Annotated in this window: 110 protein-coding genes, 2 tRNA genes, 1 pseudogene and 1 riboswitch (1 of these 114 cut by a window edge); of the genes and pseudogenes, 65 read left to right on the top strand and 48 right to left on the bottom strand. The window is 71.2% G+C overall.

The window, feature by feature from the left end:
* A protein-coding gene (locus BMZ30_RS09185; RefSeq protein WP_093377739.1) for a Gfo/Idh/MocA family protein crosses the window boundary here: on the bottom strand, positions 1-665 show its 5' portion. Its footprint begins 484 nt before the window's first position; 665 of the gene's 1149 nt are visible here — the first part of the coding sequence; the start codon lies at positions 663-665; the stop codon falls past the left edge of the window.
* Position 666: 1 nt separating this feature from the next.
* Positions 667-1377: a FadR/GntR family transcriptional regulator gene (locus BMZ30_RS09180; RefSeq protein WP_229828758.1), complete on the bottom strand. Its 711-nt coding sequence runs from the start codon at positions 1375-1377 to the stop codon at positions 667-669.
* Between the two features lie 113 nt (positions 1378-1490).
* Here BMZ30_RS09180 and BMZ30_RS09175 point away from each other — a divergent pair, with 113 nt between their 5' ends.
* From BMZ30_RS09175 to BMZ30_RS09105, 15 genes are all read left to right on the top strand, one after another.
* Positions 1491-3107, top strand: a complete 1617-nt coding sequence (locus tag BMZ30_RS09175; RefSeq protein ID WP_229828762.1) for an ABC transporter substrate-binding protein — start codon at positions 1491-1493, stop codon at positions 3105-3107.
* A 117-nt stretch (positions 3108-3224) separates the two neighbouring features.
* The gene (locus BMZ30_RS09170) at positions 3225-4181 is read left to right on the top strand and encodes an ABC transporter permease (RefSeq protein WP_093377731.1); all 957 of its coding nucleotides are present in this window, start codon (positions 3225-3227) and stop codon (positions 4179-4181) included.
* Between the two features lies 1 nt (position 4182).
* Positions 4183-6258 (top strand): dipeptide/oligopeptide/nickel ABC transporter permease/ATP-binding protein, encoded by a 2076-nt coding sequence (locus tag BMZ30_RS09165; RefSeq protein WP_093377729.1) that lies wholly within the window; start codon positions 4183-4185, stop codon positions 6256-6258.
* The gene (locus BMZ30_RS09160) at positions 6255-7100 is read left to right on the top strand and encodes an ABC transporter ATP-binding protein (protein WP_093377726.1); all 846 of its coding nucleotides are present in this window, start codon (positions 6255-6257) and stop codon (positions 7098-7100) included. Before BMZ30_RS09165 ends, BMZ30_RS09160 begins: the two co-directional genes overlap by 4 nt.
* Before the next feature lie 36 nt (positions 7101-7136).
* Positions 7137-8087, top strand: coding sequence for a dihydrodipicolinate synthase family protein (locus BMZ30_RS09155; protein WP_093377724.1), 951 nt, complete (start codon positions 7137-7139; stop codon positions 8085-8087).
* Positions 8088-8131: 44 nt separating this feature from the next.
* Positions 8132-9115: an ROK family protein gene (locus BMZ30_RS09150; protein ID WP_093377721.1), complete on the top strand. Its 984-nt coding sequence runs from the start codon at positions 8132-8134 to the stop codon at positions 9113-9115.
* Positions 9112-9837, top strand: coding sequence for an N-acetylmannosamine-6-phosphate 2-epimerase (locus BMZ30_RS09145; protein ID WP_093377719.1), 726 nt, complete (start codon positions 9112-9114; stop codon positions 9835-9837). The genes BMZ30_RS09150 and BMZ30_RS09145 overlap by 4 nt, the downstream gene beginning before the upstream one ends.
* Positions 9837-10619 carry a glucosamine-6-phosphate deaminase gene (gene nagB, locus BMZ30_RS09140; protein WP_093377716.1) on the top strand — a complete coding sequence of 261 codons (783 nt, stop codon included), beginning with the start codon at positions 9837-9839 and terminating at the stop codon, positions 10617-10619. Before BMZ30_RS09145 ends, nagB begins: the two co-directional genes overlap by 1 nt.
* A gap of 134 nt (positions 10620-10753) precedes the next feature.
* Positions 10754-11893: a protein-glutamate methylesterase/protein-glutamine glutaminase gene (locus BMZ30_RS09135; RefSeq protein ID WP_093377713.1), complete on the top strand. Its 1140-nt coding sequence runs from the start codon at positions 10754-10756 to the stop codon at positions 11891-11893.
* Positions 11890-12714 carry a CheR family methyltransferase gene (locus BMZ30_RS09130; protein WP_093377711.1) on the top strand — a complete coding sequence of 275 codons (825 nt, stop codon included), beginning with the start codon at positions 11890-11892 and terminating at the stop codon, positions 12712-12714. Before BMZ30_RS09135 ends, BMZ30_RS09130 begins: the two co-directional genes overlap by 4 nt.
* On the top strand, positions 12711-13109 hold the full coding sequence (locus tag BMZ30_RS09125) for a response regulator (protein WP_093377708.1): 399 nt from the start codon (positions 12711-12713) through the stop codon (positions 13107-13109). The genes BMZ30_RS09130 and BMZ30_RS09125 overlap by 4 nt, the downstream gene beginning before the upstream one ends.
* On the top strand, positions 13106-13573 hold the full coding sequence (locus BMZ30_RS09120) for a chemotaxis protein CheX (RefSeq protein ID WP_093377706.1): 468 nt from the start codon (positions 13106-13108) through the stop codon (positions 13571-13573). The genes BMZ30_RS09125 and BMZ30_RS09120 overlap by 4 nt, the downstream gene beginning before the upstream one ends.
* 16 nt (positions 13574-13589) lie before the next feature.
* Complete coding sequence (locus tag BMZ30_RS09115; protein WP_093377703.1) at positions 13590-13955, top strand: response regulator; 366 nt, start codon at positions 13590-13592, stop codon at positions 13953-13955.
* Positions 13956-13959: 4 nt separating this feature from the next.
* The gene (locus tag BMZ30_RS09110; protein ID WP_093377701.1) at positions 13960-14445 is read left to right on the top strand and encodes a hypothetical protein; all 486 of its coding nucleotides are present in this window, start codon (positions 13960-13962) and stop codon (positions 14443-14445) included.
* 116 nt (positions 14446-14561) lie between these two features.
* On the top strand, positions 14562-15638 hold the full coding sequence (locus BMZ30_RS09105; protein WP_093377698.1) for an LCP family protein: 1077 nt from the start codon (positions 14562-14564) through the stop codon (positions 15636-15638).
* 28 nt (positions 15639-15666) lie between these two features.
* Here BMZ30_RS09105 and BMZ30_RS09100 read toward each other — a convergent pair whose 3' ends face one another.
* On the bottom strand, positions 15667-16989 hold the full coding sequence (locus BMZ30_RS09100; protein WP_093377694.1) for an O-antigen ligase family protein: 1323 nt from the start codon (positions 16987-16989) through the stop codon (positions 15667-15669).
* 176 nt (positions 16990-17165) lie between these two features.
* On the opposite strand from BMZ30_RS09100, the gene BMZ30_RS09095 reads away from it, so the two are divergent.
* The 5 genes from BMZ30_RS09095 to rfbB all read left to right on the top strand — a co-directional run bounded on the left by BMZ30_RS09095 (position 17166) and on the right by rfbB (position 22844).
* A complete protein-coding gene (locus BMZ30_RS09095; protein WP_093377692.1) occupies positions 17166-18638 on the top strand; it encodes an NCS2 family permease in 1473 nt (490 codons plus the stop codon).
* Between the two features lie 104 nt (positions 18639-18742).
* On the top strand, positions 18743-19942 hold the full coding sequence (gene manA, locus BMZ30_RS09090; protein ID WP_093377689.1) for a mannose-6-phosphate isomerase, class I: 1200 nt from the start codon (positions 18743-18745) through the stop codon (positions 19940-19942).
* 72 nt (positions 19943-20014) lie between these two features.
* Positions 20015-20482, top strand: coding sequence for a MarR family winged helix-turn-helix transcriptional regulator (locus BMZ30_RS09085; RefSeq protein ID WP_373296870.1), 468 nt, complete (start codon positions 20015-20017; stop codon positions 20480-20482).
* Positions 20479-21798 (top strand): MFS transporter, encoded by a 1320-nt coding sequence (locus tag BMZ30_RS09080; RefSeq protein WP_093377687.1) that lies wholly within the window; start codon positions 20479-20481, stop codon positions 21796-21798. The genes BMZ30_RS09085 and BMZ30_RS09080 overlap by 4 nt, the downstream gene beginning before the upstream one ends.
* Positions 21799-21848: 50 nt before the next feature.
* Positions 21849-22844 carry a dTDP-glucose 4,6-dehydratase gene (gene rfbB, locus BMZ30_RS09075; RefSeq protein ID WP_093377684.1) on the top strand — a complete coding sequence of 332 codons (996 nt, stop codon included), beginning with the start codon at positions 21849-21851 and terminating at the stop codon, positions 22842-22844.
* Positions 22845-22859: 15 nt separating this feature from the next.
* On the opposite strand, the gene BMZ30_RS09070 is transcribed toward rfbB, so the two are convergent.
* Positions 22860-23486: a dTDP-4-dehydrorhamnose 3,5-epimerase family protein gene (locus BMZ30_RS09070; RefSeq protein WP_093377682.1), complete on the bottom strand. Its 627-nt coding sequence runs from the start codon at positions 23484-23486 to the stop codon at positions 22860-22862.
* 88 nt (positions 23487-23574) lie between these two features.
* On the opposite strand from BMZ30_RS09070, the gene rfbD reads away from it, so the two are divergent.
* Entirely contained in the window at positions 23575-24441 is an 867-nt protein-coding gene (gene rfbD, locus BMZ30_RS09065) for a dTDP-4-dehydrorhamnose reductase (protein ID WP_093377679.1), read from the top strand.
* A 14-nt stretch (positions 24442-24455) separates the two neighbouring features.
* On the opposite strand, the gene rfbA is transcribed toward rfbD, so the two are convergent.
* From rfbA to BMZ30_RS09045, 4 genes are read right to left on the bottom strand one after another with little or no spacing between them, the layout of a single operon-like run.
* Positions 24456-25316, bottom strand: coding sequence for a glucose-1-phosphate thymidylyltransferase RfbA (gene rfbA / locus BMZ30_RS09060; RefSeq protein ID WP_093377676.1), 861 nt, complete (start codon positions 25314-25316; stop codon positions 24456-24458).
* Between the two features lie 40 nt (positions 25317-25356).
* The gene (locus BMZ30_RS09055; RefSeq protein ID WP_093377674.1) at positions 25357-26679 is read right to left on the bottom strand and encodes a UDP-glucose dehydrogenase family protein; all 1323 of its coding nucleotides are present in this window, start codon (positions 26677-26679) and stop codon (positions 25357-25359) included.
* Positions 26680-26696: 17 nt separating this feature from the next.
* Positions 26697-27848 carry a glycosyltransferase family 4 protein gene (locus BMZ30_RS09050; RefSeq protein ID WP_093377671.1) on the bottom strand — a complete coding sequence of 384 codons (1152 nt, stop codon included), beginning with the start codon at positions 27846-27848 and terminating at the stop codon, positions 26697-26699.
* A gap of 10 nt (positions 27849-27858) precedes the next feature.
* Positions 27859-29859 carry an acyltransferase family protein gene (locus tag BMZ30_RS09045; protein ID WP_342341517.1) on the bottom strand — a complete coding sequence of 667 codons (2001 nt, stop codon included), beginning with the start codon at positions 29857-29859 and terminating at the stop codon, positions 27859-27861.
* 231 nt (positions 29860-30090) lie between these two features.
* On the opposite strand from BMZ30_RS09045, the gene BMZ30_RS13565 reads away from it, so the two are divergent.
* From BMZ30_RS13565 to BMZ30_RS09025, 5 genes are all read left to right on the top strand, one after another.
* Positions 30091-30954 (top strand): polysaccharide pyruvyl transferase family protein, encoded by an 864-nt coding sequence (locus tag BMZ30_RS13565; protein ID WP_229828816.1) that lies wholly within the window; start codon positions 30091-30093, stop codon positions 30952-30954.
* A complete protein-coding gene (locus BMZ30_RS09040; protein WP_177191335.1) occupies positions 30951-32747 on the top strand; it encodes a glycosyltransferase family 2 protein in 1797 nt (598 codons plus the stop codon). The genes BMZ30_RS13565 and BMZ30_RS09040 overlap by 4 nt, the downstream gene beginning before the upstream one ends.
* A complete protein-coding gene (locus tag BMZ30_RS09035) occupies positions 32737-34359 on the top strand; it encodes a glycosyltransferase family 2 protein (RefSeq protein WP_177191334.1) in 1623 nt (540 codons plus the stop codon). Before BMZ30_RS09040 ends, BMZ30_RS09035 begins: the two co-directional genes overlap by 11 nt.
* Positions 34356-35093: a glycosyltransferase family protein gene (locus tag BMZ30_RS09030; RefSeq protein WP_177191333.1), complete on the top strand. Its 738-nt coding sequence runs from the start codon at positions 34356-34358 to the stop codon at positions 35091-35093. Before BMZ30_RS09035 ends, BMZ30_RS09030 begins: the two co-directional genes overlap by 4 nt.
* Before the next feature lie 96 nt (positions 35094-35189).
* Complete coding sequence (locus tag BMZ30_RS09025; RefSeq protein WP_093377659.1) at positions 35190-36965, top strand: glycosyltransferase family 2 protein; 1776 nt, start codon at positions 35190-35192, stop codon at positions 36963-36965.
* 32 nt (positions 36966-36997) lie between these two features.
* On the opposite strand, the gene BMZ30_RS13560 is transcribed toward BMZ30_RS09025, so the two are convergent.
* Positions 36998-39568 carry a bifunctional glycosyltransferase/CDP-glycerol:glycerophosphate glycerophosphotransferase gene (locus BMZ30_RS13560; protein ID WP_177191332.1) on the bottom strand — a complete coding sequence of 857 codons (2571 nt, stop codon included), beginning with the start codon at positions 39566-39568 and terminating at the stop codon, positions 36998-37000.
* A gap of 55 nt (positions 39569-39623) precedes the next feature.
* Between BMZ30_RS13560 and BMZ30_RS09010 the strand changes: the two genes are divergently transcribed.
* On the top strand, positions 39624-41735 hold the full coding sequence (locus BMZ30_RS09010) for an acyltransferase family protein (RefSeq protein ID WP_093377656.1): 2112 nt from the start codon (positions 39624-39626) through the stop codon (positions 41733-41735).
* On the opposite strand, the gene serC is transcribed toward BMZ30_RS09010, so the two are convergent.
* The 5 genes from serC to BMZ30_RS13745 all read right to left on the bottom strand — a co-directional run bounded on the left by serC (position 41732) and on the right by BMZ30_RS13745 (position 44423).
* Positions 41732-42853, bottom strand: a complete 1122-nt coding sequence (serC, locus tag BMZ30_RS09005) for a phosphoserine transaminase (protein WP_229828769.1) — start codon at positions 42851-42853, stop codon at positions 41732-41734. The genes BMZ30_RS09010 and serC overlap by 4 nt on opposite strands.
* A 140-nt stretch (positions 42854-42993) precedes the next feature.
* A complete protein-coding gene (locus tag BMZ30_RS13925) occupies positions 42994-43569 on the bottom strand; it encodes an acyltransferase (RefSeq protein ID WP_093377651.1) in 576 nt (191 codons plus the stop codon).
* 182 nt (positions 43570-43751) lie between these two features.
* On the bottom strand, positions 43752-43892 hold the full coding sequence (locus tag BMZ30_RS13755) for a hypothetical protein (RefSeq protein WP_177191331.1): 141 nt from the start codon (positions 43890-43892) through the stop codon (positions 43752-43754).
* A gap of 205 nt (positions 43893-44097) precedes the next feature.
* Positions 44098-44250, bottom strand: a complete 153-nt coding sequence (locus BMZ30_RS13750) for a hypothetical protein (RefSeq protein ID WP_177191330.1) — start codon at positions 44248-44250, stop codon at positions 44098-44100.
* The gene (locus tag BMZ30_RS13745) at positions 44247-44423 is read right to left on the bottom strand and encodes a hypothetical protein (RefSeq protein WP_177191329.1); all 177 of its coding nucleotides are present in this window, start codon (positions 44421-44423) and stop codon (positions 44247-44249) included. Before BMZ30_RS13745 ends, BMZ30_RS13750 begins: the two co-directional genes overlap by 4 nt.
* A gap of 476 nt (positions 44424-44899) precedes the next feature.
* On the opposite strand from BMZ30_RS13745, the gene BMZ30_RS08995 reads away from it, so the two are divergent.
* From BMZ30_RS08995 to BMZ30_RS08960, 8 genes are all read left to right on the top strand, one after another.
* Positions 44900-45601, top strand: coding sequence for an iron-dependent transcriptional repressor DtxR (locus tag BMZ30_RS08995; RefSeq protein ID WP_093377649.1), 702 nt, complete (start codon positions 44900-44902; stop codon positions 45599-45601).
* A 140-nt stretch (positions 45602-45741) separates the two neighbouring features.
* Positions 45742-45931: riboswitch (cyclic di-AMP (ydaO/yuaA leader) on the top strand.
* Positions 45932-45933: 2 nt separating this feature from the next.
* Positions 45934-46725 carry a C40 family peptidase gene (locus BMZ30_RS08990; RefSeq protein ID WP_093377646.1) on the top strand — a complete coding sequence of 264 codons (792 nt, stop codon included), beginning with the start codon at positions 45934-45936 and terminating at the stop codon, positions 46723-46725.
* 231 nt (positions 46726-46956) lie between these two features.
* Positions 46957-48999, top strand: a complete 2043-nt coding sequence (locus BMZ30_RS08985) for an Ig-like domain repeat protein (protein WP_143073169.1) — start codon at positions 46957-46959, stop codon at positions 48997-48999.
* 101 nt (positions 49000-49100) lie between these two features.
* Positions 49101-50069, top strand: a complete 969-nt coding sequence (locus tag BMZ30_RS08980) for a universal stress protein (RefSeq protein ID WP_093377641.1) — start codon at positions 49101-49103, stop codon at positions 50067-50069.
* Positions 50070-50182: 113 nt separating this feature from the next.
* Positions 50183-50857 carry a hypothetical protein gene (locus BMZ30_RS08975; RefSeq protein WP_093377639.1) on the top strand — a complete coding sequence of 225 codons (675 nt, stop codon included), beginning with the start codon at positions 50183-50185 and terminating at the stop codon, positions 50855-50857.
* A 55-nt stretch (positions 50858-50912) separates the two neighbouring features.
* Entirely contained in the window at positions 50913-51230 is a 318-nt protein-coding gene (locus BMZ30_RS08970) for a hypothetical protein (RefSeq protein WP_143073168.1), read from the top strand.
* Position 51231: 1 nt separating this feature from the next.
* Positions 51232-52485: a hypothetical protein gene (locus BMZ30_RS13740; protein ID WP_093377634.1), complete on the top strand. Its 1254-nt coding sequence runs from the start codon at positions 51232-51234 to the stop codon at positions 52483-52485.
* Complete coding sequence (locus BMZ30_RS08960) at positions 52482-53066, top strand: hypothetical protein (RefSeq protein WP_093377632.1); 585 nt, start codon at positions 52482-52484, stop codon at positions 53064-53066. Before BMZ30_RS13740 ends, BMZ30_RS08960 begins: the two co-directional genes overlap by 4 nt.
* Here BMZ30_RS08960 and BMZ30_RS08955 read toward each other — a convergent pair.
* From BMZ30_RS08955 to BMZ30_RS08930, 6 genes are read right to left on the bottom strand one after another with little or no spacing between them, the layout of a single operon-like run.
* Positions 52973-53428, bottom strand: coding sequence for a hypothetical protein (locus tag BMZ30_RS08955; RefSeq protein ID WP_143073167.1), 456 nt, complete (start codon positions 53426-53428; stop codon positions 52973-52975). The genes BMZ30_RS08960 and BMZ30_RS08955 overlap by 94 nt on opposite strands.
* Before the next feature lie 10 nt (positions 53429-53438).
* Positions 53439-54314: a dimethylargininase gene (ddaH, locus tag BMZ30_RS08950; protein ID WP_093378553.1), complete on the bottom strand. Its 876-nt coding sequence runs from the start codon at positions 54312-54314 to the stop codon at positions 53439-53441.
* Between the two features lie 17 nt (positions 54315-54331).
* Complete coding sequence (locus BMZ30_RS08945) at positions 54332-55129, bottom strand: hypothetical protein (RefSeq protein WP_229828773.1); 798 nt, start codon at positions 55127-55129, stop codon at positions 54332-54334.
* Positions 55129-55662: an OsmC family protein gene (locus tag BMZ30_RS08940; protein ID WP_093377626.1), complete on the bottom strand. Its 534-nt coding sequence runs from the start codon at positions 55660-55662 to the stop codon at positions 55129-55131. Before BMZ30_RS08940 ends, BMZ30_RS08945 begins: the two co-directional genes overlap by 1 nt.
* A gap of 46 nt (positions 55663-55708) precedes the next feature.
* Positions 55709-56158: a hypothetical protein gene (locus BMZ30_RS08935; protein ID WP_143073166.1), complete on the bottom strand. Its 450-nt coding sequence runs from the start codon at positions 56156-56158 to the stop codon at positions 55709-55711.
* The gene (locus tag BMZ30_RS08930) at positions 56155-56751 is read right to left on the bottom strand and encodes a septum formation family protein (RefSeq protein WP_093377621.1); all 597 of its coding nucleotides are present in this window, start codon (positions 56749-56751) and stop codon (positions 56155-56157) included. Before BMZ30_RS08930 ends, BMZ30_RS08935 begins: the two co-directional genes overlap by 4 nt.
* Before the next feature lie 136 nt (positions 56752-56887).
* Between BMZ30_RS08930 and BMZ30_RS08925 the strand changes: the two genes are divergently transcribed.
* Complete coding sequence (locus BMZ30_RS08925; RefSeq protein WP_093377619.1) at positions 56888-58777, top strand: glycosyl hydrolase family 28-related protein; 1890 nt, start codon at positions 56888-56890, stop codon at positions 58775-58777.
* 124 nt (positions 58778-58901) lie between these two features.
* Here BMZ30_RS08925 and BMZ30_RS08920 read toward each other — a convergent pair whose 3' ends face one another.
* On the bottom strand, positions 58902-60242 hold the full coding sequence (locus BMZ30_RS08920) for an NAD(P)/FAD-dependent oxidoreductase (RefSeq protein WP_229828776.1): 1341 nt from the start codon (positions 60240-60242) through the stop codon (positions 58902-58904).
* Positions 60243-60414: 172 nt separating this feature from the next.
* Here BMZ30_RS08920 and BMZ30_RS08915 point away from each other — a divergent pair, with 172 nt between their 5' ends.
* Positions 60415-61530, top strand: a complete 1116-nt coding sequence (locus BMZ30_RS08915; protein WP_229828777.1) for a GmrSD restriction endonuclease domain-containing protein — start codon at positions 60415-60417, stop codon at positions 61528-61530.
* Between the two features lie 65 nt (positions 61531-61595).
* Here BMZ30_RS08915 and BMZ30_RS08910 read toward each other — a convergent pair whose 3' ends face one another.
* Positions 61596-61739 (bottom strand): Rv0909 family putative TA system antitoxin, encoded by a 144-nt coding sequence (locus BMZ30_RS08910; RefSeq protein ID WP_093377614.1) that lies wholly within the window; start codon positions 61737-61739, stop codon positions 61596-61598.
* A 146-nt stretch (positions 61740-61885) separates the two neighbouring features.
* Between BMZ30_RS08910 and BMZ30_RS08905 the strand changes: the two genes are divergently transcribed.
* Positions 61886-62512, top strand: coding sequence for a YitT family protein (locus tag BMZ30_RS08905; protein ID WP_093377611.1), 627 nt, complete (start codon positions 61886-61888; stop codon positions 62510-62512).
* 94 nt (positions 62513-62606) lie between these two features.
* Positions 62607-63875 carry a hypothetical protein gene (locus BMZ30_RS08900; protein WP_093377609.1) on the top strand — a complete coding sequence of 423 codons (1269 nt, stop codon included), beginning with the start codon at positions 62607-62609 and terminating at the stop codon, positions 63873-63875.
* A 120-nt stretch (positions 63876-63995) separates the two neighbouring features.
* On the opposite strand, the gene BMZ30_RS08895 is transcribed toward BMZ30_RS08900, so the two are convergent.
* The 4 genes from BMZ30_RS08895 to BMZ30_RS08880 all read right to left on the bottom strand — a co-directional run bounded on the left by BMZ30_RS08895 (position 63996) and on the right by BMZ30_RS08880 (position 67026).
* A complete protein-coding gene (locus tag BMZ30_RS08895; protein ID WP_143073165.1) occupies positions 63996-64391 on the bottom strand; it encodes a hypothetical protein in 396 nt (131 codons plus the stop codon).
* Positions 64392-64532: 141 nt separating this feature from the next.
* Positions 64533-65468: a matrixin family metalloprotease gene (locus BMZ30_RS08890; protein WP_143073164.1), complete on the bottom strand. Its 936-nt coding sequence runs from the start codon at positions 65466-65468 to the stop codon at positions 64533-64535.
* A 43-nt stretch (positions 65469-65511) separates the two neighbouring features.
* Positions 65512-66525, bottom strand: a complete 1014-nt coding sequence (locus tag BMZ30_RS08885; RefSeq protein ID WP_143073163.1) for a M10 family metallopeptidase domain-containing protein — start codon at positions 66523-66525, stop codon at positions 65512-65514.
* Positions 66526-66567: 42 nt separating this feature from the next.
* Positions 66568-67026 carry a DoxX family protein gene (locus BMZ30_RS08880; RefSeq protein WP_219810211.1) on the bottom strand — a complete coding sequence of 153 codons (459 nt, stop codon included), beginning with the start codon at positions 67024-67026 and terminating at the stop codon, positions 66568-66570.
* Between the two features lie 104 nt (positions 67027-67130).
* On the opposite strand from BMZ30_RS08880, the gene BMZ30_RS08875 reads away from it, so the two are divergent.
* Positions 67131-67562, top strand: a complete 432-nt coding sequence (locus BMZ30_RS08875) for a hypothetical protein (protein WP_093377599.1) — start codon at positions 67131-67133, stop codon at positions 67560-67562.
* Here the strand turns inward: BMZ30_RS08875 and arr are convergent.
* From arr to BMZ30_RS08860, 3 genes are all read right to left on the bottom strand, one after another.
* Positions 67559-67972, bottom strand: a complete 414-nt coding sequence (gene arr, locus BMZ30_RS08870; protein WP_093377596.1) for an NAD(+)--rifampin ADP-ribosyltransferase — start codon at positions 67970-67972, stop codon at positions 67559-67561. The genes BMZ30_RS08875 and arr overlap by 4 nt on opposite strands.
* 10 nt (positions 67973-67982) lie before the next feature.
* Positions 67983-68543: a mycothiol transferase gene (locus BMZ30_RS08865; RefSeq protein WP_093377594.1), complete on the bottom strand. Its 561-nt coding sequence runs from the start codon at positions 68541-68543 to the stop codon at positions 67983-67985.
* Positions 68544-68624: 81 nt separating this feature from the next.
* Positions 68625-69077: a DoxX family protein gene (locus BMZ30_RS08860; RefSeq protein ID WP_093377591.1), complete on the bottom strand. Its 453-nt coding sequence runs from the start codon at positions 69075-69077 to the stop codon at positions 68625-68627.
* 86 nt (positions 69078-69163) lie between these two features.
* Between BMZ30_RS08860 and BMZ30_RS08855 the strand changes: the two genes are divergently transcribed.
* Positions 69164-69721 carry a TetR/AcrR family transcriptional regulator gene (locus BMZ30_RS08855; protein WP_093377589.1) on the top strand — a complete coding sequence of 186 codons (558 nt, stop codon included), beginning with the start codon at positions 69164-69166 and terminating at the stop codon, positions 69719-69721.
* A 23-nt stretch (positions 69722-69744) separates the two neighbouring features.
* On the opposite strand, the gene BMZ30_RS08850 is transcribed toward BMZ30_RS08855, so the two are convergent.
* Complete coding sequence (locus tag BMZ30_RS08850; protein ID WP_229828780.1) at positions 69745-70785, bottom strand: MsnO8 family LLM class oxidoreductase; 1041 nt, start codon at positions 70783-70785, stop codon at positions 69745-69747.
* A gap of 52 nt (positions 70786-70837) precedes the next feature.
* Between BMZ30_RS08850 and BMZ30_RS08845 the strand changes: the two genes are divergently transcribed.
* Positions 70838-71386 carry a hypothetical protein gene (locus BMZ30_RS08845; RefSeq protein ID WP_093377584.1) on the top strand — a complete coding sequence of 183 codons (549 nt, stop codon included), beginning with the start codon at positions 70838-70840 and terminating at the stop codon, positions 71384-71386.
* An 18-nt stretch (positions 71387-71404) separates the two neighbouring features.
* On the opposite strand, the gene BMZ30_RS08840 is transcribed toward BMZ30_RS08845, so the two are convergent.
* Positions 71405-72289: a LysR family transcriptional regulator ArgP gene (locus BMZ30_RS08840; protein WP_093377581.1), complete on the bottom strand. Its 885-nt coding sequence runs from the start codon at positions 72287-72289 to the stop codon at positions 71405-71407.
* Positions 72290-72331: 42 nt separating this feature from the next.
* Between BMZ30_RS08840 and BMZ30_RS08835 the strand changes: the two genes are divergently transcribed.
* Complete coding sequence (locus BMZ30_RS08835; protein ID WP_093377579.1) at positions 72332-72973, top strand: LysE/ArgO family amino acid transporter; 642 nt, start codon at positions 72332-72334, stop codon at positions 72971-72973.
* Between the two features lie 21 nt (positions 72974-72994).
* Here BMZ30_RS08835 and BMZ30_RS13540 read toward each other — a convergent pair whose 3' ends face one another.
* The 4 genes from BMZ30_RS13540 to BMZ30_RS08820 all read right to left on the bottom strand — a co-directional run bounded on the left by BMZ30_RS13540 (position 72995) and on the right by BMZ30_RS08820 (position 75002).
* The gene (locus tag BMZ30_RS13540) at positions 72995-73258 is read right to left on the bottom strand and encodes a hypothetical protein (protein ID WP_143073162.1); all 264 of its coding nucleotides are present in this window, start codon (positions 73256-73258) and stop codon (positions 72995-72997) included.
* 49 nt (positions 73259-73307) lie between these two features.
* On the bottom strand, positions 73308-73520 hold the full coding sequence (locus BMZ30_RS08830) for a hypothetical protein (protein WP_093377576.1): 213 nt from the start codon (positions 73518-73520) through the stop codon (positions 73308-73310).
* Positions 73520-73927 (bottom strand): hypothetical protein, encoded by a 408-nt coding sequence (locus BMZ30_RS08825; RefSeq protein WP_143073161.1) that lies wholly within the window; start codon positions 73925-73927, stop codon positions 73520-73522. The genes BMZ30_RS08830 and BMZ30_RS08825 overlap by 1 nt, the downstream gene beginning before the upstream one ends.
* A gap of 118 nt (positions 73928-74045) precedes the next feature.
* Entirely contained in the window at positions 74046-75002 is a 957-nt protein-coding gene (locus BMZ30_RS08820) for an NAD(P)-dependent alcohol dehydrogenase (RefSeq protein ID WP_093377571.1), read from the bottom strand.
* A 166-nt stretch (positions 75003-75168) separates the two neighbouring features.
* Between BMZ30_RS08820 and BMZ30_RS08815 the strand changes: the two genes are divergently transcribed.
* Together BMZ30_RS08815 and BMZ30_RS08810 are read left to right on the top strand one after the other, a co-directional pair.
* Positions 75169-75456 carry an ArsR/SmtB family transcription factor gene (locus BMZ30_RS08815; protein WP_093377569.1) on the top strand — a complete coding sequence of 96 codons (288 nt, stop codon included), beginning with the start codon at positions 75169-75171 and terminating at the stop codon, positions 75454-75456.
* Positions 75457-75460: 4 nt separating this feature from the next.
* Complete coding sequence (locus BMZ30_RS08810) at positions 75461-75856, top strand: VOC family protein (protein ID WP_093377566.1); 396 nt, start codon at positions 75461-75463, stop codon at positions 75854-75856.
* A 31-nt stretch (positions 75857-75887) separates the two neighbouring features.
* Here the strand turns inward: BMZ30_RS08810 and BMZ30_RS08805 are convergent, their stop codons facing one another.
* From BMZ30_RS08805 to BMZ30_RS08790, 4 genes are all read right to left on the bottom strand, one after another.
* Complete coding sequence (locus tag BMZ30_RS08805; RefSeq protein WP_093377563.1) at positions 75888-76547, bottom strand: response regulator; 660 nt, start codon at positions 76545-76547, stop codon at positions 75888-75890.
* Positions 76544-77710 (bottom strand): sensor histidine kinase, encoded by a 1167-nt coding sequence (locus BMZ30_RS08800; protein WP_093377561.1) that lies wholly within the window; start codon positions 77708-77710, stop codon positions 76544-76546. The genes BMZ30_RS08805 and BMZ30_RS08800 overlap by 4 nt, the downstream gene beginning before the upstream one ends.
* 2 nt (positions 77711-77712) lie before the next feature.
* Positions 77713-78570, bottom strand: a complete 858-nt coding sequence (locus BMZ30_RS08795; protein WP_093377558.1) for a CPBP family intramembrane glutamic endopeptidase — start codon at positions 78568-78570, stop codon at positions 77713-77715.
* Positions 78571-78700: 130 nt separating this feature from the next.
* Complete coding sequence (locus BMZ30_RS08790; protein WP_093377556.1) at positions 78701-79441, bottom strand: alpha/beta fold hydrolase; 741 nt, start codon at positions 79439-79441, stop codon at positions 78701-78703.
* A 91-nt stretch (positions 79442-79532) separates the two neighbouring features.
* Here BMZ30_RS08790 and BMZ30_RS08785 point away from each other — a divergent pair, with 91 nt between their 5' ends.
* Positions 79533-80504: a helix-turn-helix transcriptional regulator gene (locus BMZ30_RS08785; protein ID WP_093377553.1), complete on the top strand. Its 972-nt coding sequence runs from the start codon at positions 79533-79535 to the stop codon at positions 80502-80504.
* A 285-nt stretch (positions 80505-80789) separates the two neighbouring features.
* On the top strand, positions 80790-82103 hold the full coding sequence (locus tag BMZ30_RS08780) for a glycoside hydrolase family 6 protein (protein ID WP_177191328.1): 1314 nt from the start codon (positions 80790-80792) through the stop codon (positions 82101-82103).
* 274 nt (positions 82104-82377) lie between these two features.
* Here BMZ30_RS08780 and BMZ30_RS08775 read toward each other — a convergent pair.
* Positions 82378-82450: transfer RNA gene (locus BMZ30_RS08775), tRNA-Arg, on the bottom strand.
* A 508-nt stretch (positions 82451-82958) separates the two neighbouring features.
* On the opposite strand from BMZ30_RS08775, the gene BMZ30_RS13535 reads away from it, so the two are divergent.
* Together BMZ30_RS13535 and BMZ30_RS08765 are read left to right on the top strand one after the other, a co-directional pair.
* A complete protein-coding gene (locus tag BMZ30_RS13535; protein WP_143073159.1) occupies positions 82959-87122 on the top strand; it encodes a hypothetical protein in 4164 nt (1387 codons plus the stop codon).
* Positions 87119-87349 carry a hypothetical protein gene (locus BMZ30_RS08765; protein WP_093377551.1) on the top strand — a complete coding sequence of 77 codons (231 nt, stop codon included), beginning with the start codon at positions 87119-87121 and terminating at the stop codon, positions 87347-87349. Before BMZ30_RS13535 ends, BMZ30_RS08765 begins: the two co-directional genes overlap by 4 nt.
* A gap of 28 nt (positions 87350-87377) precedes the next feature.
* Here BMZ30_RS08765 and BMZ30_RS08760 read toward each other — a convergent pair whose 3' ends face one another.
* From BMZ30_RS08760 to BMZ30_RS08750, 3 genes are all read right to left on the bottom strand, one after another.
* Positions 87378-88022: a maleylpyruvate isomerase family mycothiol-dependent enzyme gene (locus BMZ30_RS08760; RefSeq protein WP_093377548.1), complete on the bottom strand. Its 645-nt coding sequence runs from the start codon at positions 88020-88022 to the stop codon at positions 87378-87380.
* A 94-nt stretch (positions 88023-88116) separates the two neighbouring features.
* Positions 88117-88527, bottom strand: coding sequence for a large conductance mechanosensitive channel protein MscL (mscL, locus tag BMZ30_RS08755; RefSeq protein ID WP_229828786.1), 411 nt, complete (start codon positions 88525-88527; stop codon positions 88117-88119).
* 38 nt (positions 88528-88565) lie between these two features.
* Entirely contained in the window at positions 88566-89279 is a 714-nt protein-coding gene (locus BMZ30_RS08750; protein WP_093377546.1) for a CpaB family protein, read from the bottom strand.
* Between BMZ30_RS08750 and BMZ30_RS14035 the strand changes: the two genes are divergently transcribed.
* A complete protein-coding gene (locus BMZ30_RS14035; protein ID WP_373296874.1) occupies positions 89262-89660 on the top strand; it encodes a hypothetical protein in 399 nt (132 codons plus the stop codon). The two genes, BMZ30_RS08750 and BMZ30_RS14035, sit on opposite strands and share 18 nt — an antisense overlap.
* A 14-nt stretch (positions 89661-89674) precedes the next feature.
* Here the strand turns inward: BMZ30_RS14035 and BMZ30_RS14030 are convergent.
* Positions 89675-89815, bottom strand: a pseudogene (locus tag BMZ30_RS14030) (FmdB family zinc ribbon protein); the annotation flags it as partial.
* 125 nt (positions 89816-89940) lie between these two features.
* On the opposite strand from BMZ30_RS14030, the gene BMZ30_RS08740 reads away from it, so the two are divergent.
* Positions 89941-92640: a penicillin acylase family protein gene (locus BMZ30_RS08740; protein WP_229828788.1), complete on the top strand. Its 2700-nt coding sequence runs from the start codon at positions 89941-89943 to the stop codon at positions 92638-92640.
* A gap of 15 nt (positions 92641-92655) precedes the next feature.
* On the opposite strand, the gene BMZ30_RS08735 is transcribed toward BMZ30_RS08740, so the two are convergent.
* Positions 92656-93291, bottom strand: coding sequence for a 5-formyltetrahydrofolate cyclo-ligase (locus BMZ30_RS08735; RefSeq protein WP_093377541.1), 636 nt, complete (start codon positions 93289-93291; stop codon positions 92656-92658).
* Positions 93292-93364: 73 nt separating this feature from the next.
* Between BMZ30_RS08735 and BMZ30_RS08730 the strand changes: the two genes are divergently transcribed.
* From BMZ30_RS08730 to BMZ30_RS08690, 9 genes are all read left to right on the top strand, one after another.
* Complete coding sequence (locus BMZ30_RS08730) at positions 93365-94285, top strand: UTP--glucose-1-phosphate uridylyltransferase (RefSeq protein ID WP_093377538.1); 921 nt, start codon at positions 93365-93367, stop codon at positions 94283-94285.
* 7 nt (positions 94286-94292) lie between these two features.
* Positions 94293-95519: a molybdopterin molybdotransferase MoeA gene (locus BMZ30_RS08725; RefSeq protein ID WP_093377536.1), complete on the top strand. Its 1227-nt coding sequence runs from the start codon at positions 94293-94295 to the stop codon at positions 95517-95519.
* Positions 95516-96130 carry a GNAT family N-acetyltransferase gene (locus BMZ30_RS08720; protein WP_093377533.1) on the top strand — a complete coding sequence of 205 codons (615 nt, stop codon included), beginning with the start codon at positions 95516-95518 and terminating at the stop codon, positions 96128-96130. The genes BMZ30_RS08725 and BMZ30_RS08720 overlap by 4 nt, the downstream gene beginning before the upstream one ends.
* Positions 96131-96227: 97 nt before the next feature.
* A complete protein-coding gene (locus BMZ30_RS08715; RefSeq protein ID WP_143073158.1) occupies positions 96228-97439 on the top strand; it encodes a hypothetical protein in 1212 nt (403 codons plus the stop codon).
* 82 nt (positions 97440-97521) lie between these two features.
* Positions 97522-97594: transfer RNA gene (locus BMZ30_RS08710), tRNA-Ala, on the top strand.
* Between the two features lie 100 nt (positions 97595-97694).
* Positions 97695-98387, top strand: coding sequence for a DUF6226 family protein (locus BMZ30_RS08705; protein ID WP_093377528.1), 693 nt, complete (start codon positions 97695-97697; stop codon positions 98385-98387).
* Positions 98384-99583 (top strand): FAD-dependent monooxygenase, encoded by a 1200-nt coding sequence (locus BMZ30_RS08700; RefSeq protein ID WP_177191327.1) that lies wholly within the window; start codon positions 98384-98386, stop codon positions 99581-99583. The genes BMZ30_RS08705 and BMZ30_RS08700 overlap by 4 nt, the downstream gene beginning before the upstream one ends.
* Positions 99584-99684: 101 nt before the next feature.
* A complete protein-coding gene (locus BMZ30_RS08695) occupies positions 99685-101418 on the top strand; it encodes an ABC transporter ATP-binding protein (protein ID WP_093377523.1) in 1734 nt (577 codons plus the stop codon).
* Positions 101418-103484 (top strand): ABC transporter ATP-binding protein, encoded by a 2067-nt coding sequence (locus tag BMZ30_RS08690; RefSeq protein WP_093377519.1) that lies wholly within the window; start codon positions 101418-101420, stop codon positions 103482-103484. The genes BMZ30_RS08695 and BMZ30_RS08690 overlap by 1 nt, the downstream gene beginning before the upstream one ends.
* Positions 103485-103503: 19 nt before the next feature.
* Here the strand turns inward: BMZ30_RS08690 and BMZ30_RS08685 are convergent, their stop codons facing one another.
* Together BMZ30_RS08685 and BMZ30_RS08680 are read right to left on the bottom strand one after the other, a co-directional pair.
* Positions 103504-104997: a hypothetical protein gene (locus BMZ30_RS08685; protein ID WP_093377516.1), complete on the bottom strand. Its 1494-nt coding sequence runs from the start codon at positions 104995-104997 to the stop codon at positions 103504-103506.
* Positions 104994-105659: an ABC transporter ATP-binding protein gene (locus tag BMZ30_RS08680; protein ID WP_177191326.1), complete on the bottom strand. Its 666-nt coding sequence runs from the start codon at positions 105657-105659 to the stop codon at positions 104994-104996. Before BMZ30_RS08680 ends, BMZ30_RS08685 begins: the two co-directional genes overlap by 4 nt.
* A gap of 179 nt (positions 105660-105838) precedes the next feature.
* Here BMZ30_RS08680 and aztD point away from each other — a divergent pair, with 179 nt between their 5' ends.
* Entirely contained in the window at positions 105839-107224 is a 1386-nt protein-coding gene (aztD, locus tag BMZ30_RS08675) for a zinc metallochaperone AztD (protein ID WP_093377511.1), read from the top strand.
* Positions 107225-107350: 126 nt separating this feature from the next.
* Positions 107351-107764, top strand: coding sequence for an arsenate-mycothiol transferase ArsC (locus tag BMZ30_RS08670; RefSeq protein ID WP_093377509.1), 414 nt, complete (start codon positions 107351-107353; stop codon positions 107762-107764).
* A 10-nt stretch (positions 107765-107774) separates the two neighbouring features.
* Here the strand turns inward: BMZ30_RS08670 and BMZ30_RS08665 are convergent, their stop codons facing one another.
* Entirely contained in the window at positions 107775-109535 is a 1761-nt protein-coding gene (locus BMZ30_RS08665; protein ID WP_229828793.1) for a dolichyl-phosphate-mannose--protein mannosyltransferase, read from the bottom strand.
* 58 nt (positions 109536-109593) lie between these two features.
* On the opposite strand from BMZ30_RS08665, the gene rsmI reads away from it, so the two are divergent.
* The 3 genes from rsmI to BMZ30_RS08650 all read left to right on the top strand — a co-directional run.
* Positions 109594-110445, top strand: a complete 852-nt coding sequence (gene rsmI, locus BMZ30_RS08660; RefSeq protein ID WP_093377503.1) for a 16S rRNA (cytidine(1402)-2'-O)-methyltransferase — start codon at positions 109594-109596, stop codon at positions 110443-110445.
* Positions 110442-111698: a GDSL-type esterase/lipase family protein gene (locus tag BMZ30_RS08655; RefSeq protein WP_093377501.1), complete on the top strand. Its 1257-nt coding sequence runs from the start codon at positions 110442-110444 to the stop codon at positions 111696-111698. The genes rsmI and BMZ30_RS08655 overlap by 4 nt, the downstream gene beginning before the upstream one ends.
* Before the next feature lie 246 nt (positions 111699-111944).
* Positions 111945-113038: DUF222 domain-containing protein (locus BMZ30_RS08650; protein WP_177191325.1), on the top strand; the 1094-nt coding region annotated here is incomplete at its 3' end.

The following is a 113038-nucleotide window of genomic DNA, read 5'->3' as shown; positions in this document are numbered from 1 at the left end:
GTGGCGAGCAGCAGGTCGTCCTCGTCGGCGGCGGTGCCCTGGTGGGCGACGTTGCCGCCGGCCATCACGACGCGCTCGGCTGGCCCGAGGAGCAGCTGGACGACGTCGAGCTCGTGGATGTGGTGGAACAGGTGGCCGCCGGAGCGGGCGCGCTGGCGCTTCCACGACGGCGTGCCGGGGGACTCGTGCTCCTCGTCGACCCAGCCGGTGCGGGCGGCGCGCGCGAGCAGGACGTCGCCGATCCCGCCCGCGGCGATGAGCTCAGCCGTCCGCCGCACGCCGTCCATGAAGTGCATGACGTGGCCGGCCATGAAGACCACGCCGGCCTCGGCGCACGCGGTGACCATGGCGTCGGCGTCCGCGTAGCTCAGGGCGACGGGCTTCTCGCAGAACACGTGCTTGCCGTGGCGCGCGGCGAGCAGCGCGGGCTCGAGGTGGACGTCGTTGGGCGAGGCGATGACGACGACGTCGACGTCGTCGCGTGCGACGAGCTCCGCGACGGAGCCGACGACGTCGCACCCGACCTCGGCAGCGAGCGCCGGGGCGTCCTCGGGCGAGCACACGGCGGCGACGTGCGCGGTGGGCAGGGCGTGGATGATCCGGGCGAGCTCGGCGCCGAAGTAGCCGGCCCCGATGATGCCGTAACCAAGAGTCTTGTGTGTCATGTCAGTTCGCGTGATCCAGAGCGCGCTGCAGCGGCTCGTAGTGCTTGATGACGGCTTCGCGGTAGGCCGCGACGTCGCCACCCTCGGCCGCGGCGAGCATGTCGCCGTGCGCCTTGGAGGTCTGGCGCAGGTCCTCGGGGAGGGCGAGCCCGAGCCGGGGGAGCACCGCGGTGTGGATGTCCCAGAAGGCTCCGACTAGCTGGCCCGCGAGCTGGTTGTCGATCGACTCGAGCAGCATGGTGTGGAAGTGGCGGTCGGCGTCGAGGAACGTCTCGCCGTGGTCGGCGTGCGTGAGCATCTCGTCGACGAGCGCGCGCAGCTCGGGGTGGGTCTCGCCGGCGGCGGCGGCGACCACCTTCTCCGCGACGGCGAGGTCGAGCGCCATGCGGACCTCGACGACCTCGCGCAGCGCGCGCAGGTTGTCACCGGGGGACAGGACGCCGCGGAACACGAGCGCCTGGACCATCGGGTCGAGGGACATCTGCCCCACGAAGGTGCCGTGGCCGTGGCGCACCTCGACGATGTCGAGGGTCGCGAGCGTGCGGACGGCCTCGCGCACCGACGAGCGCGAGACGCCGAGGGTCTCGCACAGGACGGACTCCGTGGGGAGCGCGTCGCCGGGCCGCAGACCCCGGGAGAGGATCAGCTCACGGATCTGGTCCGCCACCGTCGACCGGCGCATCGGGGGTGAGGTCGGGACAGTCCTGGTCATGTCGCTCTCCAAGTCACGGTCGAAACGTATCGGTACGGCGGGGTCTTTGCATCAACGCGTCTGTGGGTTATATTACATCAGACATCTGATGTTCCACGGGATGGAGTCCAATGATGAACAGCACCACCCGGAAGACAAGCACGGGCCGCCGCCTCGGCGCGCTCGTCGCCGGCACCACCGTCACCGCGCTCGCGCTGACCGCCTGCGGCGGTTCGTCCGACCCCGACACCAGCACGACGGCCCCCGGAGGCACCGCTGCCTCCGGTGAGGTCGACCCCAACGCGATCATCGAGGCGGGTATCTCCTACTCGCTCGGTGGCAGCTTCGACCCGGCCCTCGCCTCCGGCGCCGTGACCCTCGCAGCAAACTGGCACACCATGGAAGGGCTGACGGAGCTCGACCCCGTCACCCGCGAGGTCTACCCCGGCCTCGGCGCCGCGCTCCCCACGGCGGTCGACGAGACCACCTTCGAGGTGGACCTGCGCGACGGCGCCGTTTTCCACGACGGCAGCGCCGTCACAGCCGACGACGTCGTGTTCAGCTTCGAGCGCGTGATGGACCCCGAGACGGGTTCGCTGTTCGCGTCGTTCGTCGACTTCATCGACACGGTCGAGGCCGTCGACGAGGACACGGTGCGCATCACGACCGAGTTCCCGTTCTCCCTCGTCAACGAGCGTCTCTCGACCGTGAAGATCGTGCCCCAGGCGATCGTCGAGGCGGACCCCGAGGCGTTCGGCGCCCTGCCGACCGGCTCGGGCCCGTACAAGATCACCTCGGCTGTCGCTGAGGACTCGCTGACGTTCGAGCGCTTCGACGACTACACGGGCACCCGTCCGGCCCAGGCCGCGGGCATGAAGTGGAACCTCCTGAGCGACTCGGCCGCGCGCGTCACGGCGATGAGCTCCGGCACGATCCACGCGATGGAGGACGTCCCGTACATCGACGTCCCCTCCCTCGAGGGCCAGGTGAAGGTCGAGTCCGCACAGTCGTTCGGGCTGCTGTTCGCCATGTTCAACACGGACAAGGCGCCGTTCGACGACGTCCGCGTCCGCCAGGCGTTCCTCTACGCGCTCGACATGGACAAGCTCATCGAGACGGGCTTGCTCGGCAACGCCGAGGCTGCGACGTCGTTCCTGCAGCAGACGCACCCGAACTTCAACGAGGCGTCCACGGTCTACAGCTACGACCCCGAGAAGGCGAAGGCGCTCCTCAAGGAGGCCGGGCACGACTCGCTCGACATCACGCTGATGACCACGGACACGGGCTGGGTCCAGGCCGTCGCTCCGCTGATCAAGGAGTCCCTGGACGGCGTGGGCATCAACACCACGCTGGACATCGGGCAGTCGTCCGGGCAGTACACCAAGGTGGACGCCGGCGACATGGAGGTCATGATCGCTCCCGGAGACCCGTCGGTCTTCGGTAACGACCCTGACCTGCTGATGCGCTGGTGGTACGGCGACAACGTGTGGCCGGAGAGCCGCTTCCGCTGGAGCGACACCCCGGAGTACGCGGAGCTCGTCTCGATCATGGACGAGGCCGTCCGTCTCACCGACGACGCGCAGCAGGAGAAGTGGAACGAGGCGTTCGACCTCCTCTCGGAGGAAGTGCCGCTCTACCCGCTCTTCCACCGCCAGCTGCCCACCGCGTGGGACGACACCCAGCTCGTCGGGTTCAAGCCCGTCGCGATGACCGGCCTGTCCTTCCTGGACGTCGGCGTGGCGAACAGCTGATCCTGACGACACAGACTGGCGGGGCCCCGGGCTCCCCCTCCCGGGGCCCCGCCAACCTATCCGCTCGACGGCGAGCACCCGCACGCGTGAGCCGTCTGCTTCAAGAGAGGTCGCGACGTGTCCAAGGCACTCCGACTGGTCGGGCGCCGGCTGCTCCAGCTGCCCCTGATGGTCCTCGGCATCACCTTGCTCGTCTTCGTGGTGATGTCCTTCTCCAAGATCGACGCCGCGTTCAACGCGCTGGGTGAGGGGTCCTCCGTCGAGGCCCGCCAGGCCTACCGCGAGGCCAACGGTCTGGACGACCCCCTGCTGCTCCGCTACGTGCGGTTCCTCGGCGGGCTCGTCCAGGGTGACCTCGGCACCTTCTCGTCTCGCCAGCAGCCCGTCGTCGACGAGGTCGCGCGAGCCTTCCCCATCACGCTCCAGCTGACCTTCCTGGGTCTCGCCTTCGCCGTCGTCGGCGCGCTCCTGCTGGGCATCATCGCCGCCGTCTACCGCGACCGCTGGCCCGACCAGCTGATCCGCCTCGTCTCCGTGACCGCCCTGTCGACCCCGTCGTTCTGGCTCGCGGTCCTGCTCATCCAGGGCGTGACGCTCGGCCTGGGACTGCTCCCGGCCTCCGGGCAGCTACCCGAGTTCGGCAACGATCCCGGCGGCTGGCTGGCACGCATGGCACTACCGGCGTTCGCGCTCGGCGTGCCGGTCGTCGGTCAGCTGTCCCGCGTGGTCCGCGCCGCCGTCGTCGAAGAGCTCGACCGCGACTACGTGCGCACCGCGCTCGGTGCGGGCATCCCCCGCACGGTCGTCGTCGCCCGCAACGTTCTCCGCAACGCGCTGATCACGCCCGTCACCGTCCTGGGCCTGCGGATCGGCTACCTCATGGGTGGCGCCGTCGTGATCGAGATCATCTTCGCCCTTCCCGGGATGGGCACGCTCATCCTCAACGGGATCACCAACAACGAGCCCAACCTCGTGCAGGGAGTCACCCTGACGGTCGCGCTGGCCTTCGTGGTCATCAACATCGTGGTCGACCTCCTGTACGTGCTCATCAACCCACGGATCAGGTCGGTGTGACATGCGACGCAAGCTGACCGAACGACTCAGCGCGCCGGGCCGGCGCCTCGGCGCCCTGCCCCTCGGTTCCAAAATCGCCCTGGGATTCGTCCTGCTGGTGGTGTTCATGGCGGTCTTCGCGCCGCTCGTCTCGCAGTTCGACCCGCTCGCCTCGGGTCCGCCCGTGCAGGCTCCCGACGCGGAGCACTGGTTCGGCACGGACCGCCAGGGCCGGGACATCTTCTCCCGCATGGCCTACGGCGCGCGCTACTCGCTCGTGATCGGGCTCGCGGCGACGGGCATCGCGCTCGCGGTCGCGGCCGTGCTCGGGTCGGTGGCCGCCACGGCCCACAAGTGGGTGGCCGAGGCACTGATGCGCGTGCTCGACATCATCATGTCGTTCCCCGGCATCGCCCTCGCGGCCGTGTTCGTCGCGGTGTTCGGCCAGTCCCTCCCGGTGCTGGTCCTGACGATCGCCTTCCTGTACGTGCCGCAGCTGACGCGCGTCGTCCGCGCGAACATCATCGACCAGTACGGCGAGGACTACGTCGCGGCGACCCGGGTCATGGGCGCGTCGACCACGTGGATCATCGTCAAGCACGTCGCCCGCAACTGCCTCGCCCCCGTGCTCGTCTTCGCGACGGTGCTCGTCGCCGACGCGATCGTGTTCGAGGCGTCGCTGTCCTTCATCCAGGCGGGTGTGCCGGCGCCAGAGGCGTCCTGGGGCAACATCATCGCCGCGGGCCGCGACCTCGTGATGGCCGGGTACTGGTGGGCGACGTTCTTCCCGGGCGCCGCGATCACCCTGACCGTGCTCGCCCTGAACGTCTTGTCCGAGGGCATGACGGACGCGATGGTTGCGCCCCGTCCGCGCAAGGTCACCGGCTCCCTGGCCGACGACGCTCGTGCGCAGACCACGATCGCCGCGGCCCAGCTGTCGGCGGTCGAGGGCGGCACGACGAGCGAGGTCGCGACCGCGGCCAACGTCGACCCGACGGCGGAGCTCGATGCCGCCGCCGCGGTGCGGACCGCCCAGGCGAGCCAGCTCGCAGGGCTCGAGGAGCGCCTGAGCGCGCTGCGGATGCGTGAGCTGACCCGGACGGACCGGCTCGTGCTGCCGACCGACCTGCAGACCGCGGAGCCGTTGCTCGACGTGCGCGACCTGTCGATCTCCTTCCCCCGCCACGGCGACGTCAAGGTCGTAGACGGCGTGAGCTTCACGGTGCGCCCGTCGGAGACGATGGCGCTCGTCGGGGAGTCCGGGTGCGGGAAGTCGATCACGTCGCTCGCGATCATGGGTCTGCTGGACCCGCGCGCGCACATCACGGGCGAGATCCGCTACGAGGGCCGCGACCTGCTGGCCATGTCGAAGCGGGAGCGCACGGCGCTGCTCGGCGGCGGCATGTCGATGATCTACCAGGACGCCCTGAGCTCGCTGAACCCCGCCATGCTGATCAGCGCGCAGATGCGACAGCTCACCAAGCGCGGAGGCACGCGGACGGCCGAGGACCTCCTCGAGCTGGTCGGGCTCGACCCGGCGCGCACGCTCAAGTCCTACCCGCACGAGCTCTCGGGCGGCCAGCGCCAGCGCGTGCTGATCGCGATGGCGCTCACCCGGGACCCGCGTCTGGTGATCGCCGACGAGCCGACGACGGCGCTCGACGTCACCGTCCAGGCCCAGGTGATCGAGCTGCTCAACCGCCTGCGCGAGGAGCTCGGGTTCGCGATGCTGTTCGTGTCGCACGACCTCGCGCTCGTCGCGGAGCTCGCGCACCGGGTGACGGTCATGTACGCCGGGCAGGTGGTCGAGCAGGCCCGGACGTCCGAGCTGCTCACCCAGCCCGTGCACGAGTACACCCGCGGGCTGCTGGGGGCCGTGCTCTCGATCGAGCAGGGCGCCGACCGCCTGCACCAGATCCCCGGCACCGTGCCCTCCCCGCGGGACTTCCCCGCGGGCGACAGGTTCGCGCCGCGGTCGTCCGACCCGGAGCGCAACGCGGGCGTCGCCCCGGTGCGCCGGCAGATCCCGGGCACCGAGCACTTCTACGCCGCGCACCCGGACGACGCTCCGGTCGCACCGATCGGAGCGGGACGATGAGCCAGACCCCCACCCTCGGGCACACGAAGCACGACGGCGCCCCCGTCGTCGAGCTGCGCAACATCGAGGTCACCTACAAGGCGCGCTCGTCGACCCTGTTCAATCCGCAGCTCGTCCGGGCGGTCGACGACGTGTCGATGACCGTGCGGCGCGGGCAGACCCTCGGCATCGTGGGCGAGTCCGGCTCGGGCAAGTCCACGACCGCGAAGGTCCTCACCGGCCTGGAGAAGCCCACCGCCGGGGAGATCTGGTTCGGCGGGGAGGAGGTCACGAGCTTCACGCGCTCGGTGCGCAAGCGGCTCGGGCGCATCGTGTCCGTCGTGTTCCAGGACCCGGCGACCGCGCTCAACGCCCGCATGCTCGTGCGGGACGCGCTGATCGACCCGCTCGAGGTGCACAAGATCGGCACCCGGGCGGAGCGGGAGGCGAAGGTCGAGCGGCTGATCGGGCTCGTGGGCCTGCCGGCCTCCGCGCTCGACGCGCTGCCGAGCCAGCTCTCCGGTGGCCAGCGCCAGCGCGTGGCGATCGCCCGGGCCCTCGCCCTGGACCCGCAGATCATCGTGGCGGACGAGCCGACGTCGGCGCTCGACGTCTCCGTGCGCGCGCAGATCCTCAACCTGCTCACCGACCTCAAGAACGAGCTCGGCCTGGGCATGGTCTTCATCTCCCACGACATCCAGACGGTGCGCTACGTCTCGGACGAGATCGCCGTGATGAGCAAGGGGAAGGTCGTCGAGCTCGGCCCCGCGGCTCAGGTCTTCGACGACCCCCAGCACCCCTACACCCGCACCCTCCTCGGTGCCGCGCCGTCGCTGATGGCCGAGCACACCCCTGCCGGCTGAGCCGGCACCCACACCCCCCTTTTGGACGGAGAAATCATGACCACCCCCTCGGGTGCCCTCGCACCCCGCTTCACCGGCATCATCCCGCCGGTCGCCACGCCGCTGAACGCCGACGGCACGGTCGACCACGCCTCGCTCGAGCGTCTGGTGGAGCACCTCGTCTCCGCGGGCGTCCACGGCCTGTTCGCCCTGGGCTCCACGGGCGAGACGGCCTACCTCACGGACGACGAGCGCGTCGCAGTTGTGCACACCATCGCCTCGGCGAACGCCGGTCGCGTCCCGATCATCGCGGGCTCGATCGACCTGACGAGCGCGCGGATCCTCGCGGGCGCGCAGCGGCTCGTCGCCGCCGGCGCGGACGCGATCGTCACGACGGCCGCCGTGTACGCGATCAACGACGCGACGGAGACCGCCGACCACTTCCGGCGCATCGCGGCGGGCATCGACGTGCCGCTGTACGCGTACGACGTCCCCGTGCGCGTGCACTCCAAGCTGTCGGCGGACCTCCTGGTCGCGCTCGGCGCCGAGGGCACGATCGCGGGCGTCAAGGACTCCTCGGGCGACGACGTCGGCTTCCGCCGCCTGCTCGCCGCCAACGCTGCGGCGGGCAACCCGCTGCAGGTGCTCACCGGGCACGAGGTCGTCGTCGACGCCATGCTGCTCGCCGGGGCCGACGGCGCCGTGCCGGGACTCGCGAACGTCGACGCCGCCGGGTACGTCCGGCTGTGGGACGCCGCGCAGGCCGGCGACTGGGCCACGGCCCGCCGCGAGCAGGAGCGCCTCAACGAGCTGTTCGAGATCGTGTTCCAGACCTCGGGCCGCAGCGGCGACGCCGCGGGCGTGGGCGCCTTCAAGGCCGCGATGGTCGCGCAGGGCCTGATCGAGCGCGCCACGATGGCGTACCCGCTGCAGGCGCTCGAGGGCGAGGCGGTCGAGCGCATCCGTGCGATCGTCGCGAACGTCGGCCTCGCCGGCGTGAGCGCCTGACCGACCGCCTGACCGACAGCACCACCGAAGGAGCGACCACCGCGATGGACCTCGTCCTTGCCCTCGACCTGGGCGGCACCAAGATCGCCGCCGCCCTGGTCGACCGGAACGGCCGCGTGGGCGAGGTCGTCGCGGTGCCCACCCCGGCGCTCGACGGCCCCGCCGCGATCGTCGCCGCCGCCACCGGCGCCCTGGGCGAGGTCCTCGCCCGGGGCTGGGACGGCAGCCCGGTCGCCGCGGCCGCGGGCGAGCACCGCGTGCGCGGCCTCGGCGTGGGCACGGCGGGCGTCGTCGACGTCGCCGCCGGCACGATCGTCTCGGCGACCGACACCCTCGCGGGCTGGACCGGGACGCCGTTGCGCGGCGACCTGGAGCGCGCGCTCGCCGCACTGACCGGCGCGCGCCTGCCCGTGCACGTGCTGAACGACGTCGACGCTCACGCGCTCGGCGAGGTCCGCCACGGGGCCGCCGCGGGGGCCGCCAGCGCGCTCGTCGTCGGCGTGGGCACCGGGATCGGTGCGGGCGTCGTCGTGCGCGGGGAGCTGCTGCGCGGCGCCCACCACGTCGCGGGCGAGATGGGGCACCTGCCGGTCGCCGGGGCCGACCACCTGCGCTGCCCGTGCGGGCGCTCCGGTCACCTCGAGGCGATCGGCTCCGGTGTCGGCATGTACCGCCACTACCTCTCCCTTGGGGGCGACCCCGAGGTGGGCGGAGGCCGTGGGGTCGCCGAGCGCGCGGCGGCGGGGGACCCCCTCGCCGGTCGTGCGTTGCGGGACTCGGCGGCAGCCGTCGGGCGCGGCATCGCGGCGGTGGTGACGGTGCTCGACCCTGGGCGCGTCGTCGTCACCGGCGGGGTGCCCGCCGCGGGGAGCGCCTGGTGGTCTGCCATGGACGAGGCGCTGCGCGGCCAGCTGATCGACATCCTCGCGAACGTCCCGGTCGTGTCGGGCAAGCTCGGCGGGACGGCCCCCCTCGCGGGCGCGGCCGCGGCCGTGCGCCAGCTGATCGACACCGAAGGAGCACCATGACCCACCCCGTCCTCGACGCGATCGCCGGCCGGCTTATCGTCTCTTGCCAGGCCTACCCGGGCGAGGCCATGAGGCACCCCGAGACCATGGCGCAGGTGGCCCAGGCCGCCGTCGTCGGGGGCGCGGCTGCGGTGCGGGTGCAGGGCATCGCCGACGTCGCCGCGACGGTCGTCGCGGTGGACGTCCCCGTCGTCGGGCTCTGGAAGGACGGGGCCGAAGGCGTGTTCATCACCCCGACCCTCGCCCACGCCCGGTCGGTCGCCGACGCGGGCGCGCACGTCGTCGCGCTCGACGGCACCCGCCGCCCGCGGCCCGACGGGCTCACCCTCGCCCAGACGATCGCGGGGCTGCGCGAGACGCACGACGTCCTCGTGATGGCGGACTGCGGGTCGCTCGCCGACGCCGTCGCCGCTCAGGAGGCCGGGGCGGACATCCTCGGCACCACGCTCGCGGGCTACTCGGGCGAGCGCCCGAAGCTTCCAGGACCGGACCTCGAGCTGATCGCCGAGATCGTCGCCGCGTGCGACCGGCCGGTCGTCGCCGAGGGTCGCATCCACACCCCCGCCCAGGCCGCGGCCGCACGCGCGGCGGGTGCGTACGCCGTCTGCGTCGGCACCGCGATCACCCACCCGAGCACCATCACCGGGTGGTTCACGTCGGCGCTCGCGGACGCGGTGCCGACCGCTGGCGTCCCCGCCGCCCCCACCACGAAGGAGGCCTGATGGAGGTCGTGATCCAGCCCGTCGAGGTGCTGGCACAGCTGGCCGCGAACGCGATCGAGCGCGTGCTGCAGGAGCGGCCGACGCCGGTGCTCGGCCTCGCGACCGGGTCGAGCCCGCTGCCGATCTACGACGAGCTCGCGCGCCGGCATGCCGACCGCGGCCTGTCCTTCGCCCGTGCGCGCGGCTTCACGCTCGACGAGTACGTCGGCCTGCCGGCGGACCACCCCGAGAGCTACCGGTCCGTGATCGACCGCGAGCTGGTCTCCCGCGTCGACTTCGCGCCCGGCGCCGTCCAGGGGCCCGACGGCGCCGCGGACGACCTCCGGGCGGCGTGCGCCGCGTACGAGGAGGCCATCGCCGCAGCCGGGGGAGTGGAGCTGCAGATCCTCGGCATCGGCACCGACGGGCACATCGCCTTCAACGAGCCGGGGTCCTCGCTCGCGTCCCGGACGCGCATCAAGACCCTCACGGACCAGACGCGGGCGGACAACGCGCGGTTCTTCGACGGCGACCTCGAGGCCGTGCCGCGGCACTGCCTCACCCAGGGGCTCGGCACGATCATGAGCGCCCGGCACCTGGTGCTGATCGCGACGGGCACCGGGAAGGCCGAGGCCGTGCACCAGCTGGTCGAGGGGCCGGTGAGCGCCCTGTGGCCGGCGACGATCATGCAGCACCACCCGCACGCCACGGTCCTGGTCGACGACGCCGCCGCGAGCCGCCTGCAGCTGGGCGACTACTTCCGCACGGTCTACGCCAACAAGCCGGCCTGGCAGATCCCCTAGCCCGACCGAGTGCCCCAGAGCCCGGGTGCGGTCGGGCGGATACAGCGCTCACATGTCGCTGAGCGGGGCCGATAGATAGAGCCGAGGGGCCGGACGGCGGCCCCTCGGCTGTGTCCTTCGGAGGGGAGGTGCCCATGGGCGTGCGTGTACTCGTGGTCGACGACTCGGTCGTCATCCGCCGGCTCGTCGTGCAGGCGCTCGAGGCCAACCCCGAGATCGAGATCGTCGGCACCGCCGCCAACGGCGCGATCGCCCTGACGAAGTACGACCAGCTCAAGCCCGACGCCATCACGATGGACATCGAGATGCCGGAGATGAACGGCGTCGAGGCCGTCCGCGCGCTGCGCAAGCGCGGCGTGCGCGTCCCGATCATCATGTTCTCCACGCTGACGGCCCGCGGCGCGACCGCGACGCTCGACGCCCTCGCCGCCGGCGCCACCGACTACGTCACCAAGCCCGCGAACGTCGGCTCGGTCCAGGCCGCCCTCGCGCAGGTCGGCGAGCAGCTCGGCCCCAAGCTCCTCGCGCTCGCGGGCCGCGGACCTGTGCGCCGGGCCGCCGCAGCAGCCCCGGCCTTCGCCCCGTCCCGCCCGGGGGCGCCGACGACGTCGCTGCGCCCCGGCGTCGGGCACAAGGCTCCCTCGGGTCCCGCCCCGGTGGCGCCCACCCACCCGGTGCGGGCCGTCGTCGTCGGCTCCTCGACCGGTGGGCCCGAGGCTCTCTCCCACGTGCTGCGCGGCCTCACCTCGCCGCTGCCCGTGCCCGTGCTGATCACCCAGCACATGCCGCCGCTGTTCACCGCGCAGCTCGCCCACCGGCTCGACCGGCTCGGGCCTTCCACGGTGGTCGAGGCCGAGCACGGCCAGCGGGTCGTGCCCGGCACGGTGTACATCGCGCCGGGGGACACCCACATGGAGATCGCCGGCCGCCCCGGCGCCCCCACGATCGCGATCACCCACGGTGACCCGGTGAACTTCTGCCGCCCGTCGGTGGACGTGATGTTCCGGTCGGCCGTCGCGCACTACGGCGGCGAGCTGCTCGCCGTCGTGCTGACCGGCATGGGCTCGGACGGTCGCACCGGCGCCGGCCAGGTCGTGACCGCCGGCGGCACCGTGATCGCCCAGGACGAGCAGACCTCGGTGGTCTGGGGCATGCCCGGCGCCGTCGTCGGCGCGGGCCTCGCCCACAAGACGCTGCCCCTCGCCGAGGTCGCCAGCTCCATCGCAGGCCGCGTGGCCCGCACCGACTACTACCGAACGGGGGGAAGGTCATGACACTGACAGCCGAGAACTTCTCCTACGTCGCGGACCTCGTCCGCCGCCGCAGCGCGATCAGCCTCGCGCCCGGCAAGGAGTACCTCGTCGAGTCCCGGCTGCTGCCGCTCGCCCGACGGGTGGGCAAGAGCGTCGACGAGTACGTCGTCGGCCTGCGTCGGGGCGTGGCCCCGACCCTCGAGGTCGAGATGATCGTCGAGGCCATGACGACCAACGAGACGTCCTGGTTCCGGGACATCCAGCCCTTCGAGGCGCTCACGCAGCACATCGTGCCGACGCTGCTCGCGGAGCGGAAGTTCGTGCCGAGCCTGCGCATCTGGTCCGCGGCGTGCTCGACCGGCCAGGAGCCGTACTCGATCGCGATGACCCTCGCCGAGGAGTTCCCGCAGGGGCCCCGGTTCGACATCACCGCGACGGACCTGTCCAACGAGGTGCTCGACCGCGCGCGCTCGGGGCTGTTCACGCAGCTCGAGGTCAACCGCGGCCTCGCCGCCAAGCACCTGGTGCAGCACTTCACGCGCCGCGGGACCCAGTGGGCGATCAGCGACGACCTGCGCTCGCGGGTGTCGTTCCACAAGCACAACCTGATGGACGCGCCCATGCCTGGGCCTTTCGACATCGTGTTCATCCGCAACGTGCTGATCTACTTCGAGATGCCCGTCAAGCAGGAGATCCTGCGCAAGCTCCGGTCCGTCGTGCGGCCCGGGGGCTTCCTGGTCCTCGGCGCCGCCGAGACCACCGTGGGTGTGGACGCGGGATGGGCCCGCGTCCCCGTCGGCCGGAGCGCCGTCTACCAGCTGCAGTCCGGGAGGACGACATGAGAGCCCTGGTCATCGACGACTCGAGGACGATGCGGCGGATCATCGCCGGCATCCTTCGCGGCGTGGGGTACGACATCGTCGAGGCCGGCGACGGCCAGGAGGCCCTCGATGCCATGGCCGCCGCCGCGGCCGACGGCGAGCTGTTCGACCTGTGCTGCATCGACTGGAACATGCCCGTCATGGACGGCCTCACGTTCGTCACGAAGGTGCGCGAGCAGCGCACCTGGCGCGGCGTGACGCTCATGATGGTCACGACCGAGTCCGAGCACGGGCAGATCGTCCGCGCGCTGGCCGCCGGTGCGCACGAGTACCTGATCAAGCCGTTCACCCCGGACGCGCTCAAGGACAAGCTGGAGCTGCTCGGGCTGCTCCCCGTGCAGGAGGAGGCCCTGTGAGCCCGCTCGACACCGCCACGGTCGCGGACACGGAGCAGATCCTCGCCGTCGCTCAGGAGGTGTTCGCCGCCCTGATCGACGACGGCGAGGTGCTCCTCATGGAGGCCGAGCCGCTCGGTCCGGTGGACGACGTCGTCGTCGCCTGGGTCGACATGACCCGCGCCGACTCGCCGTTCGGTATCCGTACCTCGGTGCGGGCGCCCCGCGAGGACGCCTACGCCGTCGTGCGTGCGCTGCTGCGCATGACGCCGGGCGAGGAGGTCACCGAGGACGACCTCGTCGACGCGTTCGGCGAGATCGCGAACGTCGTGGGCGGCAACCTCAAGTCGCTGCTGCCTGAGCACGCCGTGCTCAGCCTCCCGACCGTGGCCACCGCGCCTACGATGGGTGACGAGCTCATCGCGCAGGTCGGGCTCGCTTGGCGGGACGCGGCGCTGACCATCTGTCTGTGGACGATCTCCTGACCGGGAAGGGACCGACGTGCTCTTTGTACTGATTGCCGACGACAGCCGCGTGATGCGGCAGATCGTCATCCGCACCCTGCGCCAGGCCGGGTACGACGACTGGGAGATCATCGAGGCGACCGACGGCCAGGAGGCCCTCGACATGACCCTCGCCCAGCAGCCGGACCTCATCCTGTCCGACTGGAACATGCCGAACATGACCGGCATCGACCTCCTGCGCTCCTTGCGCGCGCAGGGCAACGACACCCCGCTGGGGTTCGTGACGTCCGAGGGCTCGACCGAGATGCGCGAGCAGGCCGAAGCGGCCGGCGCGCTGTTCCTCGTCGCGAAGCCCTTCACCCCTGAGGCCTTCCGCGAGGCCATCGACCCCCTCTTGGCTTAGGAACATGACGACGACACCACTTCCCTCCGCGCAGGAGGTCCGCGAGCTGCTCGAGGGCCTCGTCGGACGCGAGTTCGAGATGCTCACCGGCGGGCCCATGGTCAACCCGGCCGCCGAGGGCGGCGCCGTGGTCGCCGAGTACGTGAGCGACGAGATGAAGCTCGCCGCGCTGATCACCGTGGACCTGCCGCTCGCGGCCGGCATGGGCAGCGCGATCGCCCTGCTGCCCCCGCGCGGCGTCTCCGAGTCCATCGAGGCGCTCGAGCTGAGCATCCCTCAGTTCGAGAACGTCAGCGAGATCCTCAACGTGATGGCCGCGCTGTTCAACCACGACGGCGCCCCCCACCTCAAGCTCACCAAGGTCCACGAGCCCGGCGCCGCGCTGCCCGGCGACGTGGCCCCGTGGGTCACCGCGTACGTGGCGCGCCTCGACCTCGAGGTGACCGTCGCCGGGTACGGCGAGGGGACGATGTCGGTCATCGTCCTGTAGGGCTCGAGGGCCAGGGCACGTGCCTGCGGTCGGTGGCCTCCGCGCCTGCGTGGAGATGTCGTGGTCGTCCTGTGGCGAGGCCCCAGCGCGTCCCGTGCGCGCCGTACGATCTGGCGGTGACCTCCGCCCAGCCTCGCCGCGCACGCACCCGTCCCGCCAAGCCGCACGGGTGGCGGCGGGCGCTGATCATCGCGGTCGTGTCCCTGCTCGCGCTGGGCGGGCTCGCGGTCGCGGGCATCTACGCCATGGGCGTGTGGGCGGACCGGCAGATCGAGCGGTTCGGGGACCCGTTCGAGGCGCTCGACCCGGCCAAGCGCCCGGAGCCGGCGCCCGCGCCCGAGGACGAGGAAGGCACCACCGCCGTCAACATCCTGATCCTCGGCTCGGACAGCCGGATCTCCGCCGGGGACCCGGGCAGCTGGGAGCAGGGCGCCCAGCGCACGGACGCGATCATGATCGCCCACCTCAACGCCAACCGGCAGAACGCCTACGTGATGTCGATCCCGCGCGACTCGTGGGTGGAGATCCCGGGGCACGGCGAGGCGAAGATCAACGCCGCGTACTCGCTCGGCGGACCGACGCTCATGATCGAGACGGTCGAAGACCTGACCGGCATCCGCATCGACCACTTCGCCGTGGCCGACTTCGAGTCGTTCACCTCGCTCACCAATGCGCTCGGCGGCGTCGAGATCGAGGTGCCCGAGGACACGTACCAGAAGGGAGAGCTTCTCTTCACGGCCGGGACGCACCTGATGGACGGCGAGGAGGCCTTGGCGTACACGCGCCAGCGGTACGGCCTCGAGGGCGGCGACTTCGACCGCATCAAGCGCCAGCAGAACTGGCTGCGCGCCGTGGTGAAGAAGGCGTCCAAGATGGGCGCGTTCACCAACCCGATCCGGCGTGCGGAGATGATGGACGCCCTCGGTGAGTCGATCGCGGTGGACGACGCCCTCGACCGCGACAAGATGACCCTGCTAGCCCGCGGTACGAGCCACCTGACGTCCCCGGACATGGAGTTCGTGACCATCCCGACGCTCGGGACCGGGTGGAGCCCCGACGGCAAGCAGTCGATCGTCGTGGTCGACCACGAGCGGCTCGAGCCCCTCGCCAAGGCGTTCGCGACCGACCGCGTCACCAAGTACCTCAAGAAGAACCTGACGAAGCTCGACTTCCTGCAGGACGAGGTGCGGTGACGGGCGGCGCGTACCGGGAGTGAGGTCGCTAGTCGGCTGAGGCGATGACGGGTTCGCGCCGACGTTGGTGCGCCGGCCCTGGTCGCCCACGGCGGACGTGCTCCCGCTCCGCAGCGGTGGCAGCGGCGACCGCCAGGAACCAGCCCAGCGGCGTCATCCAGATCGGCTCGGTCACCGACAGGACGGTGATGGTTGCGATCGTGACGAGGACCCAGGAGCTCGTCTGGCTGCCGCCGGCAAGGAGCTGGTGAAGCGCGAGCAGCGCGGCGCGCACGAGGATCACGAGGTAGAGGAAAGCTCCGACGATGCCCAGCTGGATGGCGAGGTCCAGGAACCCGTTGTGGCCGTGGCCGACCGGAAGAGGGAAGCGATCCTTGATCGTCTGGAGCGCGTCGCCACCGCCGGTGTGGAACCAGTGATACGGCCACACGTTGCCGAGTCCGAACCCGTGCCACGTGTGATCGTCACGCCACACCTCGTTGATGACCCGCCACATCGGGACCCGCTCGGTGAGGGTCTCCACGTCCTTGTCGAGCATCGCGGGCACGCGGGTGACCGCCAGGTAACCAGCGACGGTGGCGAGCGTCGTGGCCACGACGACGCCGACGTAGGTGATCAGAAGCCGGAGCCAGCGACGCCCCGTGCGTGGACGCCGGTGTGTGCGCACGAGCCAGCCGACCGCAGCCACGGCGATGGCGGCGCCGAAGCTGGCAGCAGCGGCGATCATCCCCGTCGCCGACCCGACGGGGACGGTGAAGGCGATCGCCCCGACTGCGAGGGGAAGTTGGAGTACGCGGCCGAGGAGCGTCTGCGGACGGTAGGTCAGCACGGCAGGGATCAGCAGGCAGATGGTGAACGCGAGGATGTTCCAGTGACCGTAAAGGCCCTGGAATACCGTCCTCGTGTCCTCTGCCCAGCCGAGCTCGCGCGAGGTCTGCCAGGTGCCGCGACCTACGGCCAGGTAGGACGTGCCGACGACCAGCGCGGCCCCGAGACCGATCCCGCGCACCAGGACCCGAGCCGGCGCAGCGCTCGCGACGAGGTAGGCGAGCACGGCGATCGCCGTATAGAAGATCACAGCGGTGGCTGTCACCCTGCGCTGGTCGGTCCACAGCACCGAGTTCGCCGCGAAGGTGAGAAATGCCACGGCCGTCCACGGAACGCCGTGCCCGAGGCTGCCCTGTCGCAGGAACGCCGGGCGGATCACACGACGGCGGAGTGCGAGCGAAAGCACGCCCGCGATGGCGAGCGTCGCCAGCGCAAGCTTGAGGAACGGCTCCATCGTCGACATGCTGAGCGCGCGAGGATAGGAGATCGCGTAGGTGACCACGCCGATCGCGATGGTCCACACGCCATTGTCGGACCATGTCGCCAAGGTGCGCCGGCGGCGGCGCCAGGGGCCGCTTCCGGCGGGCCTAGCGTCGGCGGGAACGGTCGCGTCTGACACCTCGTGATGTTAGCCGACGGCGGCGTCCGCTGCGTGGGCAGCGCGTCAGGCTCGGGCAGGGCGTGGCACCATGAGCGTCCATGACCTCTACGGCAACACAGTCGGGGCCGCGCGGCGCCCTCGACCGGTTCTTCAAGATCTCCCAGCGCGGCTCGACCGTCGGCACCGAGATCCGCGGTGGCCTGGTGACCTTCTTCACCATGAGCTACATCATCGTCCTCAACCCGCTGATCCTCGGGTTCGTGCAGGACGGCACCGGCCAGTACCTCGGCGGTGGCTCCGGCCAGGGCGAGAACCTCGGCACGATCGCCGCAGCTACCGCGCTCGTCGCGGGCGTGCTCTCCATCCTCATGGGAACGATCGCGAACTTCCCGATCGCGCTCGCGGCCGGGCTCGGCCTGAACGCCGTCGTCGCCTATGCGATTGCCTCGCTGCCGGGCATGACGTGGGCGGACGCGATGGGCATCGTGGTGCTCGAGGGCCTCGTCATCCTCGTCCTGGTCCTGACCGGGTTCCGCGAGGCCGTCTTCCGAGCCGTCCCGCGCGAGCTCAAGGTCGCGATCTCCGTGGGCATCGGCCTGTTCATCGCGCTGATCGGGTTCGTCGACGCCGGGTTCGTCCGTCCCGGAGCGGGGACCGTCATCGAGCTCGGGATCGGCGGCTCGCTCGCTGGCTGGCCGTCCCTGGTGTTCGTGTTCGGCCTCGTGCTCGCAGTGATCCTCATGGTCCGCAAGGTCCGCGGAGGGCTGCTCGTCGCGATCATCGCCACGACCGTGGTCGCGGTGGTCGTGGAGGCGATCGGCAAGATCGGCAAGTTCGACTCGGTCACCGGCGAGAACCCGCGCGGCTGGATGCTGAACTCGCCCGAGGTGCCCGACTCCCTGGTCGCCGCGCCCGACTTCTCGCTCCTCGGCCAGTTCTCGCTGTTCGGCGCGTTCGGCAAGATCGGCTTCGTCGCCGTCGTGCTGCTGGTGTTCTCGATCCTCCTCGCGGACTTCTTCGACACGATGGGCACGATGGTCGCCGTCGGAGCCGAGGCCGACCTGCTCGACGACGAGGGCAACCCGCCGCGCTCCAAGCAGATCCTGATCGTCGACTCGCTCGCCGCCGTCGCCGGTGGCGCGGGCTCCACGTCGTCGAACACGGCGTTCATCGAGTCGGCCTCCGGCGTCGGCGACGGCGCCCGCACGGGCCTCGCGTCCGTCGTCACCGGCGTCGCGTTCCTGCTCGCGACGTTCCTGTCGCCGTTGGTCGACATGGTCCCGTCCGAGGCCGCAGCGCCCGCGCTCGTCGTCGTCGGTTTCCTCATGGTCATGCAGGTCTCGGGGATCGACTGGAAGAACTACGAGATCGCGATCCCGGCGTTCCTCACCATGGTGCTGATGCCGTTCACGTACTCGATCACCGCCGGCATCGGTGCGGGCTTCATCGCGTTCGTCGTCATCAAGCTGGCCATGGGCAAGGTGAAGGGGATCCACCCGCTGATGTGGCTGGCGGCCGTGCTGTTCGTCGCGTACTTCGCTCTCGAGCCGATCAAGGAGCTGCTGCTCTGACCTGAGGTGCACGATCCTCAGCACCGTCGGCCCCGCCTCCCGCTTGGAGGTGGGGCCGACGGCGCCTCCGCTAAGGTGACCTCGGCAGCCACCGAGGAGGACACGTGTATCGCCTGACCAACGTCGTGAAGCACTACGACTGGGGTTCCATGACGGCGATCCCGACCTTCCTCGGCGCCGAGGCCGACGGGCGCCCGGTGGCCGAGGTGTGGATGGGCGCCCACCCGGACGGTCCGTCCCGGGTGCGCGGCCGCAGCCTGCGCGACGTCATCGACGACGACCCCGCCGGCACCGTGGGCCCGCGGGTGTCCGCGCGGTTCGGCGATCGCCTGCCCTACCTGTTCAAGGTTCTCGCTGCGTCGCGGCCTCTTTCCCTCCAGGTGCACCCGAACGCCGACCAGGCGCGGGAGGGCTTCGCCCGCGAGGAAGCGGCCGGAGTCGCCCGGCACGCGCCCGAGCGCAGCTTCCACGACGACCAGCACAAGCCCGAGATGCTCTACGCCCTCACGCGGTTCGAAGGCCTCAGCGGGTTCCGCCAGCCGCGCCGCGTGATCGAGCTGCTCGACGGCATCGTCGGCCCCCTGGCCGCGCAGATCCGCGACACCCTCGTGGCCGACCCCACCCGCACCGGCATCCAGCGCGCCTTCGAGCTCACCGTCTGCCGACGCGGCGAGGTGAGCCGCGAGGAGATCGACGAGACCGCACGCTCGTGCGAGGCGCGCCTCGACGCCCTCGAGGACGGCGGCCCGGGCGCTCGCGCGTACGGCACCCTGGTGGCCCTCGCCCACTGGTACCCGACCGACCCCGGGGCGATCGCCTCGATCCTGCTCAACAGGTTCTCCCTCGCGCCGGGCGAGGCCATGTACGTCCCGGCCGGCGTCGTGCACGCCTACCTCGGAGGGCTCGGCCTCGAGATCATGGCGAGCTCGGACAACGTGCTGCGCGCCGGCATCACCCCCAAGCACGTCGACGTCGAGGCTCTCCTCGCGTGCACCGTATACGACGACGGCGCCCCGAGCCGGCCGAGCGTCGTGCCCGGGGCCGAGGGCAAGCCCGACGTCGTCCGCCCGCCTGCGGACGAGTTCGCCCTCGCGGTCATCCGCCCCACCGCCAGCTCCCGGGTGCACTACGCGACCCAGGACGGGCCGCGGATCGTCATCTGCACCGCCGGAGCCGTCGCCCTGCGCACGGCCGGCGGCGCGGAGGTCGCGCTCACCAAGGGCGAGACGGTGTTCGTCCGGCACGACGAGGGTCGCCTCGAGGTGCGTGGCGAGGGTGAAGCGGTGATGGCGTTCGTGCCGTAGGCGCCACCCGTTCACGGCATCTCCACACCGGAGGCATTTCATTACCCTAGGTAATGAACTAAGGTAACGACAGTGACGATCGACACTGCCTGCCAGCCCCCCGCCTCGAACGCGCGCCGCACCGGCGCGCCGACGGTCGCCAGCGACCTGCGGGTGGCGCTCACCCGGATCGCGCGCCGGCTGCGCGCCCAGCGGGGCGAGGTCGACCTGGCCGAGGGCCAGTTCGGGGTCCTGACGACGTTGCACAAGCACGGCGCGATGTCCCCGGGCGCGCTCGCGGACCACGAGAACGTCCGCCCGCCGTCGATGACCCGCACGGTCAACACGCTCGCGGAGCACGGCCTCGTGACCAAGCTCGAGCACCCGACGGACAAGCGCCAGGTGGTGGTCGAGCTCAGCGAGGCCGGCCACGCGGAGGTCCGCGAGACCCGCCGCCGCCGCGACCAGTGGCTCACCAAGCGCCTGCAAGAACTCACACCTGAAGAGCGAGACACGCTCGCCGCTGCTACGAAACTACTGACACGGATCGCCAACGCATGAACCAGACCTTCGCTTCACTCCGCTACTTCAACTACCGCGTGTGGTTCGGTGCCGCCCTCGTCGCCAACATCGGCACCTGGATGCAGCGCGTCGCCCAGGACTGGCTCGTCCTGACCGTCCTCACCGACAACTCCGGCGTCGCCGTCGGTATCGTCACGGCGCTGCAGTTCCTGCCCGCCCTGTTCTTGTCCGCCTGGGCTGGCCTGCTTGCAGACCGTGTGAACAAGCGCAAGCTGCTGATCATCACGCAGAGCTCGCTCGGACTGCTCGCGTTCGGCCTCGGTGCCCTGGTGCTGTCCGGCAACGCCGAGCTCTGGCACGTGTACGTGTTCGCGTTCGGCCTCGGCTGCGTCGCCGCGATCGACAACCCGGTCCGCCAGACCTTCGTGGCCGAGATGGTCCCGGTCGACAAGCTCTCCAACGCCGTCGGCCTCAACTCCGCGTCCTTCAACGCCGCGCGCCTGATCGGCCCCGGCCTCGCTGGCCTGCTGATCGCCGCGATCGGCACCGGCTGGGTGTTCCTGCTCAACGGCGTGTCCTTCGGGGCGACCATCCTCGCCATGTTCGCGATGCGCACCAACGAGCTGCGGCACACCCCACGCGTCAAGCGCGGCAAGGGGCAGCTCCGGGAAGCGGTCGCCTACGTGCGTCACCGCACGGACATCCTCGTGGTGATGATCGTCGCCGGCGTCGTCTCGGCCCTCGGCCTGAACTTCCAGCTGACGTCCGCGCTCATGGCCACGACCGAGTTCGCCAAGGGCGCGGGGGAGTACGGCATCCTCGGCTCGATCCTCGCCGTCGGCTCCCTCACCGGTGCCCTGCTCGCCGCGCGCCGCGAACGCCCGCGCGTGCGCCTCGTCGTCGGCTCCGCCTTCGCGTTCGGCGTGACCAGCGGGCTCATGGCCCTCATGCCGTCCTACGAGCTGTACGCGGTCTCGAGCATCCTCGTCGGCCTGTGCTCGCTCACCCTGCTCACCGCGGCGAACACCACCATCCAGCTCGGCACCGACCCCGCCATCCGCGGGCGCGTCATGAGCCTGTACATCATGGTGCTGCTCGGTGCGACGCCCATCGGCTCGCCGCTCGTCGGGTGGATCGGCCAGGTCTGGGGCGCGCGGTGGTCGATCGGCGTCGGCGCGATCGCGTCCATCCTCGTGTCCGCGGGCGCGGCCATCTGGGTGAAGAAGCACTGGAAGCTGCAGGTGCGCTATCGCGTGCTCGAGCGCCCGCACGTGCAGGTCCGCTACCTCGACCGCCCGGCCGCCAAGGAGCGGCTGCGCGGCGAAGCGGCACGGGACACCGCTGCCGCTGCCTGAGGAATCACTCGGTAGGCTTGCGGCGACGTCCACCAATAGAGTGTGAGGACATGCGCGTACTTGTCACCGGCGGAGCCGGGTTCATCGGAGCGAACTTCGTCCACCAGACCGTCCGCGAGCGTCCCGAGGCGAGGGTCACCGTCCTCGACGCACTCACGTACGCGGGCTCGCGTGCCTCGCTCGCCGGCCTCGACGAGGCCATCACCTTCGTCGAGGGCGACATCGCCGACGCTGAGCTCGTCGACCGGCTCGTCGCCGACGCCGACCTCGTGGTCCACTTTGCGGCGGAGTCCCACAACGACAACTCGCTGTCGAACCCGTGGCCTTTCGTGCAGACCAACGTGATCGGCACGTTCACGCTGCTCGAGGCCGTCCGCAAGCACGGCGTGCGTTACCACCACATCTCGACCGACGAGGTCTACGGCGACCTCGAGCTCGACGACCCGGCGAAGTTCACGCCCGACACCCCGTACAACCCGTCGAGCCCGTACTCCTCGACGAAGGCGTCCAGCGACCTGCTGGTGCGCGCGTGGGTGCGCTCGTTCGGGGTCCAGGCGACCATCTCGAACTGCTCCAACAACTACGGGCCCTACCAGCACGTCGAGAAGTTCATCCCGCGCCAGGTCACCAACCTGATCGACGGCATCAAGCCGCGCCTCTACGGCAAGGGCGAGAACGTCCGGGACTGGATCCACGTCGAGGACCACAACAGCGCGGTCTGGGCGATCATCGACCGCGGCCAGATCGGCGAGACCTACCTGATCGGTGCCGACGGCGAGAAGACGAACCTCGAGGTCGTCCAGCAGCTCCTGGTGGAGTTCGGCTTCGCCCCGGACGACTTCGAGCACGTCACCGACCGCGCCGGCCACGACCTGCGCTACGCGATCGACGCGTCGCGGCTGCGCGACGAGCTCGGCTGGGAGCCCCGCTACACGGACTTCGCCGAAGGGCTGCGAGCCACGATCGACTGGTACCGCGCCAACGAAGCCTGGTGGCGACCCATGAAGGACGCCACCGAGGCGAAGTACGCGGCGGTCGGGCACTGACGCGGCCGCCGGGCCTCAGGGGGTCGCGCCGCCGAGCGAAGCCACGTAGGCGGCGCCGGCCTCGTGCGTCGGGAGCAACCCCTGCTCGCGCGCCTCGGACAGCGTCGGGGCCGCAGTGTCCTTGTCCGACAGCGTGTACGTCAGCGGCGTCCCGTCGCGACCGACCGTGGGCCACTCGATGCCGACCTCGGGGTCGAGCGGGTGGATGCCGTGCTCGCCGCCCGGGTTGTAGCCGGTCGAGCAGAGGTACATCACGGTCGAGTCGTCCTCGAGGGAGAGGAAGGCATGCCCCAGGCCCTCGCCGAGGTAGATGCCCCGCCGGGCGACGTCGTCGAGCAGGACACTGTCCCACTGGCCGAAGGTGGGCGAGCCCACCCGGATGTCGACGACGACGTCGAGCACCGCGCCCTTGGGGCACACCACGTACTTCGCCTGCCCCGGGGGGACATCAGCGAAGTGGATGCCCCGCAGCACACCGGCCGCGGAGACCGACATGTTCGCCTGCACGAGGTCCAGCGGATGACCCACGTGCTCGGCGAACACCGAACCCTTGAACCACTCGAGGAAGACCCCCCGGGGGTCGCCGTACTGCTGGGGCGTGATCTCCCACGCGCCGGGGACCTTGAGCTCGCGATACTGCATGGTTCTCCTCGGATGGACGGTGGCCGTCACTCTATCGAGGTAGCGTGTCGACCCGATACTTGGCCCGGTCGTCGTCAGAGGAGTGGTTGTGCGCTGGTTGGTCGCAGGTGGGGCGGGAATGCTCGGACAGGACGTCGTCGACGTCGCGCGGCAGGCGGGGCACGCGATCACGGTGAGCGATCGTGCCGAGCTCGACATCACGGATGCAGCAGCCTGCCGTGAGGCGGTCGCCGGGTTCGACGTCGTGGTCAACTGCGCGGCCTGGACGGCCGTCGACGACGCCGAGACGAACGAGGGCGCGGCGTTCGACGTCAACGCCGTCGGCCCCGCCAACCTGGCGCGGGCGGCGTCAGAGCACCACGCGCGCCTGGTGCAGGTCTCGACCGACTACGTGTTCGCTGGCGACGCGACCAGTCCCTACGCCGAGGACGCGCCGGTGCGGCCCGCCTCCGCGTACGGCCGGACCAAGGCGGCGGGGGAGTGGGGTGTGCTCGCCGCGGGTGCCCACCACGTCATCGTCCGCACGGCATGGCTGTATGGGGCCGGCGGAGCGAGCTTCCCGCGGACGATCGTCCGCGCCGGCCGCGCGCGGGGCGCGCTGGGCGTCGTCAGCGACCAGGTGGGGCAGCCCACCTGGACCGCCGATCTCGCAGACCTGATCCTGCGCATGGTCGACGCTGAGGTGCCGGGCGGCATCTACCACGGCACCTCGAGCGGTGTCGCGTCCTGGTACGACTTCGCTCGCGCGGCCGTCGAGAGCGCGGGCATGGACCCGGCGATCGTCTCGGCGACCACCAGCGCGGAGTTCACGCGGCCCGCGCCGCGCCCGGCGTACTCGGTCCTCGGGCACGACCGGCTTGTCGCGGCAGGCGTGGAGCCGATCGCGCCGTGGCACGAGCGGTGGTCAGCAGCGGCGTCCGACGACCGGTTCCGCAGCGAGGTGTTGGGCGACTGAGGAGCGCGGCGGCATCAGGCGAGCAAGCTCAGGAGGTAGGTCCCGTACCCCGACTTGGCGAGGGCCTCTCCGCGCGTCGCGAGCTCGGTATCGCTGAGGAACCCCTGGCGCCATGCGATCTCCTCAGGAGCGCCGATCTTGAGGCCCTGGCGGTTCTCGATGGTGCGGACGAAGTCGGAGGCCTCGAGCAGCGAGTCGAATGTGCCGGTGTCGAGCCAGGCGGTGCCGCGCGGCAACACCTCGACCTGAAGGCGGCCCTGGCTCAGGTACTCGCGGTTGACGTCGGTGATCTCGTACTCGCCGCGCGCTGACGGCTTGAGGTCGCGTGCGATCTCGATGACATCATTGTCGTAGAAGTAAAGGCCAGGCACCGCGTAGCTGCTCTTGGGCTGTGCAGGCTTCTCCTCGAGCGAGAGGGCCCGGCCGGCGTCATCGAACTCGACGACACCATAGGCAGTCGGATCAGCCACCCGGTAGGCGAACACCGCGCCGCCGTCGATGTCCGAGAACTTCGTCAGCTGTTGCCCGAGGCCGGGGCCATAGAAGATGTTGTCGCCCAACACCAGGGCTGAGGACTCAGTTCCCACGAAGTCCGCTCCGAGCACGAAGGCCTGCGCGAGACCGTTCGGCTCGGCCTGGACCGTGTAGCTGATGGAGACGCCGAACTGCGACCCGTCACCGAGGAGACGCTGGAATTGATCCGCGTCGTGCGGCGTCGTGATCACGAGAACGTCGCGGATTCCCGCCAGCATGAGGGTCGACAAGGGGTAATAGATCATCGGCTTGTCGTACACCGGCACGAGCTGCTTGCTCACGCCCATCGTGATGGGGTGAAGGCGTGTGCCGGACCCGCCGGCCAGGATGATTCCGCGCATGGGACCTCGTTCTCGTGAGCAGGAAGAAGGTGCCGCTGAACTATGGGCGTCCGATGCCCTGGTAGGTCCAGCCGGCGGCGCGCCAGGCGACAGGGTCGAGGGCGTTGCGGCCGTCGATGATCCACGGCGTGGCGACGTGGGCCTTGAGCTCGGCGGGGTCGAGGTCGCGGAAGTCCTGCCACTCGGTCAGGAGCATCACGACGTCCGCGCCGGCGACGGCGGTGGCGGCGTCGGGGGCGACCTCCATGTCGGGTCGCTGGCGCGCAAGGACGGGGCCTGCGGCGGGGTCGGTGATGACGACGCTGGCGCCCTGGCCTGCGATCGCGTTGGCGATGTCGAGGGCGGGGGAGTTGCGCATGTCGTCGCTGTTGGGCTTGAACGCCGCACCGAGCACGGCGATGCGCTTGCCGGACAGCTCCCCGCCCACGGCCGTGCGGGCCAGCTCGACGGCGTGCGAGCGGCGGCGGTCGTTGATGTTGTCGACCTCGCGCAGGAACGTCAGGGCCTGGTCGACGCCGAGCTCGCCGGCGCGGGCCATGAACGCGCGGATGTCCTTGGGCAGGCAGCCGCCGCCGAACCCGATGCCCGCCTTGAGGAACTTCGGTCCGATGCGGTCGTCGTGGCCGATCGCCTCGGCCAGCTGGGTGACGTCGGCGCCGGTGGCCTCGCACAGCTCGGCCATCGCGTTGATGAAGGAGATCTTCGTGGCCAGGAACGAGTTGGCGGCGACCTTGACGAGCTCGGCCGTGGCGTAGTCGGTGACCAGGCGGGGGATGTCCTGGTCGAGCAGCGTCCGGTAGACGGCGTCGAGCGTGTCGCGCGACGCCGTCGCCTGGGCGGGGTCGGTGGGCAGGCCGTAGACGATGCGGTCCGGGGACAGGGTGTCCTGGACCGCGAAGCCCTCGCGCAGGAACTCCGGGTTCCACACCAGGTGCGCGCCGGTGGGGGCGACGACCTCGGCCAGCCGCGCGGCCGTGCCCACGGGCACGGTGGACTTGCCGACGACGAGCGTGGGTCCGTCGGGGTGCTCGCCCAGGTGGGGGACCAGCGCGGTGATCGCGGCGTCGACGTAGGTCAGGTCCGCCGCGATCGAGCCGGGCGCCTGGGGGGTGCCGACGCCGATGAAGTGCACCTGAGCGTCGGCGAGGTCAGCGAAGTCGGTGGAGAACCGCAGCCGGCCGGCCGCGACGTTGCGCGCCAGCACCTCGTTGAAGCCGGGCTCGTGGAAGGGTGCCTGCCCGGCCGAGAGCAGTGCGACCTTGGCGGCGTCGACGTCGATGCCCACGACGTCGTGGCCCACCTCCGCCATGCAGGCCGCATGCACGGCGCCCAGATACCCACAACCGATCACTGAGATGCGCATGGTTAGGCAGTCTACTGCTACGGGGTGGACACCTCGGGAGTCACCGTCGCGTCTACCGATTCGCTGACGGCGATGTCGGCGATGAGTGCGGCGAAGTCCTCGCTCATGTCGGACGGCCGATACGAACGCGCGAAGTTGAGCGCGTCGCGGGCAATCTCACCGTCAGGGTCCTCGAACGCATCGATCGCGGCGGCTACCTCGCTTGCCCCGCCCTCGGGATCGAAGAACAGCACCCAACTTTGGCCACTGAACTGCTCGCGGACGTGGGGGAGACCCGGGAGCAGCACCGGGACACCAAACGTCGCCGCAAGGAACATCGTGCCCGAGTTGAGGAAGTCCTTGTACGGCACGACGACGACGTCAGCTGCGGCGAACCAAGTCGGTACCTCAGGGTGATCGATGAACCCGTGTCGGCGGATGTTCGGGAACGGGCGCTTGAACATGTCGTCGATAGCGCTGAGCTCCTCCGGTCTGGCCTTTCCCGCCATGAGTAGCGCGACGTCGGCCGATCGGGCGTGGAGTTGGGCGCACGCCTCGATTAACAGGTCGAGTCCCTTGTAGGACCGCATCTGTCCGAAGAACAGCACACTCTTCTGGTTCGGGCTGAGGCCGAAGGATGCCCGAGCTGCCTCGCGGGTCATGGTCTGCTCGTATATGCCGAAGTAGCTCGAGTGCGGGACGATTACCGTCTTCTCATGCGGGAGCTCGGCAACAGCTCGGAACACCGTCGCCGTCTCCTCAGACATCACGTGGAGCCGCGTCGCAACCCCGACGAGGTAACGGCTGAGGTCCAGCTCGGGTTCGCGGAAGCGGGTCTCGTGCGGGATCAAGTTGTGGATGGTCCACACGACGACGACGCCACGTCCGACTGCGCCGTTGACGTGATCTTTGAACCGAGCGAGGTTTAGCCACGCAGTGTCTTCGTCTGACGCACCCTGGCAGATCTGCTGCGTCCAGTGGACGTGCAGGATGTCCCCGCGCTTGGTTGCGGAGATCTCCCGGAGGAGCCGTTCGAACCCGGAGACGAACGAGACAGGAACGCCGCGGGACCGGAGACCCAGGTAGAGCATGTTGAGGTATGGATTGTCCTGCCACGCCGGGTACGCAAGCACTCGGCTGACTGCGCTGAGTCTCTCCCGCAACGTGGAAGTCTTCATCGTCGTCTCCATCTAGTTCACCTCAGCGGCCAGTGCGGGCGCTCAGTTCTCGGACCAGGATCGGCCCGAGCGTACGGGCGAATGTGGCAGTGATGTGGTGCTCGTCGCGATAGACAGCGACGTTCCCGATGACCATCGGGCAGCGCTCGTCGCAGTAGATCGACGACAGATCGATGGCTTCGACGTTACCGTCAGTGAGTCGACTCGCGATCTGTAGCGGATCAGGGCCGAGTGCTTCGCTCATCGGGACGGAGCATGCGGCGGCGGCATCGGGCGAGCTCGCAAGGATGACGCAGTCGAGGTCCGACGTGGTGACAGTGGGATTGTCTATGACGGGGACCACTTCGACGCCAGCTGCCGTCAGCGGCTCCCATGCGGCCGCATAGCTCACTGCAAGCGAGTCGATCTCAGCAGTCGACAGGTCAGGATTGCGGCGGGCGGTCAAGAGCACGAGATCGTAGCCACCACTCATGAGTCGGGCTTGAAGCGCGCGTTGACGCTCGGAGCACGCGTCGTCGGCGGTCGGCGGTGCCGAGCGCCACATGCAACCCCGTGCAACGTAGGTGTCGACCGACCAGTCAAGGACGGCGAGGTGGTCGTACAGCGCAGGCAGGAGCATCGCCGCGTGCGAGTCGCCCACTAGAGCGACGCGGCGTGCTGTCGGCGTCGATGAACCGTAGGTGCATGATTCGATGTCAGCGCTCGGATCGGTGTCGTAGCACCAGTACGCCTGCCCGGTGTCGTCACTCACCGCGGCTAGCGCGGGAAGGATCCTTCCGTCGAGGGCAGGATCGGAGCAAGGCGCATCGGGACCGGCAATGGCGAGGGCGCCGAGGCACGCCGAGCTCTCGAGGTACGCCCCGACGAGTTCGTTCGATGCTTCTTCTTGCCGGTCGGTCTCGACGATTCCCGCACCCGCCACCGCCACGACCACCGCCATGCCGCCTAGGGTCAGCGTGAGGGTCCGGACAGCAGGGGCCTCGACGAGAAACTTCGCGCGCCGGCAGGGATCCTCGACGAACGTCTTCGTGAGGGCGCCGAGCACGAGGCTGGCGGACAAGAGACCAACGTTGAGAGCGAAAGGGCGCCCGATGCCGAGGAGGGGAGGCAGCATCACGACGAGCGGCCAGTGCCACAGGTACGTCGAGTACGAGATCGCCCCGACGTACTGCACGGGCCTGAGGCTGATGAGCCGCCCATAGAACGAATCGCCAAGTCCGGAGGTGGTCGTGCCACCGACGATGATTGCTACGGCCCCGAGAGTGGGCAGAAGGGCGGCGTACCCAGGAAAGGACGTCGCCTCGGTGAACAGGTATACGGACACGAGCAGCATGGCCCAGCCAACGAGTCTGCAGATCGTCGCCCAACGCGCTGCGCGCACACCGGCGGGGATCAGCAGCGCGACGAGGCCGCCGAGGGCGAACTGCCACATCCGCGCTGGCGTGGAGAAGTACGCAGCCGGGCTGACGCTCGTCAGCCATAGGCAGTAGACGAAGCTCGCGATCGCGGTCGTGCCCAGCAGTGTGACCACGGCAGTCCGTGCTCGAGGCCGCCCGCGTGCGCGCCAGCGCCCGATGCCCACTGCAGCGAGCATCATCAGCGGCCAGATGACGTAAAACTGCTCCTCGAGCGACAGCGTCCAGTAGTGCTGCACGGGTGATGCGGCGTTCTCGGCAGCGAGATAGTCCACGGAGTCGGACGCAAGGCGCCAGTTCTCCACATACAGGGCGCTCGCGAGGAGCTCCTGGAAGAACTGGCCCCAACGAGCTTGCGGGGCCCAGAGGAAGGTCGCGATGCCAGTGACTGCGAGGACGAGGAGTGACGCGGGCAGCAAGCGCCTCGCCCGCCGCGCCCAGAACTGACCGAGCCTGATAGTCGAGGACTGGCTCAGCTCACGCCACAGATGCCCGGTGATCAAGTAGCCGCTGATGACGAAGAAGACGTCGACGCCCACATAGCCTCCGCGCAGGCGCGTGGGCCAGATGTGGTAAACCACCACGGCAATGACTGCTGCCGCCCGCAGAGCCTGGATCTCCGGTCGGAAGCCTGAGGGAGTGCTGCCGCGGCCCTTGGTCGCGGGCGTGGTGTCCGTGATGATGGCTGTGCCTTCGCTCGTGATCCCGCGTAACGGGCGTCCGTATCTTGCGTGCTCGAGAGCCTGCTGGGGCGGTCTCTCGAGCGCACTCTACCCGTGCCTTCGCCAGGACCCGTCCGGCCCGTCGACTACCGTGTGTACGATCTTGGGGTGACCGAGATGACAGCCGTGCCACCTGAGGAGGACCTCGCCGAGACGACCATCCGTGACGTCCGCGTTGCCTTCTGGAACCCCGTCCGGCCGGTCCCGGGAGGGCTTCAGCCCAGAGCGGTGTCAAACTTCGGAGACGTCTTGGGGCCGGCTTTGGTCCGCACGATGGTCGGCGCGAATGCCACGAGGCCCGCCGACTCACCCGTGGCGCCTGCGCCCCATCGACTGCTCGCAGTCGGGTCTGTCATGCACTTCGCGCGCCCGGGTGACCACGTCTGGGGAAGCGGTGTGAACGGGAAGGTCCCGCTCCCGGACCTGCGGGGCCTGAATCTCGTTGTGCACGCGGTACGCGGTCCCCGCACGGCCGAGCTCCTCGGTGACCAAAATCTTGAAGTCCCTGAAGTCTTTGGGGATCCCGCCCTGCTGATCCGCCGCTACTTTCCGCAACTGAGCGGGTTGAGTGAGCAGAAGCGCCGCCTCACCGCGGTCGTGCCCAACCTGAACGACTATCCGAGTTCGCGTTTCGACCCGCGAGTACTCAACCCGAGGTCAAGCTTCCTCTCGGTCGCCAGGCACCTCGTCGCGAGCGAGATCGTCGTGGGATCCTCGCTCCACGCGATCGTCGTAGCCGACGCTTTCGGCGTCCCCGCCCGGTTCTGCGCGTCAGCGTCAGAACCTGCATTCAAGTATCTGGACTACCTCGAAGGCACAGGGCGCGCGGGCACCGAGATCGCCAGGTCGGTCGACGAGGCCTTGGAGATGGGCGGCCACAGCGCGCCAGATGTCGACCTAGATGCCCTGGAGAGCGCTTTTCCCTGGGGGCTCTTCGGACGAGAGCCTGCCGACCTTGCGGCCGCGCAGGTGGAGGCGTGAGCACCGTGGTCGGCTTGGATGCGGAGCTCCTCAGTGTCGTCATCCCCTGCTACGGCGTCGAGGAGTGGCTCGAGGCGTGCCTGGAGTCGGTCGTGAACCAGACCTATCGTGCGCTCGAGGTGATCGTGGTGATCGATGGTTCGCCCGACAGGTCCGCAGAGATCGCTCATGCGGTCGCAGCGACGGACTCGCGCGTCAGGGTCATCGACCGCGCCCACAACATCGGGCTCGGCGCGTCGCGGAACGAAGGGCTCCTTGCTGCATCCGGCAAGTACGTCACCTTCCCGGACAGCGACGACGTTGTTCCCGTGGACGCTTACCGCACCCTGGTCGACTCTCTGACAGCGTCGGGTTCGGTGGTCGCCACCGGTCGCGCTCAGGAGTTTGGCGGCCTCGGTCGTCGCCAGTACTGGACGACAGTCAATGCTGCCTTTCGCGAAGCACGAACGGCGACGAATCTGACCGCGACGCCGGAGCTGGTGCTCGACCACACGGCATGGAACAAGGTGTACGACCGTGCGTTCATGATCGAGAACGGTATTCGTTGGCCTGAGGGCACGACTTGCGAGGACGTCGTCCCGTCGACGCAGGTCTATTTGCACGCGGCCTCGGTTGACGTCGTCGATGCGGTGGTTTACCAGTATCGACGACGACCCGGGTCGATCACTACGAGCCTGAACGACGCCCGGAAGCTGACCGACTGGTGCGAGCAGGTGCATGCGGTCCTCAACGCGCTCGAGGCGGCTGGGCAGGTCGAAGCTCAGTCGGTCTACGTCACGCGACTCTTGAAGAACGAGGTCATCTCTCGCGTGAAGTCCCTTCACATTCTTGACGACGTCATCCTTCTCGAGAAGGTGTGCGCGTTGGCGGAGCGCGCGGTCCTGGCTGCCCCGAGCTCGGCTATCGCCGCGCTCAACCAACAAGAGCGGTGGGCCGTGGACCTGCTGGTCACGAGGCGCCCTCACCTCCTGCACTACTTGGGGTACCCCCTACCGGCCACCGCAGTGCATCTCGCGGCCAGAGCCCACGGCGTCGCTGCGGCCAAGACGGGTGCAACCCTTGGAGTGGATGGGGCCGCGGACTCCCTCCCGCGATTTGCTCGCGTCTTCGTCCAGCCGTGGCTCGACGACGCCGTCGACGGACAGGAAGCCGCCGCAACGGTTGCGCGTGCCGCAGAGGACTTCGACGACAGCGCACGCGCTGCTCTACCGCCCCGCGTCGTAGGGATGCTCACGCTCGCGTCCGAGGGACGACACGATCAGGACCTCAAGACGCTGCTCCGGCTCGCGCGTTTCAGCGAAGCGGTGATCGAGAGCGCCAGTGGCGGCTCTCGCGAGAACGAGCTCATCCTGAAGTTGAGCGTCTCGAACGACTTCCTCACCCATGAGGAACTCATGGTCGTGGGTGCTCGGACATCGTTCGGCAAGATGATGCCCGAAGGACGCGTGAGCACGGTGGCGCTCGGCGACGATGGAAGAACCGACGTTAGCGCGGTTGTCCACCTCGGCAACCAGCCTCATGGGAAGGGACGCGTCGAGATCTGCCTGAATGCCCACGGCGTGGAGTGGTGGGAGCCGGCGCGCATCTATGGCCCGCTTGACTCAGGCACGCCCGGCTCAGCCGTTGCGCTGCGTCCGACCGGGAAGGGAAGCGTCGCGACCTGGCGCCGCACACCCGTGCGCGCGACCCCCACCGCGCGACGGATTAGGCGCGCTCAGATCAACAGCATCGGCAAATCGACGGTACGCGGCGTGCTACAGCGCGTGCGGAGAGGAGCGCGACGTGAGCGCTGACCGTGGCCCCGAGATCTCGGTGGTGATGCCGACCAAGAATGTGGCGCTGTGGGTCGAGGAGGCGGTGACGTCTGTTTTGACGCAGAGAGGTGTCGACCTCGAGGTCATTGTCGTCGACGATCATTCGGATGACGGAACGGTCGAGGTGCTCGAGATGCTCGCGCAACGCGACTCCCGCCTTCGGGTCGTCAGGGCGACGGTCCGGGGCGGTGGTGAGGCGCGCAACGAGGGCGTAGCGCGGGCACGTGGGGAGTTCCTCGCCTTCGCGGACGGTGACGATATCGTGCCCGACGGGGTTTACGCGCGGCTGCTCGAGCGGTTGCGCCTCTCCGGTTCAGACATCATTGCGGGGAACTACCTGACATTCGCCCCATCCACGTCCTGGCTGCGCCAGTCAGGGCTGCCGATCTACGGCGAGAGCCGCACAGGCGTCGGGCTGCGCGACGAGCCGCGGTTGCTCAGGGACCGCGTGGTGTGGAACAAGATCTTCACGATGCGCCATTGGCGACGCTCTGGGGCGCACTTCCGGAACCCTCCGCGGGCCAACGACGTGGTCGCCATGACAGAGGCTATGGCCGAGGCATCGATTGATCTCGACCCCTCAGTGACCTACGTGTACCGACGGCGCCCCGGCGGTGGGTCCATGACGTCTGCGGCCAAGCGCGAGGACGCGCTGCTCGCATACTTCCAGCAAGAGTCGCTGTGCCTGACAATCTTGGCGGAACGAAGTGAGCACACGGTCGTTCACTACTTCCTGACCATGTTGTTCGAAACCGACGGTTGGGCGGCGCTGAAGGGCTACTTCAGTGGCCGAACGGTATCGAGGGCCGATGCAGGGGCCTTTGCCGAGCTCGCCCGGGTCATCGCAGCGGCAGTCGAGCGGTGTCCTCATTGGGTCTGGCGCAAGATCCCGCTTGACAAGCGCATGGTCTACGCGCTTCTCGCGAGCGCCCGCGCGGACTTGCTTTACCTCGTCTGGGATGACGTCCACCCGCCGCACACGGCGGATAGGCGCGACGACGCCACGCAACTAGCCAAGCTGCTTCGACATGAGCCGGGGGGCGATACGGTCCTCCGCCAGGTCTGGCGCGAAGAGTTTCTTGGACAGTTCAGTCGGGCGGCTAACGCGACGGACCGTGATCTCGCCGCCGATACCGTCGCTTTCCGTGAGGCTTACGTATCTCTTACCGATCTGACCCGCGCCGAGAGGATGATTCTGGGCCGCCTCGAAGCCGGAGACTTGGACGGAGCGCGGCTCTTGAGTGTGCAGTGCGCGCGCACGTCTGCTGTTCTGCGGCGAGCTGCGGACGTCGGAGGTGGCACCAGGGTGGTTGTCGAGGTGAGTTCGAGTGGGTCGCTCTCGGCAGAGTGGAACACTGGTCGCCTGATCGCCCGTGGCCAAGCGGGGCGCTCAGCGACGGTCAAGCGGGATTCCCCCAAGCCGGCAGCACGGATCGTCAACGGATGGAAACGGCGCGATCGCTACATCGTAGAAGGTGTCGCGCCAAGGGACCTGGACGACTATCGCTTGACGGTCGAGATGGTTGTCGACCAACGGCTGCGGCCCCTCCCGATCCGGGTCGCGCCGCTAGTTGCGCCGGGGCCGTCATGAGTCGCAGCATCGGCATTATCAGCTACTGCGACCACCTCCGTACTCGGGCGCACATCAACCACCAGGCGTACGCGTCGCGACACGGTTACACGTACATCTTCGACGTCGCGCCGACGGTCGAGCGAAAGTTCGGCGCCAAGCTCGAGAAGATCCAAAAGCTGACGCCGCTGTTTGACTGGACGTTCTGGATCGACGATGACGCCTTCTTCATGCAACACGACCGAGCTCTACGCGAATTTCTGCCCAAAGACCCGCGTACGGCACTGGTGTTTTGCGAGAGCCCGATCAATAAGGGCAAGAAGACGTGGATCAGCTCGGGCAACTTCTTGATCCGACGAACGGCCCGGACGTCACGCTTCTTGCGTGACGTCGCGCGCACGCCGATGGACGTCGTGGAGGCGTGGTGGGACGTCGATCGCCTCGGGTACTTCACGCGAGGCGATCAGGACGCGATGGTCTATCAGCTCCTGACGAACCCCGTCTATCGGCGTCCCGGATTTGTGCGTCGGCTGCCGTACACCGCTTTTAATACTCGGCCATTTCACTTCCAGTCCAAGCCTGACGAGCACTTCCTGGTTCATTTCACGGGAGATGATAAGGGGACCCAGGCCGCGGCGTTCGCCGGACGGTTCGGCCTCAGTGAGGCTCTGGTCCCCTGGAGCGTCGAGGACCGATACCAGATGCGCTACGTGCCTGCGCGACGCATCGAACCGGGGGTTGTCACGAATGAGTGACGAATCGCGCATGCCGCGGCGGTCATCATCAGAAGGGCAGTGCTGGGCGTGCTGAGGTGGCGGAGGGGGCGCCGGAGGGCCAATGCTGGGTCAGCGATGGAGGTCGCCGAGGGGCGCCCGCGGCTTGTCATCCGCGAGAGTAAGGACGTCCGACGAGCGCTGCACGCGCTCGGACCCGTCGTTGCGAGCGTCGACGTTCGGGTAAGGAGTGCTGACCTGCTTCGGGCTCTGACCGTCGCAGGCCAGACGGTGTCCGTGACGGACTCGATGACGCTGGCGATCAGCAGGGCGCGGCTGCCCTGGGCTGGATGGCGGGCGACGATCGATCTGCCTGGCGCGGACGTCTCAGTCGTGTGGCCTGAGGGCCGGCTTGGCGTGATGACGGTGGCAGTCGCGCTCGGGACTGAGACGACTCTCGCCAATGTGGCGCGCGCCGTTATCCGGGCGATCAGGCCGGGCTACGGCCCGGCCGACGCCGTCAGCGCACAGCTGACGGTAAGCCCGTACGCTCCCGTTTCGGCGCTGGGAATGCTAGCCACCCCCTGGGCAGACCCACCGTATGAAGAGCCGTTGCCGGACGTTCTGCTGGGGTCGGATGTCGTCGCCACCGGCGAAGAAGACGAGGCGCGTTGGCAGGCCGCCGCCACGGTGGTCCTACCGACCGACGGGGGAGGCGCCTTGCGCTCACCGCAGCCGACAATCGACATTCACTTGCATCATCCGGTGAACCGGCGCGCGCCGCGCAACGGTGATCCGAAGGCGCTCAGAGCAGGTCTGCATGCTGACGGGGAAGGGTGGCGCATTAGCGCGGCCTCGGGGGCAGCCGTGCTCTTGCGCCCTGGAGAGCCGATCTCTGCAGACAACCTGCACGCCCTGCGCAAGGTCGAATCGATCTCGCTCACGGATGTCCGCGCCGACAGCCCTCACCTCCCGGCGCGGCTCGTCGAGCTCGCGGCGTCTGGCCTCATCCTTCACGATGGAGATCACCTAGCCGGTGCCCTACCTGGTGTCGACCCGGTCCTGGTCTCTTCGTTCGCCGGAAGACTGCCGGAGCTCGCAGCCGAGCGGACGATTCGTGGGGCGACACAGCGTCGGCAGGCCCTGCGCGCGCACAACGGCGTCGTCATTCCCCGAATCGTCGACGGTGAGGCGCGCTTAGTGCCCGTCGCAGATTCCGTGCCGCACGTCACTGTGCTCCTGACGACGAATCGTCCGCATTTGGTTGTGAGTGCGCTCCGACAGATTGCAGCGCAGACCTATCCATCGCTGGACGTCGTCGTGGTCCTGCACGGGACCGGCCCGCTCGCCCTCACCGACGACGAGGATGCCGAGTTGGGGCATCTGCTCACAAACGTCGTCGAGGTCCCCGCGTCTGAGACATTCGGGGAGGCACTCGCGGAGGGCACGCGGCGTGCGTCGGGCCCGCTCCTCACCAAGATCGACGACGACGACCTTTACGGCCCGGAGCACGTCTGGGACCTGGTGCTCGCACGGATGTACAGCGGTGCGACGGTCGTCGGCAAGCAGGCCGAGTTCGTCTACCTGGAAGCGCAGGATACGACGATCCAACGCAAGTTCCGCAGCGAGTACTACTCGGAGCAGGTCGCGGGCGGGACGCTCCTGATCTCCCTGGCCGACTTGTACTCCGTCGGCGGCTGGCGCCCGGTGCCCCGCGCCGTTGACCGTGCTCTCTTCCAACGCGTGTTGCGCGAGGGGGGCCTCACCTATGTGACCCATCCGACGGGCTTCATGTACGTCAGGCACGGACGCGGCCACACCTGGGTGAAGGATGACGAGCACTTCCTCCCCTTAGCGATGCACCACTGGCCGGGAATCTACCGCGAGGCGTTGGGAGAGCGGGCCGCAAGCTGAGACTTGCCGCTCAGGTCAGGCCGCTGAGTGGATCACCTCGCGCCACGCCTCGGTGAGCGGAGCTTCTTCATGGCCGCAACCACGCGCTCGCTCGAGCGCCCGTCGCGCGTGGGGAAGGCTGCTGCGATGCGCTCGGCGTAAGGGGACGCCGCACGACGCCCGGCGAGCGTGACCTCGTCAATCGCCGAGAGCGCGCCCTCAAGGTCGGCCCGGACCGGGCCGAACCCGTCCCGCTCGTACTCGAAGTAGCCGCCACGGCCAACGTGCGCGCCAGCAAAGAAGGCTTTTGCATCAAACTGGAAGTAAACGACAGGTCGGTCCATGTAGGCGGCGTTGAACGCGACGGATGAGTAATCGGTCACCAGCACCCCGGCGCGCGCGAACGTTCGGGCGATGTCCGTACCGACGTACCGGATGAGCTTCACGTGCGCTGGCAGGCGCATGGCGTCAAGCAGCAACTCCATGTTGGGGTGCGGCATGAACGCGATCGTGAGCCCGCGCTCGTCCGCGATGCGCTTGAGCTCTTCGGAGGCGAGCAGATCGCGCCACTGGCGAACGTAGTCGGACTGAAGGAGGTCGTCGGCCATCTCACGGTGCTGGGTCGCCTCGGCCGTTCGGGGCGCGAGCCAGAACCGCCACGTGGGCGTCACCAGGATCAGGTCCTGAGCCTCAGTCGCAACCTCATGTCCGGCGCGGTAGAGGCGGTCGAACCGCGGGAGGCCGGCCATCGTTACTTCGCGCCTGGTGAAACGGAACGGAGAGTGATCCCCGCCGACGAAATCGAGCTCAGCCGGCGTGCTGGTGACGAAGAGGTCGATCGGCTTGGGGTTGAGCCACCGCGAGATGTCGTCCTTGATCACACCGTGCTGCAGAAACGTGAACCGCCAACGCGGTGGACGAAGCCGCGTGACCTCTCGGGGGTTGATGACCGGAGCGTCGGCGTGCGAACTTGCGAGGTGCGCGGCATTGAGGAGGAGCAGCTTCCAGCGCAGGGAGCCGTAGGGCACCACCCGACGATACCCATCGGCGCGCAGCCGGGCATGGTCGGGTGCGCTGTCCTCGATCACGAACCACGCGTTGATGCCCCGGTGCTTGTGTCGGAGGTGCCGGAACAGCAGCTCGGCGCTGTCGTCCGCGTCGTGCACGCGATCCATGAGCACCCATGCGTTGCCGAAGACGCGCTTGACGAGGCTGGAATCCGCGAGGCGGAGCGTCCACCGGTCCCGGGCCGAAAGCGGAGTTCCCCTCGCGACCGTCGAGAGCGGGAGGGGCCTGGCGCGCTGAGCCGCTCGCGCGGCCGCGAGAAGCCGCTTCGCTCGGTAGTCGGTCGGCGCCGGCCAATCTTCGCGGATCTGCACGAGCTGCCCGTCGAGCCTGATGGTCAAGTCCTTGGTCAGCGGAAGCCAGACGATCCGCTCCTGGACCATGGCGTGGTCGAAGAAGGTGTGGTCCTGGATCTTGGTGACGACGGGCTCGAGTGGCCGGCCACGATCCCGGAACTCTTCAGTGGGAAGCTGACCTGCATATCGGTAGCTCACGCAGAGCAGGCGCTGGTCGACGTCGACTCGGGTGAGCACCGCGACGGACGACCGCCAGGAGTCCTGGCCGAGCGCGAGCATCGCGTCGCGCCAGGTGCTCGAGAAGCGCCACAGGTCGAACGTCCGAAGCACGTCGTCGGACAGGTGAGCCCGGATCTTCGAGAGGTGGCCGAGGAACTCTCGGGCGACGTCGCCGTTCGCGGCGGAGGCGGAGCCTGACGGCTTGTCCTCCGCGCTGAAGAACCAGGAGAGCTCGTAGAGCAGGAACGTCTGCACCCACGCGGGCGCGGCTCCGTAGCGCTCCGCCGCGGCCTCAAGCAGGTCGAGGTAGCCGTAGCGCGGCACGTCGGTGTAGCGCCCCGGGTGGGTCAGGCTCGTCTGCAAGGTCGAGGACTTGTCGGAGCGCTTGCGGTAGTAGTACTGAGCCGTCGTCACGAACCCGATCTTGCGTTCTTCGCAGTCGAGCAGGTACCGGCCCGTGAAGTGCCCGTCCTCGAAGTTGGGGCGGATCCGGTCGTCAAACGTCCGGCCCTGCGCGCGGATCAGATCGAGCCGGAAGAAGGCGCAGGGTGCGCTGCCGTAGAAGAGGTCGTCGTGCTTGTCGAGGTCGATCAGGCGGTTGCGGGCGGTGAAGTGCTTACGCAGCGGGTGGGTGTCGAGCTTCTCACCCGTCCCATCCATGTGCAGGATGCGGTACGTGCCGGCGAGGACTGCTGCCGGATGCGCCGTCAGGAAGGCATCAATTTCCGCGAGGTAGTTCGCTGAGACCGTGTCGTCGGGATCGGTGAACGTCACCCACTCGCCCGTCGCGTACTCCAGACCGACGTTGCGCGCAGCGCCTTGGCCAGCGTTCGCCTGCCGGATCACCCGCACAGTCTCCGGTCGCCGTCGCGCCCAAGTGTCCAGGAGCTGCGCCGAGGAGTCGGTCGACCCGTCGTCGATCAGGATGACCTCGAGTCGCGCCAGGTCGAAGGTCTGCGCCTCGATCGACGCGATGAAGTCCGGGAGGTACGCCTCGACGTTGTGGACCGCAGAGACAATCGTGAACCGAGGTACCGAGCGCATCAGGTCAGAATAGTCCCCGGCGACTCCGCGCCGCGCGATACCGCAGAGGGAGAACATGACGGGTCTAGCAGCCGGTGCTCCGCGCGTTGACCAGCGGGTTAGCGGGGGCCGAGCAGTCCGGCGGGACATCGAAGGGCTGCGCGCCGTCGCGGTGGCGCTCGTGGTGGTCTACCACCTGTGGCCGGCTGCCCTCCCGGGCGGCTTCGTCGGCGTCGACGTCTTCCTGGTCGTCTCCGGATTCCTCATCACGACCCACCTGCTCGAGCACCCGCCCCGACGCCCCGGTGACCTGGCCGCGTTCTGGGGACGCCGGATCCGCCGGCTCCTGCCAGCCTCGTTCCTGGTCCTCCTTGTGACCCTCGCGCTCTCGTGGCTCTTCGCGCCCATCACGCAGTGGGGCGAGACCGCACGGCAGATCCTTGCCTCCACCTTCTACGTGGAGAACTGGGCGCTCGCGGCAAGCTCGGTCGACTACCTCGCGGCCGACACCGCGCCGAGTCCCGTCCAGCACTTCTGGTCGCTGGGGGTCGAGGAGCAGTTCTACCTCGGGTGGCCGATCCTCGTGCTCGCCCTCGCCTGGGTCGCGCGGCGAGCGTCGCGCGGTGCCGACGACCGCAGCAGGGCCTGGATCACGGCGGGGCTCGCGGTGGTGGTCGTCGCCTCCTTCGCCTGGTCGCTGCACCTCACTGCAGCCGACCCCGCCCGCGCGTACTTCGAGACGCCGGTGCGGGTGTGGGAGCTCGGCGCGGGCGCACTCCTCGCCGGCCTCGCGCCTGCGGTCTCCCGCGGCCTCCGGGATCGGGTGGCCCTCCGCTCGCTGCTCGCCTGGTCGGGGGTGGCCACCATCGTGGTCGGGGCGTTCCTCATCGATGGTTCGACACCGTTCCCCGGTACGGCCGCGCTCGTGCCCGTGCTCGGCACGGTTGCCGTCATCGCGGCGCACGCAGACTCGCCCCGGTCGCCGACCCGTGCGTTCGCGCTCCGCCCGGTCCAGTACCTCGGCTCGATCTCCTACTCCGTGTACCTGTGGCACTGGCCCCTCATCGTCCTGTTCCCGTACGTCGTCGGGCACGAGCGCAACCTGCTCGAGTCGGGCGCGGTCGTGGGCCTGACGCTCGTCCTCGCGGCGCTCACCAAGAGGTACGTCGAGGACCGGCTGCGCGGGTCGCGTCCGCTCGGCGTCCCGCTGTGGCGGACGTACGTCTTCATGGCGGTCGGCATGGCCGTGCTCACGCTCGCGGTGACCGGGGTCCGCGCGGACCTCGACCGCGTCACGCGCGCCAGCGCCGAGCGCCTCACTGCCGCCGTCGCCGACCCCGGCGCGTGCTTCGGTGCCGCCGCGCTCGCGAACGACGGCTGCGAGCCGCACGGCACCGAGCTGCTCCTCGAGCCGGCGAGCGCGGCCGCGGACAAGCCCGACCCCTACCGGGACGACTGCTGGGTCCTGGGGGACTTCACTGACCAGAAGGTGTGCACGTACGGGTCCACCGCGCCCGGGGCGAGCGAGGTCGCGCTGATCGGCAACTCGCACGCGGGCCACTGGTTGCCCGCCCTGCAGGAGATCGCCGAGGCCGAGAACCTGCGGATCACCACGTACCTCGTCTCCGAGTGCTTCACCGTGCCGGTAGAGATCGAGTTCGGCAGTGCTGAGCGCAACGCTGCCTGCATGGCGTGGAACGAGCGCGTGCTGCGCGAGACCTCCGACGGACGGTTCGACCTGCTCGTCGTGTCCAACCGCACCGCACGGCCCCTGGCGGGCGTCGCGCCGCAGGACCAGGCCGACGCGGCCGAGCAGGCGCACCGCGCGTCGCTCGAACGGTGGCGCGAGGGCGGGACGCCGGTCGTGGTCATCCGCGACACCCCGTACGCGACCGAGATCAAGAACGTGCCCGACTGCATCGCCGAGCACCTCGACGACCTCGCAGCGTGCGACGGCGACCGGGGACGGGAGCAGCCCGACCCCCTCGCGCGAGCCGCGGCGTCCTTCCCGGACGACGAGGTCGCGCTCGTCGACCTGACGGACCTGATCTGCGCGGACGAGACGTGCTACTCCACCGTCGGTGGCGTGATCGTCTACTTCGACTCGGGGCACCTCACCGGCACGTTCGCGCGGTCGCTGGCACCGTACCTGCGGCCCGCGGTCATGTCCGCGCTGGCTGCCAGCTAGCGCTCGAGCGAGCCCACCACGAAGTCGACGCACCCGGTGAGCGCCGCGACGTCGTCGGGCTCCACGGCCGGGAACACGCCTACGCGCAGCTGGTTGCGGCCCAGCTTGCGGTAGGGGAAGACGTCGACGATCCCGTTGTCCCGCAGGGCGCCGACGACGGCGCTCGCGTCGATCTGGTCGTCTAGGTCGATCGTGGCGACCACGTGGGAGCGCTCGGCTGGGTCGGCGACGAACGGCGACGCCCACGCGCGCGCCTCGGCCCACGCGTAGACGAGGCCGCTCGAGCGTGCGGTCCGCTCGGTGGCCCACGCGAGCCCGCCCTGGGCGAGCATCCACTCGACCTGCTCGGCGAGCATGACGAGGGTCGCGACGGCGGGGGTGTTGAGCGTCTGGTCGAGCCGGGAGTTCTCGAGCGCCGTCTGCAGCGAGAGGATCTCCGGGATCCAGCGCTCGCGGGCGAGGCGCTCGGTGCGCTCGACGGCCGCGGGGGACAGGGTGGCCAGCCACAGGCCGCCGTCGGACGCGAAGACCTTCTGCGGCGCGAAGTAGTAGACGTCGGTCTCGGCGAGGTCGACCGGCAGGCCGCCCGCTCCGGAGGTCGCGTCGATGACGGTGAGCGCGTCCTCGGCCGGGGCGAGCCGGCGCACGGGGGCCATGGCTCCGGTCGAGGTCTCGTTGTGCGGCCAGGCGTAGAGGTCGACGTCGTCGCGCACCGTCGGCAGGGCGACGGTGCCCGGCGACGCCTTGGCGATCAGCGAGTCCGCGAGGAACGGCGCGGCCGACGTCGCGGCGGCGAACTTCCCGCTGAACTCGCCGAACACGCCGTGCGACGCGCGGTCGTCGACCAGGCTGAACGTGGCGACGTCCCAGAACGCGGTGGCACCGCCGTTGCCCAGCGCGACCTCGTAGCCGTCGGGGAGCGAGAAGAGCTCGGCGAGGCCCGTGCGGACGCGCCGCACCAGGTCCTTGACCGGCGCCTGGCGGTGCGAAGTCCCGAGGGGGCTGCGGCCGGCAGCGGCAAGGGCGGTGATTTGGGTGGCGCGCACTTTACTCGGACCCGAGCCGAACCGTCCGTCAACAGGGAGCAGCGCACTTGGGATCGCGATATCGGTTGTCACCCCGGCAGCATACGTTGGAGTCACGATCAGACGGTCAGCGCTACGATCTCGGGCACAGTGCACTTCGCACGGCGACTTGTCGTGGCTAAGCGATGCGGGTGAGCGCCCGTCCGTCGCACGCATGAACTGCCTGGCTCTGGTCATGTGCTCCCGAGGTCTCGTAGCACTCGCGCTGGGACGCCTCCGACGAGAGCGTTCGGCGGGCAGTCCTTGGTCACCACCGCGCCGGCCGCCACGATGGAGCCGGGACCGATCACGACTCCGGCCAGGACGGTAGCTCCGGCTCCCAGCCAAGTACCAGCTCCGATGGTGATCGGATCCCAACGATTCTTTCCGGCTCGTTTCCGCCGATCGCCGAGTTCATGAGTGTCGCTGATCAGCCGAACGAACGGACCAATGTTCACGTCGTCCTCGATCACGACTCGGGCGCGGATATACGCATCGCGATTGATGAAGACGCGTCGGCCAATGGAGACCGGGCCCATAATTTCTGCGCCATCATATATCGTGGTGTGATCGCCTATTGTCACGGAGCGGCCATCTGGATAAGCCCGAAAGTGAACAGACCTGGCGATTCGGCAATGTGACCCAACCGTCACGCTCCCGTTCGTAGCGTATTTCTCACCACCCGCCTGTCGATTTTCGGCGAGGAGGAAGTTGACCTCTTCGCGGAGTGAGCGGATTTCAGCCGACAGTTGTTTGCGCCTCAGAAACATGGCTGCAGTTTAGACCGTGAACGAGAGGTGGCTGAGCGCCGTGGCCGCCAACCGGCGTGGCTTCCGGGATCCGCCAAAGTCCGGGACGGCGTCGGCGCTGTCAGACGGCGCACGACCCCTGCTAGCGAGACGCGGACGGGGGCGACAGCACCTGTGTTGGTGCCACTGCACCCTTGGGGTTCTCAGTGCTGCAGCCTGCGGCGCGGGCACATGAGACCTCCGCCGACGAGCAGTGGCGCGGCCGCGATGACGCTGCGCACCCGGGCGTCGGTACCGGTGCGCGGCAGCGTGTCGGTCGGCTCGTCCTCCGTCGCCTCGGTCATCGGCTCGTCGCTCGTCGGTTCGTTAGTCGCCTCGGTGAAGGGCCTCGTCCGACGACCCTTCGGTGGGCGGCTCTGCCGTCGGTGGCATGGTCCGGTCGGCGGGCACCTCGGGTGCCGCGGCGTCCGTGACCGTGTAGGTACCGACGGCGATCTGGCCGTAGGCGTCGGTGACCTGGTAGGCGACCGGTGTCGTCGTGCCCGCGAACTACTCGAGCGACGTGAAGGTGATCACCCCGGTGCGGGGATCGAGGGCATAGGTGCCCAGCCCGGGACCGGGACCGGGACCGTGCTGGCGGTGCGGGGCGGTGACGCTGGCCGTGTAGGTGCTCGAGGCGGTCTGTCCGTACGCGACGGTCACGACGTATTCGCCCCGCCTGCAACAGCGAACCCGAGCCGCGGCGTGAATGTGAGGGCTCCCGTGGCGGCGTCGAGGTTGTAGCGCCCCTCGCTCGGAAGGGTCGCGGTCGCGACTGGCCGGCCATCTTCGTCGACCAGCCGCACGGTGGCGCCGGCGGGCACGAGGACCTGCACGGCGTGCTTCTCCGTGGCGATGCCAGCCGACCGCAGGGGACCGGGCTGCGGTGCGCGGACTCGTGCCCGGGCCGCTCCGATACTCGGGATCGGTGCTCTTGATGATCTGCGAGATGAACACCGTCGGCACCGCGGGTGCGCCCGGTGCGCTCGCGGCCGGCAGCGCGATCTCTGCGGTCCCGTGGGCCAGAGCCAGCGCCACGCCAGCGGTGGTGGGAGGCGGATGTGGGCCTCGACCCGGGCGCGGGTATGGCGGGCAACGATAGGCATAACTCGCCTCGGTCGCGGGCGCCACTGTGGCTCTCGGCGTCGGAACGCCGGACCCCCATGACGGAAGTGGGTGAATCGGGACCTAGGCCATGTGCGACGCATCACGGCGCCTGAGCAAGTACGGAGAGCGGCGATCCGGGTCTGACCCCGCCGTCACCGTGGCGGCCTAGACTGCTCGTGAACCACTCGACGGAAGGCTGGGCGGCGTGAGCGACCTGATCGACACCACCGAGATGTATCTGCGGACCATCTACGAGTTGGCGGAGGAGGGCATCGTGCCCCTGCGGGCGCGCATCGCCGAGCGCCTGGGCCACTCGGGACCAACCGTCTCCCAGACGGTCGCCCGGATGGAGCGTGACGGCCTCGTGATCGTCAGCGGCGACCGGCACCTGCAGCTCACCGAGCTCGGCCAGCTCAAGGCCGTCCGCGTGATGCGCAAGCACCGCCTCGCGGAGCGGCTGCTGACGGACGTGATCGGCCTCGACTGGGAGTACGTCCACGAGGAGGCGTGCCGCTGGGAGCACGTGATGAGCGACCGAGTCGAGAAGCGGCTCGTGGAGCTGCTGGACCACCCGTCGTTCTCGCCGTACGGCAACCCCATCCCGGGCCTCGTCGAGCTCGGTGAGCACGAGGAAGAGGTCAACTTCCTCGCGGGCGTCGTCGGCCTCCCGCTGTTCGCGGCCGGGGTGAGTGCGGGCGAGCGCCGCACGGCGACCGTGGCGCGCCTCGGTGAGCCCCTGCAGACCGACGTCGAGCTCCTGACCCGGCTCGCGAGCGCCGGCATCACCCCCGGGACCGAGATCCTCGTCGAGCAGCCGCAGGGTGTCCTCACGGTGACCTCGGAGGGCGCAGAGACGGTGCTGGAGCTGCCCCAGGAGATCGCGCGGCACATCTTCGTGCAGGCCTAATCCCGCACGGTTGCGCCCCTGTCGACCGTTGTGGCCGTGTTGGTGAACAACACGTGAAACGTTCCGTGATCGGAACGTGACATTCGGTCGACGGGTGGGGTACCGTCATCTTGCTTCACCCGGAACCCTGGGTGAGGCCCACACGCAGAACGCCGAGCTCTGCCACTGCGCGTGGGAACCACACATCCGCATGGCAGGGGCGGGGGAACCACATTCGGGTACTGGTGACAGTGCCCTGGGGTGAAGCCAGACGGACCTCGTGTCCGGACGGCCGGGTGATCTCCCATCCGAACCCGACAGCTAACCTCGAAGGCGTCCTGGAGAGGTACTACGTGTCCACTAGCACGATCCGCGCAAGGCACCGCGCCGCGCGTCGCCCCATCAGTCAGCTCATCTCCGACGCCGCAGGCGACAACCTGATCCAGGCCGGTCGCCGTTCGGCCATCGTGGCTGCGTCGTCGTCGCTGCTCGTGACGATGATCGCCAACCCGGCCTCCGCCGCGACCAACGACTCCAACGTCGCGCTCGGCACCGCCGACGTCACCGCGCTGACCTCGCAGGCTCGCGCCCAGCTCGAGGCCGCCCCGGTCGTGACCGTCGCGGACGCCAGCTGGACGGTCAGCGTCGAGGACGTCGAGGTCGTCAAGGTCAAGCCGGCCCCCGAGCCGGAGCCCGAGCCCGTCGTCGTCACCCCGGCGGCCTCCCGCTCGGTCGAGCGCACCGCCGCTCCGCAGGCCGAGGCGCCCGCCAAGCAGCAGAAGGCCACCAAGGCGCCCAAGGGTGCGGCCTCCAGCAGCAAGATCATCGCGATCGCCAGCCGCTACGTGGGCGTCCCGTACGTCAGCGGTGGCTCCACCCCGCGTGGCTTCGACTGCTCCGGCTTCACGTCCTACGTGTACGCCCAGGCCGGGATCTCCCTGCCGCGCACGTCCAGCCAGCAGCGCTACGCCGGCACGGTCGTCTCCCGCGCCGACGCCAAGCCGGGCGACCTGATCTGGACCCCGGGGCACATCTCGATCTACGCCGGTGGCAACCAGCAGATCGACTCCCCGGTCCCCGGCAAGACGATCCAGTTCCGCTCGATCTGGCAGTCGAACCCGATGTTCATCCGCGTCACCGGCTGACACGACCGGCGCGCGCAGTACCTCTGCACACGTCAGGCCCTGACCGATATGTCGGTCGGGGCCTGACGTGCGTCGGCAGAACCTTCACAGGGCCTCCATGGACGAGACGTCCACGACGCGGACGGCACGCGCTAGATTCAGCGCGGGTCGTGCGACCCGGCCTGGCGCCCGTGGGGGGACTGTCACCAGGAGCGGATGCGTCTGGCGACGCTGGGCCCCCCGAGGACGATCATGCACATCACCCGGGGGATCGCCGCCGTGTGCGCGGCGACACTGACCTTCGCCGTCGTCCCGGCAGGAGCCGCCGAGCGGCCCACGCCGCCGACCGCGACCCGCGCGACGCTCGAGGGCGAGCTGCTCCTCGCGTCGGCCAACCTCGCCGCGGGCGGCGAGGAGCTCTCCGTCTCCGTGCGGACGGCCGACGGCGCGATCGTCGCGCTCGACCCGGCCGCGCTGCCCGACGAGATCGGCTCGGCGGCGTCGGGCGCGGAGGTCGAGGTCGTCGTCCGGGTGCCCGCTGCGGTGCAGGACGAGCTTGCCGAGGTCGCCCCCGGCGCCCTGGCCGACGGGTCCGCCACCGAGGAGGTGGCCGAGGCCCTCGCAGACCTGGACGACGTCTGGGCGCTCGACGCCGCCGTCCTCGACGGTCCCACCACCGACGTCGGCGAGCGGCTTGCGGACACCGACCCCGCGGCCGGCAGCGCAGCGGCGCTCGCCGCCGCGAAGACGCACGCGGCGTACGTCGTCCTCGTCGACGACGCGCGCGCCACCGGCGAGTTCACCACGGCCACCGCGACCGACGCGATCTCCCGGGGCGCCGAGTACTGGAAGCGTGAGTCAGGCGGTCGCATGGCGGGCCTCGCCATCAAGCAGACGGTGACGCACAAGACGACCGACGTGTGCACGTCCGTGAGCACGAACGCGGGCATGGAGAGACTCTGGGCCGACGTCGCGGCGAAGTACTACGGCGGGGTCCAGTTCACCGCGACGAACGCGCGACACCTGGTGGTCATGCTTCCCGCGGGCTGCGCGGACCTCGGCATCGCATGGACCGGTTTCGCGCGGATCAACTCCGACCTCGGCTCGGGCGGCCAGATGATGTTCATCTATGACGACACGCTCACCGTCGCGCACGAGCTGGGGCACAACTTCGGGCTCGGCCACTCCAACCTGATCCTCGACGGGCCGTCGCAGGAGTACTACGGCGTGCACAGCGTCCAGGGCTTCACGATGCCCAAGGACGCCGAGGACTTCTTCGCGCCGCCGGCTCTCGACGTCGCCTACCTCGACGCGCTCAACCTCGCCCCGCGCGGGACGACGACGCGCGGCACCCCGGGCGGGACCACGACGCTTGCCCCGGTCACCGCAGGCTCCGGCCAGCGTGCCCTTGCTTTCACGGACAGCGAGGGCACCCTCTATTACGTCGAGTACCGCAGCGGGACCGACCGGGACGCGGAGGCGTTCTACGCGCTCCCCAACGCGGGGGAGTGGATGGAGGCCGACCCGTCGGCGGGCGTCCGCGTCTATGCGGTGAGCTATTGGGCGGGCCTCGACGTCGAGACGCTCGGGACGTTCAGCGGCGGTCGCTGGCACTCGACCCTCAAGCCTGGGATGTCGGTCAAGACCCTCGACGGCAAGCGCACGATCACCGTGCCGGCGATCAGCGGCGGCACGGCCTCGGTGCAGGTCACCGGCGCAGCGTCGACGTCGACCGCGGTCGCGGTGGCAAAGTCGACGCACGGGAAGAAGGCTCGTGTCACGGTCACGGTCAAGGGTGCCGGGCCGATGGGCGGCGTCGTCTCCGCAAAGGTCGGCTCCACGAGCCTCGGATCGGCGGAGGTGAAGGCTGACGGGACTGCCCGGTTCACGCTCCCGGCCAGCCTCGCCGCCGGCCGCCACTCGGTGACGGCGACGTTCGCGGGCACCGCTGCCGCCGGTGCGTCGAAGGCGACCAAGAAGATCCGGGTCGCTCAGGCGAAGCCCAAGGTCAAGCTCATCAAGGTGAAGAACCTCAAGCGCGGCAAGAAGGCGACGCTCACGGTGCGCGTGAGCGGGACCGCGGCGACCAAGGCCACGGGCAAGATCAAGGTGAAGGTCGGCTCGAAGACCGTCTCGAAGACGGTGAAGCTGAAGAAGCGCAAGGGCTCGTGGACCGCGACCGTGCGCACGACGCGACTTCCCAAGGGCGTCGTCCGTGTCGTCTACGCGCCGTCGGGGGCGGCCAAGAAGAACCTGGCCAAGGGCGCGTACTCGACGGGCAAGCGCGTGCGCTGACCGGGAGTCGTTTGGCCGCTGACGGCGTCGAAAGAGTAAAGTCTCCTTCAAGGCTTGGGTCAGCACCGAAGCGCCCGACCCCCGGTGAGAGGAATGACGCCATGACTGCACGCGACGTCGTACTGGTAGGTGTGGACGGGTCGGACCCGAGCATGCACGCCCTCGACTGGGCGATCGCGGAGGCCGCTCGCCTCGGCTGGGACCTGCACATCGTGTGTGCCTACTCGATGCCGTCCTTCACGGCTGCCAGCCTGGACGGCGGGTACGCCGCGCTCGACGACACCGCCGTGCTCGAGGGCGCGAAGGCGGTCCTCGAGGAGGCGCACCAGCGCGCCTCGGCCGCCGGCGTGACCGCGACGACCGCCGTGACGGCCGGTGACCCCGCGGGCGTGCTGGTCGACATGTCGAAGGAGTTCCGCCTCGTCGTCGTGGGCACGAGCTGCCAGGGCGGCTTCACCGGGCGTCTGCTCGGCACCGTGTCCTCCGCGCTGCCCGCGCACTCCTACTGCCCCACCGTGGTGGTGCCGTTCCTGGGGTCCGACGGCGCGCGGGTGGGCCCGTCGTCCGTCGTCACCATGACTGGGCTCACCCCGGTCAACGACCGCCCGCTCATGCCGATCCGGCGCATCGTGGTGGGCGTCGACGGATCGCCGACGGCGGAGCTCGCCCTGCGCGCGGCCCTCGCCCAGGCGGACGTGTGGGACTGCGAGCTCGTGGCCGTCGCGGGCGTCCCCGTGGGCTCGAGCGTCGGGATGCTCGCGTGGCTGCCGGCCGCCGTCGACCACGAGGCCGTGCTCGCCGACGTCGCCGAGGGACTCAAGGTGATCGTCGATCGCGTCCAGGCCGACTTCCCCGGCCGCGAGGTCCGCCGGATCGTGCTGGACGGCACGGGCGCCGAGCTGCTCACCGAGTTCTCGACGGCGAGCGACCTGGTGGTCGTGGGGTCCCGGGGGCGCGGCGGGTTCGCCGGCCTGCTCCTCGGCTCGACCAGCCAGGCGGTGCTGCACCACGCCAAGTGCCCGGTCATGGTGGTCACCAAGCGCGCGGTGGAGGGCGACCCCGAACACTGAGCCACCGCGCGAACGCCTCAAGACTCGGGTGTCGCAGACCGATATCTCCGGTGACGGTGCACCTCTGCGCCGGCCGGGCCTCGCCCGCGCGACTCCTGAAGGAAGCACCGCTCATGTCGCTCCGCACCCGTACGGCGAACGCCGTCGCTGGCACCCTGCTCGCCGTCGCCCTCGTCGCGGGCGGCGCCGTCGCCCCCGCGGCCGCCGCGCCCACCGCCACCGTCGCCACGGCGGGCTCCGTCGCCGTCGCGAAGGAGAAGCCGGCCACGTCGGCGAAGGCCAAGTCGACCAAGAAGACCAAGGCCAGCAAGAAGGCGCGCGCCACGGTCGCGAAGGCGAAGGCGTGGTCCGGCCGCGCGACCGCCGCTGCCCGCGCCGCCAAGCAGGACGCCGCGGCCGCGATCGCGGTTCGGGACATCTGGGCGACCGAGTGGACCGCCAACACCGACGAGCTGCTGGCCGAGGCCGCTGCCGCGCTCACGATCGGTTCGCCGGAGTACGCGGAGGTCGTCGCTTTCGTCGAGGCCGTGGACAAGGAGGTCGCCCGGATCCGCGTGCTGGCCAAGAAGTCCGCGAAGTACGCGAAGTCCGCTGCCCTCGAGGCCAAGAAGGCCAAGACCTCGTTCGCGAAGGCCAAGAGGGCGAAGACGCAGAAGACCCGCAGCGCGCACGCCCTGCGCACCAAGAAGTCCGCGCTGCGTGCCGAGAAGTACGCGTCGTCCGCGAAGAGGGCCCTCGACGGCGTCATCGCCGTCAACACAGGACTGATCGAGCTCGCGGAGCTCTGACGCTCGGTCCCTGTGGACAACGTCCCCGCTGCCGCGAACGCGGCTAGCGTCGTCCGTGCATCCGACCGACGGGTGCACGGACGACGGGGGTGGCATGGGGGACAGGCTCGTGGTCCCGACCGGGCGCATCGCACGCCTGGCCGCGGACCTGCAGGTGGTGGCACGCGAGCTCGAGGGCAGCGATGGCACGGCGGGCGCGCTCGCGGCGGCCTGCGGGCACGACCGGCTCGCCCGGGAGATCGAGGAGTCGGCACGGTGCTGGCAACGGCGACGTGAGGACGTGGTCGCCGGGGTCGTGAACCTTGCCGACGCGTGCGACGGCATCGCGATCGCGTTCACGGACGCGGACGTGCACCTCGCGCAGGCGGTGTGACGTGAACGCCTGGGAGCCCCTGGCCAGCCACGACCCGGTGCCTGGTGATCCCGCCGCGCTGCGTGCGGGCGCCCGGCGCTACACCGAGCTCGTGGAGCACATCGGCGCGGCGACGCTCGCCCTGCAGAGCTTCGCGGACCGCCCGCTCGGACAGTCCGCCGCGGTCGAGCGCGTCACCGAGGTCGCAGCCGAGACCTGGGACGACGTCGCCGCGCTGCGCGAGCGGTACGTCGTGGCCGCCGAGGAGCTCGACGGGTATGCGCGGGTGCTCGACTCCGCCCAGGACGACGCGGCGCGGCTGCGGGTCCTCGCCCGGGACCAGGACGAGGCCCAGCACGCTGCGGCTGTCGTCGCTAAGGACACGGCGCAGGAGCTGCTCGCGCTGGCGGGCGACCCGGGGTCCCCGGCCCACGTGGCCGCGCTGGCGGCCCACCACGCGGCGCTCGACCGGATCGACGCGGCGGCCACGCAGATTGACGCGCTGCGGCGCAGGCTCGCGGACGTGCAGGACGTCGTGCGGGCTGCTGGTGACCGCGCTGCCGATGCGGTCCGGACCGCGGTGCGCGCGGACGGCGTGCGCGACTCCTGGTTCGAGCGCGTCGGGCTCGCCGTGCTGGAGAAGATCTCGTTGATCGCCGGTGCCATCTCCACAGCAACGGGCGCAGTGGCGCTGCTCGTCGTGTGGATCCCGGCGGCCGGGCAGCTCGCGGCCGCGATCCTCGCCGGCGTCGCGCTCGCGTCAGGTGCCGTGGCGCTCGGGTCCGACGTCGTGCTGCAGAGCCACGGGCGCAAGACCTGGGGCGACGTCGCCTGGAGTGCCGTCGGCGTCGCCGGCGGTCTGGCGGGACGCGCCGCCAGCCGCTCGGCCAAGGCGTTCCGCACTACGGCCGCGCCCACGATCCGGGAGGCCGCCCAGCGTGCCGCCGCGGGACCCGCGAGCGGACCGTGGCGGGCGCCCCGGAGGGTCGGGCCCCGCCGGCACGCCCGCCGGGCCACGAGGTTCAGCGACCCCGCCTACCAGCCTCAGCTTCGCCTCGACCCGCGCGCGCGTCGGATGCACCTCGCGGGTATCGACCTCGACTCCGCCCACATGTACCGCGCCCTGAGCTACACCGCGCAGCGAGACCCGGAGCTCGCCACCGTGATCGCACCGCAGCTCCGGGTGCTCGAGCGCGCCGCGCGGCTCCAGACGGCGTCGACCGCGGTCACGGTCGTCCAAGTGCCCGTCACCACCCACTCGTTGGCGAACCGGTGACCGCGCGACGCCCCGCGAGCGGGCGACCCCAGCGGTGGCATGGCCGCGAGCCTGACGGCGCGTGGTCCCTGTGCCTGCCCGTCGGGTGGGCACAGATCCCGGTCGCCGACCCCGCCGCGACGGCGCGGGCGTTGGGGGACGTCGAGGCGCGTCAGCTGTCGGGCGCGGAGCCGGCTCTCCGGCGCCGCTTCCGGGGCGACCTGCTGCGCGCGGCGCGCCAGGCCCGGGGCGCCGACGGGCGGTTGCTCGGAGTGTCGACGACGACTGTCGCGGGCGTGCCGCTCGACGCGACGGTGCTCGTCCATGTCCTGCCCGGGCTGCGCCGCCAGGGGCAGCCGCGCGTCACCGCGCTCGAGCGGCTCGCGTCGAGCCTGGGCCGGGGCGAGCACCTCCAGGTCCCGGCTGGCCCTGCCCTGCGGGCAGTCCGGACGGTCGAGCACCCGAGCCTCCAGGTCGAGTACTGGGTCGCCGGGCGCTCGCGGACCTACTACCTGACGTTCCGGTCCTCGCTGGTGGCGCTCGCCGGCCCGCTCACGGCCATGTTCGACGCCGTCGTCGCAACGCTCGCGGAGGTGCGGTGACGCCGCCACACCATGGCGACGACGGCGGCCTCGGCGACGATCGCGATGCCGACGGCGCCGGTCGGACGGTCCACCCAGCCGATGCCCAGGACGCGGCCGACCACGAGCCCTCCCGCCCACAGGGCCGCGGTCGTGAGCACCGGCCGGACCACGAGCACGACGTCGCGCCACCGCCGGCGCAGGCCATCAGTGACCTCGTGCATGCCCGCCGTGGCGACGACGAACGCGTAGGACAGATCGACCTCGAACATCACCCAGACCAGGCCCGGCACCCCGATCGCGAGGACGAACCACCCCACCTGCGCCCAGCGGCGGACGGCCGCGGAGACCACCGGTGACGGAGGCCGGTCATCGAGGAGCATGCGGGACAGGCTAGCGGCTGGCGGTCCCCGTCGACAGGGCGTCGGTCGACGCAGCGCCCGTCGCCCCCGCGCTGGCGGCGCTCGTCGACGACGGTTCGCCCCGCAGCTCGAGTGTGCAGCACTTCGCGCCGCCGCCGCCGAAGAGCAGCTCGGAGGTGTCCACCGGGACGGGCTCGTACCCACGCTCGCGCAGCTGGTCCGCGTACGTCGTCGCGTTGGGGTTGAGCACCACGTGCTCGCCGTCGGACACGGCGTTCATGCCGAGCACCTCTGCATCGGCCTCGCCCACGAGGAGGGCGTCCGGGAAGAGCGCCTCGAGCTGCTCGCGTGCCTCGTCCGAGAACGCTGGCGGGAAGTAGGCGATGTCGGTCTCCGCGGACCCGTCCGAGCCGCGCAGGACCGTCAGCGCCGTGTCGAGGTGGTAGAACCGCGGGTCCACCAGCTCGAGCGAGACGACCTCGCGGCCCCACAGCGCGGCCGCCTCGGCGTGCGCGGTGCGCTCGGTGCGGAAGCCCGTGCCGGCCAGGTTCAGCCCGCCGACGGTGAGGATGTCGCCCTCGCCCTCGTTGACGTGGTCGGCCGCGTGGGTCTGGTACCCGCGGTCGGCGAACCACTGCAGGTACGCCGGCCCCTCGGCCGCGCGCTCCGGGTGGGTGAACAGCGCGCCGTAGACGACGCCGTCGACGACCGTCGCGCCGTTGGCCGCGTACACCATGTCGGGCAGGCCGGGCAGCGGGTCGATCAGGTCGACCGTGTGGCCGAGGTCCAGGAACGTGTCCCGCAGGCGCTCCCACTGCGCGACCGCCTTGGCGACGTCGACGGGCTTGGAGACGTCCATCCACGGGTTGATCTCGTAGGTCACCGTGAAGTGCTCGGGCCGGCACATCAGGTAGTGGCGTGCGCTCACCGCTGCACCTCCGCTCGCTTGTCGCCCGCGACGAGGCTCGGGCGCCCTCCGGTCTCGACGACGCGCACGGGAACCCCGAACGCGCTCGGCGGCAGCCCGAACGCCTCCTGCGTCTGGGCGATCACGGTCTTGCCGAGCGCGCGCCCGCCGAGCACCCCGACGACGGCGCCGACGCCGAACGGCAGCAACCGGCCGAGCATCATCCCGGAGCGGCGCATGAGGTACCGGCGCACGAACCGCCCGGTCAGCGCCTTGTTCACCTGCCGGATGGTGCTCGTCGGCATGTAGGCGAGCAGCGCGCGCCCCCACGACGTCGGGTCGTTGCCGGCCTTCGCGACCGCAGCGGCGCCCTCGTCGCCGAGCACGCTCGCGAGCAGCAGTGCGCGCCGCCGGTCGAGGTCCTCGACCTCGATGCCGTGCACGTCCGCGACCCCGAGCGAGTACGCGGCCGACGCCGCGAAGAACGTCGCCATGTCCGCCCCCGTGAGCGCGACGCCGACGCCGGTGCCGATCCCGGGCAGCGTCGCCGCGGCGCCCACCGACCCGCCCGCGGCCTCGAGCACCCGCAGGTACTCCTTGCCGAGCAGGGCGATGATCCGCTCCGGGCCGGCCTCAGGGTTGCGCGCACGGAGCGCGTCGACGTGCTTGTGGATCGTGCCGGAGGGGATCCGCACCGCCTTGTCGAGGGCGTGCTCAAGCATCGTCGCCTTGGTCGACTCCGCCGCGGAGCCCCGGGCCTCCGTGGGCGGACGGGTGGCGACGGCGTCGTCGGTCGTGTCGGGTGTGCGGGTCATCAGGCCTCCGGGGTGTCAAGGTCCGTCGCGGGCGCCTCGGGCGCCGCGGTGGCGGCGCCGTCGGCGATGGTCAGCTCGATGGTCGCGCCGCGCTCGAGGGTGCGGCCGACCGTGCAGTTCACGTCGATCGCGCGGCGCACCACGGTCAGCAGGCGCTCGCGGGCCTCGGGGTCCAGACCGGACAGGTCGACCTCGAGCCGCTCGACGAGCGTCGGGTAGCGCTCCTCCTCGCGGTCGGCTGCGCCGGAGACGTGCACGGTGGCCTCGAAGTCGTCGCCGAGCCGGCGGGCGAGGGCCACGTCGCTCGACAGGCCGGTGCAGCCCGCGAGGGCGATCTTCAGGAGCTCGCCGGGGGAGAAGCGGTGGTCGTGCTCGGGGGAGCCGATCTCGACGCGCGCGCCCCGACCGTTGAATCCCGTGTACTGGCGCTTGCCGACGCGCTCGATCCACAGGTCTGTCGGGGACGGCGCCGCGCCAGGCTCGGGGTCGGTCAGGGCGGTGGCGAGGGCTGCGTCGAGGGACTCGTTGGTCATGGGGTCATGTTTCCACGGGCGCGCGGGGCGCGCCCGCCGCGTGCGCTCACTCGAGGCAGCGCAGCCACACGACCTGCGTTCCTGTGCCGACGATGGGGTCGGAGTAGTCGACGAGGCCCAGCTCCACGCGCGTGCCGACCGACGTGTCGGTGCCGACGCAGGAGGTCTGCGTGCCGTCGTGCCAGACGTCGTCCGGGCCAGCCCAGGACGCGCCGGCGATGACGAACCCCTCGCCGCTCGCGTCCGGCCCCCCGTCCTCCTCGGCGTGCAGGGAGATCGCTCCGCCGGCCGCGTTCGGCATTGCGATCCCGCGCACCACCCGCGGCTCCTGCACGCCGTCGTCGAGCAGGTTCGCCCCGAGCGCGCCGAGTGCCACGGCGAGCACGGCCAGCAGCGCGAGCACGCCCCAGCGGTCGGCGCCGCTCGCGCCTCCTGGCTCCCGGCCTCCGTGCCCGCCGGAAGTCTCTTCCGGCCCCGCGGCCGCGTCCGACGTCATCTGTGCCCACGCGACTCGTAGGAGCCCGTGACCTCTTCCTCGTACGTCTCGGTGGCGGGGTCGCCATGAGCACTGCACACGATCTTGTCCTCGTGGCCCATGAACTTCGGCTCGTTGTGGTCGATGACGATGCCCTTGTCCTGATACCCGGGACCGAAGTACGCGGCGGCGGCCGCGTCGCAGGCGGCGTGCTGGGCCTTGTCGCCCTCGACGCCCTTCTCGAACCCGCCCTCGTACTGCTCGTACGGCCAGTCCTCGATGACTGCGGCGACCTCGTAGATGTGCGGACCCTCGCACGGGATCGGGTCGAGCTGGATCTCGTCCTCGAGTCCCCAGCAGTCGCCGACCTCGAGCGGCATCTCGGTCTGGCCCAGCAGCTCGTCGAGGGAGAGCTCGTCGTCGCCCGCGTCCTGGTCGTCCGCGCCGCCGCCCGCGTCGTCGTCCGAACCGTCCGTCGTCGCGCCGTCGTCGGGCGTGGTCGCGGTAGCCGCGGCGTCCGCGGGAGCCGGTGTCGGGTCGGGTCCGACGTCGTTGCCGCACGCGGCGAGAAGGGCGGCGGTCAGGAGCAGGGCTGCAGGCTTCGTGAGTCGCATGGCCGACACCCTAACGATCCTTGACCACTTTGTGGGAGAGCGCCCTACCTTGACAGCGCTCCCACGGACCGTAAGGTGCGATATGTCCGCCTGCGACCGCGGGCGGGCGCCGCCTCAACGGAGAGGTTCACCCCGCATGAGAATCCGATCGATCCGTCCCGGGGGAGGGCGCCGCGCCGCGGTGCGCACCGGCGTGCTCGTCGCCACCCTCGCGCTCCTGGTCCCCGCCAGCACGGCCGCCGCGAAGCACGACCGCGGCCGCCCCGCCGATCTCGGCCCCAACGTCGTCGTCTTCGACCCGTCCATGTCGGTCGCCGAGATCCAGGAGACGGCGGACGAGATCCACGCCCGCCAGGTCGACGACGAAATGGGCACCAACCGTTACGCCCTGCTGTTCCTGCCCGGCACCTACGGCACCGACGCCGAGCCGCTGCAGATCCAGGTCGGGTACTACACCGAGGTCTCCGGGCTGGGCGCCTCGCCGTCGGACGTCGTGATCAACGGCAAGGTCGAGGTCTACAACCGCTGCCTCGAGGACGGTGGGACCGCGAACTGCATCGCGCTGAACAACTTCTGGCGCTCGATCTCGAACCTGACGATCGACGTCAACGGGACAGGCCAGGACGGCTGCCGCGCGGGCGCGAACTTCTGGGCCGTGTCGCAGGCGGTATCCATGCGCCGCGTCCAGGTCAACGGTCCGCTCACGCTGATGGACTACTGCACCGCGGGCCCGCAGTACGCGAGCGGCGGGTACCTCGCGGACTCGATCACCGACGACGTCACCAACGGCTCGCAGCAGCAGTGGTACACCCGCAACTCCGAGATCGGGTCCTGGTCCAACGGCGTCTGGAACGCGGTGTTCTCCGGCACCGAGGGCGCACCCGACGACGCCACGTTCCCCGACCCGCCGTACACGACGCTCGACACGACGCCCGTCAGCCGCGAGAAGCCGTACCTGTTCGTCGACCGCAAGGGCCGCTACCAGGTGCGCGTCCCCGCGGCGGAGCGTGACAGCCGGGGCGTGTCCTGGGCGGACGGGCAGACCGCAGGCCGGACGATCGACCTGCGCGAGTTCTACGTGGCAACCCCGCGCGACTCGGTCCGCACGCTCAACTCCCAGCTCGCGCGCGGCAAGCACCTGCTGCTGACGCCGGGCGTGTACGACGTCGCGCAGAGCATCGTGATCAAGCGTCCGAACACCGTGGTGCTCGGCATCGGGCACGCGACCCTCACGGCCCAGCGCGGCGCGGTGCCGGTCAAGGTCAGGGACGTGCCCGGCGTCGTCGTCGCTGGTCTGACGATCGACGCGGGTGCCAAGACGTCCCCGGTGCTGCTGCAGGTGGGCGAGAAGAAGAAGCACCACGGCCACGGCTGGGGCCGCTGGTTCGACAAGGCCCGCGACCGCGCCGCCAAGAAGAACCCGACCACGCTCAGCGACGTGTACTTCCGCATCGGTGGCCCGCACGTCGGCAAGGCCGACCTGACCCTCGAGGTGAACAGCGACCACGTGCTGGTGGACCACATCTGGGCGTGGCGGGCCGACCACGGCAAGCCCGGGTCCTTCGGATGGACGGCGAGCCCGGGACGCAACGGCGTCATCGTCAACGGTGACCACGTCACCGCGACCGGCCTGTTCGTGGAGCACTACCAGGAGTACAACCTGATCTGGAACGGCGAGCACGGGCGGACCGTGCTGTTCCAGAACGAGCTCCCGTACGACCCGCCCAACCAGGACGCGTGGCGCCACGGGGACACGCTCGGCTACGCCGGCTACAAGGTGGCCGACGACGTGCGGCACCACGAGCTGTGGGGCGGGGGCTCGTACATCTTCACGAACGTCGACCCGTCGCTGCACGCCACGCAGGGCTTCGAGGTGCCGGAGCGGCCGGGGGTGCGGCTGCACCACATCCTGACCGTGAACCTCGGTGCGGGGACGATCGACTCCGTGGTCAACGGCGTCGGCGGCCCGGTGAGCAACGACAACACGGGCACCCCGAGCTACGTCGTGGAGTACCCGCTGCCCTGACGCCCACCTGCCCCACTCCTCCACCCCGAGACAGTTTTCCGCCGGACAGCTCACGAAGTGCGAGCTGTCCGGCGGAAAACTGGGCGCGGGTGGCGGGTGGGGAGACGGGCAGTCCGGGTGCGCGTCAGGCGCGGGACTTCGAGCCGCCCGGGTCGTCGCCCGCCGCGCCGGCGTCGTCCTGCTTGCCGGCGTCCTTGGGCGGGCGGATCGCGGGGACGTCGCCGACGATCGGGATGGGCCGGCGATGGAACGGGAAGCCGTAGCGAGTCACGAGCCCGGTGAACGTGTTCAGGCGGTTGCGCGGCCCGATCAGCCCCATGATGTGCACGAACAGCCACGCGAGCCACGCGATGCCGCCCGTGAGCCGGAACCGGCCGAAGATCTCCGCGATCGCCGAGCGGCGCCCGATGATCGCCATCGTGCCCTTGTCCAGGTAGTGCAGCGGGCGCGTCGGCCGGCCCTCGAGCAGCGCGCGGATGTTGCGGGCCACGAGCTTGCCGGACTGCAGCGCCGGCTGAGCCAGCTGCGGCAGCTCTGCGGGCGAGATCGCGATATCCCCGGCGGCGAACACGTCGTCGAAGCCCTCGACGCGCAGATCCTTGCCGACCTGCACGCGCCCGCCCTGCCCACGTGGCAGGTTCCAGCGGTCGACCTCCTCGTGGGGCTTGACGCCCGTGGACCAGACGGTCAGGTGCGAGGGGACGAACGTGCCGTCGGTGAGGACGACGCCGTCGGGCCGGACCTCCGCGACGCCGGCACCCAAGCGCAGGGCGACCCCGCGCTTCTCCAGCTCCTTGGCGGTGTAGGTGCGCAGGGCGGGGTGGAAGTTCTTGAGCAGCTCGTCGCCGCGCTGGATGAGCGTGACGTCGAACGCCTCGCCGCGGATCTCGGGATAGGCGGGGCGCAGCCCGGCGTCGCGCAGCTCGGCGAGCGCGCCCGCGACCTCCACGCCGGTGGCGCCACCGCCGACGACGACGATCCGTAGCCCGTCGTTCACCACCGTCTCCCGGACCGCGTGCTCCAGCCGCACGAACAGGGTGTCGCGGATCCGCAGCGCCTGGGAGCGCGAGTACATGGGGAAGGAGTGCTCCTTCGCGCCGGGTGTGCCGAAGAAGCTGGTCGTCACGCCGTTGGCGAGGACGAGGTAGTCGTACTGGATCTGGGTGTCGTCGAGCAGGCCCACGCACCGGGTGTCGGTATTGATCTGGGCGACGTGCTCGTGCAGCACGCGGACGTTGCGCTGGCGCAGGTGCAGGGCACGCAGGAAGTAGGTGACGTCGCCCGGGTTCAGCCCGCCGGTGGCGATCTGGTAGAGCAGCGGCTGGAAGGTGTTGTACACGCGCCGGTCGATCAGCGTGATGCGCACGGGGGCGTCCGCGAGGGCCTTGACGGCGGCCATCCCGGCGAAGCCGCCCCCCACGACGACGACGTGCGGAAGGCGGGTGTCCTGGGCGTCCTCGGTCACGGCGGTCCCCTCGTGGTGTCGGTCGGACGAGCCCTTCGATCATCACACGCAAGCCCCGCGCCGTCCTGAGCACAGTCCTGCTCGGCCAGCCCGAGCGGAACTGTGCTCGCACGCGAGCGCTCATGTCTGGCGGGCCCGGTGTCGATGTCTTACTCGGATGAGAGGTGGGGTCATGGCGCGCAGCAGGATGAGCACCGGTACGGGCTGGGCGGTGGCGGCGCTCGCAGGCGCCCTGACGATCAGCAGCTGCACGAGCACCGTCGAGGCGACCGTGATCCCGGGCACGCCCGCCCCGGTGGCGACCGTCGCGTCACCCGAGGCGTCGCCCGAGCCCATCGGCGAGCCCACGGCGTCGGCTGGGCCTGCGCCGTCGGCTCCCGCCCCGGAGCCCACCGCGGTTCCCGAGCCGGCCGAGCCCGTGCCCTCGGCCGCGCCAAGCGCGCCGATCGAGCCTGGTGCCGCGCTCCTGGCTGCACAGGCGCTCCCCGTCAAGGGCCGTGCGCCCAAGACGGGCTACGACCGCGACCTGTTCGGGTCGGGCTGGGTCGACGTCGACCGCAACGGCTGCGACACCCGGAACGACATCCTCGCCCGTGACCTCACTGCCCTCGAGACGAAGCCGGGCACGGGCGGGTGCGTCGTCCTGCGTGGCCGGCTCGTCGATCCGTACGGGGGCGAGTCGATCGCGTTCGTCCGCGGGAACGCGACGAGCACGGCGGTGCAGATCGACCACGTGGTCGCGCTGTCGGACGCGTGGCAGAAGGGCGCGCAGGGCTGGGACGCGGGCGTGCGGGTGGCGTTCGCGAACGACCCGCTCAACCTGCTCGCCGTCGACGGTCCGCTCAACGCGAGCAAGGGCGACGGCGACACCGCGACGTGGTTGCCGCCGCGCAAGGAGATCCGCTGCGCGTACGTCGCCCGGCAGGTCGCCGTCAAGGCCAAGTACGGGGCCTGGGTGACGCAGGCGGAGCGTGACGCCATGGTCCGGGTGCTCTCCGCGTGTCCCGGCGAGGCACTCCCGGCGGGCGTGGACGACCCGATCGTGGCCGTGACGGTGCGGGAGGCGCCCGAGCCCGCCAAGGAGGAGGCGAAGCCCGCGCCGAAGCCGAAGCCGAAGCCCGCGCCGAAGCCGAAGCCGAAGCCCGCGCCGAAGCCGGAGCCTGCCGACGACGTCTACTACAAGAACTGCACGGCGGCGCGGGACGCCGGCGCGGCGCCGGTGTACCGCGGCGACCCCGGGTACGCGAGCCACCTGGACCGTGACGACGACGGCGTGGGCTGCGAGTAGTCGCACAGATCGGCCCGCGCACCGACGATGGTGCGCGGGCCGTCTGCGTCAACCAGGGCTACCGCTCAGCCGCCGATCTTCTTGTCGGCCGCCTGCTCACCCTTGTCGATCTTGTCGGCGTGGTCCGAGCCTGCTTTCTGCTCGGCTGCGTCGCCGGCCTTCTGGATGCCGGCGTCAGACGCCTTCTCCTTCATGTCATCGATGCCCATACGTTCCTCCCTCGGATCGACTACGGCTGTGGCGGGCGAACCCACCTCTTCGAGTGTGCGACGGCGGCGCGGATCGCGCGCGTCGGGACGCGGCGTCGTCGGCGGTCGTTTGCGCGGAAGGCCCCCGCGCCCTGAGGCTTGCCCCCATGAGCGCCCCCACCGAGGTCATGCCCGCCCAGGTCGTCCCGCACGCCTGGCACGAGGACGTCCTCGCTCTGCTGATCGGGTCGCTGCTGGCCTCGCTCGGGCTGTACGTCCTGGAGTCCGGCGGCGCGGTCACCGGCGGGACGCCCGGGCTGGGTCTCGTGCTCAGCCACGCGACGTCGTGGCCGTTCGCTGCCGTGTACGTCGTGGTGAACATCCCGTTCGTGCTGCTGGGGATCGTGCAGCGCGGGTGGCGGTTCACGGTGCGCTCGGCGATCGCCGTCGGCCTGCTTGCCGGGTTCTCGCTGGTGCACCCGCACCTGATGCCGCTCGAGGACGTGTCGCTCGTGTACGGGGCGATCGTCGGGAACGTGCTCGTGGGCGTCGCGATCGTCGTGCTGTTCCGGCACGGCTCGAGCCTCGGCGGGTTCGGGGTGCTGGCGCTGCTGTGCCAGGACAAGCTCGGCTGGCGGGCGGGCTACGTCCAGCTGGCGTGCGACGCCGTCGTGCTGCTGCTGTCCATCGCCGTGGTGCCGCCGGTGACGCTGCTCGTGTCGGCGGCCGGCGCGGTGCTGCTGAACTTCGTGCTCGCGCTCAACCACCGGCCAGGGCGCTACTTTGGAGCGTGAATGGGCACCAATGGTGCAAATGGCACACTGGCGCAGTTGGGCTTTACTTGGAACTGCAGACCGTCGAGTGCCATCTGCGTGGGAGGATCTGCCTATGAAGGTCGAGGTGCGCGACAGGATCGAGGCTCTGGAGGAGCGCTTCCGCAGAGGGCTGCACCGACTTCGATGGCCATTCAACGGCGCTCTCGGCTACGGAGCGGGATTATCTCTCTCCGCAATCGAGCAGAGCCAGAACACCAACGCTGTCAATTCGTTCGCTGCGACATTTTTTGGGTCGTCGATCCAGTCGACTGCCAGCGTCACGGCGCTCGCTATCGCGCTCTGCTACCTCACTCTTCCCGCGCTGGATCGACGCTCTTCCAGGCGCACCGTCGACGTTTCCTATTACGAAGCGATCAAGAAGTACGTTGGCGAAACTGCTGCCGAGGACCAAGCCCTTGAAGGGCTCGCGTGGGGGTTAGGAAGAACGGTCCTGTCGGCGCCTCGCCATGCAGGGTGGGCGACCAAGGAAATCCGGTTCCGCGTCGACCAAAGAGTGTATAGTTTCCAATCGCTCGAGCGAGAAGATATTTCAAGTCTGAGCGGCATGGACTTAGTCGACGGGTATCGGGGCTTTAGAGACGAGGCATTCCGTGGTCAGTTCGCGACCGACGGCATCAAGTACATGCTTGTTCGGCGACCGACTTCTTTCTCTGATGACATCGGCGTGACGCTCGAGGTTCGTACTGCTTATTGGAGCCAACTTCAGTACTTCTGGCAGACTATCGTGCCGCAGGTTGACCCTGGGGTGCTACTTGGCCTGGCGTCAAAGGGGGGAGAAATCCCCTTTCCTTCGTCGCTTTGTCTTCATCTCGTCGTGTTTTCAGCCGAGGGTACTGTTCTGCTCTCCCGGGCCCATTCCTCCAAGTGGAACGATCACCCTGAATCATGGGCATGCTCGATCGGGGAACAGCTCTCGATAGATGACATCGACAGGCCGGACGTCGACTGTGCCCGCCTGTGGGTCGAGCGAGCCTTGCACGAGGAGTTGGCGGTGGGTGCCGGTGAAATTGACGGCGAGCCTCGCTTCCATGCAATTACTTTCGAAGGGGATATAGCGAACTTCGCGTTCGTTGCTACCGTGCATTTGATACTGAGTGCCGAGGATATTCACGCGCGACTGGCGACCAGCAACCGACTCGATAACGAATTTGGTGCTATTGATTTTCTTTCGCTCGACGATATCCCGGCTGAGCTCGTCGCCCCCAGCAGGACCTACCATCCCTCATCGCATATCAGAATGATGTACGCCTATATTTCCCGGCGCAGTCAAGTGGAGCTCCGGCATGGTATAGCCAAGCAGCTGGCTAGGGCTAGGACGTGACAGCAAAGCTACTCACGGGAATCGACTGAAGGATCAGACGGGCGCGCGATGTCGGCCGTGGGGTGCGCGCCGTTCCACTGTCGGCGGCCGGCGCGGTGCTGCTCAACTTCGTGCTCGCGCTCAACCACCGGCCAGGGCGCTACTTCGGAGCGTGATCGGGTCGCCCTCCGGTGCGGGCCGGTCGGAGCTGGCGTCCACGACCATCCGGTCGCCGAGGGGTTCGTCGAGCGTCACCGACGTCGACTCGCCGACCATGACCGCCGCGAAGGTGTCGGTGGGCGCGACGGCGCGCACCTCGACGGTGACGGCGTCGTCGTCCTCGCTCGTGACGGCTGCGCTGACCGTGGCGCCGGAGGTGACCTCGACGTACAGGGTGAGGGCGGTGCCCGCGGCGTCGACGGTGTAGGACTGCAGGGGGATCGGTTCGCCGTCGTGCGCGCAGGCGGCCAGTACTACGAGCAGGGTGAGGCTGGCGATCGTCATCCGCAGGCGGCGGCGCCTGGCCGACGTCGTCACGACGGGTCGGTCTCTGCCTCGTCCGTGCGCTGCTCGTCCATCGGATCCCCCTTCGGCCACGCCCGCGTGGCACCCGTCGGCCGCCGTGCGCGCGGCCTCCTGCCCGGACACTAGCGGTGCGGGGACGTCCCTGTCAGCGGGTCACACGTCGGGCGCGCACGGACCCTGGCCGAGCTCGGCCAGCCCCGTGAGGTCGCCCGCCTGGAAGTCGATCATCGGCGAGGCCGGGGCCATCAGCTGCTTGTTCACGTTGATGTGGTCGAGGCCGACGACGTGGCCGAGCTCGTGGCGCAGGACGCTGACGTAGAACGGTTCGCCCCATAGTCGCCGCTCGTCGAGGAGCTCGACGTCGAGGAGCGCTGACCCGGACGCGATCCAGAACGTGCCGTCCGCGTCGTAGGCGTAGTCGGCCGTGCCCGCGCCGATCGCCTCGCCGAGCAGAGAGATCTCGGACTCGTCGGCGAAGCCGATCAGCACGGGCGCCCAGCGGTCGCCGTAGCGCTCGGGCTGGTAGCTGGGCCGGTCGTCGGACGGGCGCTCGGTGGTGGCACCGTCGTCGACGAACGCCAGGCCGGTCGCGGCGGACACCTGTGCGACCACGCCGTCGACCCGCTCGACGAAGTCGTCGGGAGCGCCGTCGGTGTTGACGACGTAGTGGATGGGGCGGCACGGCGACCAGCGGGCGACGAAGTCGTCGCCGTGGAAGTCCTCCGGGACGGTCTGCAGCCGGTAGGCGTTGCTCGGCTCGCTGACCGTGGGGACCGGCAGGAGACGCGAGCTCTGCTCCTCGAAGCCGGCTGACGGGAGCTCGAGCTCCGAGGTGGTCCAGACCGGCGCCTCGGCGTCCGACGTCGTGCGCCACGGGACCCCGGGCGTCCACGGCTCCCGCTGCCACGGGAAGGTCCCGAGCGGAGCGAGGGCGAGCCCGACGCCGACGACCGCGACCACCGTGACGCTCACCAGGGTGGTGACGAGGCGTCGGGCGCGACGACGCCGACGGCGGTTGGCGTCGCCGATCGGATCGGGCTCGGGCATACCGGTCTCCGGCGCAGCAGGGCCGTCGTCGTGGAGGCTCACGCCGGAGTATCGGTCGCCCGCCCCCGCGACATGAGGCGGAGCGTCAGACCCCCGGCGCGCACTCGGCGTTCCCGAGCTCCGCGAGCCCGGTCAGGTCACCGGCCTGGAACTCCCGCACGGGACCGCCCGACGCCATGAGCTGCTCGTCGTCGTCGACGTGGTCGAGGCCCACGAGGTGGCCGAGCTCGTGGCGCAGCACCGAGACGTACGCCGGCTCGCCCCAGAGCAGGAGCTCGTCGGTCAGCGTGATGTCGAGGTAGACGATCCCCGTGACGGCGCGGAACAGTTCCGACGTCGGGTCGTAGGAGGCGTCGGCGCCGCCGAGCCCGACGACGTTGTCCGCCAGGCGGGGGATCTCGGTCTCGTCCGCGAACGCGATCAGCACGGGCGCCCAGCGGTCGCCGTAGCGCTCGGGCTGATACCGGGCGCGCTCGACCGTGGGGACCTCCGTCGTCGGGCCGGCGTAGACGAAGGCGAGGCCGGTGGCGGCGGAGACCTCCGCGACGGCGTCGGCGATCCGTTCGGTGAAGTCCTCCGGTGCGCCCTCGGTGTTGACGACGTACTCGATGGCGCGGCACGGCGACCAGGTGAGGGGGTGCTGGACGGCCTCGCCGGCGTAGGGGTCGGCGATGGTGAGGATCGCGTAGGAGTCGTCGGGCGCGACGACGACCGGCGCGGGAAGCAGGCGCTCGCGGGCCTCGCCGTAGCCGGGCGTCGGCGTGCGTGTGCGGTCGTCCGGGGCGGTGTCGCCGCGCCAGACGCCGTCGGCGCGCCAGGCGGAGTTGGTGAGGTCGGAGCTCGTCTGCCAGGGCAGCATCTCCTGCATGCCGAGCGCCAGGACGACCAGCAGCGTGACGACGCCCGTCACCATCGCGCGGGTGCGGCGCCGCTTGCGCGGGGAGACGTAGGGCGTCGGGCTCCATGGAGCGGGCGGGTACGCCGCCGACGGTGGGGTGCGCCACTCGGTCGGGGCGGGGGCCATGCCCTGCGCCTCCTGCTGCACCCAGGCGGGCACGCGGCCCGTGGGGGAGCGCGGCAGGTCGTCCGGGAAAGTCACGAGAGAAGTATCGGCACTCTCGGGCGCGAGTGTGAGTCCGGTTCAGCATCGCCGACGACGCCACTCACCGAGGGCGTTCGTCGCGCCGATCGCCCATGCGACCAGCAGCGGCTGGAACACGAGCCGCACGGCGCGCTTGGCGTCGGTGTCGAGGCCGAACCCGTCCTTGCGCTCGACAAGCTGGGCGATGTTGCCCGGGAACACCGCGACGAAGAACGCCGCGACGGTGGCGCCGACCAGCGCCCGCGACGGCTGCCGCCACGCCGCGAGGAGGCTCGCGCCCAGCCCGATCTCCACGACGCCGGAGGCGAGGACGACGAAGTCGGCGTCGAGCGGCACCCAGGACGGCACCTGCGCCTGGAACTCCTCACGCTGGCTGGTCAGGTGACCGATGCCGGCGGTGACGAGCACGCCGCCGAGGGCGATCTGGCCGAAGATCCGCGCGAGGCGACCGGCGCCGCGCGGGTCTGGCGGGGCCGGGGTCCGGCGCGCGTTGCTCATGGGGCGACTCTAGGCGGGGGCCTGTCGGGCGGCGCGGGGAACCGACGCCGAATCGTGACGCGCCGACGGTTCCCGCGCATGGCGTGGTGACGCCATGATCGAGCATGGCGACTCAGGGGCACGGGGGTACGGGGACGCTGCGGCGCACAGCGCTGGGCATCGTGGCGATGGTGCTGGTGGCGGGGCTGGGAACCGCCTGCGGTCCGAGCGTCGAGAACGCGAGCGTGACGCTGGACCCTGCGCGACCGCCGGACCCGGCGTCCTCCGAGCTGCATGTGCTGGTCACCGAGCGGGACTGCAACAGCGGCATGGATGCCGAGGGCCGCGTCGAGCTCGTGCGCCTGAAGGAGGACGACGCGAACGTGGAGATCCGCATCGGCGTGCGGCCGGAGAGCGGGGATGCCAGCTGCCCCGACAACCCGCCGACACCCTTCACGGTCGTCCTGGAGCAGCCCCTCGGCGACCGCGCGCTGCTCGACGCCGCGAAGGAGCCCGCGCGGGAGCTGGAGATGCCGCGGGAGAACGGCTACCGCTAGTCGTTGATCGCCTCGATGCCCTCGCGCGCGAGCTGCGCGACGTGGTCGCGCATCGACTGCAGGACTTCGGGCGGGTGGCCGGTCCACCCGGTGACTTCCTCCACGACGACGAGCGGGTCGCGCGTCCGGTAGGACCGCGTCGGGTTGCCGGGGAACCTCTTGTCGGTCAGGTTCGGGTCGTCCTGGAAGGGGCCGGTGGGCTCGACGCGATAGATGCGCCCGGGGCCGGCGCCGAGCGCGAGCTCGGCGCCCCAGATCGCGGCGTCCATCGTGGCGGTGAGGTACAGGAAGTTCGCGCGCTCGCGGCGCCCGAAGTTCGACGCGCGCCCGGCCACGAGCTGGTCGCCGGGCGCGAGGGCGCTCCTGGTGCCGTGGAAGAACGGGCCCGTGTCGTCGGGGGAAGTGGTCACGGTGTGCCGGTCACAGCGGCGGGATCATGGGCCAGTCGCGTGGCGGGTCCTCGCCGACGCGTCCGTCGATCACCTCGCGCAGCAGGTCCGCGTGGCCGGTGTGGCGGCCGTACTCCTCGATGAGGTCGTGCAGGTGCCGGCGCAGGCACGGCCGCTCGCCGCCGTAGTCGAGGTGTCCGGGCTGGTCCAGATCGCCCTCGTCGAGCAGGCGGGCGAGGGTGACGCGCGAGCGTCCGACGGCGTCGGCCCAGATTGCGTACACCTGCTCCGCCGTCTCGTCTGGGTCGACGGTGAACTGCCAACGTTCGACGTCGTCCTCGGGGGCCAACGTCCACGTCACCGGGCGCTCGCCGCACATGCGCCAGGAGAAGACGTCGTCCTCGCACACCGCGAGGTGCTTGAGCAGCCCGCCGAGGCTGAGCTCCGAGGGTGGCACGGGCCGGGCGCGCAGCTGGTCGACGTCGAGGTCGCCCGCCTTCCAGCGGAACGTGGCCCGCAGGCGTTCGAGGGTGCCGACCACGTGCTCGACGTCGGTGCCGGCGATGGGTGGTTCCCAGGCAGGATCGGTCATGGTGGGCTCCCCGGCGACTGCGCGAGATGCGGATGAATCGAACGATACGCCCGCCGGGTGCGCGCTGTCAGCAGTCGCCGATCATGTCAGGAGCCGACCAGCGCACGCCGCCACGGCGCAGGCGGCGAGGAAGCCGAGCTGGACGGCGGCCCGCAGCGGGAGCGGCGTCGCGGGGGCGGCCGGGTGACGCCTGGCGCCGGCCGCCCGGACGTTGGCCGGGAACACCGCGACCAGGAGCAGCGCGAGCCCGACGGCGGCAGGCGTGCGCAGCGGCTCGATCAGGAGCCCGACGGCGCCGACGACCTCGAGCAGGCCCGTGGCGGTCACCGCGAGGTCGGGACGCGGGACAGCCGGGGGCACGATCGCGATCAGGCCGTCGCGTCGCGGCTGGAGGAAGTGCGCTGTCGAAGCGAGAGCGAAGGCCGCGGCCAGGCCGATCGCTGTGGCTGCCGGCCAGGAGTCGGCGTAGGGGACGGCGAGGCCGACCAGGCGCGCGAGTCCGGTGGCCGCGATCAGGACGATGGACGGAACCACGGGCGTCCCCTATCTAGTCGATGTCAAGATCGTGGCCGCCTAGGCCAATCTTGTCAACGTCAAGACCACGGATAGGCTCTGCTGCTATGGCCTACCACCACGGAGACTTGCGCGATGTGCTCCTGCGCGCGGCGGCCGACGTCGTCGCCGCCGATGGCCCCGAGGCCGTCACCCTGCGCGGCCTGGCGCGGCAGGCCGGGGTGTCGCACGCGGCGCCCGCGCACCACTTCCGGGACCGGCGTGGACTCCTGACGGCGTTGGCTGCCGAGGGCTTCCGCCGGCTGACCGAGGCTCTGCGGGCGGCGCCGACCTTCTTGGAGGCGGCGGTGGCCTACGTCGAGTTCGCGGCGGGGCCGGGGCGCGGCTACTACGCCGTCATGTTCGACGCCACGCGGATCGATGTCGGCGACCCGGCCCTCGAGGAAGCGCGGTCGGAGGCCGACCGGGTGCTCGCGGCCGGGGTCGCGTCCGTGGCGGCGCGCTCCCCCGACGCTCCGCTCGCCGCGCTCGCCCTCGTGCACGGGCTCGTCGCGCTGTACGAGGTGGGCGCGCTGGAGCGTCGGTACGCAGGGCAGGATCCCGCCGTGCTCACGCGGCGGATCGCGCAGGTGCTGTTCACGGACCCGGGTGCGTCCGGCGAGTGACGCGGAGCCCGGCGGAGGTCGCGTCAGGCGAAGAGCGCGGCGAGCGCGGCATCCGAAGCGGCGAGCGCCGCCCGGTCGTAGGTGCTGCTGGAGGCGACCAGTTCGGCGGCGCCGGTGCGCTCAAGCAGCGCGGCCAGGGCGCTCTCGACCTGTGCGGACGTCCCGGCGATCGCCATGGCGGCGGTCTGCTCGAGGTACTGCTGCTGGCGGGCCGTGCGCGGGGCGGCCCGGATCGCGGAGGCGGACTCGAGCGGTGGGAACTCGCCCAGGGTGCGGCTGCGCGCCATCGCCCATGCCTCGGGCAGGAGCAGGTCGGCCGCCTCCGCGGCGGTGTCAGCGATGAGCACGTCGAGGCTGATGGCGACGCGCGGCTCGGGGTGCTGGGCCGACGGCGTGAAGGCGCGCCGGTAGTCGGCCAGCGCCTGCAGTCCGGGCTCGGGGTCGCTCGCCACTCCCAGGATTGGTCCGCCGACGATGACCGGCAGCCCCAGCTCGGCGGCGACCGTGAGGCCGCTTCCCGTGGCGAGGACGTAGAGCGGGACAGGGACGTCGGGCTGCGGGCGCAAGGTGATCGCGGCCGTGCCGTCGAGGTAAGACCGGAGCTCGGCGACGTCGGCGGCGAAGTCGGGGCCGTCGTCGGCCTGGCGGAGTGCCCGGCGCACGGCCGCGGTGAACCCGGGGGAGCGACCCAACCCGAGGTCGATGCGCCCGGGCGCGAAGGCCGAGAGGGTGGCGAACTGCTCGGCGACGACGAGCGGCTGGTGGTGCGGCAGCATCACGCCGGCCGACCCGAGCCGGATGGACGTCGTTGCGTGGGCGAGCGCGGTCATCAGCACGGCCGGTGCGGACCCGGCGACGCCTGGGACGCCGTGGTGCTCGGCGACCCAGAACCGGCCGTAGCCCAAGCGTTCCGCCTCGACTGCCCGGGCGACTGTCCCGCGCAGGGCGGCGCTGTCGGGCTCGCCGACGCGCGTGCGGGAGCGGTCGAGCAACGACAGGGCGGGTGCGGCAGCGGTCACTGCGGTGGAACGCCGCGCGGCGGGCTGGATGTTCCAGCGGGTCACGCGAGCGTCTCTGCCACTAGCTTGTTTGTCGATCAGCTGCGAAGCTCCCGACATGGAGATCAGCCAACAGCGCTTCGTGCGCAGCGTGCTGACTTCTGCTGAGGCGGGTGAGCTTGAACGCGTTGACGCCCTTGCCGATTCCCTGGGACAACACTTGCGCGCGAATGAGCAAGCGATCGATGCCGTTCACGTCCACCGTGCGCAGAGCAGCGCGGTCCAGCTCATCGTCGCGTCGCTCCTCAAAGATCAATTGGGGTTCGACGAAGAAGTGGTGCTCGCCCCCAGCGAGGGTTTCGTCACGCATGCTCGACCGGACTTCATCTATGAGCTCGCGCCCGGCCGTGGCGTGATTGCCGAGGTCGAGAGAGGTGGAACCACCACCAACAACCACGACCTCAAAGATCTCTGGAAGACACATATCGCTCCGAATGCTCAGCACCTGTTCCTCATCGTCCCGAACGCAAACTGGAACGAGGCAGGTGCTGCGCGGGAGCGCCCCTTTGCTCGCGTGCTTGGGCGCCTTGGTTCATTCTTCGGCGATCCGCGTCGAGAGATCGACGTAGTCAGCCTGCATGTCTTCGGATACGGGCGACGCGTGTAGCAACGCTGGGGAGTGGAGTCATGGCGCGAGCAGCCGCCGCGCCGCCTCCGTGATCGCGGCCGCCGCCCGGTCGAGCACGGGGGAGCGGAGCTTCCACTGCTGCCAATGCAGGACGACGTCGACGCTCGCCTCCGGGTCGAGGGCCACGAGGTCGCCGCGGGCCTCGTCGTCGGCGCTCTGCAGGGTGGGGAGCATGCCCCAGCCCATGCCGAGGCGGACGGCGGCGAGGAAGTCGGCCGACGACGGCACGTAGTGCCTGGGCGGTGCGATGCCGGCGGGCGCGTGGTCGGCGAGGAAGCGGCGCTGCAGGTCGTCCTTGCGATCGAAGACGACGACCGGGGCGACGGCCAGCGCGTCGGGCGTGACGCCGTCGGGAAACCAGTGCGCCGCGAAGGTGGGGGAGGCGAGCGGGCGGTAACGCATGGTGCCGAGGCGGGTGGCGGAGCAGCCGGCGATCGGGTCGGGGTCGGTGGTGATGGCGGCGACGACGGTGCCGGCGCGGAGCAGGGCGGCGGTGTGCTCCTCGTCCTCGCGGTGCAGGTCGAAGGTGACGTCGCCGGCGAGCGGGGCGAGGGCGGGCAGGACCCAGGTGCCGAGGGAGTCGGCGTTGATCGCCAGCGGCAAGGTGTGGGTGCGTGCGTCGGTGCCGGGGTTGAGCTCGGCTGCCGCCTCGCTGGTGAGGAGCTCGACCTGGCGGGCGAGGCGCAGCACGACCTCGCCGGACTCGGTGACCTGGACGGGCTTGCTGCGGATGAGCAAGACGCGTCCGGTAGCGACCTCGAGGGCGCGCAGGCGCTGGCTCACCGCCGATGGCGTGATGTGCAGGGCGCGGGCAGCAGCGTCGAGGGTGCCCTCGGTGACGGCGGCGCTGAGCGCTCGCAGGTGGGCGGGATCGAAGTCCATGCAGCAACGCTAACGTTTCGGTAGAAACTATCGCTTCACTTCATGCGCGCGCATCTCTACGGTGAGGCGGTGCCTCCTGAACTGCTCGTCGCCCTCTCCGGCCTCGGCCTCGGCCTGTCCTTGATCGTCGCGATCGGATCGCAGAACGCGTTCGTGCTCCGGCAGGGGTTGCGTCGGGAGCGCGTCGCGCTTGTGGTGCTGGTGTGCGTGGTGTCCGACGTCGTGCTCATCGGCGCGGGCGTGGCCGGCGCCGGAGCAGCGGTGGAGAGCAGACCGTGGCTGCTCGACGTCGTGCGGTGGGCCGGGGCGGCGTTCCTCACGACGTACGGGCTGATGGCCGCGTGGCGCGCGTGGCGGCCGAAGGCGCTCGACCCGTCGGTCGAGGCGGTGCCGAGCTCGGTGCGCGCCGTGGTCGGGACGGCGCTGGCGCTGACGTGGCTCAACCCGCACGTGTACCTCGACACCGTGGTGCTGCTCGGGTCGATCGCGCAGAGCCATCCCGGGCGGGAGTGGTGGTTCGCTGGCGGCGCGGCCGTCGGGAGCGTGGTGTGGTTCGTGGCGCTCGGGTTCGGGGCGCGGGCGCTGCGGCCGGTGTTCGCGCGGCCGGGGGCGTGGCGCGTGCTCGACGCGGTGATCGCGGTGGTGATGGTGGGGTTGGCGATCATGCTCCTCGTGGGGAACTAACAGCTCGGGTCGGGTGCGCGCTCAGGAGTAGAGAGCGATCGCGGTGCGCATGGCTTCGCCGTACTCGTCGTCGGTCAGCAGCCCCGCCTCGTCCGCAGCACGGATCATCCGCAGTTGTTCCTCCAGCTCGGGAAAGGTTCCTGGGGCCGCGGGGGTGATTACGTAGAGCCCCGGTTGTAGGCCGAGCTTGATGCCACACCAGACGCACGAGTCGGCGGGATGTTGGGGCTCGGGGCGATCGCGCGGCCCTAGGTAGGCGCAGGCGTGGCAGGTGGTCGGGTTCATGCGCGCAACATACGGCGGGCGTGTGACACGGAGCGCCGGCGAGGAGCGCTCAGCCAGGCATCTGCCGGAGCGCCATGATCGCAGCCGGTCCGAACCTGTCGAGATCGGCAGAGATCTGGATCCGCGCGGCGGGTTCACCGGCGGGAGCGATCTCTCCGTACTTCGCGTCGATCATCCAGTAGTGGCCCTTGTCGCACGCGATGAGAATCTGGCCTCCGTCGGCGAAGAACGTGAGGCTTCCCTTGTCTTCCGAGTGCTTCATCAGCCGGCCTCTCCGAAGGCGCGCGGGTTCTGATTGCGGGCCCTGCTGAGGAGATCGGTCTCGGACGAGGCGGCGACGATCGCTTCGATGCGGTCGCGCGTGCCCTTCGCCTCGGCCGTGGCTTCCTCGGCCTTCTCCTCGGCCTTTGCCGTGCCCTGCGTGCCGAACCAGTAGCCGAGCGCGAGGGTCAGCAACGGCAGGACGGCGAGGAGCACGTCCTTGGCCCGCTGGAACTGGTCCAGGACGATCGCGCCGTCCTCGCCGACCTCGGCTCGGACGCTGAGATTCTGGGAGACGACCCATAGCCACCAGCCGCATCCGAGCAGGAGGACGGCGGTGATCGCGAGCCGCGTGATCATGCCCCAGTCAAGCTTGGAAGAACTCTGACCCACCGCCGGATTCGACATGGCGCGCTCCGTTGTTCGCCCGAGCTCTGAGCGCAGGCCCGTTACGCCCTAATTGTCACGAGTGCGCGCGCCCGGCTTTCCCAGCCGTTCGCCCGGGTCTCACCGTCGCGTTCGGGCTCTACCAGGGCGCGACGGCGACCTTCCCCAGCGCGCGACCAGCACCTACCCGCGCCAGCGCGTCCGGCACGTCGTCGAGTCCGACAGTCCGGTCGATGTGTATCGCCACGCCGCCGGAGACGGCGAGCTCGGCCAGGGGCTGGAAGTGCGCCGGTCCCTGCTTGACGACGAGCATCCCGAGGGACCGTCCGGTGGCCTTGCCGGCCAGCGCGCCCACGGTCAGCACACGCAAGAGCGAGCGAACCGACCCGCCGACGCAGCGGTACCGGCCGCCGGGTGCGAGCGCGCGCCGGTAGGCGAACACTGAGCGGTGTGCGACCAGGTCGAGGATGAGGTCGTAGGGCTCGCGGCCGCGGCTGAAGTCGTCGCGGCGGTAGTCGATGACGTCGTCGGCCCCGAGGGACCGCATGAAGTCCAGCTTGTGCTCGTTGTCGACGCCCGTGACGTGGGCGCCGAGCTGCTTGGCCAGCTGGATCGCGAAGGTCCCGGTGCCGCCGCCGGCGCCGTTGATGAGGATGCGGCGTCCCGGAGCGGCGCCCGTGGTGCCCTGCACGGCGATCGCGCCGGACTGCGGGATGGTCGACGCCTGGGCGTAGGACAACTCGGCGGGCTTCAGGGCGAGAGCCCGCGCGGGCGCGACGGCGTACTCGGCGAACCCGCCCATGAGGTCGAGGTTGTCGCCGTAGACCTCGTCGCCCGGCGCAAGCCCGGTGACGCCCGCGCCCACGGCCTCGACGATGCCAGCGATGTCGGAGCCGAGCGTCGAGCGCTTGGGCGTGCGCAGGCCCCCGAGCCGCGCGTACGCGGGGGAGCCGCGCAGGCACTCCCAGTCGCTGAGGTTGATCGACGTCGCCGCGACCTTCACCAGAACCTGGCCCTCCGCGGGCTCGGGAGTCGGAACCTCGGCGACGCGCAGGACGGACGGGTCCCCGTAGCGCTCGTACACGACAGCCTTCATCTGGCGCCTTCCCCGATGCGGTTGGTGGTCTGCTGGCAACCTAGTGACCACAGCGGCGGTCGAGTGCGGACACGCTGACGGCACCGATGAGTTCTGAGGTCCGGGCCAGCCGATCTGCCCGGGAGGGACCCTTGACAGGCAAGCGCAGGCTTGCGTCAATGGAGGCGTGGACTCGAACGCTGACCTCTTCAAGGCCCTCGGAGACGCGACGCGACGAGTGATCCTCGACGAGCTGAGCGCCCAGGACGGGCAGACGCTCTTCGAGATCTGTGGCCGGCTCGCGATGAAGCACGACGTCGCCTCGACGCGGCAGGCCATCTCGCAGCACCTGGCGGTGCTGGAAGGGGCTGGCCTGGTGCACACCCGGCGCCAGGGCCGGTACAAGTACCACCACCTCGACACCGCGCCCCTGCGCGCGATCGCCGAGCGGTGGCCACTCGACAGACGGGAATGAACCCATGATCCGCATCAACGTCACGAGCGTGTTCGTCGACGACCAGGCCAAGGCTCTCGCCTTCTACACCGACAAGCTCGGCTTCATCAAGAAGAACGATGTGCCGCTCGGCGAGGCGCGCTGGCTCACGGTCGTCTCCCCGGCCGACCCCGACGGCGTCGAGCTGCTCCTCGAGCCGGACGGCCATCCGGCGGCCCGCCCGTTCAAGGACGCGATCGCCGCGGACGGCATCCCGTACACGTCGTTCGCCGTCGACGACGTGTTCGCCGAGGTCGAGCGCCTCAAAGGGCTCGGCGTGACCTTCACGCAGGAGCCGACCGACATGGGCCCGGTCGTCACGGCGGTGCTCGACGACACCTGCGGCAACCTGATCCAGATCGCGGCCATGAAGCCGGCCTGACCGGGCGTCGCCCTGAGTCGACCGCCACGAGTCAGGTCACCAATCCCCGCCGATACGCGTAGACGACGGCCTGCACGCGGTTGCGCAGGTCCAGCTTGGTCAGGATCCGCGACACGTACGTCTTGACCGTCTCCTGGCTGAGCACCAGCGTGGCGGCGATCTCGGCGTTCGACAGGCCGGACGCGATCAGGCGCAGCACCTCGAGCTCGCGCGGCGTCAGCGGCACGTCGTCGGAGCTGGCACCCGGGGGCCGGATCCGGTCGGCGTACCGACCGACGAGCTGGCGCGTCACCTCCGGGGCGAGCAGCGCCGCGCCGCTCGCGACCGTCCGGATGCCGGCCAGCAGCTGCGCGGGCGGGGCGTCCTTGAGCATGAACCCGCTGGCCCCGGCGCGCAGCGCCTCGTAGACGTAGGCGTCGAGGTTGAAGGTCGTCACCACGAGCACGTTGACGGGTTCTGCGACGCCGGCGCCGGCGAGCAGCCGGGTGGCTTCGATGCCGTCGAGCACCGGCATCCGCACGTCCATGACGACGACGTCGGGCCTGTGCCGGCGCGCGAGGTCCACGGCGGCGCGCCCGTCGCTGCACTCCGCGACGACCTCGAGGTCAGGCTGGGCGTCGATGATGGTCGCGAAGCCCGCGCGGATGAGCGGCTGGTCGTCGGCCACGAGCACCCGGATCGGCGCGGTCACGAGGCTCCGCCCCAGGGGATGCGGGCGCGGACGACGAACGCCCCGCCGTCCTCCCGCCCCGCGCTCAGCTCTCCACCCAGAGCCACGACCCGCTCCTTCAGTCCGGTGAGGCCCCGTCCGCCGCCAGGCGCCGACGGCGTCGCGTGGGCAGCGCTCGGGCCGTCGCCCTGGGTAGCGACCTCCACGGTGACGGTGTCCCGCCCGTACCGCACGTGCACGGTGGTCCGCTGCCCGGGGGCGTGCTTGAGCGCGTTGGTCAGTCCCTCCTGGACGACGCGGTAGGCGGCAGTCGCGACGTCGTCGGAGGCCCGGTGCGGGTCGCCCTCCTCGACGTACTCGACCGGCTGCCCGGCCAACCGGGTGCCCTCGACGAGCTCGCGCAGCGCAGCGCCCTCGCGGGCCCCGTCGTGCGCGTCGGCGGCGGGGTCGAGGAGGTCGAGCACCTGGCGCAGGTCGGAGATCGCGCGCCGCCCGGTGTCGGCGACGGCCGTGAGGGACTCGTCGAGACGGTCCGGCTTCGAGGTCAGGTATCGCGCGGCCTCGGCCTGGACCACCATCGCCGTGACGTGGTGCGTGACGACGTCGTGCAGGTCGCGGGCGATGCGCGTGCGCTCGGTCAGGCGCGTGGTCACGGCGACCTGGCGGCGGCGCTCGGCCTCGGCGGCGCGGGTGCGGCGCAGCCACACGCCGACGCACCACGCGGCGGCGAGCACCAGGTAGAAGGCGACGACGCCGCCCGCGTCCTCCCCGGAGCCGTCCCGTTCGAGCGCCAACGCCAGCGCGACGTAGCCGGCGGAGAGGCCGACGACGACGGCGCGCCGGTGGTGGGCCAGGTGCGCGCCGGCGCTCACGAGGGCGATGGGCAGCGCGATGCCGGCGGCGGTGACGTAGCCGGTGAGCTGGTCGACCGCGAACCCGATCGCGACGAGCCCGAGGCTGATCGCGGGCCACCGACGCCGCGCCGCGAGCGGGAGAGCCTGGAGCGCGATCGGGACGAGCGCCAGCGCATCGAGCGGCCGCTGGGGCGCGTCACCGAGGCGGGTGCCCTGCTCCTGCAGCGGCCCGATCCAGGGTGCCCCGGCGATGAGCAGCGCGAGCGGCAGGTCGCGGACCACGACGTGGGAGCGCCGCCACGCTGCGGCGGCCACTCGCAGGTCGATCACGCTCACACCGTAGCCGTGGCGGGCGCCGCGGAGGTCGGCGTGGTCGCGGGCCGGACGTCGCGACGTCGGACGATGTGTCCGCGCTGGTGGGCGAGCCGCAGGAGGGCCACGGTGATGATCGAGCAGGCGAGGACCGCGACGATGCTGCCCTCGGGCCCGAACGCGCCGCCGGTGAGGAGCGTGGAGCCGGACGTCGCGCCGTCGAGCAGGCCCTTCGAGGCCTCGTTACCGGAGACCTCAGTGCCGAAGACGCCGCCGACGGCGAAGTTCCACCCGAAGTGCAGGCCCATGGGCTGCCACAGGGATCGGGTGGCGACGTAGGCGGCGCCGAGCATCCCGCCCGCCTCGATCGCGACGGCGAAAGCGCCCCAGAGCGTGGCGTGCGGGTTGACCAGGTGCACGGCCCCGAACAGGGCCGCCGTCACGACGAGAGCGATCCAGGTGCCCACGCGCTCCTCGAGCAGCCGCTGCACGATGCCGCGGAAGATCAGCTCCTCGGAGGCGACGACGACCGCCGTGAGGCCGAGGAACCCGACCGCGGCGGCCGGCGAACCCCAGCCGTCGACGCGGTAGCCGCCGAGGACGGCGATGATCCCGATGACGGCGGTGAAGATCAGCATCCCGACGGTGACCCCGCGGGCGAGGGCGGGGCTGGCACCGGCGCGTGCGACCTCCGCGGGGCTCCGGTGCTCGGTGCGGCGCACGACCCACCGGTACATGCCCACCATGAGGGCGGCGATGGCGACGCCGACGACGAGCGTGAGACCGAAGCTGTGTCCCCACGCGTGGAGGGCCTGGACAGCGATGCTGCCTGGGACGGCGACGACGAGTACTGCTCCGAGCTGCTTGACGAGGCGCACGAGGAGGTCCTTCCGAGGGTCCGCGGCAGGGTTGCTGCGGCTGTTCCAAACCCTAGGAATCTGGCGATCGTGAGTCGTCACCGCGGGGTGGGCAATCGGCTGTCCCCCGGGCGGGGGACAGCCGCGGGTCTCAGGAGCCGACCGACCCCAGCACCTCGGCGAGCCGCACCGGCTGGCTGACCATCGGCCAGTGCCACGTCGGCAGCTCGACGTAGGTCCAGTCGCCGTCGACCATGTGCGCGAACGCGGGGGAGTGCGGCGCCATCTGGTGCAGCTGCTCGAGGCTGAAGCTGCACAGCACGCCGGTCCGCGGCAGCCGCTCCCAGGCGCCGGTGAGCGCGACCGGCTGGGTCGCTGTGCGCCAGGGCTGCGGCTGGGAGCCTTCGACCAGCGCGGCGACGGCGGCGTCGTCGACCTCGGGGACGTCGGCGGCGAGCGCGGCCCAGGGCGGCGGCGGGAGCTTCCAGCCCTCGCCGTGGGTGCGGACCAGCTCGTCGTTTGCTGCGCGGGCGTCGGGTCCTTCGAAGTCGGCCTGGGACATGCCGTCGGGCAGGGGACCGGTGTCGACGTAGACGAGGCGGGCGACGCGCTCGGGGACGCGGTCGGCTGCGCCGGTCGTCACGAGGGCGCCGTAGCTGTGGCCGACGAGCACGACGTCGTGCAGGTCCTGGGTCTCGAGCAGGCGGACGACGTCGTCGATGTGGGTGGTCAGGTTGGTGTCGGGTGAGGCGAGGTGGGCGCGTTCCCCCATGCCGGTGAGGTCGACGGCGTGCACGACGTGGCCCTGCTCGCGCAGCGGGTCGGCCACGGGGCTCCAGACCGAGGCGCCGAGCCAGAAGCCGGGGACGAGGACGTAGGTGGTGGTGTTCATGGTGGGAACGCTAGGCTCGATTGCGGGCAGACTCCGCCCGGTATGCGTAACCGATTCTGTTGCGAGTTCCTAGTCGCGCCGTGGAGGCCTCATGACCCGCCCGACTGCTCGAGTGCTCGCCATGCTGGAGCTGCTCCAGGCTGGCGGACAGCGCACGGTCGGTGATCTCGCTGTCCGGCTCGGGGTCGACGAGCGCACGGTCCGGCGGTATGCCGAGCACCTCGCAGATCTCGGTATCCCCGTCCAGGCGCAGCGAGGCCGGTACGGCGGCTACCGGCTCGCTCCTGGCTACAAGCTGCCGCCCCTGATGCTCACCGACGACGAGGCCGTCGCTGTCGTCCTGGGCTTGCGGGCTGCGGAACGTGCGGGGCTCGCGACGACGGACCACACGGCGGCGGTGAGCGCGCTGGCCAAGGTGTCGCGTGTGCTGCCGCGGGCGTTGAGCAAACGGCTCGACAGCCTGATGTCGACGGCCCAGTTCACGACGGCGATGGGCGCCGCTGCTCCGGTGGGTGCCAAGATTCTGCTGGGGTTGGCCGCGGCCGCGGAGGAGCGGCGCACCGTCCAGATCGATTACACGGCGTGGGACGGGACGGAGTCGCAGCGGGAGCTCGACGTCTACGGCCTGGTCTTCCACTCCGGCCGGTGGTATGCCACCGGCTTCGACCACGGGCGCAACGACGTGCGGACCTTTCGCCTCGACCGCATCGCCTCGGCTAGTCCGAGCGCGGGCACGTTCGACGTGCCCGCGGACTTCGACGCGACGACGCAGGTCGTGTCTGGCATCGCGGCGATCCCGTGGGCGCACGAGGTCACCGTCGTCCTGCACGCCACCCTTGAGGAGGCCGCGGACCGGCTGCCCAAGAGCGTGGGAAGGCTCAGTGAACACGCCGACGGCGCTCTGCTCGAGACCCGCGCGGAGCGCCTCGACGGCATGGCCCGCATGCTCGCCGGTCTCGGTTGGGACTTCGAGGTGATCAGTCCCGACGCGCTGCGCGACGAAGTGCTCGCACTGTCCGAGCGTCTTCGAACGAGCGCTGGTTGCGCGTCACGCGACGGGTAGTGGCCCCGACCAGGCGGGACACCTTCGCTGGGACGAAGCCTTGCGCTCCTCTCCTGCAGGCCATCATCGGCCGCGCCGCATTTGGACCCCTTCGAGCCAAAAGCGTAGAGTCTCGTCAGTCGTCGCGTGGGAGCGCTCCCGCAAGCGGCGTCCGAGCGGACGCAAGGGCCGTGGTGCGCTCCATCACGGAGCTCGAAAAGCCGGCCTGCTGTTCGCTGGCCGATCAGGAACGACCGACAGGAGGGCTCTGCAATGAGGCGGAGGGGACGAGGTGCGGCCGTCGCGGTGACCGCGACGATGCTGCTCGTGGGGATTGCCGGCGGCGCGACCGGTGCAACGGCGGAGAAGGACAGCAGCAACCGAGGTCCGGCGCACGGCAAGAGCGTGCTGAACGGCGGCACGGAGTTCTACGTGCCTGAGGGCAACGATGCCAGCGTCCAGGCGGACGCGTTCGAGGCGGCGGGCCTGGTCGAGGAGGCCGCGCTGATGCGTGAGCTGGCCGCGCAGCAGGAGACGGTGTGGCTGACGGGCGGCACGCCGGAGGAGATCGGCGCCACGGTGAGCGAGACGGTGGCGGCGGCGAAGGCGCAGCACCAAGTGCCGGTGTTCTCGCTGTACTACGTGCCGGGTCGGGACTGCTCGCAGTACAGCTCTGGCGGCGCCACGTCGGAGGCTGAGTACAGGGCGTTCGTCGACGCGATCGCGGACGAGCTCGGCAGCACGAAGGCCGTCGTCATCATCGAGCCGGACGGCGTCGCGCTCCTGTCCAGCGAGCCCTGGTGCGGCCAGGGCTCCGGCGGCTCCACCGGGACGCCGGAGGACCCGGAGTTCGTGCAGCAGCGATTCCGTGAGATCCGGTACGCGGTGACGACGCTGGGTGCGCAGCCGCAGACGGCGACGTACATCGACGCCGGCAACTCTGCCTGGCAGGGGCTGGATGACTACGACGCGTTCTACGGCGACCCGAACCTGCAGTACGGGATCGTCAACCGGCTGAGGATGGCGGGGATCGACCAGGCGACGGGCTTCGCGCTCAACACGTCGAACTACCGCGCCACCGAGGAGCTCATCGCCTACGGCGAGCGGGTGTCGAAGTGCCTCTACGCGGTGCGGAACCAGCCGGTTCCGGACATCGAGGCCGGGTACGCCCCGCAGGTGGGGACGCCGTGCCCTCCTGAGGAGGAGCTCGATGCGATGCGGGTGCGCAAGAACCAGATGACTCACTTCGTCCTCGACACGAGCCGCAACGGGCAGGGGCCGTGGGTGCTGGGCGACCCGGCCACCGACGACGACGCCGCGGCCTTTACGGCCGAGTACGGCTACACCACCGCCGACCCGGAGATCTGGTGCAACCCGCCGCAGGCGGGCCTGGGCCAGCGTCCAAGCACGGACACCGGCCACCCGCTCGTGGATGCGTTCCTGTGGATCAAGGTGCCGGGCCAGTCGGACGGACGGTGCACACGCGGCATCGCGGCGGCCGACCTGCCGGAGCCGGGGTTCGACGTGGTGCGCGGCATGGTGGACCCCGTCGCGGGCGGTTGGTTCGTCGAGCAGGCGCTGGAGCTCGCACGGCTGGCGGAGCCGGCGCTGCTTCCGTGACGGCAGGGCGCCCGGTTCGCTGAGAGAGCGTCGCCCGCCCGCTGCGGACGAGCGGCGACCTGCGACCGGCGTTGGCATCGAGGGGATCTGCGTCAGGGGGTCCCCTCGATGCCGTCAGCAGAGCGCGCGCCAGAGGTTGCGCGTTCATCGCGAACGAGGGTGTGGTCGGGGTCTGGAGCCACCGGTCTCGAGCAGGCTCCGGGCGATGTCGTTGGTCCCGGCGACGACGACGCCTGCGGCGGCGCCATGGCCGCTGACCTGCAAAAACGCACTGTGCGCCTGGGCAGATTCGAACTGCCGACACCCGCTTTAGGAGAGCGGTGCTCTATCCCCTGAGCTACAGACGCGTGGCCTGCGTCGCGGGCTCCCGCGGGGGACGTGTGCGGGCGCGATCAGGCGGGACGAGCCTACCTGTCCGCACGGGCGGACCCCAACGCCCCCGCGAACCCGTGCCGGTGTGGCCCCAACCGGGTGAAAAGCGCCCCGACCAGCAAACCCGCCACCGGCCCAAACCTGCGGCCCCGCAACCCCCTGACCAGCCCCGGTGTCACGAGTGCCGACCCGCCACGATCGTTATCGCGCAACCCTCCGTTCAGCGCGTTGACACCCGTTAGTTGAACATGCAAACTAATCCACGACGGCGCGTACCGCCTGCCCCCTGCGCGGTGCGCGTCGTCCTTCATTCTCCGCCTCCGGCGCCGCCCTCCACGAGGACCGAAGCCCGTCGAGGCCCCGCGTGACCACACCGCGAGCACGGCCCCACCCGGCCTGTATGAGAGCAGCACAAGCCGCAGAACTCTGCGGCTTCGGCGCGCCGCAGGCGCATCGTCGGAACGTTCCAGTTAGCGTTCTAGGGTGAACGCCGCAGCCCCCACCCCCCACCCGGACGCGGACCACCCCACGGGCGGGACCACCCCGCCGACGATCGTCGAGCCGCTGACCACCGCCCAGCTGGTCGCCCGCGCCGTCGGCTCCTGGCGTGCCGCCCTCGCGGCCCGCGCCGGAGGCTCCTCCCTGGCCGACGTCACCCTGCTCGGCGACGCCGTCCTCGACCTCTCGGCCGCCCACCCCTCGGGCGTCGCCCAGCTCTTCGCCGGCCGCCCCACCCAGCTCGCCAACCTCTTCCGCGAGGGCTCCTCCCTGCCCACCGCGCGCCGCCGCGCCCGCGCCGTCGGCATCCGCGCCAAGGAGCACGCCGAGCGCTTTGGCATCGCCCCCACCTACCTCGCGATCGGCATCGCCACCTGGACCGAGGACGCCGTCACCTCCGAGGGCTCGGGTGACCTCGCGGCGCTGGCCCGCGTCACCGGCGCCGCCCCCGCCGACCAGCCATACGACGACGACGCCCCCGCCCCGCGCGAGCGCCGCACCGTCCGCGCGCCGGTCCTGCTGCGGCCCATCCGCCTGCAGCCGCGGGGGAGCGGGGAGAGCGACTACGAGCTCACCCTCGAGACCACCGCCGAGCTCAACCCCGTCCTGTCCCGCGCCCTGCGCTCCCGCGGCGCACTGCTCGACCCCGTCGCCCTGGCCAAGAGCGCGTTCGACTCCGGCGGCTTCGACCCCCGCGCCGTCACCGAGCGCGTGCACGCCCTGGGCACGGCCGTCCTCGCGGACTTCGAGCTCGTCGAGAAGCTCGTCGTCGGCACCTTCGTCCACCCCGGCCAGGCCCTCGTCGACGACCTCGACGAGCTCGCCGGCCTCGAGCACAACGAGCTCGTCGCCGCCCTCGCCAACCCCGACGCCACCGACCCCGTCTCCGAGCTCCCGCCCCTGCGCCTGGGCGACGAGGACCCCTCGGACGAGCGCGGCGTCGGCGACCTCGACCCGTCCGCCCGGCACCTGCTCGACGCCGTCGCGTCCGGCGCCCACGTGTTCGTCGACGCCCCCGCCGGGTCCGACGTCGCGGGCACCGTCTCCGCGCTCGTCGCCGACGCCGCCGCGTCCGGGCGCACCGTGCTCTACGTCCCGGGACACCGCCGCGCGGCCGAGCAGGTCATCGCCCGCATGGACGAGCTCGGCATGGGCGAGCTGCTCCTCGACATCGAGCCCGAGCCCACCTGGCGCGCGAGCGTGTCGGGGCGCCTCCTGGCCGCCATGACGCTCGAGGCCCCGCACGTCGACCGCGCCCGGATCGGCCGCGTCCGCGCCGACCTCATCGACACCCGCCGCCGCCTCGCCGGCTACATCGACGCCCTGCACCTGGTGCGCGACCCGTGGGGTGTGTCCGCCTACGACGCCCTCCAGGCCCTCGCGCGCCTGACCGCCGAGCGCCCGAGCCCCGCCACCGAGGTCCGCCTGCCCGCGCAGGTCACCGCGCGCCTCGACGCCGACGCCCGTGCGGAGGCCGCCGACTGCATGACCCGCGCCGCCGCGCTCGGCGCCTTCAGCCTCCGGGCCACCGCGACCCCCTGGTTCAACGCGAGCCTCGTCACCGCCGACGCCGCCCGCGACGCCCACGGCCGCACCGAACGCCTGTCCGGCGACCTGTTGCCGCGCCTGCGCGAGCAGGTGCAGCGCGTGTGCGCCGACACCGGCCTGACGGAGCCCGCGAACCTGCGCACCTGGGGCAAGGAGCTCCAGATGCTCGCCGGCATGCGCGGCACCCTCGACGTCTTCCAGCCGATGATCTTCGAGCGCACCGCCGCCGACCTCGTCGCCGCGACCGGCACCCGCCAGTACCGCGCCCTGCACGCCCCCACCATGGGCCGCATGCAGCGCCGCCGCCTGGCCAAGCAGGCCAAGGACATGCTCCGCCCCGGCTCCCGCGTCCCGGACCTGCACGCCGCGCTCGTCGAGGTCCAGGCCCAGCGCCAGGTGTGGACCCAGCACTGCCCCGGCGGCGGCTGGCCCCGCCTGCCCGAGGGCCTCGCCGCCATCGAGGGCACCTACGCCGACGTCGTCGCGAACCTCGACAAGCTCGCCCCCGTCCTGGCCACGACGCCCGACGGCGGGGACCTCCTCGACGCGAACCTCGACGACCTCCAGGCGCGCCTCGAGCGCCTCACCGACGACCGCGAGGCCCTCGACACCCTGCCCGAGCGCACCGCGCTGCTCGCCGACCTCCGCACCCAAGGCCTCGCCGAGCTCCTCGACGACCTCGCCCACCGCCGCGTCGACACCGGCCTCGTGGGCGCCGAGCTCGACCTCGCCTGGTGGTCGTCGGTGTTCGAGCAGATCCTCGGCCAGGACCCCGCGCTCGCCACGTACGACGGCGCGAGCCTCGAGAACCTCGCCGCGAAGTTCCGCGAGCTCGACACCGAGCACGTGCGCTCCCTCGGCGGCCCTGCGCTGGCCTCAGCGATCGGCTTCCTCACCCGCGCCATGCGCGCCTACCCCGACGACACCGAGACGCTGTTCGCGACCCTCATCGAGGGCCACTTCACGTCGCTGCGCGAGACGATCGACGCCTACCCGGCCATCGCGCGCCGCCTGCGCCCCGCCGTGATCGCGACCCCGACGCTCGTGCCGCACCTGCTGCCCGCGAGCCGCACGGTCGACGTCGTCGTCCTCGACTCGGTGCAGCACCTGTCCCTCGACGTGCTCGTGCCCGCGATCGCCCGCGGCCGCCAGGTCGTCGTCATCGGCGACGCCCGCTGCGCCTCGGGTGACGCGGTGCGCGAGCTCAGCCGCGTGCTGCCCACGGTCGCCCTCCGCGCCCAGGTCAGCTCTCGTGACCAGCAGTTCGTTGACTTCCTCGTCCGCCACGGCTACCAGGACGTCCTGCGCCCGACGCCGCTCCCGCGCTCCCGCGAGCTGATCGGCTTCGAGACCGTGCACGGCACCGGCATGCCCGACCAGACCACGGGCACGGTCCTGACGACGCAGGCCGAGGTCGAGCGCGTCGTCGACCTCGCCATCCACCACGCCCTCACGCGCCCCGAGGAGTCGCTCGCGATCATCGCGCTGTCCGGCGTGCACGCCGACCGCATCCGCGAGGCCCTGCTCAGCGAGGTCCGGCACAACCCGGCCCTGGCCCGGTTCTTCGACCCCGCCCGCCACGAGCCCGTCGTCATCGCGGACCTCGGCGCGGTCGCGGGCCTCAGCCGCGAGGCAGTCATCCTGTCCCTCGGGTTCGGCCGCACCCCGCACGGGCGCGTGCTGCACCGGTTCGGCGTCGTCGGCGAGGACTCCGGCCAGGCCCTGCTGCTCGACGCCCTCGGCGTCTCCCGCGCCCGCCTGACCGTCGTGTCCTGCTTCACCGCCGAGGACCTCGACCCCGAGCGCCTGCGGGCGCCGGGCCCCCAGCTGCTCGCCGACCTCCTCGAGTTCGCCGAGCGCCGCGCCGCCGAGGGCCCGGTCGGCCAGTACGAGGGCATCGAGACCGAGCTCAACCCCGACCGCCTTGTCATCGACCTCGCCGAGCGTCTCTGGGCCGCGGGCCTGCTCGTCGAGACCGACTACGGCATCACCGGCGGCGACCGCATCCCGCTCGTCGTCGGCCACCCCGACCTGCCGGACCGCATGCTCGTGGCCGTCCTGACCGACGACGACGCGTACATCGCCGAGAAGTCCGTGCGCGTGCGCGACCGCCAGCACGCCGAGCGCCTCGAGTCTCTCGGGTGGACGGTCGTGCAGGTGTGGTCCGCCGCCGCGTTCCTCGACCCCGTCAAGGAAGCCAACCGCGTGCGGCAGGTCGTCCTCGACCTCGCCGAGCGCATCCGCGCCGAGGAGCGCACCGCCCCCGCGGTCGTGCCGTTCGACGCGATGGAGGACTCCGGCGAGCACCCGGTCGTCGGGCCGGACGGGCTGCCGCGGTACGCCTCGCCGGTCGTGGCCGCCGTCGACGCCGAGGTCGCTGCGTCGCGCCCCGCGCGCCCGGCGATCGAGCCCGGCCTCCCGATTAGCGCCTACGGCGACAACGAGCTCGACGAGCTCGCCGCGTGGATCCGCTCCGACGGCATCGAGCGCGACGCCGAGCAGCTCGCCGGCGCCCTGCGCGCGGAGCTGGGCGTCGTGCGCCGCAGCACCCGCGTCGACACCGCGGTGCGCGCGGCCGTCCGCCGCGTCCTCGGCCTGTGACCGAGCCCGACGACGGACGCTCGCCCGAGGAGGGAGCCTCGCCCGAGGAGAGCGCGGCACCCCGGCGGAAGCACCGGCGCGTGGTGCGGCCCGGTCCGGAGCAGGCGAGCGTGAGCGGGCTGAGCGCCGACGAGCGCGGCGACGGCTGGTCCGAGGCGCCGGACAGCTCCCGCGACGCCGAGTTCCTCCGCGACGTCCCGCCGCACTGGGGGACCAAGGGTTCCTGAGCCGAGCCTGTGCTTTGGGGCCGCGGACCTACCCGGTGGCGTCGAGCAGGCGCGCAGCGCCGCGGCCGGTGAGCCGTTCGGTCGGCACGGGCCGTCCGGACACCGCGAGCAGCAGGTCGATCCCGGCGCCCTCGACGACGTCGGCGCCCGCCTCGCCCCACGCCTGACCCGTGCTCGAGTCCACCATGCGCAGCCCCGCCGCTCGCTCCCGCCCGCCGCCGAACGAGACCGGCGTGCGCAGCTGATAGGCGAGCGCGTCGGCGACCGCCCCCGCCGGGTAGGTGCCGGCCACGCCGAGCGGCCGGCGGATGTCCTCGCCGTGCACGAACGCCTCGACCAGCCGCGTCGCCAGGTTGGCGGGCGGCGTTCGCGTGAGGGAGACGACGGCGTCGAGCGTGCGCACGGTGTCCTGGGGGTCGGTGCGCTTCTCGCGTGCGACCCCGGTGTCGTTGGCGCGGTCGAAGTTGAAGCGCGCCCGCAGCAGCTCGCGGACGAACATCAGCCGGCCGGTGCGGGCGGTGTCGACCACGTGCGCGAGCACGTCGTGCACGTCCCAACCTGGGCACAGCGACGGCGTGCGCCACTGCGCGATCGGCAGGTCGAGCAGATCTGCGACGAGCCGGCGGCGCTCGGCGTGCACGATCGGCCAGACGTCGTTCGCTGCAGGTGTCACGCGTGCCTCCGACGTCGGCGGTCGCGCCCCCCGGCGCCCCAGACGACAGTACGGGCCCCACCGCGGGTGCGGAAGGGCCCGTACTGACGACGGATCAGACGGTGGGGCGGTTCTTCAGCAGGTCGCGGATCTCCTGGAGCAGCAGGACGTCCTCGGCCGTGGCCGCGGGCTCCTCGACCTTGCCGCGGTTGCGGCGCTCGGCGAGCTTGTTGATCGGCAGCACCACGAAGAAGTAGATGGCGGCGGCGGTGAACAGGAACGTGATGAGCGCGTTCAGCACCACGCCGGGGTAGAAGTCGGCGTTGTTGATCGTGAACTGGAGGACGCCGCCGAGGCTGACCTCCCCGAACAGTGCGGCGATGAGCGGCGTCAGCAGCCCTTCGACGATCGCCTTGACGACCTCAGCGAAGGCAGCGCCAATGACGAACGCCACAGCCAGCTCGATGACGTTGCCGCGCATGATGAAGTTCTTGAAGCCCTGGAGGATGTCTTTCATCGTGATCATGTCCTGTTCGCCCGGTGGTGAAGTTCGGTCGATAGGGATCATTCCACGGTTGCGGGCTTCAGGATCGCTCCGACGTACCCGGATCTCGCGACCGACGTGATCGCGCGCGCCTCGGCGGGGGACACCGCCACGAGGATCACTGGCGCCGCGGGCTCCGCGGAGCCGCCGAGCAGCCCGCCGTCGACCATCGCCTCGGGCGACGTCCACGGCAGCACCAAAGCGTCGCGCGCGAGCACGACGGCGTCGCCCTCGGGGTCGGGAGGGCCGCCGTCGGCCCACGGCTCGGGCACGAGGACGAGGTCGACGCGCTGGCCGGGGCCGAGCAGCCCGAGCACGGCGTCGTCGGCGAGGCGGACGGGGGTGAGGACCGTCCCCGGGGGTGCGGCCCGGGCGGCGTCGGAGGTCGCCACCATCCCGGGCACCAGCACCGTGCCTGCGGGCAGCGCGATGGACGCGGGCCCGTCGGCGGACTCGAGGTCCGTGAGCGCGCCGTCGGGCACGGCGTCCGCGGCAACCTCCGTCAGGGAGAGGTGCCCCTCGAGCGGCACCCCGGCAGCGACGTCGTCGGACACCACGACCACGCGGCGCTGCGGCGGGGGAGCGGGGCGCAGCTCGCCCACCACGACCGCTGCCGCAAGACCGAGGCACGCGGCCGCCAGCACGTGCCGGGACCGCCACGCCCACCAGCGCACGCGCGCCCGCAGCGCGGCGCGAGGGACGGTGCGGCGGTCAGGGTGGGCAGCGGTCGGCATGGGGCGACCGTAGGTAAGGCCACGGACCGCGACCGGCGTCGACGCGCGACCTGTGGACGGACCGTCGAGCAGCGCGCCCTGGGGAGGGCGCACGAGGGGAGATCAGGCGACGAGCGCTACGCGGCGCTGCCGCCGCCAGACGACGAGGACCCGGAGGAGGAAGACCCAGACGAGGACCCCGAGGAGGACGAGCCGGACGACGAGCCCGAGGACGACGAGCCCGACCCCGACGACGAGGACGAGCCGGAGGTCGAGCCGCCCGCGCCGCTGGAGGAGGACGAGCTTGAGGAGTCGCTCGAGGACCCGCCCGACGTCGTCGAACCGCCGGACTTGCTGGACCCGGTCGTCGAGGTCGTCTTGGACCGCGAGTCCGTGCGGTAGAAACCGGACCCCTTGAAGGTCACGCCGACGCTCGAGAAGACCTTGCGCAGGCGCCCCTGGCACTGCGGGCACGTCGTCAGCGCGTCGTCCGAGAACGCCTGGCGGATGTCGAAGGCGTGGTCGCACTCCGTGCACGTGTAGGCATAGGTGGGCATGGTGGTTCTCCTTGGCTCACGCTGCGGGTCGCGTCGCGTGGTCTAGCACTCGGCAATTCCGAGTGCTAATCATACGCAACCCGCATCAGTGCCCCGCGCCAGGGACCACCGGCTACCCTCGACCTGTGTCCAGACGCCGCACCGTGCTCCGCCGATCCCTCATCGCCCTCGCCAGTCTCCTGGTGCTGGTCGTCGTCGGCGTGACCGTGGCGGGCGTGATGATCGTCCGCAAGCCGTTCCCGCAGGCCGACGGCGAGGTCGGCCTCCCCGGGCTGCGCGCCGAGGTCAGCGTGCAGCGCGACGCCCAGGGCGTCCCGCACATCTACGCCCAGACGTCCGCGGACCTGTTCCGCGCGCAAGGCTACGTGCACGCCCAGGACCGGTTCTTCGAGATGGACTACCGCCGGCACGTCACCGCCGGGCGGCTCTCCGAGCTCGTCGGCAACAATCCCGACGCCATCTCCGCGGACCGCGTGATCCGCACGTTCGGCTGGCGCAAGGTCGCCGAGCAGGAGTGGGACCTGATCACCCAGGAGTCCCGCGACCACCTCACCGCGTACGCGCAGGGCGTCAACGCCTACCTCGAGTCGCGCAGCACGAGCGACCTCGGTCTCGAGTACACGGTGCTCGGCGTCCAGGTGGACGTCGCAGACCCCGAGCCGTGGGACCCGATCGACTCGCTCGCGTGGCTCAAGGCCATGGCCTGGGACTTGCGCGGCAACTACGACGACGAGCTCGACCGCGCCCTGGTCTACTCCACGGTCGGTGACGTCGCCAAGGTCGAGGAGCTCTTCCCGCCCTACGCAGACGCGGGCAACGCCCCCATCCTCGACAGTGCTGCGCTCGACGGCGGCGCGACTGCCGGCACGAGCGTCGGCGGCGGCTTCTCCGCGGGCGGCCCGCTCCCGGAACCGGCCACCTCGCGTGGCGGGCTCGCGTCGCCCGACGCGCTCACCCCGCCCGGCCCGGTCGTCCCCGCGGACGGCCCCTCCGTCGACGCCCCCGCGGCCGCGGCCGCGATCTCGGCCGCGCACCGCGTGCTCGACGCCGTCCCCCACACGGTCGCGCAGGGCGAGGGCACCGGCTCCAACTCGTGGGTCGTCTCCGGCGCGCACACGGCGACCGGCAAGCCGATGCTCGCCAACGACCCGCACCTGGCGCTGTCCGCCCCGAGCATCTGGTCGCAGGTCGGGCTGCACTGCACGGAGATCACCACCGAGTGCCAGTTCGACGTCTCCGGCTTCTCGTTCTCTGGCTTCCCCGGCGTGGTGATCGGCCACAACGCCGACCTCGCCTGGGGCCTGACGAACCTTGGCGCCGACGTCACCGACTTCTTCGTCGAGGCGATCCGCGAGGACCAGTACCTCTACGACGGCGAGTGGCTGCCCATCACGGTGCGTTCCGAGGTCGTGCGGATCAACGGCGGCCAGGACCTCACCGTCGAGATCCGCGAGACCGTCCACGGCCCCCTCGTCTCCTCCGAGCTCGGCGAGACCGTCGCGGCCCTGCGCACCCCCACCGAGGACGCCCCGCGGGGCACCGGCTACGGTGTCGCGCTGTCCTGGACCGCCCTCACGCCGGGCCGCACCGCCGACGCCGTCTTCGCGCTCAACCGCGCGGCGAACGCCGCCGACGTCGCCGCGGCCGCCGCGCTGTTCGAGGTGCCGTCGCAGAACATCGTCTTCGCGACGACGTCGGGCGACATCGGCTACCAGGCGCCGGGCAAGATCCCCGTGCGCGGGGACGTCGACGGCCCGGTCCCGTCCGACGGCTCGTGGCCCCGCCCGGGCTGGGACTCCGCCTACGACTGGCAGGGGTTCGTCGAGCCGGCGGACATGCCCGCCGCGCTCAACCCGCCCGAGGGCTTTATCGTCGCCGCGAACCAGGCCGTCCTCGAGGCCGGCGAGGAGCCCTTCCTCACCACCGACTGGGACTACGGGTACCGCTCGCAGCGCATCCGGGCCCTGCTCGAGGGCCAGATCGCCGCGGGCACCCCGCTGACGGTCGACTCGATGGCCGCCATGCAGGCCGACGACTGGAGCCCCTACGCGGACCTCCTCCTGCCCGCGCTCCTCGACCAGGACCTCGACGACGAGTTCGCCGCGGAGGGCCAGGAGCTCCTGCGCACCTGGGACGAGACCACCGGCAGGGACTCCGCCGGCGCCGCGTACTTCAACGCCGTCTGGGGCAACCTCCTGCAGGCCACCTTCTGGGACGACCTGCCCGAGCTCGTCTGGCCGGACGGCGGCAGCACGTGGCTGACCGTCGTCGCCGCCCTGCTCGACGACCCCACGTCCCCGTGGTGGGACGACCGCACGACCGTCAACGTCGTCGAGACCCGCGACGAGATCCTCGGGCGCGCCCTCGTCGACGCCCGCCTCGACCTGACCCGGACCCTCGGCAAGGACCCCGCCCACTGGGAGTGGGGCCGCCTGCACCGCCTCGAGCTCGAGCACCCGGTGCTCGGCGGCGACTCCATCCCTGCGCCCGTGCGCGCCCTGGTGAACCCGCGGCCCGTCGGGATGCCGGGTGGCTCGTCGATCGTCAACGCGACCGCCTGGGACGCGAGCACCTGGGACGCGACCAACCAGTCCCGGTCGTTCGCCGTCACCGCGGGCCCGTCGATGCGCATGATGGTGGACCTCGCGGACCTCGACGCGTCCCGCTGGGTCGTCGTCTCCGGCACGTCCGGGCACCCGGGACACCCGCACTACGCGGACCAGCTGGGTACGTGGGCCGACGGCGAGAACTACCCCTGGGCGTTCACGCGCGCCGCGGTCGACGCCGCCGCGAAGGACACGCTGACGCTGCGACCCACGGAGTAGGCGGGCCGCGGTCCGTCAGACCAGCGGCAGGGTGTGCCAGTCCTCGGTGGTCGCGACCGCGTCGATCGCGACGTCGTGCGCCTCGCGGGGCAGCGGCCGGTCGGCCGCGTAGAGCTCCTCGGGGAACACGAGCCCGACGACGAACGCGTCGGGGCGCCGGAACGTCAGCGCGCGGTCGTACCAGCCGCCGCCCTGGCCGAGCCGGATGCCACGGGAGTCGACGGCGAGCGCAGGCGAGATCACGACGGTCGCCCGCTCGAGCGCCTCGGGTCCCATCGCCGCCGTGCTCGGCTCCGGCGGTCGCCCCGGGGCGCGCTCGAGGAGGTCGTCGGCGCCGGCGTACGACGCCCAGCCGCGCTCGAGACCCGCACCCAGGACCGGCAGCAGGATCTCCGCGCCCCGCGCCGCCAGGCGCTCGAGCAGCACCGTGGTGCTCGGCTCGTACGGGCGCGCGGCGTACGCGGCGAGGCAGGTCGCCTCAGCCACCTCGGGGATCGACTCCAGCACGTCCGCGAACCGGTGCGCCGCCTCCTCGCGCAGGCGCGGCGACCGCGCGTGCCGGGCCGTGCGGATCGCCGAGCGGAGAGCGTTCTTGGCGTCCTCCACCTCGAGTCCGTGGACGATCGGATACGGCTGCGCGGCGCTGCTCATGCGGACAGTCTCTCAAATTCTCGCGACCGACCCTCCGAGGGCGCGCGGTGGCGGCCCCGGCTAGGCTCCCGACATGGTCACGAAAGCTGTCATCCCCGCCGCGGGTCTGGGCACCCGCTTCCTGCCTGCCACGAAGAGCACGCCCAAGGAGATGCTCCCCGTCGTGGACAAGCCGGCCATCCAGTACGTCGTCGAGGAGTCCGTCGCCGCGGGCCTGCACGACGTCCTGATGATCACCGGGCGCTCCAAGCGGGCGCTCGAGGACCACTTCGACGGCGTCCCCGAGCTCGAGGCTAACCTCGAGGCCAAGGGCGACGAGGCGCGGCTCGCGAGCGTCCGGGAGGCCAGCGACCTCGCCGACGTGCACTTTGTCCGCCAGGGCGAGCCGCTCGGGCTCGGCCACGCCGTGCTGCGCGCCAAGAAGCACGTGGGCGCCGAGACCTTCGCCGTGCTGCTCGGCGACGACCTCATCGACGCCCGTGACCCCATCCTGCCGACCATGATCGCCGTCGCGGAGCAGACTGGTGGGTCCGTCGTCGCGCTCCTCGAGGTCGACCCCGCGACGATCTCCATGTACGGGTGCGCCGCCGTCGAACCCGTCGACGCGTCCCTGGCCGCCACCGCGGGCGCGGCCGAGGGCGACGTCGTGCGCCTGACCGAGCTCGTGGAGAAGCCGGCACCCGAGGACGCACCCAGCAACCTCGCGATCATCGGCCGGTACGTGCTCAACCCGGCGGTGTTCGAGGTGCTCGAGCGCACCGCGCCCGGGAGGGGCGGCGAGATCCAGCTCACCGACGCCCTCCAGGAGCTCGCGGGCATGCCGGCCGACCAGGGCGGCGGCGTGTACGGCGTCGTGTTCCGCGGGCGCCGGTACGACACGGGCGACCGCCTCGACTACCTCAAGGCCGTCGTCCAGCTGGCCTCCGAGCGCGAGGACCTGGGCCCCGACTTCCGTGACTGGCTGACCGGATATGTAGGTACGCTGCACGGGTGATGTGCCAGTGAAGTCCGTCCAGAGCCACCTGTCCGAGGCGCTCGCGGCCGTCAAGCCGGTCCCCCCGCTCGACGTCGTGCTCGCCGACGCGGCCGGGTGCATCCTCGCGGAGGACCTCGTCGTCACCGCCGACGTGCCCGCCCGGGCGGTCGCGGCGTGCGACGGCTATGCGGTGCACGCGGACGAGACGTACGCCGCGGGACCCGCGACGCCGCTGCACATGCCGGTCGTGCACGACGTCTGGTCGGGCTCCGACGAGCCGCTGCGCCTCGTGGCCGGGCAGAGCATCCGCGTCAGTTCGGGGGCGACGCTGCCCCTGGGCGCGGACGCCGTGCTCCCGCTTGACCACACCGACCGCGGTTCCGCCCAGGTGCGCGTGCTGCGACCGGTCCGGCCCGGAACCAACATCCGCCCCCCGGGCGTCGACGCTCGCGCCGGCGAGGTTCCGCTCCCCGCCGGGCTGCGGCTCGGCGCGCGCCAGATCTCCCTCGCGGCAGCCCTCGGGCGCAACCGCGTGCGGGTCCACCCGCGCCCGCGCGTCGTGATCGTCCCCGTGGGCGACGAGCTCGTGGAGCCGGGGCACCGCGGCGGCGGCGTGTTCAACGCCAACGGCCAGGCCCTCGCCATCGCGATCGCCGACGCCGGGGCCATCGCGATCCCCGTCGCCGCGGTCTCCGACGACCGAGCGACGCTCCGCGAGATGCTCGAGGACCAGCTGGTGCGTGCCGACCTGGTGATCACCACCGGGGGCCTCTCGGAGGGCACGCACGACACCCTCAAGGACGTCCTCGGCCCGCTGGGGACCGTGCGGTTCGACCACGTGGCCATGTCTCCCGGGCTGCGGCAAGGTTTCGGCGTCGTCGGCCCCGAGGAGGACGCGGTGCCGATCTTCTCGCTGCCCGGGCACCCGGTGGCCGCGCAGATCTCCTTCGAGGTGTTCGTGCGGCCCGCGCTGCGCGCCATGGCCGGCCACACCGAGCTGTTCCGCGCGTCCGTGCCCGCCTACGCCAACTCGGCGTGGACGAGCCCCGCCGGCAAGCGTGAGTTCGTCCCCGCGCGCCTGACCGGCAGCCCCGACGACGGCTACCTCGTCACGCCCGTCGCGGACCCGGCCTCGCTGCACCAGCTGTCGCTGTCCGCGCTCGCCGGCGCGAACGCGCTCGCCGTGATCGGCGAGGACCAGACCGACGTCCAGCTCGGTTCCCGCGTGCACTGCCTGGTGCTCGAGGGATGATCGGCTGGCCGGTCGAGCTCCGGGACGACACGGTGTTCGGCCCGGTCGTCCTGCGCCCGCTGCGCCGCACCGACGGGCGCGCGTGGGCCCGGCTGCGCGCCACCAACCGCGACTGGCTCGAGCCGTGGGAGGCCACCACCCCCCTGGGGCACGTGCAGGCCCCGCCGACCTTCCACGGGTATGTGCGCTCGCTGACGGCGCAGGCCCGCGCGGGCAGCGCCCTGCCGTTCGCGATCGAGCACAACGACGAGCTCGTGGGGCAGCTCACGGTCTCCGGCATCATGTACGGCTCGGCGTGCTCGGCGAGCCTCGGGTACTGGGTCAGCCAGCACGTCGCGGGCCGGGGGATCGTCCCGACCGCGGTCGCGCTCGCGATCGACCACTGCTTCGCCGAGGTCGGGCTGCACCGGATGGAGATCAACATCCGGCCGGAGAACGCGGCGTCGCTGCGCGTCGTGGCGAAGCTCGGGTTGCGCGACGAGGGCGTGCGCGAGCGCTACCTGCACATCCAGGGCCAGTGGTGCGACCACCGCACGTTCGCCGTGACCACCGAGGACGTCCCCGACGGCCTGCTGGCCCGCTGGCAGCGCACCCGCGAGGCGATGCAGTAGCGCGGGACCGCCGAGCCGCGCGGGGTAAATCACACCCGTGTAAGACACGCCGCGCGCGTCCCCGGAACCGCGGCGCGCCTCGCTTACCGTCAGTGGCGTGGAACCGTTCGCTGGTATGGGTGTGCTGGCGCTCGCGGGTCTGTGGGGCATGTACCTCGTGCCGCACGGCCTCAAGCACCGCTCCCAGCTTCTCCAGTCCCGCACCGATGACCGGTTCTCCGGGTCGCTGCGGGTCCTCGCCGTCGCTGCCGACTCGCAGCGGCGTCAGGTCGAGGCACCCCGAGCGATCGGACCGGCACGGGCAGTTCCGCTGCTGACCGCCCCGATGGCCACGGTCACCAGCACGGAGATGGAAGGAGCACGGACGATGGACCAGCCTGCTGCACCCCGCCCGGCCACGTCGAGCGCGCGCCCGGCACCGTCCGCGACGCCGTCGGCGAGCATCGCTGAGCGCCGCGCCGCGGCCGCGCGTCGTCGTCTCGTGCTGACCCTCACGCTCCTCGGTCTGGCCGCGATCGCCTGGTCCGCCGTGCCCGCCTTCAGCCTGTCCCTGATCGTCCCCGGCGTCGTCACCGCCCTGTTGGGCGCCGTCCTCGTCCTCGGTCGCCGCGCCGCGATCTCCGCGCAGCGCGACCAGGCCGAGCAGCGGGCCGCGCGCCGTGCCCCGTCGGCACGCACCACCGCCCCGGCCTCCGCGGGTGAGCGTCCGACGTCGTCCGCCCGCGTCGTGCGGGGCGCTCCCGGTGCGCGCGTCGCGGCCGGGCACGCCCACCGCATTACCGGGCACGCCGTGCACGCCAGCCAGACGAACACCCGCATGATCTCCTCCGACGAGGTCCGTCGCCAGATGGCGGCCGAGGCCGAGGCCGACCGCGCCAACGGCGTGATCGTCGACGGCGACGTCGCGGCGATGACCGAGCAGGTCCGCGCGTCGGTCCCGACGCCGGTGGTCGGCGAAGGTGAGGCTGCGGCGGACGCTTCGGGCGTCGTCGAGAAGCCTGCGGTCGAGCCCAGCATCGAGAAGAGCGCTGGCCAGAAGGTTGGTGCGGAGAAGGCCGCCGTGGCGTCGCCCGGGGGCGAGCTCGCCGGCTTCTCGCTGCCGCGCCCGACGTACACGATGAAGCCCGCGGCCCCGCGCCGCGAGGTCGCCCCGCTCGAGGACGCCGACGTCACGACGCCCATGACGGCGCGCTCCGCGGAGACCACCGCGCCCGTCGACGAGCAGGCCGCCGAGGCCTCGACGTCGACCGAGGGCCTGGGGCTCAACCTGAACCAGATTCTCGCCCGCCGCCGCGCGTCGGGACAGTAGGCGTCGCCCGCGATCGGCGGCCGCCCCCGACACGCGGTGTGCGAACCGCTCCGCAGGGGTGCTAATCTAGGGACCGCTTCACGGGGCTATGGCGCAGTTGGTAGCGCGCTTCGTTCGCATCGAAGAGGTCAGGAGTTCGAATCTCCTTAGCTCCACCCAGAAGCCCGAAGGCCCCCGTCCACGACGGGGGCCTTCGGCGTTCCCGGGCTCGACCGGGGGATTCCCCGCTCGGACACGCCCCGCTACTCTCGGGCCATGCCGCCCTACGTGCGTCCCCTGATCGCCGACGTCGTCGTGCGCGGCGACGACGGGCAGGCGATCCCGTACGGGGACCGCTGGAGCGACGGACCTCCCGACGACACCTACTCCGTCACCTCCCACCTGGAACGCTTCGCGCCGCTGCACACGGTCGCGGACGCGCTGATCGCCCACCTCGTCGCGACCTACGACGTCGAGGTGTCCGAGGGGCCGGAGGTGGCAGCGGCTGTGGTGGCGGAGCGCGCGGTCGAGCGAGGCAGCGCGCCGGTGGCTCAGCCAGACGAGGACTTCCTCGTGCGCGTCGTGCGGTTGGTGCCGCGGGGGGTTCACGGAGCGCCGCTGGCCTTCGTCTTCACGAACTTCCCCGGGGTGCTGCTCCGCGCGGGGCTGATGCAAGAGTTTGGGTTCCCGAGCTGTGGCTGCGACGCGTGCGACGAGACCTGGGAGGGTGGTGCCGAAGACCTGGAGGGCACCGTTCTTGCGATCGTCGCCGGCATGTACCGCGAGTTCGTGCAGCTGATCCCGAGCCTGTGGTTCGGCTACGAGCTCGAGACGGCCGATGGCGGGAGCTGGCGGAGCAGCGGGCGATGGAACGACCGCGCCCTCGCAGGCCGCGCGGGAGCGGTGCGCATGGCCAAGGCGCTGCGCGAGCCGTGGGAGCCGTGGCCGCTCCGGGCGGAGCGCCCGTGACCCTCGAGCGCACCGCCGTCGTCGTCGGGGGTGGGATAGGAGGGCTCACGGCCGCCGTCGCGCTGTTCCGGGCTGGCTGGCGCGTGACGGTGCTCGAGCAGGCGCCCCGGTTCGCGGAGGTCGGTGCCGGTATCGCCCTGACGGCCAACGGTCTGGCCGCGCTCGATCACCTCGGCCTCGGGGACGCGGCCCGGGCCGCGGGCTGGCGCGTGCACCTCGACGGCACCATGGACCATCGCGGCCGCTGGCTGCTGCGCACGCCGCGGCAGTCCGGGCGCCTCGGGGAGGTGTACGGGATCTACCGTCCGGAGCTGCACCGCGTGCTGCGCGAGGCGGCCGCCAAGGGGGCCGAGCTGCGCACGGATGCGCGCGTCGTCGGGATCGAGCCCGGCGTCCCCGGGCAGCCCGGCGGTCACGCGAGCGTCCTCCTGGCACGGCCCGACGGCGCCGGCGAGCCCGAGCGGCTGGCGGCGGACCTCGTCGTCGGCGCGGACGGGCTGCGCAGCGTCGTGCGGTCCGCCGTCGACCCGCCCGCCACGCTGCGGTACTGCGGCATGTCCGCGTGGCGAGGCATCGTGCACGAGCCCGGGATCGTGCACGACAGCTTCGTGGTGCGCTGGGGTCCGGGCGCGGAGATGGGCGCTGTGCGGCTCGATGCCGAGCGCGTCTACTGGTACGGCTTCGCGGCCTCGGACGAGGGCGTCCGGTGGTCCGACGAGCAGGGCGCGGCGCTCGCGCGGTTCGCCGACTGGGCCGAGCCCGCCCGGACGCTGATCGCACGCACGAGACCCGAGGACGTGATCCGGCACGACGTCTACTCGGTGCAGCCGCTGCGCACCTACGTCGCGGAACATGTGGTGCTCGTGGGCGACGCCGCGCACGCGATGCTCCCGACCATGGGCCAGGGCGCGAACTCCTCGATCGAGGACGGCGTCACGCTGGGGATCTTCCTCGGGTCCGACGGCGCGCGGTCCTCGGGCGACCCGGTCGGCTCCGCGCTCGAGCGGTACGACCGCGCACGCCGGTCGCGGACGCAGACGATCGCGCGGCGGTCGCTGATGGCCGCGCGGTTCGGTGCCGGTCTCGAGGGGCGCCTCGCCGTCGGCGCGCGGAACCTGGTGGTGCGGTCCGTGCCTGGAGCGCTCGCGGCGCGGGGGACCGGGGCCGTGCTGCGGTGGGCACCGCCCGCCCCCTGAAGGCCACGCGGGAACGTCGACGACAACGCGTCAGAAAAGCCTCCCGCTGTGTCGGTGCGCGGGGTTAGGCTCGCCGCAGCAGCCCTCCGGAAGGACCCTTCGTGACCCTCTTGCGCCTCGCACTGCGCTACGCGCGGCCGTACCGTGCCTGGATCGCGGCCGTCATCGCGCTTCAGCTCGTGTCGACCATCGCGACCCTCTACCTGCCGAGCCTGAACGCCCGGATCATCGACGAGGGCGTCTCGCGCGGCGACGTCGACTTCATCTGGTCCACCGGCATCCGCATGCTGCTGGTCTGCCTCCTGCAAGTGACCGCCGCGATCGCCGCGATCTGGTTCGGTGCGCGCACCGCGATGGCCGTGGGCCGCGACCTGCGACGCGACGTGTTCCGCAAGGTCGACTCGCTCGGGGCGCTCGACGTCGGCCGCTTCGGCACGGCGACCCTGATCACCCGCAACACGAACGACGTGCAGCAGGTCCAGATGCTCGTGCTGATGACCCTGAACTTCATGGTCTCCACGCCCATCATGTGCATCGGCGGCATCATCATGGCGCTGCGCGAGGACCCGGGCCTGAGCTGGCTCGTGTGGGTCTCGGTGCCGCTGCTGTTCGCCGTCGTGTCCGTGCTCGTGGTCCGCCTGCTGCCGCTGTTCCGCACCATGCAGGACCGCATCGACGCGATCAACGGCGTGCTGCGCGAGCAGATCACCGGCATCCGCGTCATCCGGGCGTTCGTCCGCGAGCCGCACGAGGCCAAGCGCTACGACGTCGCCAACCGCCAGATCACCGACGTCTCCGTGCGGGTGGGGAACATCTTCGTGCTCATGTTCCCGATCATCATGATGATCCTGCACCTGGCGACGGCCGCCGTGCTGTGGTTCGGCGGTCACCGCGTGGACGCCGGTCAGATCGAGGTCGGCGCGCTCACGGCTTTCCTGCAGTACCTGCTGCAGATCCTCGTCGCGGTGATGATGGGCGTGTTCATGGTGATGATGATCCCGCGCGCCGTGGTCTCCGCCGAGCGCCTCGAGGAGCTGTTCGACGTCGTCCCGACGATGCGCGCGGCCACCGGCTCCGCCGAGGCGCCGACGTCGGGCGAGGTCGAGTTCCGGGACGTCACCTTCGGGTACCCGGGAGCGGAGCTTCCTGTCCTCGACCGGGTCAGCTTCGTGGCCCGCCCCGGGCAGACGACGGCGATCGTCGGGTCCACGGGCGCAGGCAAGACGACGCTGCTCAACCTCGTCCCGCGGCTGTACGAGCCGCAGTCGGGGCTGGTGACGATCGGCGGCGTCCCGGTCTCCGGCCTCGACCGCAGCCAGCTCGCCGGCCTCGTCGGGCTGGTCCCGCAGCGGCCCTACCTGTTCTCCGGCACCTTCGCGACCAACCTCCGGTTCGGGCGCCCGGAAGCCACCGAGGACGAGATGTGGGAGGCGCTGCGCGTGGCGCAGGCCGAGGACTTCGTGCGGGAACGCTCCGACGGGCTCGAGGAGCACGTGGCCCAGGGCGGCACCAACGTCTCGGGCGGCCAGCGGCAGCGCCTGGCCATTGCGCGCGCCCTCGTGGCCAAGCCCTCGGTCTACCTGTTCGACGACTCGTTCTCCGCGCTCGACGTCACGACCGACGCGCGGCTGCGCGCCGCCCTCGGGCAGGCGACCCAGGGCGCGACCGTCATCATCGTGGCCCAGCGGATCTCCACGGTCCGTGAGGCGGACCAGATCATCGTGCTCGACGGCGGCAAGGTCGTCGGCACGGGCACGCACGACGAGCTCCTCGAGTCGAACGACACGTACCGGGAGATCGTCGAGTCGCAGATGAGCATCGAGGGAGCAGCGTGATGGCGCGACGCAGGAAGGGCGCCCCTGGGACGCCCGCCGAGGACGGCTCGGGCGCGGACGGCTCGGTCGAGGGCGCCGCCGTGGCCACCGACGCCGAGGCCTCGCCGTCCCTGGAGAACCCCGAGGCCGAGGCGGCCGACGACTACACGCCGACCGAGATGGACGGCGACATGTTCGGCGGCACGCCTGGCAAGAAGGCCCAGCACTTCTGGCCGTCCGCCAAGCGCCTGATCGGCCTGCTGCGCCCCGAGCGCACGCTCATGTCCGTGGTGATCGGGCTCGTCGTCGTCTCCGTGGTCCTCACGGTCGTGGCGCCGCGCATCCTGGGCCGGGCGATGGACGTCATCTTCAACGGCTACCTCGGCCGGCGGCTCGACCCTGACGTGCCGCTGGACCAGGTGATCGCCCAGGCGCGCGCCTCCGGCAACGCCGAGTACGCCGAGCTCCTCACCAAGGCGGAGGTCGTGCCCGGCGTGGGCATCGACTTCGACCGCCTCGGCCAGCTGATCGTGATCGTGCTCGGCATGTACGTCGCCGCGTCGGTGCTCATGTGGGCGCAGGGCTTCATCCTCAACAAGCTCGTCATGCGCGTGGTCTACCGCCTGCGCGAGGACATCGAGCACAAGCTCAACCGGCTGCCGCTGCGCTACTTCGACACCCGCCAGCGCGGCGACCTGATGAGCCGCGTCACCAACGACGTCGACAACATCCAGGCCGCCCTCCAGCAGGCGTTCTCCCAGCTCGTCCAGTCCGTCATGACCGTGCTCGGCATCATCGTGATGATGTTCGTCGTGTCCTGGCAACTGGCGCTGGTCGCACTCGTCTCGCTGCCGCTGTCCGGGATCATCGCCGGCTTCATCGGCGTGCGCTCCCAGAAGCTGTTCGCGGCCCAGTGGAAGAACACGGGCGCGCTCAACGGCCACGTCGAGGAGTCCTACTCGGGACTCGAGCTGATCCGCGCCTACGGCCGCGGCGAGGAGATGCTCGTCGAGTTCGACGACCGCAACGAGAAGCTCTACAAGGCGTCGTTCGGTGCGCAGTTCGTCTCCGGCATGATCATGCCGGCGATGACGTTCGTGTCCTACCTGTCGTACGTGCTGGTCGCGGTCGGCGGCGGGCTGCGGGTCGCGAGCGGCCAGATGACCCTCGGCGACGCAACCGCGTTCATCCAGTACTCGCGCGAGTTCACGCAGCCGGTCAGCGAGATCGCGTCGGTGGCCAACATGCTCCAGTCCGGCGTGGCCTCGGCCGAGCGCACGTTCGAGCTGCTCGACGCCGACGAGGAGGAGGCCGACGCGGCCGCGGCCGCGCTGCCCGAGCGCACCGAGGGCCGCGTGGTGTTCGAGGACGTCTCGTTCTCCTACGACCCCGCCGAGCCGCTGATCGAGCACCTGTCGTTCTCTGCTGAGCCGGGGCACACGGTCGCGATCGTCGGTCACACCGGCGCGGGCAAGACGACGCTCGTCAACCTCGTCATGCGCTTCTATGAGCTCGACGGCGGACGGATCCTGCTCGACGGCACGGACGTGCGGGACCTCACGCGTCACGACCTGCGGTCCCGCATCGGCATGGTGCTCCAGGACGCGTGGCTGTTCGAGGGCACCATCCGCGAGAACATCCGTTATGGCCGGCTCGACGCGACCGACGACGAGGTCGTCGCCGCGGCACAGGCGACCATGGTGGACCGGTTCGTGCGCCAGCTCCCGGACGGCTACGACACCGTGGTCGACACCGAGAGCGGCTCGATCTCCGCGGGCGAGAGGCAGCTCATCACGATCGCCCGGGCATTCCTCGCGAGCCCGTCGCTGCTGATCCTCGACGAGGCCACGTCGTCGGTCGACACGCGCACCGAGCTGCTCGTGCAGCACGCCATGGCGGCGCTGCGCTCGGACCGCACGTCGTTCGTGATCGCGCACCGGCTGTCGACCATCCGCGACGCCCACACCATCCTCGTGATGGCCGACGGCGCGATCGTCGAGCAGGGCAACCACGAGCAGCTGCTCGCGCAGCAGGGCGCGTACCACGCCCTCTACGAGAGCCAGTTCAAGGGCGCGACGACGGCCTAGCGCCGTGGCCGTGGGGACGTCAGCGGCTCGAGACCCGCGACGTCCCCACGGCGAGGAGCACGGCTCCGGCGACGATCGTCCACACGGCGGCGCCGGAGTCGGGCGCGAGCCAGCGCATCCCGAGCACGACGCCGAGCACCACGAGCCAGCCGCGCACGTACCAGGACCCCATGACGACGGGGGAGAGGTCGCCGACCGGTGTGACGACGGGCGTCAGCACCGACGGCGGCATCACGGACTGCGACGCCACCCACGCCCGCGCCGTCACGGCGAGGAAGACCACCGCGACCGCGTACGCCAGGCGGTCGGCCGTGGGTGCCGCGCCCCCGAGCGCGGGTGCGCCCGCGGCCGCGTCGCCGAGGACGGCCCCGTCACCGGTCATGACGCCGAGCGCCGTGAGCGCCCACGCGAGCACGCCGCCCATCACCAGCACGCCGGTCGCGACGAGGCTCGGGAAGATCAGGTGCAGCGTGAACAGCCGTCCGGGAGCGCCGGGGACGACGCCGGAGGCCGCATGGTCAGCGTGGGCCGCGAGCCCCTCGACCCACGACGCCGTCGCCCCGAACAGCACGAGCGCGGCAGCGACGGCGCCAATGCTCCCCGGTCCGGCTCCCAGCACGAGCAGGGTCGCGGCCGCGACCGCCCCGACCACGCTCCGCACGACCCGACCCAGCGCGCGCTGGGCCCCGAGCCAGTCCCGTGCCAGCACGAGCAGCGGCAGCCGCGTCGAGATGCGCAGCCGGCGGTGCCGCAGCGCCGCGGGGGCCTCCCCGACGCGCAGGGCCGCCCCGCGCGCGTCCCCGGCCATGAAGGACCGGCCCGCCGACCGCCAGCGCTCGAGGCCCGCCAGCAGCCCGTCCGGATCGAGCCGGTTCAGGGCGCGCCGCAGCCACACGACGTCCCCGATCCGCGCGGCAGACGCACGGGGCTCGGCGGCAGACCTGGCGGCAGCGGCGGCCGGTGTGCCCGCAGGGACGCCGGCGCCGGCCCGAGGCCTGACTCGCGTACCGGCCGCCTGGACCCGCACCCACAGGCCGCCGACGAGCAGGCCGCCCACCGCGGCGAGCCCCGCCAGCCGCGCGGTGCGGTCCACGCCCAGGTCGGCCCCGTAGCCGAGACCCGCCGTCACGCCTGCCAGCGCGAACCCGACCGCGACGGCGGCCCCGAGCGCACGTCGGCGCAGCACGAGGTGCGGCGGGACCTGGCCGCGCAGGAAGTGCTCGACCTCCGCCGCCGTCGTCCGCAGGGGCCCGACCTTGCGCCCGAACGCGAGCGCGAGCACCGCGAGGCCACCGACGACCAGGGTGACGGTGGTGACCGACGGGCGTGCGGCGTCGGGCATCGTCTGGCCGCCCGCCCGCAGGGCCTGGGCGAGCATCGGCCCGTACATGAGGGTCGTGAGCACGACGAGGTAGATCGTGTAGGTGAGGTCGCCCGCGGTGTCCTCGACGCGGAACCCACGCAGCTCGCGCCGTAGCCGTCGCAGGCGCCGGCGAGGGGAGTCCGCGGTCATCGGGCGCGGGGCTCGAGCACCAGCTCGACGTCGGCGAGGGCCTCGCGGAAGGTCGGGTCGTGCGTGGCGACCACCAGCGTGCGGCCCGACGTGCGGGCGTCGCGCAGGAGCTCGACCGCCTGCGCGCGCCACCGGGCGTCGAGGCGCTGCTCGGGCTCGTCGACGAGGAGGAGGTCGCTCGGGCGGAAGCACGCGGACACCAGGGAGAGCATCTGCGACTCGCCCGACGACAGCTCGTGCGGCAGCTGGTCGCCCACCGAGGCCAGCTCGGTGCGGTCGAGCAGGTCGCCGACGACCGCGTCGTCGGACGTCCCCGCCTGCGCGCCCAGGCGCCAACCGGCGGACATGAGCCGGAAGTGGTCGCGCACCGTGAGCTCGCGGTAGGCGCCGAAGCCGCCGGTGAGGACCGACAACCGCTCGCGGGCGGTGACGCGCGTCTCGTGCGCGGGGCGGCCGAGCGTCTCGACGCTGCCCGTGCGCGGCAGGAGGGTGCCGGCGACCAGTGCGAGGAGCGTGGACTTGCCGCTGCCGTTGGTCCCGGCGACCACGAGGCTGGTGCCGGTCGGGACGGTCACGGTGACCGGGCCGAGGACCTGGACGGTCCCGTGGACCACGGTCGCGGCCTCGACATGGACGGCGGGCGATGTCGGCGCGGTGCTCACGGACGTCAGCCTAGGCGGGGGCGGGGTGGGACCGCCCTGTCGGACCACCGCTTGACGATAATGATTCTCACTCTCTACCGTCATCTCGACGCCGTTCATGAGAACGGTTCTTAACTACGTGTCGTCATCGAACCAGAGAGGAGCGATCGGGAACGCTGCCGCGTCCCGGTCGACCGCCCATGACATCTCGCACCATGCGTTCCGCCTTCGCCCTGGCCGGGGTGCTGCCGCTCGTCCTGCTCGCTGCCTGCGGCCAGGCCTCCGAGTCCGCCTCGACGCCGAGCCCGACCACCGCGCCGTCGGCGTCCGCCTCCGCCCCGGCCGAGGACGCCCTGCCCGCCGAGGCCGCCGGCCCCGGCCCGCGTCTCGTCCTCACCTACGACGGGGGGATCCAGGTCCTCGACGCCCAGACGCTCGAGCTCGTCAGCGACCTGCCGCTCGAGGGCTTCAACCGGATCAACGCCGCGGGCGACGGCCGGCACGCGCTCGTGTCGGTCGCGGGCGGGTTCCAGGTGCTCGACGCCGGCACCTGGGCCGAGCCGCACGGCAACCACGACCACTTCTATCGCGCTGCCCCCGCCCTGACCGACGTGACCTACGCGGCGGCCAAGCCGGGCCACGCCGTCGTGCACGAGGGCCGCACCGCACTGTTCGACGACGCCACGGCCAAGGTCGTCGTCCTCGACTCGACCGAGATCGCCGGTGGGCTGGACGCCGCCACCGACGTGCGCGAGTTCACCTCCCCGGACGCCCACCACGGCGTCGCGGTCGAGCTGACGGACGGCACCTTCGTCGTGTCCGTCGGCACCGAGGACGCGCGGACCGGCATCCAGGTGCTCGACGCCACCGGTGCCGAGCTGGCGTCGTCGGACGAGTGCCCGGGCGTGCACGGTGAGGCTGTCGCCGCCGGCGAGGCCGTGGTGATCGGCTGCGAGGACGGCGCCCTGGTCGTCCGGGGCGGCGAGATCACCAAGGTCCAGAGCCCCGACGCCTACGGGCGGATCGGCAACCAGGCCGGCAGCGAGGAGTCCACGGTCGTCCTCGGCGACTACAAGTCCGACCCCGACGCCGAGCCGGAGCGCCCGACGCGCGTCGCGCTGATCGACACCGTCGACGGCGACCTGCGCCTGGTGGACCTGCCGTCGAGCTACACCTTCCGCTCGCTCGCCCGCGACGACGAGGGCAACGGCCTCGTGCTCGGCACCGACGGCCAGGTGCACGTGATCGACGTCGAGAAGGGCGAGCTCGTCCGGTCGATCCCCGTGATCGACGCGTGGGAGGAGCCGACCGAGTGGCAGGAGCCGCGCCCGACGATCTTCTGGTTCGACGGGACCGCCTACGTGAGCGACCCCGCGAACAACAAGGTGCACGCCGTGGACATCGAGAGCGGTGAGATCTGGCTGAGCGGCGACCTCACCGTGACGCCGAACGAGCTCAACGGCGTGACGGGTGCCGCCCCGCACACGCACGACGACCACGCTGAGGGTGACCACGCCGACCATGACCACGACGAGCACGCCGACGAAGGCGCCGACGAGGGCGCCGACGAGGGCGCCGACGCGTAGCTCTCCCCGTTGCCCGCGGGCCCGGACGGCCATCGTCTCTCCGGGCCCGCGGGTCTGTGCGCGCCGGTACCGTGGGACCGACTCGCCTGACCACGCCTGAGCCTGATCACTCCCCGGGAGCCCGCCGTGACCGAACGTCCCACCGTCCTGTTCGTGTGCGTCAAGAACGGCGGCAAGTCCCAGATGGCCGCGGCCCTCGCGCGGCACCGCGCGGGCGACGCGGTCGAGGTGCACTCCGCCGGGACCCGCCCGGGCGGGGCGATCAACGCGCTGTCGGCCGACGTCGTCGCCGAGGTCGGGGCCGACATGTCCGGCGAGACGCCCCGCGCGATCGACCCGGACCTGCTCCGGCGCGCGGACCGGGTCGTCGTGATCGGCGGAGAGGCGCGCGTCGAACCCGTCGAGGGGATGCGCGGGACCATCGAGACCTGGGAGACCGACGAGCCGTCCGAGCGCGGCATCGAGGGCGCCGAGCGCATGCGGCTCGTGCGGGACGACATCGACGCCCGGGTGCAGGCGTTGCTCGCCGAGCTGAACTAAAGACCCGGGGCTAGATCCAGCTCCGCAGCCACATGTGCGCCCGCCAGAACCCGGTGGGCACGTTCCACCCGGTCCAGATCGGGTACCAGAACAGGCTGAACGCCACCACGAGGCTGCCGACGACGATCCCGGCCGTGCGCAGGCGCTTGCGGCGTCGGGGGTGGTCCGCCGTGAGCTCCCAGAGGCTCACCGCGACGTAGGTGAGCGTCAGGTACATGAACGGCGCGAACGCGATGGTGTAGAAGGTGAAGATCGTGCGGTGCGCGTAGGCGAGCCACGGCAGCCACCCGGCCACGATCCCGCTGAGCACGGCGACGCCCCGCCAGTCGAGCCGCGCGCCGACGAGGACGAGCGCGAGTAGCACCGCCGCCGTCGCGAGCCACCAGATCAGCGGGTTGCCCACCGACGTGATGACCTGCGAGCACTTCTCCCACGCGCACACCCCGCCGGTCGGGATCGCCTCGCCCTTGGCCTGGGACTCGTAGTAGAACGACGTCGGCCGCCACTGCACGAGCCACCCGAGCGGGTGCGCCTCATACGTGTGGTCGCTGGTCAGGCCGTTGTGGAAGCGCCACATGCGGCCGTGGTACTCCCACAGGGACCGCAGCGCCTCGGGGAGCCACTGCACGCCGGCCGTCGGGTGGTCCGCGGCCCACGTGCGCAGGTAGGAGCGGTCGTTGGTGAACCAGGCCGCCCAGCTCGCCAGGTACGTGAGCGCGGCGACGGGGACGACGACGAAGAACGCGGGGATCGCGTCCCGCACGAGTGCCGCGAGCGGCCACATCCGGATGCCGACCGTGCGGCGTGCGGACGCGTCCCAGGCGACCGACATGAGCGCGAACACGGCGAGGAAGTACAGGCCCGACCACTTGGTGCCGATGCACAGGCCCAGGGCGACGGCGGCCGCCAGCCGGTACCAGCGGATGCCCATCGAGGGACCGAACCTGCCGAGCGGCAGGCCGGCGTCGAGCCGCGCGCCCACCCGTGCCGCGAGGCGACGTCGTGAGTGCTCGCGGTCGAGGATGAGCAGCACGAACGCGACCAGGGCCCAGAACATCACCATCGAGTCGAGCAGCCCCGTGCGGGCGTGCACGATCCCGACGCCGTCGATCGCGAACAACCCGCCCGCGATGATCCCCGCGAGCGTCGAGGCGAACAGGCGTCGCGCGACCCAGGCGACGAGGAAGACGGCGGCGATCCCGACGAGGGCGGTCGTCAGTCGCCACGCCCACGGGTTGTCGGCGCCCCCCAGGCGCATGCCCGCTGCGATCATCCACTTCCCGACGGGTGGGTGGACGACGTAGTCGGCCTTGTCGAGGAAGATGTCGCGGTTGCCTGCCTCGAACGCGGGGTTCGGCTCCTCGGGCCACTCGGCGTCGTACCCGACCATCAGCAGCGTGTACGCCTGCTTGACGTAGTAGGTCTCGTCGAACACGAGGGTGTGCGGCCGGGCCAGGTCCCACAGCCGAGCGACTGCGGCGACGACGGTGACGAGCAGCGGGCCGAGCCACGCCCACAACCGGTCGCGCGCTGTCGACCCCAGCCGCAGCCGGCGCTCACCGAGGAGCGCGACGAGCAGGCGCTCGCGGTGCGGCACCGGGACGGGCGTGTGGTCCACGGCCGGGGCGGGAAACGCGGGGTGGTCGGCGTCCGCGTCCTCGGGGCGCTCGTCGGGGGCGTCGTCGTACTCCTCGGCCTCGACCGAGCCGGTGGGCCGGACGGGGATCCAGGGGCGGGCCGTGCCGGTCGGCGGCGTTTCGGGCGACGTCACGTGGTCATCGTAGGGGGACGATCTCCGCTGTGGGGGAGGCAGGTGGCAGGCTGGGCGCATGACTGGCCGCCTCGTCCTCGCCGCGACTCCCATCGGGGACGTCGCCGACGCCTCGCCCCGCCTGCGCGACCTCCTCACCACGGCCGACGTCGTCGCTGCCGAGGACACCCGCCGCCTCCTGGCGCTCGCGGGGCGCCTCGGGCTGCGCGTCGGCGGGCGCATCGTCAGCTACCACGAGCACAACGAGACGGCTCGGGCCGACGAGCTGCTCGACGTCGTCGAGGGTGGTGGGACGGTCGTCATCGTGACGGACGCCGGGATGCCCACGGTCTCCGACCCCGGCTATCGGATCGTCGCGCGGGCCGTCGAGCGGGACCTGACCATCACCTCCGCACCCGGCCCGAGCGCGGTGCTGACGGCGCTCGCGGTCTCGGGGCTCGCGACCGACCGGTTCAGCTTCGAGGGGTTCCCGCCGCGCAAGACGGGCGAGCGGGCGAGCGCGTTCACCGAGCTCGTGCACGAGCGCCGGACCATGGTGTTCTTCGAGTCCCCCCACAGGATCGCCGCGACCCTCGGGGCGATGGCCGAGGCCTTCGGGCCCGAGCGCGCCGCTGCCGTGTGCCGAGAGCTGACCAAGACGCACGAGGAGGTCCTGCGCGGCGGCCTGGGGGATCTCGCCGAGCGTGCCGCGGCCGAACAGCTCCGTGGGGAGATCTGCGTCGTCGTCGCCGGTGCGCCGGCCCGCACCGAGCTCACGACGGCGGACCTGGTCACCGAGGTCCTCACGCGCGCCGACGGCGGGGAGCGGCTCAAGGACGCGGTCGCCGACGTCGCGCGCATGGCCGGCACCGGGAAGCGTGAGCTCTACGCGGCTGCCGTGGCGGCGCGCGGGGCGGGGGCGTCGTCGTGAAGGTCTCGACCGGTGCGCGGCTGCGAGGGCGGAGCGCGGCCGTGCTCGTGGCGCTGGCGCTCGCGCTCGGGGCGTGCTCCGGCGGGGGAGGCGGGAAGGGCGCCACCGACGACCCGCAGGCCGCGCCGATGGATCCGCTGCGCGTCGGGCTGACGACCGGCCCGGCCGTCGTTCTCGGTGACTCGTTCGCGTCCGGGGAGGGCGCGGGCGGCTATCTCCCTGGCGATTCGGCTGTGCTCGAGGCCTGTCATCGCAGCGATGCCGCGACGGGCGTGGTCGCGGCGGTCGCGGCCTCGCCGGGTGCGGCGAGCGACGTGTCGGGCGGGAAGGCGCTCAACGTCGCGTGCTCGGGTGCGGTGACCGAGCACATCACCGCCGCGTCGCGTGCGGGGGTGCCTGCGCAGCTCGACCAGCTGGGTGACGTCGTGCCGGGTGCGGCGATCGTGACGACCGGTGGCAACGACATCGGGTTCGTGGACCTCGTCGGCCAGTGCGCGCTGGCGGATGCGTCCTGCGCGGGGCAGCCGGCCCTGCGGGACGCGACGTTCGCCGCGATCGGCGAGCTCGAGGGCGAGCTGGCGGACGCCTACCGCGCGGTCGACGCGGCACTCAACACCGAGGCCATGCGCGCCGCGCGCGACGGCGCGGTAGCGCCCGTCATCGTCGTGCCGTACCCGCAGCTGCTGCCCGAGAGCGCGCAGGTGCTGTGCCTCGGGTTCGACGACGACGAGCTGGTCCTCGCCCGGGAGATCGTCGGCGGGCTCAACGACGCGATCGAGGCGGCGGTGACTGCGGCGGCGGGCGACGGTCGCGCGGTGTATCTGGTCGACGGTGTGGAGGAGGCGTTCGCCGGGCGCACGGCGTGCAGCGGGGATCCGCTCGTGCACTGGCCGTCGAGCCCGGCCGACGTGCTCGAGCTGCTGCAGGACCCGGAGGCTCTCGGGCGCGAGCTGCTGCACCCGACCGCGCAGGGGTACGCGGCGCTCGCGGACGTCGTCGTGCCGTGGTCGGCGGCCGAGGCGCTCGCCGTGGCGCAGGCTGACAGTGTGCTCGGTTCGGGCCAGCCGGTCGCCGCCGACGGTGACAGGGGCGACGGTGACGGTGGCGACGGCGACGGTGGCGAGAAGCCGTGGACTGCGACGTATTCGGGGTGGCTGCGGGTGGTCACGTTGCTCCTGGCGCCCGGGGCGGTGGCGTGGGTGGTGCTGTCGCGACGGCGTCTCGAGCGCGGTGCTGCGCGGCGTCGGCCGTAAGGCCCTGTGGATAATTGTGCTCTTGCTCCCTCCACAGGGAATGCGCTTCTGAACTTGTCCACAGATTTCTGTGAATTGCGCTTTTCCTCTTGCCCCTCGAACGTCCGTTCGATAGCGTGGTCCTAGTGATTCGGTGACCGCAGGGGGTGAATAGCAGTGGGCGACGTGAACAATGATGTGCGCGATTCGCGTGCTGTTAGTGCGGGTGCGGGTGCGGGTGCGGGTGCGGGTGCGGGTGCGGGTGCTGTGGTTGGTGTGCTGGCGTTGGTCGAGGAGCTGGAGGCTGTGGTCGAACAGCTGACCGCCGTTGACCCGCGGGTGATGGACGGCGGGTTGGCGATGGAGCTCTCCCCGCGGGTGCGGGCGGTGGTCGATCGTCTGGGTGCGCAGCGTCTGGGCTTGATCGGGCAGATCGACGCCGATGGCCTGTGGGCGAGCGAGCCGGTGCGGACTGTGGCGCACTGGCTGGCCTCGCGTGAGCGCGTGTCGTTGGGTTCGGCGCGCAGGGATGTGCGCACCGCGCGGGTGCTGCGCGATCACCTGACCGCCACCGCTGAAGCCAGCCGGGCCGGGGTGGTGACACCCGAGCAGGTGGGGATCGTGGTGGGCATCGCGGCCACGTCGCAGGCGCGGTTGGAGGCGCTGACCGCGGTCCTCGAGTCGGAGGCGGCGTCGCCGGAGGGCGACGGCGCGTCGTCGGAGGCTGAATGCGAGCCGGGTGACGGGGCTGGTGGCGCGGTCGAGGGCGGGCCAACGCGGCCGCGGCGTGGTGAGGACGTGCTGCTGGGCTTGGCGGGACGGCACTCCTTGCGTGACTTCACGCGGATCGCGCGCCGGTTCGCGGTGGTGGCTGACCCTGAGTCGGACGAGCGGGGCTACCGGCTCGCGTCCGAGCGTGAGCATCTGGACCTGTCGCCGACGATCGGCGGGTACCACGTGCAGGGTTTCTTGGCCGAGGAGCACGGTCAGCTGGTGCGCACCGCGCTCGGGGCCGTGATGGGCACGGCCGAGCCGGGCTGCACGCAGAGCCCGGCCAAGCGGCGCGCGGTCGCCCTGGCAGGGCTGGCCCGCCAAGCGCTGGACGAGGGGCGGTTCAGGTCCACCAATGAGCAGGGCCCGGCGGGCGATCGCCTCGCCGAAGGTGCCCGTGCCGTGGGCGAGGACTCGTGGGGTGCGCGGGATGGTTCTGCTCGCGATGGTTCCCCGGCCGTCAGGCCGCATCTGACCGTGACGGTGTCCTGGACCGAGCTCACGCACCTCCTGGGCGCGAATACCGCCGCGAGGGCTGACGCCATCCCCGCCACCAGCGCCACCGAAGACCTTCACGCCATGAACGCACA

Source organism: Flavimobilis marinus (assembly GCF_900113055.1).
GTDB lineage: Bacteria > Actinomycetota > Actinomycetes > Actinomycetales > Cellulomonadaceae > Flavimobilis > Flavimobilis marinus.
Note: the sequence above shows the minus strand (reverse complement) of the source record. Positions and strands in the feature narration are given on the sequence as shown.

Bases quoted from the DNA above. Each gene is read 5' to 3' on its own strand.
- BMZ30_RS09180 (WP_229828758.1), bottom strand. From the start codon at position 1,377: ATGACCAGGACTGTCCCGACCTCACCCCCGATGCGCCGGTCGACGGTG.
- BMZ30_RS09175 (WP_229828762.1), top strand. From the start codon at position 1,491: ATGAACAGCACCACCCGGAAGACAAGCACGGGCCGCCGCCTCGGCGCG.
- BMZ30_RS09165 (WP_093377729.1), top strand. From the start codon at position 4,183: ATGCGACGCAAGCTGACCGAACGACTCAGCGCGCCGGGCCGGCGCCTC.
- BMZ30_RS09160 (WP_093377726.1), top strand. From the start codon at position 6,255: ATGAGCCAGACCCCCACCCTCGGGCACACGAAGCACGACGGCGCCCCC.
- BMZ30_RS09155 (WP_093377724.1), top strand. From the start codon at position 7,137: ATGACCACCCCCTCGGGTGCCCTCGCACCCCGCTTCACCGGCATCATC.
- BMZ30_RS09150 (WP_093377721.1), top strand. From the start codon at position 8,132: ATGGACCTCGTCCTTGCCCTCGACCTGGGCGGCACCAAGATCGCCGCC.
- BMZ30_RS09145 (WP_093377719.1), top strand. From the start codon at position 9,112: ATGACCCACCCCGTCCTCGACGCGATCGCCGGCCGGCTTATCGTCTCT.
- nagB (WP_093377716.1), top strand. From the start codon at position 9,837: ATGGAGGTCGTGATCCAGCCCGTCGAGGTGCTGGCACAGCTGGCCGCG.
- BMZ30_RS09135 (WP_093377713.1), top strand. From the start codon at position 10,754: ATGGGCGTGCGTGTACTCGTGGTCGACGACTCGGTCGTCATCCGCCGG.
- BMZ30_RS09130 (WP_093377711.1), top strand. From the start codon at position 11,890: ATGACACTGACAGCCGAGAACTTCTCCTACGTCGCGGACCTCGTCCGC.
- BMZ30_RS09125 (WP_093377708.1), top strand. From the start codon at position 12,711: ATGAGAGCCCTGGTCATCGACGACTCGAGGACGATGCGGCGGATCATC.
- BMZ30_RS09110 (WP_093377701.1), top strand. From the start codon at position 13,960: ATGACGACGACACCACTTCCCTCCGCGCAGGAGGTCCGCGAGCTGCTC.
- BMZ30_RS09095 (WP_093377692.1), top strand. From the start codon at position 17,166: ATGACCTCTACGGCAACACAGTCGGGGCCGCGCGGCGCCCTCGACCGG.
- BMZ30_RS09080 (WP_093377687.1), top strand. From the start codon at position 20,479: ATGAACCAGACCTTCGCTTCACTCCGCTACTTCAACTACCGCGTGTGG.
- rfbB (WP_093377684.1), top strand. From the start codon at position 21,849: ATGCGCGTACTTGTCACCGGCGGAGCCGGGTTCATCGGAGCGAACTTC.
- BMZ30_RS09070 (WP_093377682.1), bottom strand. From the start codon at position 23,486: ATGCAGTATCGCGAGCTCAAGGTCCCCGGCGCGTGGGAGATCACGCCC.
- rfbA (WP_093377676.1), bottom strand. From the start codon at position 25,316: ATGCGCGGAATCATCCTGGCCGGCGGGTCCGGCACACGCCTTCACCCC.
- BMZ30_RS09055 (WP_093377674.1), bottom strand. From the start codon at position 26,679: ATGCGCATCTCAGTGATCGGTTGTGGGTATCTGGGCGCCGTGCATGCG.
- BMZ30_RS09050 (WP_093377671.1), bottom strand. From the start codon at position 27,848: ATGGAGACGACGATGAAGACTTCCACGTTGCGGGAGAGACTCAGCGCA.
- BMZ30_RS13565 (WP_229828816.1), top strand. From the start codon at position 30,091: ATGACAGCCGTGCCACCTGAGGAGGACCTCGCCGAGACGACCATCCGT.
- BMZ30_RS09030 (WP_177191333.1), top strand. From the start codon at position 34,356: ATGAGTCGCAGCATCGGCATTATCAGCTACTGCGACCACCTCCGTACT.
- BMZ30_RS09025 (WP_093377659.1), top strand. From the start codon at position 35,190: ATGGAGGTCGCCGAGGGGCGCCCGCGGCTTGTCATCCGCGAGAGTAAG.
- BMZ30_RS13560 (WP_177191332.1), bottom strand. From the start codon at position 39,568: ATGCGCTCGGTACCTCGGTTCACGATTGTCTCTGCGGTCCACAACGTC.
- BMZ30_RS09010 (WP_093377656.1), top strand. From the start codon at position 39,624: ATGACGGGTCTAGCAGCCGGTGCTCCGCGCGTTGACCAGCGGGTTAGC.
- BMZ30_RS13925 (WP_093377651.1), bottom strand. From the start codon at position 43,569: ATGTTTCTGAGGCGCAAACAACTGTCGGCTGAAATCCGCTCACTCCGC.
- BMZ30_RS13755 (WP_177191331.1), bottom strand. From the start codon at position 43,892: ATGACCGAGGCGACGGAGGACGAGCCGACCGACACGCTGCCGCGCACC.
- BMZ30_RS08985 (WP_143073169.1), top strand. From the start codon at position 46,957: ATGCACATCACCCGGGGGATCGCCGCCGTGTGCGCGGCGACACTGACC.
- BMZ30_RS08980 (WP_093377641.1), top strand. From the start codon at position 49,101: ATGACTGCACGCGACGTCGTACTGGTAGGTGTGGACGGGTCGGACCCG.
- BMZ30_RS08975 (WP_093377639.1), top strand. From the start codon at position 50,183: ATGTCGCTCCGCACCCGTACGGCGAACGCCGTCGCTGGCACCCTGCTC.
- BMZ30_RS08955 (WP_143073167.1), bottom strand. From the start codon at position 53,428: ATGCTCCTCGATGACCGGCCTCCGTCACCGGTGGTCTCCGCGGCCGTC.
- ddaH (WP_093378553.1), bottom strand. From the start codon at position 54,314: ATGTGCCGGCCCGAGCACTTCACGGTGACCTACGAGATCAACCCGTGG.
- BMZ30_RS08945 (WP_229828773.1), bottom strand. From the start codon at position 55,129: ATGACCCGCACACCCGACACGACCGACGACGCCGTCGCCACCCGTCCG.
- BMZ30_RS08940 (WP_093377626.1), bottom strand. From the start codon at position 55,662: ATGACCAACGAGTCCCTCGACGCAGCCCTCGCCACCGCCCTGACCGAC.
- BMZ30_RS08935 (WP_143073166.1), bottom strand. From the start codon at position 56,158: ATGACGTCGGACGCGGCCGCGGGGCCGGAAGAGACTTCCGGCGGGCAC.
- BMZ30_RS08930 (WP_093377621.1), bottom strand. From the start codon at position 56,751: ATGCGACTCACGAAGCCTGCAGCCCTGCTCCTGACCGCCGCCCTTCTC.
- BMZ30_RS08925 (WP_093377619.1), top strand. From the start codon at position 56,888: ATGAGAATCCGATCGATCCGTCCCGGGGGAGGGCGCCGCGCCGCGGTG.
- BMZ30_RS08915 (WP_229828777.1), top strand. From the start codon at position 60,415: ATGGCGCGCAGCAGGATGAGCACCGGTACGGGCTGGGCGGTGGCGGCG.
- BMZ30_RS08910 (WP_093377614.1), bottom strand. From the start codon at position 61,739: ATGGGCATCGATGACATGAAGGAGAAGGCGTCTGACGCCGGCATCCAG.
- BMZ30_RS08905 (WP_093377611.1), top strand. From the start codon at position 61,886: ATGAGCGCCCCCACCGAGGTCATGCCCGCCCAGGTCGTCCCGCACGCC.
- BMZ30_RS08900 (WP_093377609.1), top strand. From the start codon at position 62,607: ATGAAGGTCGAGGTGCGCGACAGGATCGAGGCTCTGGAGGAGCGCTTC.
- BMZ30_RS08880 (WP_219810211.1), bottom strand. From the start codon at position 67,026: ATGAGCAACGCGCGCCGGACCCCGGCCCCGCCAGACCCGCGCGGCGCC.
- BMZ30_RS08875 (WP_093377599.1), top strand. From the start codon at position 67,131: ATGGCGACTCAGGGGCACGGGGGTACGGGGACGCTGCGGCGCACAGCG.
- BMZ30_RS08865 (WP_093377594.1), bottom strand. From the start codon at position 68,543: ATGACCGATCCTGCCTGGGAACCACCCATCGCCGGCACCGACGTCGAG.
- BMZ30_RS08855 (WP_093377589.1), top strand. From the start codon at position 69,164: ATGGCCTACCACCACGGAGACTTGCGCGATGTGCTCCTGCGCGCGGCG.
- BMZ30_RS08845 (WP_093377584.1), top strand. From the start codon at position 70,838: ATGGAGATCAGCCAACAGCGCTTCGTGCGCAGCGTGCTGACTTCTGCT.
- BMZ30_RS08840 (WP_093377581.1), bottom strand. From the start codon at position 72,289: ATGGACTTCGATCCCGCCCACCTGCGAGCGCTCAGCGCCGCCGTCACC.
- BMZ30_RS08835 (WP_093377579.1), top strand. From the start codon at position 72,332: ATGCGCGCGCATCTCTACGGTGAGGCGGTGCCTCCTGAACTGCTCGTC.
- BMZ30_RS13540 (WP_143073162.1), bottom strand. From the start codon at position 73,258: ATGAACCCGACCACCTGCCACGCCTGCGCCTACCTAGGGCCGCGCGAT.
- BMZ30_RS08830 (WP_093377576.1), bottom strand. From the start codon at position 73,520: ATGAAGCACTCGGAAGACAAGGGAAGCCTCACGTTCTTCGCCGACGGA.
- BMZ30_RS08825 (WP_143073161.1), bottom strand. From the start codon at position 73,927: ATGTCGAATCCGGCGGTGGGTCAGAGTTCTTCCAAGCTTGACTGGGGC.
- BMZ30_RS08820 (WP_093377571.1), bottom strand. From the start codon at position 75,002: ATGAAGGCTGTCGTGTACGAGCGCTACGGGGACCCGTCCGTCCTGCGC.
- BMZ30_RS08810 (WP_093377566.1), top strand. From the start codon at position 75,461: ATGATCCGCATCAACGTCACGAGCGTGTTCGTCGACGACCAGGCCAAG.
- BMZ30_RS08790 (WP_093377556.1), bottom strand. From the start codon at position 79,441: ATGAACACCACCACCTACGTCCTCGTCCCCGGCTTCTGGCTCGGCGCC.
- BMZ30_RS08785 (WP_093377553.1), top strand. From the start codon at position 79,533: ATGACCCGCCCGACTGCTCGAGTGCTCGCCATGCTGGAGCTGCTCCAG.
- mscL (WP_229828786.1), bottom strand. From the start codon at position 88,527: ATGATCACGATGAAAGACATCCTCCAGGGCTTCAAGAACTTCATCATG.
- BMZ30_RS08750 (WP_093377546.1), bottom strand. From the start codon at position 89,279: ATGCCGACCGCTGCCCACCCTGACCGCCGCACCGTCCCTCGCGCCGCG.
- BMZ30_RS08735 (WP_093377541.1), bottom strand. From the start codon at position 93,291: ATGAGCAGCGCCGCGCAGCCGTATCCGATCGTCCACGGACTCGAGGTG.
- BMZ30_RS08730 (WP_093377538.1), top strand. From the start codon at position 93,365: ATGGTCACGAAAGCTGTCATCCCCGCCGCGGGTCTGGGCACCCGCTTC.
- BMZ30_RS08720 (WP_093377533.1), top strand. From the start codon at position 95,516: ATGATCGGCTGGCCGGTCGAGCTCCGGGACGACACGGTGTTCGGCCCG.
- BMZ30_RS08705 (WP_093377528.1), top strand. From the start codon at position 97,695: ATGCCGCCCTACGTGCGTCCCCTGATCGCCGACGTCGTCGTGCGCGGC.
- BMZ30_RS08690 (WP_093377519.1), top strand. From the start codon at position 101,418: ATGGCGCGACGCAGGAAGGGCGCCCCTGGGACGCCCGCCGAGGACGGC.
- BMZ30_RS08685 (WP_093377516.1), bottom strand. From the start codon at position 104,997: ATGACCGCGGACTCCCCTCGCCGGCGCCTGCGACGGCTACGGCGCGAG.
- aztD (WP_093377511.1), top strand. From the start codon at position 105,839: ATGACATCTCGCACCATGCGTTCCGCCTTCGCCCTGGCCGGGGTGCTG.
- rsmI (WP_093377503.1), top strand. From the start codon at position 109,594: ATGACTGGCCGCCTCGTCCTCGCCGCGACTCCCATCGGGGACGTCGCC.